Raw genomic sequence first — 112,476 nt, forward strand, 5'->3', positions numbered from 1 at the left:
GGGGAGCGGCGGCTACCCTGATCGCCTTTCTGCCTGAGCTGGGCAGGCTCAGCGGCAAGGAAATCGCCTCGCTCGTGGGCCTCGCGCCGTTCAACGTCGATAGCGGCAAACAGCAGGGACAGCGCCATATCAGAGGCGGGCGTCACATCGTGCGACGCGCCCTTTATATGGCCTGCGTCGCAGCCCAGAAGGCCAACCCCGACATCAAGGCGTTTTGTGACCGGCTGCGCAACAAAGGCAAAAAAACCAAGGTCGCCTTCGTCGCTGGCATGCGCAAGCTGCTCACCCGGCTCAACGCCATGATGCGCGACTCTACACCCTGGACTCCGCCGAAATCATGATCCACTGAGCCTCTGGCACTTGACCTTCAATACAGTTGCTTTCTTTGCGGCGGCAAAGAAAGTAGGTGCCGCCCCGCACAGGGGCGAACCTAATAGACCCAAAACAAAACAAGGAAAGGCCAACACCATAAGAAAACCACCAAAACCGCCGCAGGCAAAAACAGCCCAGCAACACTACAAGAAACCACAAAAAAACCCCAATAAATCAGACAAAACCAAGAACGAAAACCTAGGGTTCGCCCTTACTACATCCCCGGCTGCCGTAGCCGTTAAACAGCATAGGCAAACGTTGTCCAAGCCTGCCAGGCAAAAAAGCGAAAAGCAAAGACAGCAAGAAAAGCAAAACCTCGATCGACCCCAACCCCAACCGAGATGAAACCCGCGCAAATGCACACCATGACCTTGAACAGAAAACTCGGGTCGATGATCGTCGTGTTATGGATCGGTCTGATCCTGATCGGCGGCTTCGGCGCGTGGCAAAACCGCGCGTCCATGATCGCCGAGCGCCGCGATCAACTCACGGCCGTCGTCCAGGAAGCCGTCAGCATCATTAACCATTACTACACGCTTTCCCAGCAACATACCGTCAGCGAACCCGACGCCCAGAAACAGGCCCTCGCCGCACTCTCCGCCCTGCGCTACGGCAAAGACGGCTACGTCTCCGTGAACGACTCGCAGCCCGTCGTCCTGATGCACCCCATCAAGCCCGAACTCGACGGCAAGAACGTCGCGCAGTTCGCCGATCCGGCCGGCAATCATCTGTACGTCAACATCGTCAACGCCGGTAACCACGACGGCGGCGGCTTCGTCGAATATCTGTGGGCCAAACCGGGCCACGATCAGCCAGTCGCCAAAACCAGCTTCTCGCTGCGCTTCGCTCCGTGGGACTGGTACGTCGTCAGCGGCATGTACATGGACGACGTGCAGCAAGCGTTCTACTCCAATCTGCTGCTGTGGCTCGCCGGCACCGCCCTGCTCGGCGGCATCGCCACCGTCGTCATGATTTTCGTGTTGCGCAGCGTGCGCCGCAGCCTGGGCGGCGACCTCGAAGTGGCCGTCGTCGCCGCGCAACGCATGGCAAGCGGCAACCTCGCCGTCAGCGTGCCGGTCAACCAGCACGATACCGGCAGCCTGCTGCACGCCCTTCATACGATGCAGGCCGGCCTCGTCGATACCGTGTCGCGCGTGCGTAGCGGTACTGACAACATCAACGTGGGCGCGACCGAAATCGCCGCCGGCAACACCGATCTCTCGCAACGCACCGAACAACAGGCGGCCGCCCTCGTTCAGACCGCGTCGAGCATGGATCAGATGACCGTCAACGTAAAACAGAACGCCGACAGCGCCACCCAGGCCGCGCAACTCGCCGGCCAGGCCGCCGACGTCGCCACGCGCGGCAGCCGTGTGGTCGACGACGTGGTCCGCACCATGGGCGAAATCACCCAGAGCTCGCGCCAGATCGGCGACATCATCGGCGTGATCGACGGCATCGCCTTTCAGACCAACATCCTCGCGCTCAATGCAGCCGTCGAAGCCGCCCGCGCCGGCGAACAGGGCCGCGGCTTCGCTGTCGTCGCCGCGGAAGTGCGTAGCCTCGCGCAACGTTCGGCGACCGCCGCCAAGGAAATCAAGGCGCTGATCGAAACCTCGACGCATACCGTCGAAGCCGGTGCGTCGTTAGTGGCCAACGCCGGTTCGACCATGGGCGAGATCGTGCAGTCGGTGCGTCGTGTGAACGAGATTCTGGAAGAAATCAGCCACGCCTCGCGTGAACAGAGTGCCGGCATCGAACAGGTCAATCGTGCCGTCGGAGAGATGGATCAGGTCACGCAGCAGAATGCCGCGCTCGTCGAGCAGGCCGCCGCCGCCGCGCATTCGCTGAAGGATCAGGTCGGCGCGCTGCGCGAGGCCATTTCGAGTTTCGCGCTGCCGGCCTGAACGCCTCGTTTGAAGCCGCGACCTCCAAAAAGAAGGCGCCCGCGAGACGCTTCCTGGCGAAGCGATTCGTAGTCGGGCGCCCCTAAACACGCCGCGTCGGAGAAGACGCATTAATCGAACGAACCAGCCGCACAGATTTTCAATCCGTGCGGCTTTTTCTTTGCCCCGGCCTGCCGGATCGCTCTCCCGCCCTCCCTTGCAGGCACTCAGCGTTGACGAGGCGCGCAACCTCATCCCCGCGCACGATTTCCTTGCATGGATCTCGCATACAGATTACGTTCTCATTACAATCACGCCTTCGCGGTACATATGCTGATGCCGCTTTCCCGGCTCGGGTTCGCGTCCGCCGCCTCGCGTCCGTTGCCTGAATCCGACCGTACCCGACCGTATCCATGATCCAGAAGAAAAAATCGCAGCCGCATGAACCGTACGTACCGGTCGTCAAAAACGCGGTACTCGCGTCGCGGCTGCCCAAGTGGCGTTCGAAATTCGTGATCCTGCTGGTGTTCACGGCATTTGCCACGCTGTTGGCGCGCGCCTTCTGGGTGCAGGTGGTCAATCAGGATTTCTATGTCGTGCAGGGGCAAAAGCGCTATCAGCGCACTATCGAACTCGACGCCACGCGCGGCCGGATCGTCGACCGCAACGGGTCGATGCTCGCAGTCAGCCTCGCCACGTACGAAATCTGGGCCACGCCGAAGCTGCTCGATGCCGCCAGCGTCGGGCCGCTCGCCACGTTGCTCGAGGTGCCGCTCGTGGAGTTGCGCCGGCGTCTGGCCGGCAACAGGTCGTTCGTGCTGCTCAAGCGCCAGGTGGATGCGGACACCGCAAGCCGCGTCGACAAACTGGGGCTCGCGGGCATCACGCGGATCGGCGATTCGAAGCGTTTTTATCCGGAAGGCGAGTCGGCCGCGCACGTGGTGGGCTTTACGGATATCGAGGACCAGGGGCAGGAAGGCGTCGAACTCGCCGCCAATCCGCAGCTCATCGGCGAGGCCGGCCGGCGCGAAGTGATCCGCGACCGTTTGGGCCGCGCGGTGTCCGACACGCGCCCGCTCGTGCCGGCCCATAACGGCGCGACGATCCGCCTGACCATCGACCGTCGCATCCAGCAACTCGCCTATGCTCAATTGAAGGCCGCCATTGCGAAACATAGCGCGGAAGCCGGCAGCGTGGTGGTGCTGGATGCGCGCAACGGCGAGATTCTCGCGCTCGCCAACTACCCGAGCTTCGATCCGAACGACCGCACGCGCCTGAGCGGCGGGCAATTGCGTAACCGCGCCGTGGTCGATACGTTCGAGCCCGGCTCGACGATCAAGCCGCTGGTCGTCGCGTTGTCCATGGACCGCGGCCTGGTCGGCCCGCAAACGCGAGTCGACACCTCGCCGGGTTGGTACCGGATCGGACCGGCGGTGATTCACGACACCTCGAATCATGGCGTCATGACGGTTGCCGAAGCCGTCGAGAAGTCGAGCAATATCGCGCTCGCCAAACTCGCGCTGAACCTGCCCGCCGAGACGATCTGGAACAAGTATCAGGAATATGGACTCGGACGCCGACCGGAGCTGACCTTTCCGGGTGCGGCGGCGGGCAAGGTGCGGCCGTTCAAACGCTGGCGGCCGATCGAACAGGCCACGATGGCGTATGGCTATGGGCTTTCGGCGTCGCTACTGCAGCTCGCGCAGATGTACACGGCCTATGCCGGTGACGGAACCTTGCAGCCGGTGCGGCTGCTGGTGACCAGCGAGGCGGATCGTCAGGGTAATGTGCAAGCGTCCAGCGAAACCGATGCGCCGCTTGCCGCCGGCACGCAGCGCACAGTGACGACGCCGGCCACCGCACGCGCGCTACGCGCGATGCTGGAAATGGCCACGAGACCAGGCGGTACAGGACAGGCTGCGGCTATTGCAGGCTACCGCGTGGGCGGCAAGACCGGGACGGCGCGCAAACAGATCGGCACGTCCTATGCGAAGAACCGCTATCGCGCGTTGTTTGTCGGCATGGCGCCGATGAGCGATCCGCGCCTGATCGTCGCCGTCATGATCGACGACCCGAGTGGCCGGGCGTATTACGGCGGCACCGTAGCCGGGCCAGTATTCGGCGCGGTGACGGGCGGCGCATTGCAGTTGCTCGGCGTTCCGCCCGATGCGTGAGGCAGAGGTGCGCGGCGCGGCGCACCTCTGGAATCCACTTACTTGGTGACGACTTCCGTCAGCTCTCCCGTTCCGAGATTCAGAACGAAGCCGCGAATGACGATATCGGCCGGTACCCACGGATGAGAACGAAGCTTCATCATCTGCTTCCTCGTTGCCTCGTTGACATCCGTGTAGAAGTGGAACTTCGCGGGCGTCACTGCCAACACGCCCGTGCGTTCATGCAGATGCTTTTCGAAGCTCTCGTCGGTGAACATCTCCGATCCGCATCCCGTGTGGCCAACAATCATGACTTCCTTCACGCCCAGGACGTGAATCGAAAACATGAGCGACCGGACCACATCTTCGGTCACGACTGTTCCAACGTTCCGGATCAGGTCCGCGTCGGCGGGCTTGATATCGAAACGTTCCAGCAGCTGGTTCATACGCGGATCCATGCACGTGATGATTGCAACCTTCGGAGCGGGTTTGCCCGCTAGCGATGGATCGTGGTGCTTTGCGCTTGCTTGACTTGAAATGACTGCTTGATCGATCAGACTCATCTAGATTCTCCGTCGGTGCGCCACACGATCGATGCTTTCGATTACGTGAGAACGCGGTTTGTCGGCACCCGTTGAAAACTGGTCATGGAAGAACGCCGCGAGTCAGGCTCCCGGCTATTGATCACCGCGCTACCTGCACGGTCAAGACAGCTTTCTACTTTTATTAATTGGCATTCCTTTATAAAACATCTCAAGCTGTTCGAAGGATTAAAAACAGCTTCACGTAGCGCTTGCTGCGCGCCCCAGGCAGACAGTCGGTCGTGTGCGGGGATGGATTGGATTCTGGACGAGTTTCGATGCGAAAACATCCCGGCTCGGGGCAATTCAATTGTTCTTTTCACTCAACCAAGCGTCGACGCTGAGCCGATGCTTACAGGCTCCTCGCAGCTAGATCCACTTGTCGGCTATCCGACAGATTTCACGCGCCAGGCATTAACCGTCTGCAACGCGCCTCTACCGTTTCGGCGTTATTGATCCAACACCTTTCATTGGGCGCGTCTGCCAGAACAACACGACTTCGATCGCGACAAAAACTGCCGCCGGCACGATCGAGCCCACCGTCCCGGCGATCTCACGTCCAAAGCGGCCTGCCACATAGAGCAGCACGATCATGCTGAGCGCCATGCCTGGCGCGCCGAGTCCGCGCAGCGCCACGCTGCGGTGATAGCCGAGCCAGAATGCGACCCGTGCGACGATCCAGACTATCGTCGTGGCGACGACCGCGCGCATAGCAGAGCCGTCCGGCGAATAGGCGGCCAGGCCGAACAGCGATGCAGCAAACACGATGATCTGCTCGAGCGTGTTCTGCAGATACCTTTGATTGACGCGCAACCTGCGCGTCTCGAAGCCTGCCAGCGGATCGAACGCGGGCGAGGTGAGTCGCTCGTGCGCCACCGCTTCGATGCCTGTCACGAGGCAGAACAGCACGGCCATGCAGCAACATTTGAGCGTCAGCAGCATCCGTGCGCCGAGGCTCTCCATACCTGGCAGTGGCGACATCAGGGAATCAATGCCGAACCAGAGTACCGACGCAACAAGCGCGGCTGCTGCGATACCCGCAACGCCGACTGCACGCTGGCGCCGAAAATCGGATGATTGATGGATCGGGTCCGACATGGATTGATTCCTCCTGGCGTTTCGTACGATGCCCGGGACCGCGCCTCGCGCGTCTGCCCGATATAGAGCCGAGTATATTTGCGTCGCGCAAAGCAGAATACACTTGGCGACTTCAGGCAATGAATCCGCTCTTTATCATCGATACCAGCGGTTTAATTCAATTCATGTATATTCTTGGCTCGACAATTCGAACCAGCATAAGCCTCGGGGAAAGGACATAGGCGCCGGTAATCAGGCGCGTTCAGGCTAGCCACCGGCTTTCGCTCACGACCGTATGCCCGCTTTCGATCTACGCACCATGCTGTTGATGTCGTCAGTCATGCCTGGACTGACGGCGTTAGTCATGTTTTCGCTGGGACGGAGTTTTCCCACGAATATCCGTGGCGTGCGCAACTGGGCGAGCGGTGCGCTGATTATCTCCATGGCAGCAATCCTGCTCGCGCTGCGTGGCGGGATTCCCGACTGGCTTTCCATCATGGGCGGAAATTGCGGCCTGATTCTGAGCACCGGGCTTTGGCTGATCGGCAGTCAGCGCTTCTTCGGCCGGCCGCCTTCGGGACGATTCGTGATCCTCGTGCTCGTCATGGGTGCAATCGGCGAGAGCTGGATGACCTGGGCGCATCCGTCCGCCGGCGGCCGGTCGCTTTGGATCAACGCCATCCTCGCGCTGATGTACGGGCGTCAGGCCTTCGTCATGCTGCGCTACGGGCGGCATGACCCCAGCGCGGTATTCGTGGGCGCGATGTTTCTGATCCTCGCCATGGTGACCGTGGTCCGTGTGGTGACGTCGATCGACGCGGGATTCGCGGAGCGCGGAATCTTCGCTAGCGATTTCGTCCAGACCGTTTATCTGGCCACCGGCGCCCTCATGTCCCTGCTGACCACGGTCGGCTTCATGCTCGTCGCGATGAACCGGCTGCGCGTACAGCTCGAACAGCAATCCCTCGCCGATCCGCTGACCGGACTGCTGAATCGGCGCGCGTTTCTGAACGCGCACGGCCAGGAGCGGGACAAGATGATGCGCACGGGTGGACTGCTGTCGCTGCTGCTGATCGATCTCGACCACTTCAAGGCGATCAACGACACTTACGGCCACGTGAAAGGCGACGAGATCCTCATCGACTTTTCAATGCGCGCGGCCGGGATACTGACACGGCATCATCATTTTTCCCGCTGGGGCGGCGAAGAGTTCACCGCGCTCGTGATCGGCGCACGGCCCGAAGACGTATTCGAACTGGCAGACGCCTTGCGGTTGAAAATCGCCCGCAACGACAATCCCTCTTTGCCCGCTTACACCTGCAGTATTGGCATCGCCTGCTCGGTCAGCGGCGATGCGACCATCGAGCGCCTGCTAAAGGATGCGGATGAAGCGCTGTACCGTGCGAAACGCAGCGGCAGAAACTCCGTCGAGGTCAGCGATCACGCCGTCCTGGTGTAGCGGAGCGCCGCTGCGGCGACCCGCTGCGTCCCGCGCTCAATCGCTCATCACCTCGACCCGATTGCGCCCGTTGTGCTTCGCCTGATACATCGCGCGATCCGCGGCCTCGATCAGCGACTGCCCCAGCGCGGCCGCCTCTTTCGCACCGCCCACGATCGTGCGTGCCGCCACGCCAATCGACACCGTCAAGGCGATCCGCTCACCGTGGTCGTCCTGCAGATCCAGCCGTTCGACGGCATGCCGCACACGCTCGGCGGCAATGAGCGCGTCGGACCGGTCCCCCTGCAGCAGCGCGGCAAATTCTTCGCCGCCGTAGCGCGCGAGCGTGTCGCCGAGCCGCACCTGCTGCCGGACGCAACCGGCAACGGCCGCAAGCGCGCGGTCGCCGGTTAGGTGACCGTAGGTATCATTGATCCGCTTGAAGCAATCGACATCGATAAAAAGACACGCCACCGGCACCGAATAACGCGCGGCACGCTGGATCTCCTCGCGCAGCCGCTCATCGAAATAGCGGCGATTGGCGAGACCGGTGAGCGAGTCGGTCATGCCGACCTGCTTGAGACGCTCGCGGTGAGCGACGTTGTCGAGACTGGCCGTGACGATACTGGCAAAGCGTTCGAGAATATCGGTCGCCATGCCGATGGCGAAGCGCGCCGGATCCTGGCTACCCAGGTAGAGGTAGCCCGACACGTTGCCGCCCGCGGCCAGAGGTAACACGATCGCGCTGGCCGGCGCCGCGGTCTTGTCGAAGAAGGTCAGACGTGACACCTCGTCCATCTCGCCGACGCGGCCAAGCCAGGGCCGGCCGGTCTCGCATAGCCTCGATGCCGCCAGTCCGCCTTCGCGCCCGGTCTTCAGTTGACGCTGGTTGAGCGCGCGCAATGCGGCAGATTCGAGCAGATCGCGCAGCATGGGCGCGCGGTCGTCGAGCCACACGCTCACGCTCGCGAGCGCGAATTCCTGCGGCAAGTGGACAAACAGCGTGTCGAGAAACGAAGCAAGGTCCTGCGCGCCGATCAGACGCAACTCCACGTCCTGGAAGCGGCGCAGCGTGCGCTCGTTATGCTGCACCGTATCGACGAGCGCACGCAGGCGGTCGGAAAGAGGCGATTGGGCGAGATGGGTCACGTTATGGCGAGACAGCCCGAAGGCGAAGCGGGGTCGGCAGCCCCAACCGCTTTAATAACGGCTATTTTTACGCGGTCTTGAGGACGACACCGCGCTCGCGCGCCAAACCGCGCAAACAGCACGCAGGGCCACGCACAATCGTGTCTTTAACGGGCGGTCTTAAGGCTGGCTTAATTTTCCCCTGCAACTATGGCACTCAACATCCCCTGTTGAGCCGCCTGAGTACCGGCGGCGTTTTTTTATCCTGGGGGTGCTGCCGGCGCATCGCGAGATGCAGCGCATTCCTGCGAGGGAAATCACACATCATGGTTGAAGATACGGTATTCGAACATCTGCGGGCCATGCCTGGCCACGATTGGGTGCGCCAGATTCAATCCTGCACGGTCTCGGACCCCTTGCAGCCGCCATGGGGACGCTCCTACCGGCTGGTCGAATGGACCATGAAGCACACGCCCGATTCATGCCGCCGCGTGGTGCCCGCCGAGAGCACGCCGCTCGAGATCGCCCAGGCCGTGGTCTCGCATATTCCAGGCCGCCGCTTCTGCCAGCAAGGCGACAGTTGACGCTGGCCGGCTCGCCTTTCAGACACACCCCGCCGTTAGCGAGCCGCGCGACGTCCTGCTAATCGACACGTATTCCGTGCCCGTTGCATCCACGAAGCCGCGCCCGAAACTGGCGGCCCCGCAATTCCGGCAGAACAGCTGGTGCCCCTTGCCCACGCCGGCCTGATAGTCGCCCAGTTCCGCATCGCCTGCCAGCAAGCGAAAATCCTCCGGCTTGACCCAAGTCTTCCACGCGAGCTGCCTCGCGCAGATCCAGCAATTGCACGGACGACGACCGACATTCACATCGATGTCCGCCTCGAAACGCACTTTGCCGCAATGGCAACTGCCCTGATAAGTCTTCTTCATGGCTCAATCTCCGCAACCCCTTCAAGGGAAAGGCTCGAACGTGACGTTGAGGCTCATTCTAGGGAGGGGCTCCTGCCAACGTGCTGTCAGGAGGGATCGCCAGTGGGCGACGCCCGTCGCGGTGTGATCGAATCCAGGACGCAAGCCGCGAATGCGGAATAGCGCGCGGGGTACTCAGTTACCAGTAAGCGGCCGCCCTGCTGCGCACGCGAGCGCATCGTCCAGACGGTCATTGCCCCAGAACATCTCCGAGCCGACAAAAAACGTCGGCGCACCGAAAATGCCGTTCAACCGCGCCCGTTCGGTCTGATAGCGCAATTTCAGTTTGTTGTCGTCGGTCAGCGCGTCGGCGATGATCTTTTGCGCCGGCAAGCCCTGTTGCATGAGCACCTCACTGACCGTCTCGGGCGAATCGATCTCGCGGTCCTGGGCGAAGTTCAAGCGCATCACGTCGCGGCAAAACGCGCCGATCCACGGCTCATCCACCCCGAATATCGCCACCCGCAAAGGCAGCAACGCGCGCCGCGGAAACACCGCTGGCCTGCGCCACGGCAGCCCATATTTTCTGCACTGCCGCACCATGTCTTGCCACACGTATTCGCCCTTTTCCTTCTGCAACACGAATGGCGAAGTGTCGTAGCCCAATGCGTGAAACACCGGTCCGAGCAGAAACGGCTGCCAGCGCACCTGCACGTGATGCAGCGCGGCCTGCGCCTCGATGCGCATCACGCTCAGATAGCTATAGTTGCTGCCGAAGTCGAACCAGAAATCGATCACCGGCGAGCCTTGCTCAAACAGCACTGTGTTCATCGGACGGACTCCTTATTCATGCAGGACCAGACAGCGTAGTTCGATACGCTCCCGGCCGCCTTCATCCTTACGCCCCTACGCCTGAAAATGCCACACAATGCCTCGACTTTGCAATCGTTGACAAACGGCGCCGCTGCTTCGTTCTATCATCAAGTCCATCGATTCATCACGTCGAGGGTTATCCCAAATGACCTACCCGTATGACATTCTGACTGCTACGTGCCTCTTCATCATCGTCGTATCATCGTCGATCCTGCTGGCGCTCACCTGATTGCAGCTTCTGTCTGCCTGACGTTCTCTATCCTCGCCGCCATTCCCCGCGCGGCACCGCGTTCACGTGAAATTGTCAGATCAGCGACAATGATCTCGCTAACCTGTCCCCCGGCATTCGAACCGCGCAAGTTCCGTTCTTGCGCTTGCCGCCGTGCGGCGCGTCCACTTCCTGTGCTTTGCACAACGAACAGGAGTTTCCCAAATGATGAATCGAGACAACCCCGTCTGGCTGATCACGGGCTGTTCAACGGGCTTCGGCCGCGAACTGGCGAAACTGGTGCTGGCGCGTGGCTGGCGTGCGGTGGTCACGGCGCGGGATGCATCGAAAGTCGCGGACATCGCCGCAGGCCACGCCGAGCGGGCGCTCGTTTTGCCGCTCGATGTCACCCAACGCGCCCAGATCGACGCAGCCGTGGCCCAGGCCAAAGAACGTTTCGGACGCGTCGACGTACTGGTGAATAACGCCGGCTACGGCTATCTGGCGGCCATCGAGGAAGGTGAGGACGCGGCCGTGCGTGAGATGTTCGAGGCCAATGTGTTCGGCCTCGTCGACATGACCAAAGCCGTGCTGCCGTTGATGCGCGAGCAACGCAGCGGCCTGATCGTCAACGTGTCGTCGATTGGCGGACTGACCAGCTTTGCGGCCACCGGCTACTACCACGGCACCAAGTACGCGGTGGAAGGCATTTCGGAATCGCTGGCGGCGGAAGTGAAGCCGCTCGGTATCGACGTGCTGATCGTCGAACCGGGACCGTTCCGCACCAACTGGGCGGGGCCGTCGATCAAGGCGTCCGCCACGCAGATCGACGATTACGCAGCCACCGCCGGCGAACGCCGCAAGCAGACCGCGGAACGTAGCGGCAACCAGGCGGGCGATCCGGTGCGCGCCGCCCAGGCAATCATCGACGCCGCGCTCTCCGATACGCCGCCGCTGCGTCTGCTGCTCGGCAGGGCAGCGCTCGTGCTGGCCCGCAAGAAGCTCGATGCGCTACGCAAGGATTTCGACGCGTGGGAAGCGACGACGGTCGGCGCGGACTACCCCGAAGCGAAGAAGTAACGCCAGCCTGAACTCAGATCAACCCGAGCGTCGACGCTTTCAAGGTGGCGGCAGCCCGGGTCGAGCATTCGAGCTTGCGGAAGACGCTCTCCACGTGCGTACGTACCGTGCTGGGGCTCATCTGCAGGGCGCGCGCCACTTCCTTGTTGCTGGCGCCGAGGCTGATGTGCCGCAGCACTTCGGCTTCGCGCGGCGAGAGCAACGCGGCGCGGGCCGCGGGCCGGGCGCGATCGGCCGTGGATTCGAAACCGTCTTTCTCGAAGGACAGCAGCGCGTCCACTGAGTCGGCGTCGAAGCGTCCCGTCCTCACTTCGTCGCCGAGCACGGCGGCCGCCTCGTCAGCAGATAGCGCCGCGCGCCACGGACGCGCCGAGCGTAACGCCACCCAGCACGCCACCGCAGCCAGCACGCGGGCTTCCTGCCCGATAGCCGCGCCGGCTGCGCCGCGGAAATAACCCGAGCCGTCGAGCCGCTCGTAGGCCTGCGAGGCGATCTCGGTTTCCCGTGCGAGCGCCCCGATCTGCTTGCCGGCGCGCGCGGTCCAATACGGCACGAGCCGCACTTTTTCCCACGCGGCGGGCGACAGGCGCCCGGGTGTGTTCCAGATTGCGTTCGATACCGCCATGCGCCCCATGCCGTGGATCAAACCGGCCAGATAAGTGCGTTGTCGGACTTCTGCGTCGAACCCGAGGCGCGTGCCGCAGCCTGCCGCGACCTCGGCGACACGCCGCGAATAACCCGCCATCCATGGAAGCTTCAGATCGATCACATCGGCGACGATCTCGGGCGCCGTGGACTGCTGCATCGGCAACGCGTCCAGCGGCGCATCGCGGCCCGCCGCGGTTTGCTGGTCGAGTTCGACGAGCCACCCGCCGGCCTGCGCACAGGCAATGCGCGCGAGCGCGTCCGGGTATTGGCGTCCCGCCTTCTGAGCGATCAGCTTTTGTGCGCCGTCCACCCCGTAGACACGGCTGAGAATCTCCAAGTCGCTCGCGAGCGCGACCAGAAATACAGCTTGCGGCACCCGCGCGCCATCGAGCCGCTCCGGAAAGCCGCCGCCGTCCCACGCTTCGAAGATGTGCCGCAAGGCCATTTGCGTCATGTCTTCGAGCCCGAGCATACGGGCGATTTCCCCGGACACCTCGCAATGAATCTGTGCGAGCGGCTGGATGGCCGCTTCGACGCGTCCCTCGGCTGCGCCCTCGCCGCTCCAGCCTGGGCGCATGGCGAGCATCGCTTCGCGCGCGCCGACATCGTCCCCCAGCCACTCGGAAAAGCCTGCCGCATTCGCCGTGCAACCCGACCAGCGCAATAGCGACACTTCCTGCACGACGCAGCATTGCGCGTCGTCGTGACCGGCTTCGGCCGCCAGCCGCGCGGCGAGCCAGCTGGTGCGCAGCGAATGATCCGTGGGCTGGCCCATGCTGAGGTCGCCGATGAACGCCAGCGCCTTGACAGCGTCGAGCGCACGGAGGGTTGAAACGTCTGCCATAGATGTCGACCTGTTTGAGTTCTCTGCGAACGCAGCGTGATCCGGCCCTCGGTCATTTGACCGATACAGCGATCCGCCGGATCGGCGCATTCTTCACACCGCTCTGACCACTTCCCAACGAGGACCCATATTATGAACACCCTGCTCAAAAAGTGTCTGACCGCCGCAGTCATGTTCGGCAGCCTGCTCTCGATCAGCGCGCTGACGCCTGCCCGCGCCGCCGCTTCGTCCGATGACCTCAAAGGTAAGAATGTCGTATTGGTGCACGGCGCGTTCGCCGATGGCTCCAGCTGGAACAAGGTGATTCCGCTGCTGGAAGCGAAAGGCCTGCACGTCGTGGCGGTGCAAAATCCGCTCAATTCGCTGGATGGCGACGTCGCCGCCACGCGCCGCGTGATCGAGCAGCAGAACGGCCCCGTGATCCTGGTGGGCCATTCGTGGGCGGGCGCCGTCATCACGCAAGCCGGCAATGACGACAAGGTCAAGGCGCTCGTCTATGTCGCCGCCTTCGCGCCGCAAAAAGACCAGTCGATCAACGACATCCTGAAGGGCAAACCGGCGCCGGAATGGGCATCCTCGCTGCAAAAGGATTCCGCCGGCTACCTGACGCTCTCGACCGACGCCATCATCCACGACTTCGCACAGGACCTGCCGGTGGTGCAGGCGCGTCTGGTGGCTGCCACGCAAGGTCCGTGGTTCGCCGGTTGCACCGACGACAAGGTGACGCAAGCCGCGTGGCAAGCCAAACCGTCGTGGTTCGTGGTGACGCAGAAGGATCGCATGATCCCGCCGCAACTGCAGGAGGCGATGGCGCAGCAGATTGGCGCGACCGAGGTGAAGGTGGATGCGAGCCACGTGGCGATGCTGTCGAAGCCGACCGAAGTCGCAGCCGCCATCATCGACGCAGCGCGCGCGGCGAAGTAATCAACAGAGCTAAGCATGCAAAAGCGGCAAGACGGTCGGCTCTCCGACCGTCTTGCCGCTTCGTGCTGCTCTTGCTACTGGATGATTCTCGGCGTGAGGCTCAGATCATCAGGCGCGAAATTTTCGAGCCTTCCAGCGATACACCGGCCATCAACCCCTCGTTGGTCATCACGAACGCCTGCACGGGGCTCGTTGCGGTCGAAGTATCGAGGTTGCCGTTCGCACCCACCTTCAGCACGGCCACCGTCGCATCACCGCCCGCCGCCCAGCCTTGTCTCTGGCGGAATGTGTTGAGCGCGTCCTGCGTCATGAACAGGAACACGATAGCCTTGGACTGTGCACCAATCTGCAGACCGAACGATCCTGCAGCAATGCTGTAATAGCCCGAGGTCCGGCCTGCCTGACGCAGCGCGCCTTGCCCATACTGGCCGCCCACCCAGAAGCCGGCCGCGATCACCGAGGGGAACACCAGCACGCCCTGTGCTTTCCCTACGAGTTCGCGCGAGCCGTGCACGGTGTCATACAGGCGAGACAACGTCGAATCGACCCCGGCGTTGATAGTTTGACGCTTGCCCGCATCTTCAGATGCACCCGTGTCGGAAGAAGGCGGAGTCGTGGTGCAGCCCGCCAGCGCGAGACCACCAGCGGCAAATGCGGCACTGCTCGAAAGAATGAATTGTCGGCGACGCATGGTTGACTCCCTGTTATGTGTAGATGGAATAGTTGAAGCGAGTTAAAACGATCAGTCGATACAACGGTTGCCCGATCCGACGCCCGAGCCCCGGGCGTCGCATCAGCCGAGCGATTTCTTGATGCGCGCTTTCGCCTTGCCGAATGACTGACGAATTCCGCCTGCAGCCTGCTGCAAATCGCCTTTGAGTTCCTGCGATCTGTTGCCGGTTGCCTTGCCGACTGCTTCATTCAGCTTGCCTTTGGCCTTTAAGGCCACGCCCTTGAACTGATCCTGGTTCATGCGACCTCCTTGAATGACGCGCCAGCGTGTGGCGGATGCCCACTACCCCGCAAAATACGGGCCAGGTCGATGGATACAGAGATTGACCGGCGCGGCAACGCATTTGCCGCGCGGCGGCGCGTCCGAAGACGAGCCATTGAACAAGACGGGATGGCGCATGACGAAGCGCCGATCGATCACGCTACCGGGCAAAAACGACATCCACCCGGTACGTCTTACGTGTGCCTTTGCCAGGCAACGCTGAGGATGGCATGCAGGTGCCGCCCTTGGGGAGGCACATCATGCCTGTTTGAAATTGGCCCAGACGGACCGTAAGGTCACTGCGCTTCGCGCTAGCGCGGCGGGCGCGTGCCTGGTCGCCGGTGTTTCCAGCTTTGGATCAGCAGCGCCACCATGCCACCTAACGAAAGTGTCGCCACGTAGCCACCGGCACGCACGACGCTCTCGCTATAGGAGCCCGCAAACACCGTGACGAGAATCGCCACGACAAACAGTGCAAGCAATCCGAGCATCGGTTTCATATGGAGCACCTCCGCGGTTGGCTTCAGAACGAACCTTACATCTGAAATGAGAAGCTCGACGAAGAAAACACGCAAGTGCGGCAAACCCGACAATCCGCTCGACCTAGCTACCGAAGTACAACGAACAAAAGCTGATCGGACCCGTGCAGGCCGCGCTACGTGACGTGCCTTTGACCGAACCACGCGTGCCGCTCTCACTCGTGCCCGAAGGCTCCGCGCCTACATCGCTCGCATCGGCAGTTCCAGCCGCAGCATTGCCTGCGACGCGTTCACTATCCTGAGCGGCGACTTTTGCTTCGGCTGCCTGAATGTCGGCAGGATAGTTCGCATCGCCGGCGGCCGACGGGCTATAGCCGGCCTGTTCGAGGCGCGCGAGTTCCGCAGTTACCTGGGCACGCGTGATGGGCGCGCTGGTGGATTGGGCAAAGCTAAGTGCCGGGCTAGCGAGGGCACTGACCGCGAGGCTAAGACAGATGAGCGTTTTCATGAAATAAATCTCCTTGATTCTTCGAAACTAAAACCAGACCGTTGACGTATATCGGATAAGCAGCCGAACGCCTTAGCCGCCAAAGTACGCGGTGCAAAAGTCGACCGGTCCCACACAGGCCGAGCCGGAGGATTTGCGATTCATCGGGGCACGTTGGCCGCTTGCGCTGGAGCCAGACATCCCCGAGCCGACGCCGCTGGCGTTTTGCTGTTTGAGTTGGGCAACCTGATGGGCGAAGATCGGATTCACTTCGGGATACGACGTATCGGTCACGAAACTCGAACCGTTGTTCTCAGCCTGAATCAGTTCCTGCCGGACTTCGGCGCGGGTCGCTTGCTGGGCGAAAGCATTGGAAAAGACGCTCGTCGATGCGAGCATGGCAACCGACAGGGTGATAGTGGCAAGCTTGTTCATTTCCAGCTCCTGACTAATGGTGATTGGGTGACGCATTCATCAAGGCGAACAGCAAGACTTCGATGGTTATTCCAGCGCTCTACAAAACATTTTCAGGGAGTGTCAGGTGCCCCTGCCATTTAATTCGGATTACTATTTAACGCATCGCCGCCGACGATCTTGCTGGCATTTGCCGAGGAAGCCGCAGTCTGTTGTTGCAGACGAGCCGCCTGTTGCGCGTAGATGGAATTGACTGCCGGATACGAAGAGTCCGTCACGTACTCGAGACCGTTTTGCTGAGCCTCGATCAGTTCCTGATACACCTGCGCACGTGTCTTGCCTTCAGCAAAAGCGCTCGATGAGGCAAAGACAGCGACGGACACTACGGCGAATACGATCTTCTTCATGATGAACTCCTGTGAAATTGAGTCAGCCTACGTATGGGAGAACCCGAGATGCCCTGGTTTTATTCCCGGAGAATTGAAAATTCACGCGCGCACACGCTGAAATTCGGCTCAAGCGAAAAATCTCGAACCCCTTGGAATAAACGGAATGGCGCTCGTGTTCGCGCCTACGAACAGGGTGATCTCGGCCTGCTGTTTTCATACGAAGAATTGCTGCTGTCGGTCGAAGCGCCAATGCGTAAGCGATCAAGCCACTCGAAATGCCGCCCGGTGGCCTACCATTCTTCATTAGCGGTACATATGGCGCCCGCCTTCCGCTCGCGGCGCTCAACCGTTTATCGAGCTCTTTATGACACCGAGCACCGCTGCGCATGACCCCGGCCGGCAACTGCTGCCCTTTCGTGAATCGTTGCTGGCGATGGTGGGCGTCGCGTTCGTCGCCATGCTGGTCACGCTCGACCAGACCATCGTCGGCACGGCCTTGCCGCGGATCGTCGCGGAGCTCAAGGGCTTCGATCTGTACGCATGGGTCGCCACGTCGTACATGCTGGCCTCGGTTGTGACGATTCCCATTTTTGGGCGCTTAGGCGATCTGTTCGGCCGCAAGCCATTTCTGCTCGCCGCCATCATCGTTTTTACCGTAGCTTCCGTGTTGTGCGGCGTCGCCACCAACATGCTGTTCCTTGTTCTCGCACGCGGTCTGCAAGGGATCGGCGGCGGCATCCTGATCGGCACCATGTTCGCAACCGTCGCCGATCTGTTTCCCGATCCCAAACTCCGGCTGCGCTGGCTGGTATTCGTCACGTCGGCGTTCGGCTTTGCCAATATTGTCGGACCGACGCTCGGCGGCCTGCTGACCCAGTACGGCGACTGGCGCCTCGTGTTCTTCGTCAACGTGCCGGTCGGACTCGTGTCCCTGCTATTCGTCTACCGGTTCCTGCCGCATCTGCGGCGCACCAGATCGTCCATGCCGGTGCGCCTCGACTGGCTCGGTGCGGTGGTGCTCGCCGTGACTTTCGGGGCCCTGCAACTGCTGATCGAGTTGTTGCCGAGAGACGGCATCAGCACCGCGACCCTGGTGCTCGGCTCCATCACGGCAGCGTGTGCCTTGACGCTCTGGCTCTGGGAAAAGCGGATGACCTACCCCATCGTTCCGGTCGACATGCTGCTCGACCGCAAGCTCGCTGCGCTCTTTGCGATGTCGGTACTGGGCGGTTTTGCGCTGTTTTCGCTGGTGTTCTATGTACCGCTGCTGTTCCAGGGCGGATTCGCGATGTCGCCGCACGCTTCCGGCATGCTGATCACGCCGCTCCTGCTCGGCACGTCGCTCGGCAGTGTGCTGAACAACCGGATCGTCACGCGCGTTCGCCGTGCCAACGGCATCATGTACATCGGTTTCGCGCTGTCTGCGCTGGCGTCGCTGAGCGTGGTCGCGCTGAGAGGCAACGAACCGCATCTCGTCTGGATGTCATGCATGGGAATCAGCGGTCTCGGGCTCGGCCTGGTGGGAACCAGCCTCACGATCTGCTCGCAGCAGATTGTTTCGCGCGACCATATCGGCGCAGCCACGGCATTGCTGCAATCGCTTCGTACCTTCGGCGGCATGCTCGGCACGGTGATGACCGGCGCATTGTTAGGTCACCTGTACACAATGGGCGTACATCGATCACTGGACTCTTACCAGGCCACACAATGGTTCAAGTCGTTCGCGAGTCCGGAACTCCTGGTGGACCGTTCGGAACAGGCCGCGTTGATCAGTCGGCTCGTTACCGCAGGCCACGCGGGCGACGCGATGATGAATTCAGCGCGCGGTGCGCTGGTGGAATCCATTCACGTGGGTCTTACGGTGGCGGCCACGGCAGCCCTGATCGGGCTCGGACTCGCATGGTTCGTCCCGCCCGTGCGAGTAGGTTACGCGGACACCGATACGCTCAACACCTGATGTTGGACTGTCGGCGTAAAACGCCAGATGTGTTCGCGGCCCGCCCCGAGCTTGCGCAACCCGCTACCAGCCAAGTACCACCGGATGACTGACGCGGCTCGGCGCGCCCCCCGGCCCCGCCGGATCGGGATTGCCGAAACGCGGCAGAGCGCCGTCCGTGCGGGCGCGCTCGACTTCCATGCGCACCTCGTCGCGGGTTTTCGGCCCTTGATTAGGTGTGCTCGCCACCGGTGCCGGTGCCGGCGCTGGGTCCGTCTGCACACTCTGCACCGTTTGTGTGAGCGGCGGCGGTACACCCGTCGACTGCGAAGACGCAGCGGTGTCGGCCATAGATGGGGCCGCCCGTAGCGCGTCGGTGTCCTTCCCGGGGTCCACCAGGACTGGGCTCGGCGTCTCGCGCGTCGCGGGCGAATTCGCCACCGCTTCAGCCTGCCGCGTACGTCTGCTTTCCTCGTAGTAGGAGCGACTATTCGTGTGCTCGCGGTTCAGCGATGAGGCGCTGCGAGAATGCCCGGATCGCTCCGCAAAACGCGGTGCAGGCGGGCTCGAACGCGCCGGCGACGTCACGGCTGGTTCGGCAGCGTGAACCTTGGCAGCAAGTTCTTCCCGCGCCTCGAGTTCCGCCTCAAGTGCCATGATTCGCGGATCATTCTTGTAAAGCGCCTGTTCGGCACCTAGCAAGACTTTCGCGGAAGCAAGGTCGTTGCGTCGTAAACTTGCGTGAAATGCTTCGACAACCTGAGCAATATCCGGGTCCGTCTGATTCTGCGTGGCGACTTTCCCGGCCGCCAGTGCAGTTGGGCGCGGAGGTTCCGGCGCGTCGTCAGACACGGCATCGCGATGCCCGAAGCCGTTTTGCTCCGCCGCTTGCTGGCCCGTGTCCGGGCGTAGCGCGAACGCCGCTATCGCAAGCGCGCCGATCAGCAGGCTCGCCACAATCACAACCTTCGGTTGAATAATCGTGTTGGTAATCATGAGGTCTGTCCCATCATGCTGTATATAGCGTACGCGCATTGAACGCCGCTGCAAGCATCGCTTGAGGCGCTTCTAGGCGCTACTTCATTGTTTACGTGTTGCGGCAGCGACTGGATGCGCCAATTTTCAGCCTTTAATCGCCAGGAAGGCATTCGCGGAACGCGATGAACACCGTCATTTGTCACACCAATGAGCACAGTCAATTTGCTCATCGCATCGAACGACAACGCTTTCCATCTGCCGCTGGCAGAACTTGCGCTACGCAGGCATCGGGATTGCATGCGGTATCATGCCCAACGGCAGTGATGTCCGACGGGAGTGCTCTTATGCGCGATGCCCGGATTTTTGTTGCAGTGCTTCTTGCGACGTTGTGGGTACAGGTTTTACAGCCGGGCGTCGACATCCCCTACTGGTAAGACATTGCGTCAGCGGTCCCGGCCATCGTAGCCGTGGCTCGCCTTTACCGCGTCGGCGACGACAGCAGGCGGGAACAAAGAGAGAAATAGCGGCCATGAAACGTGCCCCATCCGATGCGACTCACTCATTCTGCACGCCAGCCTTGCCTGACGCCGGACGCGCATGAAACGGGGCTTCTACACGATCATCGCCGCGCAGTTCTTTTCTTCGCTTGCCGACAACGCACTGCTCATCGCAGCGATTGCCCTGCTCACCGAACAACATGCGCCACCCTGGATGACGCCGGTTCTCAAGCTGTTCTTCGTGCTGTCCTATGTGGCGTTAGCGGCTTTCGTGGGCGCCTTTGCCGATGCCTTCCCCAAGGGACGCGTCATGTTCGGCACCAACCTCGTCAAGGTGGTGGGTTGCATTGCCATGCTGGCGGGCGTTCCCCCGCTGGTTTCATACGGTATCGTCGGACTGGGTGCGGCTGCGTATTCCCCCGCGAAATACGGCATTCTCACCGAGCTATTGCCACCGGACCGACTGGTCGCCGCCAACGGCTGGATGGAAGGCACCACCGTGCTGTCGATCGTCCTCGGCACGGTATGCGGTGGCATTCTGATCAGTCCGCACCTCATGCAGCACATGGTGCAACATCCGATGCCGTTCACCGGCCATGCCCCGAGAGAGGCCATTCTGATCATTACCGCGATCTACGCGGTTGCCGCCGCCTTCAATCTGCGCATTCCCGATACGGGCGTTCGCTATCCTCCGCAGCAACACGGGCCCATTCGCCTCGTGCAGGATTTTTCTAACTGCTTCACGGTGTTGTGGACGGATCGCATTGGACAGATTTCTCTTGCCGTCACGACGCTTCTTTGGGGCGCAGCCCAGACGCTGCAATTCATCGTGCTGCAATGGGCGCAACATTCCCTCGGGTTGTCGCTGTCGCAAGCGTCGATCTTGCAGGCCTTCGTGGCCATCGGCGTGGCGGTTGGCGCAGTCGCCGCAGCCGCAAAAATCCCGCTTCGCAAGGCGTTGAATACGCTGCCTGTGGGTCTGGCCATTGGCGGGTCGATCCTGCTGATGGCGCTCTTCTCGCGCGATCTGGTTCCAGCCACGTGGGTCTTGCGCATAGGCGCTTACCATGTACCCGCCTACATTGCCATTGCATGCGTGTTTCTGGCTTTCATTGGCGGATTGTCCGGGTTCTTCGTAGTCCCGATGAATGCGGTGCTCCAGCACCGCGGGCATGTCCTGCTTTCCGCGGGTCACTCGATCGCCGTCCAGAATTTCAACGAGAACCTGTCCATCCTGGTGACGTTGTGTCTGTACACCGTATTGGTCTGGTTTCACGTATCCATCACGACGATCATTGTGATATTCAGCTCCTTTGTCATCTTCGTGATGCTGCTGATCATGCGGCAACATCGAGAAAACCGCCTTAGAGATGCGGCGCCGCATTGGTGACGTGAGGGCGTCCGGCTCAGTACCAGGGACGCGAAAACCCCTTAAACTGACAAGCATCTGGCAGCCGTAATGCTCAATATGTTCACGCATGGAGAACGCAATGGCGACCGAACTATGGAACGCAGTAGACGAATATTTTTCTCGCGCGCTCGTTAAACCCGACCCAGCCCTCGATGCCGCGCTTGAAGCCAGCGCGAAGGCCAGGTTGCGCGCTATCAACGTCGCGCCGAATCAGGGCAAGTTTCTCCACTTGCTGGCGAAGATAAACGGGGCGCGCAGGATTCTCGAGATCGGCACGCTCGGCGGATACAGTGCCATCTGGCTCGCGCGAGCGCTTCCCGAAGACGGTTCGCTGGTTTCACTGGAGGCCAATCCTGATTACGCCGATGTCGCAAGAGGCAATCTCGCGGCCGCGGGTCTCTCCGGCAAGGTCTCTGTGCTGACAGGACTGGCAGCCGAGAGTCTCGAAGAACTGATCCGCAGCGGGACGCCGCCGTTCGACTTCATCTTTATCGATGCGGACAAGAGCAGCTATCCCGACTACCTGCGCCTTACGTTGCAGTTGTCCCGGCCGGGCACCGTCATCGTGGCGGACAACGTGGTCCGCAGCGGCCGTCTCGGAGATCCGAACAATCGCGAGCCGGACATCATCGGCATCCGCTCGTTCTTCCAGATGCTCGCTACTACACCGGAGGCGGACAGCACCGCTATACAGACTGTTGGTGCGAAAGGCTGGGACGGTTTCTCCATTACGATCGTTTCTGCCTCGCAAACGGCAACGGGAAGCTAACGGTTGCTCAGCGTCATCACGTAGCGCCGCGAATTTTTCGGCGATGCGTCATCCGCACAATCGTTCAAGACGAGGCCCGCCAATCGAACCTACCATCCTGAGTGGTGCCATCAGTAATGCGATACACCGCGTACTGATGGCATGACATCGACCGCGCCGCCACACGCGGCCACAGCACGGAATGGAGGCATATATGGACATCGGCTTCATCGGCCTGGGCGTCATGGGACAGCCCATGGCGCTCAACCTGGCACGCGCAGGCACGCAACTCATCGTGTGGAACCGCTCCGGCGAACGATGCGAGCCTTTGCGCGCAGCCGGAGCCAGCGTCGCAGAGGATCCTGAGCATGTTTTCCGGCAAGCGCGCGTCGTCATCCTGATGCTGGCCGACGGCGCCGCCATCGACACCGTGCTGGGCCGCGGCACGCCGCAGTTTCACGCGAACGTCGTCCAGCACACGATCGTCCACATGGGGACGACCGCGCCCGAATACTCGCGAGGACTCGAAGCCGAGATTCGCGCCGCCGGCGGCAGCTACGTGGAGGCGCCCGTCTCCGGCTCGCGCAAACCTGCGGAGGCGGGGCAACTGGTCGCACTGCTCGCGGGTGAGAGCGCAGCGGTCGAAAGCGTGCGTCCGTTGCTGCAGCCCATGTGTCATCAAATCATGGTGTGCGGCCCGGTTCCAAACGGACTCCTGATGAAACTCGCGGTCAACGTGTTCCTGATAACCACGGTCACCGGTCTCGCGGAGGCGGCTCATTTTGCCGAGCGACATGGACTCGACATGCAGCAGTTCCGCGCTGTGGTGGATGCCGGTCAGATGGCAAGCGGCATCTCACGCGTCAAAATCCTCAAGCTCGTGACGCGCGACTTCGATGTCCAGGCCTCCATCGCAGACGTGCTAAAGAACAATCGACTGATTGCCGAAGCGGCTAGAGAAGCCAAAGTGGCATCGCCATTGCTCGACGTGTGCTATGCGCTGTTCGGCGAGACATTGGCGCTCGGGCACGGGCAGGCCGATATGGCAGCGGTGATCCATGCGTTCGAGGCACGAACCGAGTCCGGCTTGTGATGCGCGTCATCCAACACGCTATCCAAGAGCCGCAACCCATCTCGCGGGCGTCAGCCCATAGGCGCGCTTGAACTGACGCGACATATGGCTTTGATCGGAGAATCCCGCTTCGAACGCGGCGTCCGCGAGACTTGCACCGCTCTTCACTGAGCGGCGCAGCAGATCCAGCTGCCGATGCGTACGATAGCGACCTGGGCTGGTTCCAAAGGCCGCGCGAAACTGTCGGGCCAGAGCCCAGCGGTCGAGGCCGGCCAACCGCTCGAGTTCGCCCATCGTATGGCGGATGGCCGGCGCGCTCGTCAATTGGTCGCGTACTCGCACGAGACGGTCGCGCGCCAGCGGACCCGACATCTTCTGCAGGCTGCCCGACGCATTCACCAGCAGGTTGGCGATGGCAGCCACGAGGTCGACTCGCGCGAGTTCGTCGATATCCTCGTCGATGTCCCACACATCTGCCATGCCTAACGCGGCCAGACGATGCGCCTCCACCACCGGATTCGCAACGAACGGCAGCGGCTTGCCCCACAGCGCCTGCTGGACGAGTGCTGGATCGATATAAACCATCCGGTAGCTGAAACCCTCATCCGTGCCCGCACTGCCGTCATGCGTCTCGTCAGGATGGAGAATGTGACATTGTCCCGGCAAACAATGCCAGCGTTGCCCTCTGAAATTGAAGCTCTGAACGCCAGATTGCGTCACGCCGATTGCATACGTGTCGTGACGATGCGGCGCAAACGGCCGGCCATGAAAACTCGCCTCCATGCGCTCGATGCCCTCGGCGCCTGGACCATTCCTGATGCGATCGGCTGCGGCCATGTCGTCTCATCCTTTCATTGCAGATTGGCCGGATCGATCAGATGTATACGGTGCTGACTAGCGCCGTAACCTCTCAGGCGTTCCGGCATTTTTCCCGCACTTTTCCGCCAACGAACAGAATAACCGAGCATTGCATGACGCGCAGACCGCCCTATTTCACAACACCCCTGGCGTTCGGACGCAGTTCCTGGCAAGCTACGTCAATCGGCTGCTGATTTCAGGTTTTTCTCCTGGCGCGCCGTCAACGAAAGTGGTGTAATCGACATCATCGGAAAGTTGCCTGGGACTGCCATATATTGGCCGCCATGCGACACCCCTGCAATCAAGCATCTTTTGTGATTCAAAGAGCGGAGATTCACCATGTCGACCCATGCGCACTCACGTGAAGCAAGTGCTGCCGAACGGTTCGTTCGGGCTACCAGGCAAGTAGATATTGCGTTTCGTGTGGTCAGAGGTGAAGACGTGCCGCACAGCCGGCAAATCGAACATTCCCTCGCCCTTCGCGAGCTTGAACAGGCGTTGGACGAACTCGCCGAGGCTCAGGATTTCTTCGATTCGGCCGTGGGCAAGATCACGCCTAAGCCCAAGCGGACCAACTGATTGCGTCGTCCGCCTGATTTTGCTTTTCGGTTTACAGAAACATGTCTACGACGATTGAACAACTTGAGGGAGAAGCCCGCGAACGTCTGATCCGCTGGATTCGCCATCGCATGGACGAATTCGGCATCACGCTCGCGGCGCTCGGCCAGTCTCTCGACGCCGACCTCGAGAAGCAGCGGGCAGTCTCTTACCGGGATGCCTGGGGCAACACCTGGAACGGCAGCGGCAACCTGCCCGAATGGCTGCAGCGAGCCGTAGCGGCCGGACAAACCATCGAGCACTTCCGCCGCGCGGAAGGTGCCTAGACCTGGCGTCACCCTCCCCGCACTGCCCGCTTCCACGCGCACACAGCACGTTGGACCCACCCTGGGTCCACGCTCTCAGAGCGTTTGTTTGACCACCGCAGCCATCAAGCCCGGAAAGCGGGCGTCCAGTTCGGCACGCCGCAACATGTTCTGATGCACCGTGCCCTCGACGCGTGTCTGTACGAGGCCGGCCTCGCGCAAGATGCGGAAGTGGTGGGACACGCTTGATTTCGGCCGACCGCCGTCCAGCTCGCCGCAGGTCGCCTCCGTGACGCGCGCCAGATGGAGAACGATGCCGAGTCGCACCGGATCGCTCAATGCATGGAAGACCCGCTCGAGGGCGAAGTCCTCAGGGTCAGGGTGGTTATAGGTTCGCATACTGCAAATGATAACGGCTTCTGCGATACTTCATAGTTCGACGTTCATCGAACTACCGAACGAACGTGTTCATGGAGCCTTATAGATGTCCGCACTTTTTGAACCCTTCAAGCTGAAAGACGTAACGTTGCGCAACCGCATCGCGATTCCGCCGATGTGTCAGTACAACGCAGTCGACGGCGTAATCAACGACTGGCACCACGTGCATCTGGCCGGTCTCGCGCGCGGCGGCGCCGGGCTGGTCATCGTCGAAGCGACGGGCGTCTCGCCTGAAGGGCGCATCACCCCGGGCTGCACCGGTCTCTGGAACGACGAGCAGGCCGCGGCCTTCGTGCCGGTGGTCGCTTCGATCAAGGCTGCCGGCGCGGTGCCGGGCATCCAGATCGGCCACGCGGGCCGCAGAGCCAGCGCCAACCGGCCCTGGGAAGGTGACGACCATATCGCCGCGGGCGATCCGCGCGGCTGGGCGACCATTGCCCCTTCCGCCATCCCGTTCGGCGCGCATCTGCCGCAAGTTCCCAAGGCCATGACGCTGGACGATATCGAGCGGGTTCGCGAAGACTTCGTCGCCGCGGCCAAACGGGCACGCGAGGCCGGCTTCGAATGGCTGGAACTGCACTTCGCGCACGGTTATCTCGCTCAGAGCTTCTTCTCGACGCACTCCAATCAACGCGACGATGCATACGGCGGCAGCCTCGAGAATCGCAGCCGCTTCCTGCTGGAAACGCTGGCCGCGGTGCGCAAGGTGTGGCCGGAACATCTGCCGTTGACCGCGCGTTTCGGCGTGATCGAATACGACGGCCGCGATGAAGAAACGCTCGCGGAGTCGATCGAACTGGTGAAAAACCTCAAGCGCGAAGGGCTCGATATGCTGAGCGTCAGCGTCGGATTCTCGACGCCGACCGCGGATATCCCGTGGGCGCCGGCATTTCTCGCGCCGATCGCCGAGCGCGTCAGGAAGGAAGCCGGTCTGCCGGTGGCCTCCGCGTGGGGCATCGACACGCCGGAGCTGGCGGATCGCGCCATCAGCAACGGCCATCTCGATCTGGTGATGGTCGGCCGCGCACACCTCGCCGACCCGCACTGGCCGTACCACGCTGCGCGCAAGCTCGGTATCGAGCGGCCGTCGTGGACGCTGCCGGCGCCGTATGCGCACTGGCTCGAGCGTTACGCGGTAGCCTGAAGATGTTTGAATACGCCTGAAAACCGGGCGAGCGTTCAGTGGGCGAAGGCGTACTGAGCGTCAAACTGGTGAGCGGCCAGCGAATCTGCGCTGGCCGCCTCGCAAGCATTACTGCTTCGCCAACTCTGTATCAATTGCGTCGAGCAGACGCGGATCATCCGCTGTGACGTCCGGCGCAAAGCGCCCGACCACTTCGCCGTCGCGGCTGATCAAAAATTTTTCGAAATTCCACAGCACGTCGGCCTGATTCTCGGCATTCACGCCGTAGCCTTTCAGGCGCTCGCGGAACGGGCCTTCACCGGTCGCCACGGGCTGCTTTTCCGTCAGCAACGCGTACAGCGGATGCTTGTCTTCGCCGAGTACGGAAATCTTCGAGAACAGCGGAAACTGGACGTCATATTGCGTGGAGCAGAACGACGCAATCTCAGCGTCGCTACCCGGTTCCTGTCCTTTGAAGTTGTTAGCCGGAAAACCCAGCACTTCCAGGCCCTCGGCGCGCTTCGTTTCGTACAGGCTTTCCAGTCCGCTGTATTGGGGCGTGAGGCCGCATTTGGACGCCACGTTGACCACCAGCAGGACCTTGCCGCGATACTGCGCGAGGCTGCTGTTCTGACCGTCGATCGCTTTCAGGGGGATATCGTGTAACGCGCTTGCCATAAAGTCTCCTTCGCCGCGAGATGCGACAAATAGTGTGCGTGAACCAGAAGACTAACGGAGTTCCGCGTTTGCTGCCGGCCGTGCCGCAAACGCATGGCGGCTCACGCCCGGCGCACGAACCGCGCGGCACGCGCCCTTAGTCGGGCGTCTCCCATCCCAAGCCCAGACTCTTTTGCAGCGCCACGTAATCCTTGATTAACTGCGCGTCGCTCTGGATGCGGTTCTGCTCCGCTGAATAACGGGTACGTTCCGTGTCGAGCCAGTCGAGCGCGGTGGTCGTCCCTGCGCGATAACGCTGTTCCGTCAACACTGCAGCATGTGTGGCGGAATTCTCTACCTCGCGCAGACTCATGGCGTTGTCGCGCTCGTGTCCATAGCGTGACAGCGCCACGTCCGCGTCTTTCAGCGCGCCCAGCACGGTGCTTTCATACTTGGCTTCGGCCTCGTCGCGGCCGGCCTTTGCCTGGCCGACGCTCGCCCGGGTGCGGCCAAAATCGAGAATGTTCCATTGCAGATACGGCGCGCCGAGCCACGTGTAATTACTCTTGCGCAACAGATGGCCCGGATCTGACGCGCTAAAGCTCAGGTCGCCAAACAGAGTGACCTTCGGAAACCAGTCCGCCACATGTTCGCCGATCTGCGCATTCTGCGAGGCGAGCCGTCGCTCGGCTGCGCGGATATCAGGCCGCTGGCGCAGCAGACGCGCCGGGTCGCCCACCGCCACCGTCGCAGGCAACATGGGCAGCGCCTTGGGCGCGGCCAGTTCGCTATCCAGCGCGCCAGGCTCGCGGCCCGTCAGCACGGCGAGTTCGTCGAGCGACTCAGCCACCTGGGCGTCGAGCGGAATGATGCTTGCACGCGTGTTCTCGACCTGCGAGCGGATACGTTCGACGTCGAGATCGGAGGCGACCCCGCGTGACCGGCGCTGTTCGGTCAACGTGAGAATACGGGCTTCCAGATCCGCGGATTCGCGCCCAATGATCACGCGCTGCTGCTGGTCGCGCAAACTGACATACGCCTGGGCGATCTCGGCGGCGAGTTGCACGTGGGCATCGGCAAGATCGGCCTGAGAAGCATCCGCCTCCGCCGATGCCGCCTCGATCGCACGTCGAGTCCCGCCGAAGATATCGATTTCCCAGCTGGCATCGAAACCCGCGAGGTAAAAGCCAATCGGCGCACCCCCACTCGAGGACGAACCCGAGCCGCCTTCGAGCGCCCCCAGATCAGGCGAGCGCGTACGCAGATAGGCAACGTCGGCCGAACTCTTGGGCAGTTCGTTGCTCTGCTGCCCCGCGAGGCCGGCGCGTGCCTGCCGTACGCGTGCTTCGGCAGCGTGCAGGTCAGGGCTGTTCTTGAGCGCGCTGTCGATCAGCGCGTTGAGTTGCGGGTCGTTCAATGCCAGCCACCATGAGGCGGCCACTGGCGCCGTCGACACGGTGCCCTGCGGCGCCCGATTGAAGGCGCCGGCTTGCGCCGCTACAGGGGCAACTTGCGGTGCGCCGTGATAGTCGGGTCCCACCGTGCAACCGGCAAGCGCCAGCGCGGCGGCCACGGGAACCAGGCCAAGGCAACGAACAGTGTTGAGTGACTTCATGTGGTTTTCAATGTCCTGCCGACGGCGCGCCCGCAGCCGGTTTCTTCAGAAAGAACGCAAGCGGAATGCACAGCAGCAGCGCGATGCCAAGCACGTAGAATGTTTCGGAGTACGTCATGACCAGGGCTTGTAGCTGCATCGTTGCAGTAAGCTGGCCGATAGCCTGCAGCTTGGCGTAGGCCATGTCGCCGCCCTGGGCGAAGAAACTCACCGCGCTCGCGGTGAGGTGCTCCTGCCCGATCAGGGAATTGGCCGTCACGGACTCGCGGATCACGTCTTCGTGGAAGGTGTTACGACGGTCGATGAAGGTGCCCAGCAGCGCAAGTCCAACCGAGCCGCCCAGATTGCGCGCCATGTTGTACAGACCGGCGGCATCACCCGCTTCCTCGCGCGGCACGGCTGCCATCGACGCCTGATTGAGCGGCATCATCGCCAGCACCTGACCCACGCCGCGCAGCAGTTGCGACCACGTGAAGTCATGGCCGACGCTTTGCGCGGTGAGCGAGATGTCGAGCATGCAACTGGCAGCGAAGCAGCACAGGCCGCCAATCACCATCAGGCGGGCGTCCACGCGACCCATCAGGCGCGGCAGTACGGGCATCAACAGAAACGCGGGCACGCCGGACATCAGCATGACCGCGCCGGATTGCTCGGCGTTGTAGCCCGACACGCCGCTCAGGAATTGCGGCAGCAGGTACGAGACGCAATAGAGCCCCGCGCCCACCGTGAATACGATGAAGATGACGCTGGCATAGCGTGTATTCTTCAACAGCTTCAGGCGCACGATAGGCGCTTTCGATACGAACTGCGCGACCAGCAACAGCATGATGCCCGCCGCCGAAACAAGGCTCAGCCAGACGATCATCGACGATTCGAACCAGCGTTCGCGCTGGCCTTCCTCCAGCACGACGGTCAGCGAACTGAGCCCCGCGGCAAGTCCGACGATACCGAGCCAGTCGGCCTTGATGAACTGCGACCAGTCGATGCGTCCCTTGTTCAGCCCGGCAAACAGCAAGCTCACCAGTGCCACGCCCACCGGTATGTTGACGAAGAAGCACCAGCTCCAGTCGATATTTTCCGCGAGCCAGCCGCCCACTACCGGACCCAGCAGCGGCCCGAGCAGCACGATCAGGCCGAACATGGTCATGCCGATCGGCATCTGATGACGCGGCAGGCGCGTCGCCACGATGGTCTGCGCGGTTGGAATCATCGCGCCGCCTACGAAGCCCTGGCCGATCCGCCCCGCGATCATCTGCGGCAAGCTGTGCGAGACGCCGCACATGATGGAGAACAGCGTGAAGAGCGTGGCGTTGCCGAGCAGAAAGTTACGTAGTCCGAATACACGCGTAAGCCACGCGGCGAGCGGGATCATCACGATTTCGGACATCAGGTAGCCGGTTGAAATCCACGTGCCTTCCGTGCCGGTTGCGCCGATTTGCCCCTGGATCTGCGGCAGCGCGGAGTTCGTGATGGAGATGTCGAGTGTGGCCATCAGCGCGCCGAGTGCGCCCGCGGCCACCGCGATCCAGTCGGCGCCGCTCGCGTTGGGCGGATGCGCGGGCGGGGTTGGCTTCACCGCAGGCGGCTCGGCGGGCACCGCAGCGGATGAACGGGCCGCGTGGCTGGAATTAGTCACGTCCGTTGTCCCGTTCGATGCGCTGTGCCGTATCGCGCGCGCTGCGCGTGTCCACATCCACATTCACGGACAGCCCCGGCAGCAATACCTTGCGCGTTTCCGGACCGGCCGCGATATGAATCTTCACCGGCACGCGCTGCACGATCTTGGTGAAGTTGCCGGTCGCGTTCTGCGCGGGCAGCAACGCGAATTGCGAGCCGGTGCCGGGCGAGAAGCTGTCCACCGTGCCATGCAGATCGGCGCCGGGCAACGCGTCGATGCGGATGGTCGCCGGCTGGCCGACACGCATCAGGCCAATCTGCGTTTCCTTGAAATTTGCCGTGAGATACACGTCCTGCACCGGCACGATGGTCATCAGGCGGGTGCCGGGCTGCACGTACTGGCCGACGCGCACGGTGCGGTCGCCGACCCGTCCGGCGATCGTGCTGCGCACCAGCGTGTCTTCCGTGTCGAGCTTCGACTGGTCCGCAACGGCGCGCGCCGCATCGAGCTGCGCCTGGGCCTGCTGGATCTGCGCCTGCAGGTTGGCGACCTGCCGTTGCGCGACCTGCAGCGCTGCGGCGTCGGCCGCGCGCGTTGCGGTGGCCTGGCGCGCGCTATTGCGCAGATCGGCGACACGCTCGTCGGTCTCGGCGCCGGTGGCGGCGAGCGGCTCGTAGCGCTTGACCTGTGCGAGCGCATGCGCCTCGTTCGACACGGCGCCGTCGAGCTGCGCACGCGCCTCGCCGATACTCGCCTGCTGCTGCGCCAGTTCGGCCTCGCCACGTAGAATATCCGCGCGCCGCGCCGCCACCGTGGCGTTCGACTGCTCCAACGCAGCGGTGTATTGCCGGCTGTCGAGCCGCACGAGCGGTTGTCCGATCGCGACCGTCTGGTTGTCGCCGACCAGCACTTGCGCCACATAACCTGACACTTTTGGCGCAACAGTCATACTATCGGCTTGCAGATAGGCGTCGTCAGTGCCCTGTATGAAACGGCCCACCGTCCACCAACGCACAGCCCATGCGGCGGCGGCGAGCAGGACAAGCGCTCCGCCCGCCAGCAACAGTCGGCGAGCGGGAGAGCGGCGGGCGGGGGTGGCTGCCCCGGCTTCGTTGACGGGAAGGGTGGCCGACATGACGACTCCAAATGTGTTCCAATTGATATAATTATTCCAGTCGGAACATTTCTGTCAATTGATATATTTTTGGCAGTCTTACCAAAATCCAGAAGGATCGAACGGATGTCCCCCTCCCCGAGACATCGCCATGCCGTCGACGGCGGCTACCAGCGCGGCGAAGAAACGCGTGCGCGGATCGTCATGGCGGCGCTCGCCCTGTTCGGCGAACGCGGCTTCGACGGCGCCTCCACGCGCGACATCGCCGAGCGGGCGGGCGTCAATGCGCCGGCCATCGGCTATTACTTCGACAACAAGGAAGGGGTGTATCTCGCGTGCGTGGAGCACATCGTTTCGCGGGTCTGGGAACAACTCGCGGCGCCCGTCGAGGCAGCCGAGGCCGCGCTGGCGAGTCACGCGGACGATACCGCGCTGATCGCAGCCTTCTGCGCGATTCAGGCGCGCATTGCCGAATTCATGTTCATCTCCACCGAATCCAACAACTGGCGCCTGTTCATGGCACGTGAGCAGGCGGGGCTTGGGCCCTCATCGGGGTTCGAGATGATCGAGAACCGCATCAGTCGTCGCATGACCCATGTCAGCGCGGGGATCGTGGGGCGGCTGCTCGGACGTCCGGCGGACGACGAAGAGTGCCTGATTCGCACGTTGACGCTGAACGGTCCGCTGCTCGTGTTCCACACGCACGCCCGCAAGACGCTGGGCGTACTGGGATGGGACGCGATCGACGCCGAAAGGCTGGCGAAGCTCATGCGCATCGTGAAACAGCACACGGTCACATTACTTCAGAGCATGGTCGAGGTCAGAAGCGAGAATCTGTCGCGCGAGTCGAAAACCTGAGCGCTTGAGGCCGGGCACGTCGTAGGAGGGGGTGATTTCGCAGCGTGGCTTGACTGATGAAGCGCGCTGCTTCGCGATCGCAATGAACGCGTCCTGATACTGACGGAAAGAGGGAAGAGTGACGAACCACCAGATGAGGAGTCCGGCTTCGCCCCAGCCGGGAGCTAGATTCGCCACGTGAATCATTGTGCGCCGCGCGCCGCCCCCTGTCATCGCACCAGTCGGCAAAGGACCCTTGCCGATTACGCGACAATCCCCCTAGGATGCCTGCAAATCGCAACGCATCGCATTGACACGATCAGAACGCGTGATGGGGAAAAGCGCCCAGGCCGTGAACGCCTGAGTGAAACCGTCGGGAGCCCGACGGCTGAGGTATGCAAAATAAAGCTGGCCTGCTAGCGGTTCACCGCATTACGGATGGCTGTACATCGCGTTCCAGTCGGCCTTTGAAACGGCCGGGCGTCCGCCTTCCGACGAGCCGCCCGCGACGCCACCAACGCCTGTCGCGCCTGCAGCACGGTTTGCTGCGGCTACCTTGGCTTCAGCAGCCTGGATGTCAGACGGATACTGCGGATCGGCACCAGCAGCCGGACGCCAGCCGGTCTGCTCGAGTTGAACGAGCTCTGCACGCACTTGGGCATGGCTGACAGGTTGATTCGATTGAGCGAACACGGCGATCGGCGCGGTAAGCGCAGCGGCAACCACGACGGCTTGAATAAGGGACTTCATGATCGATAACCTCCAGACTTTGTTTGTCCTGCTACGAACAACCCTGTTCGCAACTCAGTGACGCTAGTCTAGTTAGGTAGACGCTTAAGATTAAGCCCGATCTGAGGAAGGCTTTGTTGTTGAATATGGGTTAACCCTATACCCCATGCCACGTGGTCTCGCCGGCGCTCGTGTACCGGCTCCCCGCCAACGGAACCGGCACTGACCGAACCTGTTCCGTCATCTCCGAGATGCAGCGGCCCAAGAGACCGTTCGCGTACAATGCGCCAGGCTCGAATTCCTGACCCACCTTCACCAAAACCCAAAATGAATGACCTGAGATTTCAATCTCGGATCGCAGAGGCATTGTCCATTGGTTGCGCCATACTGATTTTCGTGGCGATGTTCGACCACGTGATGGCAATCAAGTATGTCGACCTCGGAATGCTCGCGGTACTGGCGTCATGGTGTCTCGTCAGAACGCTGCTCAAGAGTCCGCTCGAACCCCGCCCTCTTCTCATCCCATTCGGCCTATGGGCGCTATGGACCCTGATCTCGGCGAACTGGTCCGCCGATCGAGCCATTAGCGGTCATGCATGGCTCGACGAAGTCGTCTACCCGCTCACAGGATTCTACGTATTCTGGCTCACAGGCCAGCACCCGCAAAGGGTGAGGCGCTTACAGACAGCACTGTGGGCCGCGTGCCTGATCCTTGCCGGCATCAGCCTCGTTTACTTTCATCTGCTAGATCCCGCACTGCCCAAACCTGGACTCCTGCATTTCTATCCTCGCGTCGGACACGTCAGCACGCTTGCGCTGATGGCAATCCCCCTGTTCGCGATCATGGCTGCAAATGGCGACACGCGGATTCGCGGGCTAACCGGAATAGGCTTTTGCCTCATCATTGGCGGCGCCACCCTGAACCGCTTCTTCTGGGCCGCACTTGCCGTCGTCGCAGTCACGCTCTTATGGCCACGCACGCGAGCCGATCTCAAGCGCGCGGCGCTCACCTTCTGCGTTCTTTTCGTGTTTATCGGCGTGGCCGTTGGCTTCAGTAACAAGCTGCGTCTTGCTGCAATTGCGAGCCCGTCCTCTGGACCGGAAGCCATGGCCAATGTCAGCGCCAAGCCTGATTCAGCCGCGAAAGTTTCGCTGCTTTCCCTTCATGCTGCGACGCCCAACGCGCATCAGACCAATCCCGCGCCCATGTTCTCGCTCGACGGACTCGCAGCCAAAATTGGCGCGCTGCGCGCGGCGAAACTCGCGCTGAGTGGCGACACGCGCCCGCAGATCTGGGGCTTTTACGGCAGTCAGGTGCAGAAGCATCCGTGGTTCGGCATCGGCTTTGGCAAGCCGCTTCCATCAATTGCATACGGCAGCCTGATCCCCGGCAACCTCGTCGCGCTGGACCAGAACGTAGAGGCGCACGCGCATAATCTGTTTCTGAATACCCTGCTACAGGTCGGGATTGTCGGGCTTGCGCTGCAGATCATCGTTTTCGCATCACTGGCTTACCGCTTTTACCTCGCGCGGGAGACTCATCCATTCATCTGTCGCGCTGGGATTGCGCTTGTCGTCGGGATGATCACGAAAAATCTCACGGACGATTTCATGTGGGAGTCGACCATGTTGATGTTCTGGTGTACATGCGGGCTCCTCATGGGAATGATTTCGCCGCAAGCCCAAACGTGACTTACACCCTTTCAACAGCGGTTTCTTCAGAACTCGAAATCCGCAAGAGCCGCTTCATTGCCCACGCCATTCCGGTCGCGGACCGCGATGCGGCGATGGCCGAACTACGCCGTCTGCGGGCAGAGAATCCGACCGCCACGCATGTGTGCTGGGCTCTGCTGGCGGGCGGCCAGTCCGGCATGTCGGATGATGGCGAACCGTCGGGCACCGCTGGCAGGCCGATTCTCGAAGTGTTGCGGCATCACGATCTGGACGGCGTGCTGGCCGCCGTGGTTCGCTACTACGGCGGCGTGAAACTCGGCGCGGGTGGTCTCGTGCGTGCCTACACCGATGCGATCGCGCGCGTGCTGCAGGACGCACCGCGTGTCGAACGGATTGCCCAGACCTTGCTCACGGTGGAAATCAGTTATCCGGACGAAGCGCGCGTGCGCCGCTGGATCGAACAGGAGGCCTACACACTTGCCGACAGTGCCTATGAAATGGAGGTGCGCCTGACGGTCAGCCTGCCCGTGACGGCCGTGGAAAAAGCACGCGACGCGCTGCGGGACATGACGCAAGGACGTGCGGTGTTTCCTGAGCAGGATTGAAGGGCCCGGTCATCGCGCGATGCCAGACCGCCAAAGAAAAAGGCCGCCCGACACGACATCGGAACGGCCCTTCAGCCTTCAACGACTACCAGACAATCAATGCGTTGCCGCCAAATCCGCCTTGGTGCGCTTGCGCGCTGCATCCGGCAGCGCGTCCTCGAGAATCATGTCGGCGCCCTTCTCTGCGACCATCATCGTCGGCGCATTGATATTGCCGGATGTGATATTCGGGAAGATTGAAGCGTCGACGACTCGCAAACCCTTCAGGCCATGCACGCGCAAACGCTCGTCGACCACCGAGGTCTGCACATCCGAACCCATCGCGCACGATCCACACAGGTGGTAAATCGAGCCCGACTGCTCGCGGAAATACTGCAGGAATCCTTCGCGAGTGTTGACCTGCGGTCCCGGTGAAATCTCTTCAACCGTGATGCCCCGTAGCGCGGGCGCAGCCATGACCTTGCGCACCAGTTCGCAACCCTGAATGACCTCGTCGATATCCTTCTCCGTGGTCAACGCGTTGATGCGAATCTTCGCGGCATCCTCGACCCGGTTCGAAGCAATCTCGATTGAGCCGCGGCTCGTCGGCCGGCACGGATTGAACGCCAGCAGGAAACCCGAATACGGTTCCGGTTCGAGGTTCGCCTTGTTGCTCTTCGGAATCCGGTACGACAGCGGATTGAAATAAAGCTGCAGGTTAGGCTGCGTCTGCTGATCGTTACCCTTGAAGAACCCGCCCGACTGGTTCACGCTCATCGCCAGCGGTCCCTTGCGCGTCAGCAGGTACTGCAAGCCCAGCTTGAGCTTGCCGAGCAACGGCCGCATTTCATCATTCAACGTCTTCACGTTGGAGCGATAGTAGAAACTCACGCACAAGTGGTCCTGCAGGTTTTGCCCGACGGCCGGCAACTCGTGCACGAGCGGAATGCGATGTTCTGCCAGCAGCGCCTTGTCGCCCACACCCGACAGTTGCAGGAGCTTCGGCGTATCCACTGCGCCCGCCGAGAGGATCACCTCACGGTTCGCGGTGAATGTGCGCGTGCTGCCATTCTGCTTGATCGTGACACCCGTTGCGCGCTTGTTGCCGTCGATCAGCACCTTGCTCACCAGCACTTCGCGTTCGACGGTCAGATTCTTGCGGTTCAGTACCGGGTGCAGATATTCGAAGCTGCTCGACGAACGCTGCCCGTTGCGCGTGGTGACATCGTAGATGCCTGCGCCTTCGAACTGCGCGCCGTTGAAGTCTTCGGTACGCTTGTAACCTGCCTGCTCGCAACCCTTGAGGAACACGTGGCAAATCGGGTGCACCGCACCCTTCATCGGGGAAATGCCAATCGGGCCATCGCCGCCGTGATACTCAGTATTGCCAAGCGGATGGGTCTCGAACTTGCGGAAATACGGCAGTACGTCCCTGAACGACCAGCCCTTGTTACCGGCTGCTTCCCAATCGTCGAAATCGTGCGGCTGACCGCGCACGAAGATCATCGCGTTGATCGAGCCCGAGCCGCCCTGCACCTTGCCGCGCGGGCAATAGATCGGCCGGTTGTCGAGTTCCTTTTCAGGTTCGCTGTAGTACATCCAGTTATAGGTTTCGTTGTAGTACATCTTGGTGAAACCAACTGGGATCTTGAACCAGAACGAGCTGTCCTTGCCGCCCGCTTCGAGCAGCAGCACAGAATGCTGCCCCGATGCCGTCAGGCGATTGGCGAGGATGCAGCCCGCAGAGCCCGCGCCAACAATAATGTAGTCGTAATTCATGGTGTATTTCGCCCGACGGCGTCCGCCTCAGTGAATGCGAAAGTGTTTCTCAAGCTCAACCCTTGGCCGGCGCGAGATCCTTGACGTCCGCGGGCTTCGCGGCCATCTGCAGATGCAGGCGCTCGCCCTTGTACGGCGAATGCTGCCGCACGACGTCCATGTTCAACTCGACGCCAAGCCCCGGTTCCTGCGAAGGAATGATGTAGCCGTCTTCCCAGCGGATAGGTGTCTTCAGCACTTCTGAGTGGAAACCGCCCCACGTACCGATGCTTTCCTGAATCAGGAAGTTCGGCGTGCAGGCGGCCAGCTGAATGCTGGCCGCGGCGCCCACCGGACCGTTGTAGAGGTGCGGCGCGATCTGCGCGTAGTACACCTCGGCGATACTCGCCACCTTTTTCGCTTCGAGAAGACCGCCGACGCGCGCCACGTTCAGTTGCAGGATCGACGCGGCGCCCGCTTCGAGCAGCTTGAAGAATTCGTACTTGGTGGTCAGGCGCTCGCCTGCCGCAATCGGAATGCTGGTGTGCTTCGCGACCTGAGCCATCGCGCCTTCCTGCCCCGGCGGGACCGGCTCTTCGAACCACAACGGATCGTATTTTTCGAGGCGTTTGGCAAGCCGGATGGCGGACGACGGCACCATTTGCCCGTGCGTGCCAAACAGCAGGTCAGCCTTGCTCCCCACCGCTTCACGCACCCGGCGGCAGAACAGTTCGCAACGGTCCAGCACTTCCATGGACAGCTGATGACCCGAATACGCGGTGTACGGGCCGGCCGGGTCGAACTTGACTGCCGTGAAACCCAGCTTCACGTTCTCGATTGCACATTCGGCTGCCAGATCGGGATCGTCGTAATCGTATTCACCGCGGCTATTCTTCGGGTACAGGTAGGTGTACGAACGAAGCCGCTCGTTGACCATACCGCCCAGCAATTCATACACGGGCTTGCCCGCAGCCTTGCCGATGATGTCCCAGCACGCCATTTCCAGGCCGCTAACGACGCCCATCATGGTCAGGTCGGGGCGTTGCGTGAAGCCGCTCGAATAGGCCTCGCGCCACAGCCGCTCGACGTGATGCGGATCCTTGTCCTGCAGATAGCGTCCGAACACGTCGTCGATGATGTGGGTCATCGCATCCGGATGGAAGGTGGCCGAATAGATTTCGCCCACACCTTCAATACCGCAAGCCGTTTTAAGCTTGACGAAAATCCAGTACATGCCACCGACGTGCGGCGGCGGTACAGCAACAATATGCGTTTCGAGCGAAACAACTTTCATTTACGCACCTTCTTTTCTGTTAAGCATGTTTCTCAGCGCAAGTGCAGCAAAACCACCCACCGCTGCCACTGCGGCCACATAGCCGAAATAGAGTTGATAGCCGAAGACACCCGGATACGTCTGTGTCAGATAGCCGTTGATGAGCGGCAGGAACACGTCCGGCGAATAGCCCAGTACCGAGATCAAACCAATCGCGAGACCCACCGTTTCGACCGGCACATTGCAGCGATCGAGCAACGACCAGTAGAGGCCGCGGATTGCGTAGGTCAGAATCCCGATGAACAACACCAGGAACACCAGCGCCACGTGGCTACCGATGCCAGGCGCGGCGACCAGTCCGAGCAGCGAGAGTGCCGCGAGGAACAACGCGATCACCAGCACTGAAATCTTGGAGAAACGGTCACCCAGGAAGCCGCCACCGATGCCGCCGATGGGCCGCATCCACAGCTTGAGCGTCGTGATCGTGCCGGCCATCACCACCGACAGACCAATCGCGCCTTCGTGCAGGTACGCGGAGAAGCTGTAAGTGGCCCAGAAGACCTGGTAGCCGCAGAACACGATCGCCGCGACAAGCCACAGCTCCGGAATCGACGCGAGCGTCTTCAGGTCGATCAGCACGTTGCTGCGGCGGCGCTTGGCTGCCTGGTCCGCGGCGGTCTTGCTGCCCTGCGGATCCTTCACGAGACCCAGCACCACACCCAGCGCGATACACAGGAATGCGTACATGTAGACCACCAGCTTGAAACCGGCCGCCACTGTTTCGCCGCGCGTCTGCGTGGCCCACGCGAACAGCGAGATCGCGACGGTTGCCAACAGCGCTTCAACCAGACCGCGACCACCGTCGAGAAAGCCGAAAAAGCGACCCTGCTCATCCGCACCGGCAATCATCGTCACGCGCTTGATGACAGCAGCCCAGAACGTGAGCCCGGTCGACAGGCCCCAGCCGCCGAAGATCACCATCAGCAGATGGAACGACGGCGCGGTCGAATACCACAGACCAAGCGCGCCGGTTGCGATCAGCGAGAAGCAGATCAGCATGCGCGGCGCGATACGATCGGCGAGCCAGCCGCTGGGCAAATAGCTCAGCAGAAAAATCGTGCCGAGCGAGGAATAGAGGTAGCCAAGCTGACTGTCGGTGATATGAAACACCTCCAGCATGGTCGGCTGGTACACCTGGCGCAGATAGAGAATCGGATAGATCGCGCCGGCGGCGATCACCAGCAGCAGCAATTGCACATAGCGCTGCGTTTTGGTTTCGCGCAAGGCGGCGGCGTGCTTGGATGCGGCCAGCGAGGCGGCGGATTGGACAGGCTGAGATGACACGGAGGTGCTCCTGGGAGACACGCAAGGCACGCGGTGCACGGCTGCACCGGCTTTGTCGGGTCTCCGAATGCTTTGTTATCGTTGCAGCATGCTTACGCGAATCTGCAGGTTGAGGAATGGCGCGCCGCACGAGGCGACGCACCGGATCTGACTAGAGGTTGCTTTAGTACTTCATGACCACGAGGCGGGTCTGCGTAAATTCGAGCATGCCGTGCTTGCCGTCGTCACCGCCGAGACCCGAGCGCTTCCAGCCAGCGTGGAAACCTTGATACGGATCGGCCGGCGTGCGGTTCACATACAGCTCACCGGATTCGATGCCGTTGGCAACCTTCATGGTAGTGCGATAGTTCTCGGTATACAGAACCGAAGACAGACCGAACTGATGATCGTTAGCCATGCCAAGCGCTTCGTCGAGCGTGCTGTATTTGACGACCGGCATGATCGGACCGAAGGTCTCTTCCTGAATGATCTCCATGTCCTGGCGGCAGTTCGACAACAGCGTCGCCGGGTAGAAGAAGCCCTTACCTTCCGGCAGCTCACCACCTGTCTCGACCTTGGCGCCCGCCGCTACCGCGCGGTCAACCATGGCGTGAATCGACCGGCGCGATGCGTCGTTGACGAGCGGCCCCATCAAGGCAGGATTTTCTGCGCGATCGCCGGACTTCGCTGCGCTCATATGCTGCTTGAGCAGCGCGACGAAACGGTCATGCACGCTTTCGTGCACATAGACGCGTTCGATTGCCGTGCACAACTGGCCGCAGTGCGTGGTCTTCGAAGCCACCAGTTCGCGCGCAGCCTTCTCCAGATCCGCGTCCGGCTCGATGATTGCCGGAGTCTTGCCGCCCAGTTCGAGCGACGGCTTCGCGATGTTCGCCTTGCAGTATTCGAGGACCTTGCGGCCTGCGCCCACGCTACCGGTCAGCGTGATCATGCCGACCGCCGGATGCGTGCAGACCGTTTCCGCCACTTCGTGGCTCATGGCCAGAATATTGACGACGCCTGCCGGCAAACCGGCACGTTCAACGGCCTTGGCAATTTCAAACGCGGAAGTCGGCGTGTTGTTGCTCGGCCGCACGACCACTGTATTGCCGGAAATCAGCGCAGGCGCGACCTTGCGCATGAACGTGTAGACCGGATAGTTGAACGGAATCAGGCAAGCCACGACGCCGATCGGCTCGCGATGCAGAACCAGGTTCTCGTCGGGGGTGTCGCTCGGAATGACTTCGCCTTCGATACGGCGCGCCCACTCAGCGTGATAGTGAGTGATCTGGCCCGCGTAAATGGCTTCGTTGGTTGCGTCGGCAACGCTCTTGCCCGACTCCAGCGCGAGCGCCGCGCCAATTGCAGGGGCGCATTCGGTCAAGGCGTCGGCAAGCTTGTGCAAATAGACTGCACGTTCCGCGGCCGGCAGCTTGCGCCAGCCCTTCTGCGCGGCAGCGGCGGCGTTGACCGCGGCCATCGCTTCGTCCTTCGAAGTACCCGCAACACGGGCGATCAAGGCCTCGGTGGCGGGGTTGTAGACTGAAATGAGTTCGTCGGTTGCGGGTTCGATGAACTGGCCGTTAACAAAATTCCGATCGAGTCGCATAGTCGTTACCAGGTGGCGTAGTGCGAAAAACGCATGGCCGACGGCTATGGATTCCATGCCGCCGGTGCATGGGCAGAATTCTTCTCCGCACAGCGAGGGGCGACAAGCGACTATTTTGGGAGCCAAACATTCGAAAAACTCATATTTGGCGGACAAGCAATGGGATCAACCGATGCGCAGCAACGACACCTGGCTTTCCAGCAAAGCCTGCAGTTCGCCGGAATCCGGCTGGGTTCCCCAGTTTCGGGCTCCGGCCACTGACGCGATGGCGATCCATGAATTGGGCGGGAACCATTCCCGTACGACGGCTTTCCCCTGCAGAATCCGCAGACGGCCGGTTTGCCCGCAATAGTCGGCACAGAGTTCTGTGCCATCCAGTTGGGCGGTCACGAGAGGGTCACGCGTTCGCTGCATTAATGTCTCCCGCAAGAAAAAAAAGCATGGCGTGATGCCCGGCGGATTGGTGTGAAAGCCGACGGTGACGGGAGTCTATGGACGGTTCTCATTTACAGGTGAAACGCGTATGCGAGATTGGTAACGCGAGGTTACGTTGCCTCGCAGCGAGGACAGCAAACCGCTCGCGCATCGGCATCGCTGCTGACGGTATGCATCCAGTGCGGGAATAAGCCCGTATATGAGGTGACGCGACGCAATCTTGCATCGCTTACCGGGAGAATCGAAATGAACAAGGCAATTCTGACCGTTGTCATGACGGGCGTGGCTGCAGTGTCGTTGAGCGTATCGGGTGCAGCGTTTGCGGGGAACAATGGCGGCGCCGGGAATTCTCATGGCGCCGCTACCGCCGGAATGACCTATCTCGGCGATCCGGTCGAAAGCCCATGGACGACCAAACCCGCTGGCATGAAGATGGATCAAGGCACCACGAATATGTCGTCGTCCAGCGACACCTCGAATGACCAGACGACGCAAGCCAAGACGGATCCGCAATAACGTGCAGCGCTGTCTTTCAGTACTACCAGGAGTACGAACGCGCCTCATCGCCAACTCAGCCCGCGTCGCTGTCCTTGCAGATCCGTCCTGCAAGCGGCGGTCTGCGGGATCTGCATAAGCCGGATTAGCTGCCGATCGCATGCCCGTAATCCTCGACGTTCAACGCTCGTTCGAGTTCATCCGGCGGCTGAGGGCGGCACAGGAAGAAGCCTTGCACGAAGTCGCATTGCACGCCGCGCAGAATATCCAGTTGCTGTTGCTCCTCGACGCCTTCCGCAACAACCTTGATGCCCAGCTTGCGCGACAGACCAATGATGCCTTCCACGATGGTCTGGGTTGTCGGATCGCTAACGAGCTTCGACGTAAACGTCCGGTCGATCTTGAGCGTGTCGGGCGCGAAGTCCGCCAGATACTTGAGCGTCGAATAGCCCGTGCCGAAATCGTCGATGGCGATTCTCACACCCAGCGATTTGAGCGCCGCAATGATCTTTTGCGCGTGGTACGGATTCTCCATCAAGGCCGTTTCGGTCAACTCGATTTCGAGCTGGGCCGCCGGAACGCCGAACTTTTTCAGCGCGCGCTCGACTTTCCACGCGATGCCGTCGCCACGAAGCTGACGCGCCGACACGTTCACCGACATGCCAAGGTTGCCCGCGCCATGCCGCCGCCACTGAGCGAGTTGACGAAGCGCATTGTTCAGCACCCATGCGCCGACATCCGCAATGAAGCCCGTTTCCTCCAGAATCGGCACGAACATGCCGGGCGCAATCAAACCGCGCCGCGGGTGTTTCCACCTGATCAATGCTTCAGTGCTGTGGACCGTCAGCGTACGCGGCTCGTGAATGGTCTGGTAGTGCAGCAGGAACTGATCCGATGCCAAGGCCTCGGGGACATCCCGCTCCAGTTCGAAATCGCCGATGGGTTCCGCCGCTTCCTTGCCCGCGAACACGAAGCAATTGCGCCCGGCTTTTTCGCGGCATACATGGCGACGTCCGCGCCCGTCAGCAGCGCCTCGTGGTTCGCACCATGTTCCGGATAAAGCGATATTCAGCCCGGCCCTCGACGCCGTCGTTCACGATGCGGTCCATCTCACCGCGGAGTACTTCGAGGTCCTCGGCAAGCACCCGTTCCATCCGGGCGGACGCGTTACGCTGCAACTGGGCGGGTTCGAGCCCGAACACCGCCGAACAGCCCGCGCTGATGTAGTGGAAGACCTGGAAGTCGGCGCTGTAGGAGTAAAGCACGAGCGGCATGTGTGCTTCCATTTCCGACATGAGCTCGTTCTTGGCCTGCAGTTGCGCCAGCAGATTGGATCGGCTCGTCACGTCGAGCGAAGCGCCCAGTACCGCGACGACCCGGCCGGTATCGTCCTTGACGGACGTCAGCCGGGTATCCCACCACTTCGGCCGGCCGGTGGTCGTATGGGCGAGCCCGCTAAACGACGTGCGCTGGCCGGCCAACACACCGGCAAAAGCCGTCGAGGCCGCCACGCTGTCCGCTCCGGTCCAGAACGACAGCCACTGGGCGCCTGCTAGTTGCGCGGGGGATTCGGCATCCATCAGGCCCGCGCCATATTCCGATATGCGTAACATGCGGCCATCGGGTCCGATCAGCTTCATGCATTCGCGATTGGCATCCAGCAATGCACCGGCCAATGCCGTTGCCGCGGCCTGTTCCGCCCGATCAGCGGCCAGCGCGCGATAGATCCACGCGGCAAGAACGGCCCCCGCCGCGAATCCCGCGGCCATGACCCCAGCTTGCGGCAGACGAGTCATGAGGCCCAGCCATTGCAGTAGGACCAGGCACCACGCGACCGCCCCAAATCCAGCAGCAATCGCCGTGCAGGCGCAACGGACGTCGACGCTCCGATGACGCCGCTACCACGCGAAGAAATACGATAGGAACAGTTGATTCTGCGGCGCCGACCCGTCGCCATTCGAGGCGCGCTCGTCCATCCCGGGCTTGCTGGTCAAAATTTGCGCGCACGACGATTTCAATTTGATGCCTGATAGGTGACGACTTGCCATGTGTCGTGAAAAAAGCGTGCTGAATCGCACTATGTCAGCAAGTTAACGGCAAGGAGGTAGGGAAATTGAGGCTCGGGCACGTGGTGGCTGAACGACCCGTAAGAGCAGACGAGGACGAGCGCCGCGTTTGTTCAGCAGGGCTACTGATATCGTCAGAAGATTAAGCGTTCAATTACGTCTCCATTCGTTCCTGGAGCCGGCTGCGCTCACTTACTCAGGAAACCGAAATTTCAACGCTATAGCAGCGACCGTCCCGCCGAATGGAGACCCGATCGACCCTATCGTAAACACCAGGAGGAGAAGCGTTACCGCAATGGGGGCAACGAACCGAACCGATCAGCAAGCCCCGTCATCCGGGTTGCATACTGCGCAGCAACCGCTATGCATGACGCAAAACGCGGGTTACGCCTACGTTGCTAGAGCTCCGGATTAGCCAGGTCAGCGGCAACGATATGCTCGCCAAACACCTGCGCGGCCGCCAGTGCCTCGACTTTCGTTGGGAACGGTCCCAGTTCGGGCGCGCCGTCGAACGGAAACAACACTTTGCCGTCAGTCTTGCGGACCACGTTCAGCACGCCGAAAAAACGCCGGTAGCCGGCCAGACGGGAAGATGCCGAGACTTCGAAATCGCTTTCGGACTTTGCCGGAACGCTGGGGATGAATGCGGACTTGCTCATACGCGGAACAGAAAAATAACGGAGCGCCAGACTTCGCCGGGCGCGACACGATGATGCAATTCGGATTGGCGGAGCCTGACGGGCACCACACCCGTCCAGCCCCGTAAGCGGCGTTGGCCGCTGTGATCAATACGCTTCCCTCTGCCAGGGGCCCCAAGTGGCACCGTCGGCCTTCAGGCGAGTATAGGTGGCGCTTTGCCCGGTGGGAACCTCGGAAGTATCGCCTTGCGGCTTCACATCGGTGGTATGCAGCGCAAATGCCTGGCGTTCTTCCGTGTCCACGGTGACGCGCCCGATAGGCTCCAGAGCCTCGCTGTGCGCGGACTCCAATAGCGCGAGATAAGGGGTCAAACGGCCCCAGAACGACGTCAACTCTTCCTGCAAGTAATGTTTCATGTATTTCCTGGGAGAGTGTGAGACGCAGTTTACCCCACCTTAACATTACATTTACCCAACACGGATTAGAGGGATTTTGTCGTTTAGTGCACACCTTAGAAACAATGATGATTGGCAGGTTTGATATCAGCGTGGTACAAAGTCATTCTTCGCGTTCGGTCGCGGGGCGAAGACGCGGCAAACGCGAACGCGACATTTAAATTGAATGGATTAAAAAATGGCAACCGGTATTGTGAAGTGGTTCAATGATGCAAAGGGTTTTGGTTTCATTACGCCTGACGGCGGCGGCGAAGATCTGTTCGCACATTTCTCGGAAGTCCAGGGAAGCGGCTTCAAATCGCTGCAAGAAAACCAGAAGGTCAGCTTCGAAGTGAAGCAGGGCCCGAAGGGTAAGCAAGCGGCAAACATCACGCCGCTGTAACAGGCCGGAACACCCGTTCCCCCTGCTGCACATGGCCCGCCTCGGCGGGCCATGTGCTTTTGTGGCACCGCTTTCGCGGCAATGTTCCCGCGGCCCCAGGCTGCCAAAACAGCCTTGCGACCCCGCCTCAAAGCTCCAGCAAGGCTGTTTTCATCCAGTCGTGGACAGCGCGGCTCAAGTCCTGCTGGGACGTCTCCCGGGACGAAAACTCCGGGCCGACGACGACCCGGATATGCCCCTTCCTCACCGGCCACCCCTTCGCCGGCCACACTTTTCCCGCGTTGTGCACCACCGGAACCACCGGCGCGCCGGTTGCGCAGGCAAGACGAATTCCGCCTGAGGTCAGCCGCGGCGGCGCATCGTGCGGCACGCGCGTGCCCTCGGGAAATATCACCACCACGTCACCCTTGGCGAGCCGCTCGGCGCACTCCTGCGTCACTGCCTGATGCGCCTGGCGCGGCGAGCCGCGGTTCAGGCTGACCATGTCGAGGCCGCGCAAGACCCAACCAAAGAACGGAATACGCAGCAGGTCTTCCTTGAACACGAAGCTGATGCGGCGCGGAAATAGCGCCAGAAAGGCCAGCGTTTCCCATGTGGATTCATGACGGCACAGGAGGATAGACGGCCCGGCCGGAAGATGTTCGAGCCCTTCCACCGAGCAGGTAACGCCCGGCAACCAGCGCATCCATGCAACCATTGCACGACACCATTGCGCCGCCAGCCAGTATCGTCCCGATCTTCCGACAAAAGGAAACAGCAGCAGGATCAAGGCCGAGTAAAGCGTGCCGCTGCCGAGCAGGCAGACGATGAAAAACCATTTGATGAACTGGGTGCGCATGAAAAACCGAGTGAATAGGAATGGGGCCGGAAGGTTTCGAGTCGCCACCCACCGAAGCAGTGCGCGGGACGAGACGTTCGAGTCTGACACAAATAGCTCGCCACCTTTGCATCACTCGCCATCAAATCCGCTCGGCCACGCCCGGCAGCCGGTTAAAAATCTCTTCACTTTCATGCTCGCGGTTCGATAGGCCCACCTCTCTATTCTGCTTCCTACCGAGACGGACATCGCGATACGCGGTACGGCCCGGCCTTCACCCACCTCTTCCGCATGAAGGAACAGTCATGAAAGCGCTGAAGATCGCAGTCCTGCTGAGTATTCTCGCAACCGGCACGGCGTTCGCTCAAACGAACCCTGCCACGGCCGCGACACCGGTCAATTCCACGACCACCCTGGCGATGTCGAACGCCACGCCGCAAGTCGGCACATGGGTTCCGCCGAACGGCCAGGCCGTCGCGCCGAAAACCCGCGCTGAGGTCTATGGCGAACTCGTCCATGCAGAAAAGGATGGGCAACTCGCCTATCTCAACAGCACCGTGTACGCACATCCGTGAGTGCCAGGCAAGCCAGCTTCCATTCCATCTGACATCGAGGAATACACCATGAAAATCGTCCTGTTCGCAGCACTGATCGGCCTCGCGGCGAGTGGTTCCGCCTTCGCACAGACCGCTACCCGTTCGAACGATCCGCATCCGGCGACAACCGGTTCAAGCTTTACCACCGCCTCCACGACCGATCAGGCGGGACAGTGGGTTGCGCCCTATGGTCAGCCGGTGGCGGGCAGAACGCGTGCGCAGGTGTACCAGCGGCTCGTCCAGGCAGAAAATGACGGGCAACTTTCCCGACTGGACAGCACGGTGTATGCGCATCACTGAGCAAGGCAAGCCGGATGACCTGCCCGCTTCTGTGGTTCGCGCCACGTAACGCGCCCAGGTCAATCCAGCACTTCGAACGCTTAAACCGCTTCGCGTGCCCCCTCTTTTGACCAGCCTTCCGTTTCGACTCGCAACGCGCAGCCTTTCACGCGTTAGCCGATAGAGCTCGCCTCTCGCTCCAAACCCATTCCGTTCAAGCTTTCGCCGCAGGCTTGACACCAAGAGGTTGACACTTCGTCCTGCGAAACGAAACCACCAGCAAGCTTATCTGACGTCGGGACCTACTGCAGGTCGTGCGACCAGCAATCGATGCAGATCGTCGTTCCACTATCTTCGCCACCAATCCGGAGTTCGAAATCATGTAACCGAATGATGGCGGAGACAATGCCGAGCCCAAGCCCCGTGCCAGGCAGGTGACGCGTTTGCTCGACACGATAGAAGCGGTTAAGCACCGCGTTGCGCTCGCTTACCGGTATGCCGGGGCCATCGTCGGTAATCACGAGTTGCGGACCTGTGCGGCATGACGACAACTCGACGCTCACATTACCGCCCTCCGGCGCAAACTTGATCGCATTGTCGAGCAGGTTGCTGAAAGCCTCGAACAGCAACTCGCGATCGGCGTGCACCAGCTCGACCGGTTCGATGCGTGTTCTCAGCTTGATCGACTTTTCTTCTGCAAGAGGCTCATACAGGTCACACAGTTCGTCTATGAGCGTCTGCAACGACACCGCAGCAAATCCGCTGCGCCGCTGCAGCGCATCGATCTCCGATATGCGCAGCATCGCGCCAAAGCGGCCAAGAATGGAATCGGCCTCCGCGCGAGCATGCGCCACCAGCGTGTTAGCCGCCTCGTCGCCGCTATCGCGCACCCGCTCCGCGAGGTTTGCCAACTGCAGCCGCAGATGCACGAGCGGCGTGCGCAGATCGTGCGCAATGCCATCGCATGCGCCCTTGACCTCGTTCATCAACCGCTCGACTTCGGCAAGCATGTGATTGACGAGATGGCAGAGCATGTCCAGTTCGTCGCGGCCGCCAACGGCGAGACGTTGCCCCAGATCGCCATTGGCGATGCGCGTCGTGACACGCCGCATCTCCACCACCCGTCGCATCTGACGAAGACTCAGCAAGAGTCCGGTCGCAAGGCTGATGGCCAGACACAGCACGCCGCCGCCAATCAGCGCCTTAGTCAGTTCTTCGCGCACATGCTGGACATCGGCGAGGCTGCGTCCGATGACCAGTTGATCGCCATTGCCGCGGATCTCTCCCATGACTCGCACGGTGGACATCGAAGCATTCTCTGCGAGTGTCAGCGTGCGGCCCGTGCTCGTACTGTGCGATTTGCCCGGCTGATCGAGATTCAAGTCGCGCGGCAGTGCCATGATGTCGCCGGCGAGCCGATGGCCATCCGGTGCAAACAGGCCGTAGTAATTCGTGTGGCGATTCTCGCGCTCGAGCCGTTGGTCGATAGCGGATCCTAGCTGATCGTCGTCCCTGGCGTCGAAGTAACGCATTTGCCAGCGAATCCCGCTGTCCGCTTCGCGCTCCATCGCTGCGCCCACGGAGTATTCGAGGAAGCCGAGCAGCGCCACGAAGCAAAGCGTGAAGATCGCCGCGTAAGCAGATAACCATCTAAACGTCGTGGTGTGCCAGCGCTGACCCGAGCGGGTCGCCGGAGCTGACTGCTGTGTCTCGGTGGAAATCGCTGTTCCCCGTACTTTGCCAAATTCCAGAGCGGACACAGTCACCGGCTCCTCGCTTGTTGATTCGTTGAGAACGTGCACCCAATCGACACCCCTGTATCGAGGGCTGTCATGGATAGAATGGGACGAGCGTCACACCCCCTATTGAACGACCGGGCGTCGCGCGTAAAACGAGTGAGCAGCGTTAGACCGGGACGACAGCACCTTGCGTGTTGCGTCCCGTCACGGTGTGATCAGCATCGTTACAGTCCCGGCATCATAGCGCTGCGCGAATAAATACCAGGCTGCACAAAGATGAAAAACCTATTACTTTGCGCGCCTCGCGTGCACCTTGCGTGCAAGCTCACAACCGGTTCTTTACATTGACCCGACTATTAGCTGCCGTAAGTCTTAAGGCCGATGACGCAAAGCAGATATTCACGCTGATTTCAAAGGTGTCGAACCGCTGCGACTCCGAAGCGCAGACTCTTTAGCGCCAACAGGCCAAGTCATCTAATGTGCCATCTAAAGCGGCCCTCTAAGGCGTTGCCGAATATTGCGCGTGAGGCGCGCCCGCGCAGTCCTGTCGATATTCCGCACGCAGTTTCTTTTCGGCCCTGACGATATTGGCCGGGTAATCGACGTTGTCAGTATTCGGTTGATAGCCGACCGCTTCCAGTTCCGCAAGCTCCGTCTGCAACTGTTGATGTGTGATTTCCGTTTTGATCCGTTTGAATGGATAGTCGTTACATTGCTGCGGCGTGAGTCCAGGTGCTGCCCATCCGGCGGCACTAACGGTGAGCAGAACTACGGTTGCCAGAGACTTCGCGAACCTATTCATCATCTCTCTCCAAGGTTATACCCATCGAGCAGGCTTAACGCGAGAAGAACGTCATGAGTGTCGACGTGCCAAACGCGCACCTGCCACTCAACGTTATGCTGTTCGGTCCATCAACACCGTGTCGTGAAAATGAAGATTGATTTATGCGCCGCTATGCGCGTCATATTTAGCTGCAGTTCTTAAGGTGGACTAAGCAGCGTGTTACGGTGCAATGCCTCGTCTGGCATTGCACCGCCTTTCTTTTCTTTGAGCGCAGCGTGTGCGCACATCTGAACGATCGCATTGATGGAATACGGCGTGCCCCTTCTTCATCGGCCGCGGAAAATGTTGCAATGCGGACCGGTTGTGCACCGAGGCCCGCCCGAATCCTCCTCGGAGTCGGCCTCGCCACCGTAAGATGCATTGGTGATGGAACGCGCAGTCAGCTTGCCGGGCTGCCCGGGTTCGCTGTAGGACATGTCCGTTGCGTCTTGCGCGGACTGGTTCGCGTTCTCCAGCATGGTGCGGCCGCGTAGTTGCGCGTCCGTCCCCATGTTCTGCCCGTTCGCCATGCCAGCCGCCAGGAGCAGGCTCGCGCTGGCTAACGACAATACGAAAAGTGACTTCATCTCGACCCTCCTTGCATCGGGTACCCATTACCTGAGTCCGTTGCGCGGCAGTCCGCCAATCTGAATGCAGGCTCCTACCTGCTTTGCCAATCAACTGAACCGTGCCGCGCAGGAGCGGGGCGGACCGGGATGGTCCGCCCCGGAAGCTGCCGCCGCGCTGTCTGTGTAACGGCTCCAATCGCCCAGCCTGACTGCCGGACGGGACTGTGCGGTGCAGCAAATGGCGGTCGGGTCCGGCGGCGACCGGTCGAAGTGCAAAGAACGACCGCGCCGCAACTTCGTTATAGGTCAAGTTCGCAGCACGTCAACGCACCGTCGCAAATGGGCGCGCCTCATGGAACAGCGTTGGCCGGCCGGGGCCTCCGGTACTGGCGCGTATCGCACGGCACGGGTCCTGCTGAGGTTATATTTCGACATGGCGCGTTTCCCGATCGCGTTCGTTCGCTCATCGCGCTGGACTGCCGGAGAGGTAGATGGAGCACGCGTATGTTCAACTGTTGCATCTGCTCGGCGGCCACGCAGGATGGACGCTGGCGGTCGTTTTCCTTGCCGCCTTCCTGGAGGCGGTGGCCGTCATCGGCACCTTCATACCAGGCAGCACGGCGATGTTTCTGGCCGGTGCCTTGGCAGGAACGGGCGCGCTGAACCTCGGCTGGCTGTTTGTCTGCGCGTTGATTGGCGCCGTTGGCGGCGACGGCCTCAGCTACTGGCTGGGTCGCCGCTACCGCAACAAGATCGTGCAACTTTGGCCTTTCAGCACGCATCCGCAGATCTTGCAGACCGGGCAGCAGTATTTCGCCGCGCGCGGCGCACGCAGCGTGATATTTGCCCGCTTCATCGCGCCGATCCGCGCCATCGTGCCGGTCGTGGCGGGCATGCTGGGCATGACGCCAGTGCGCTTCTACGCGATGAACGTGCTGTCGGCGCTATTGTGGGCCCCGGCGCATATCCTGCCAGGCGTGGTATTCGGCGCCTCACTGCAACTCGCGGGCGCCGTTTCATTTCGTCTGGTCGCGGTCATCGCCATTCTCGCGGCCATCGGCTGGCTCAGCTACCGGTTGATGCACATGATCCTGTCGCGCGCCCGCGCATGGACCATGGAGTCGCGCCGCAGGCTCGTCTCCTGGGCACAGCTTCACGACGGACGCAGCGCCAACCTCCTTCGTCAGGCGTTGAACCCCGAGCGACCCGCCATGGGCGTCGTCGCCATCATTTCCGTGCTGGTGCTGCTGTTTGCGGGCATTTTCTTCAGCGTATTGACGGGCGTTGCCAATGGCGATCCGCTGGTTCAGGTCGATTTGTCCGTGTATCGATTCCTGCAATCCATCCATTCCACCTGGGCCGACAGTGTGATTTCGAGCCTTGCCACCTTAGGCAGTGTGCCCACGCTTGCGGCCGTCGTCGTGACCGTCATCGTATGGATGACGTATGAACGGCGCTGGCTCTCAGTGGCTTACTGGCTGGCCGCCGTCGCCTTCTCCCAGTTGCTGATCTTTGCCATCCAGCTGGCCGTGCGGCGAGCGCCGCCGGGTTCAGCGGGCCTCGACGTGTACGCATTTCCCAGCAACCACGTGGCAGCAAGCGCGATTGTGTACGGCTTTCTGGCGTTTCTGCTGGCGCGCCGCGTCGGCAAATTCCAACGCATTCTCACGACGACGGTCAGCACCGCGATTGTCATCGCCGTCGCTTTCGCAGGCCTCTATCTCGGGCGCTATTCGTTCTCCGATGCAGTTGGCGGGGCGGCATTCGCGGCGATCTGGGTCGCCGTCGTCGCACTCACTGCCGTCTGGCGCAACCCAATGGTGCCCGCTTCGCGCGGGTTCATGCCCGCCGTGATCCTGCTCGTGATCTGCGCAAGCGCAGCCCCGCAGATCGTGCTCAGCCGCCCGACCAGCGAGCCGGCCGGCCCGCTCAGCCGTCCCTTGACCGTGGTCAGCGAAACGCAATGGACCGATACCCTCTGGAAGACCTTCGCGTGCTACCGGTCCGATATGTCAGGAGAGCGGCGCGAGCCGATCACGGTGCAATGGGCGGCCAATCGCGCGCAGATCGAAGCCCAGTTGAGCCAACGAGGCTGGATCGAAGGCACGCAATTTTCAGCAAAATCGCTCCTCTCGCTGGTGGCGCCCGATCCTGAGGCCACCGCGTTGCCGGTTCTACCGAAACTCAACAACGGCGAACCCTCCACACTGGTCTTTACCCGAAGCCGCGGGGCGCGCGACGAACGTGACGTCCTGCGCTTCTGGCCCACCGGTTACGGTGTGCAACGCAAAAACAGCGCGCCCGCGGCACCGATCTGGCTCGGCACGCTAGTACACGAGCGGCTGCGGCGCCCTTCGTGGCCATTCAATGTGCTGCGTCCAGACCGGCAAATCGATCCGCTCATTTCTGTGCGGGGCGAAGCGAGCGGCTGGCGCGAACTCGAGGTCAGCAGCAGCACTGGATGTGAAGGCGTGCGCGTTACGCTTATCGATTCGGACGCAAGTTAACCCCGTGCCGACGTCTGCCCAGATCCCCTGATCCCAGACGCAGGACGCCACGAAAGCAGGTTCAGCAGACGCGCCGCTGCGCCTCGATTCGTGACCTCAGGAGTACTGCAATTGATAGAGTTTCCGCAATCGGAAATTTCGACCTGGGGTGGCGGGGTCGTCTTTCTCAACGTGCTCCTGACCCGCCTCGGCGTGCCCCTGCCGGCGGTGCCGGTTCTGCTCTTTGCCGGTTCCGCCATTGCCAATGGAACCCTCTCGTTCTGGTACGTATTGCCGGCCGCGGTGCTGGGCGCGTTGATCGGCGACGGCATCTGGTTCACGGCGGGACGCCGGTACGGCCAGCGGCTCATCAACGCGCTTTCGCGACTGTCGATGTCGGCCGGCGCCCACGTGCGGACCGCCCGTTCGATGTTCGAGCGGTTCGGGGCGCCGATCGTATCGGTGTCCAAATTCATCCCCGGACTCGGTATTGCGACCCCGCCGCTGATGGGCACGACTCGGGTCGATCCGAGAATTTTCCTCGCCTGGGATTTGCTGGGGGCGTCGGTGTGGGCGGCCTTCTGGCTGCTCGGCGGCGCCGTTTTCGAAAGGCAGTTGCGCCTCTTCGTCGTGGCAGTCAGGGCCCATGGCGCCACGGTGATCGACCTGGTGCTGGCCGCGTCGCTGCTGTATTTCGTGTACCGCTGTATCCAGCGTTGGCGCTTCAGACGTTGGCTCAAGCAGGTTCGGATCACCCAGGAACAGCTCGAAGCGACCCTGCGCACGGAGTCTCCACCCATCGTTCTGGATGCGCGGCCCGAATCGGCGCTAGTGGACGATACCCATCGGATCCCCGGCGCGCGCCGCCTCGACCCCGCCTCGCAGGCGGACATCGACGAGGCTTTACCGGAAAACCGGCGCGTGGTGTATTGCGTCTGTCACGACGAGGCGACAGCCATGCGTATCAGGCAGCAGATGCGCCGCAAAGGGTTTACGCGTATTCGCGCCCTGAAAGGCGGACTGGATGCCTGGGCGCGCCGTGGCTATGCCTTCGACCCGTTTCCGTCCCAGGCCAGCGCGGCCGCGCTGGCCGCCCGCGTAAAGAGCCTGCGCGCCGAGACCGAAGCCGTTACGCTGCGCGGCGTGGCGCCAAAGCGGAAGGCGTTTTCCGACAGCCGGTAACGACCCTGGTTGTGGATTGTCATTTTCCTGTGGTAAAAAGAAGCGTCGCGTCTTGCTGAGATAAGCAAACCGGCACCAACACAACGTCTTTTTTGGAAAAATCAGGAAAATGGCAACAGGTACAGTGAAGTGGTTTAACGATGCAAAGGGCTTTGGTTTCATTACGCCGGACGGCGGCGGTGAAGACCTGTTCGCGCATTTTTCTGAAGTCCAGGGAAGTGGCTTCAAATCACTGCAAGAAAACCAGAAGGTCAGCTTCGAAGTGAAGCAGGGCCCGAAGGGTAAGCAAGCGGCCAACATCACGCCGCTGTAATAGCGCCGGAACTCAGGTTCCCGCCCATACATTGGCCCGCCTTGGCGGGCCAATGTCATTTCTGGCCGCGACTGGCAGAAGCCTTTACGCCGCAGCGTCCGGTGCCGCCTGTTCGGCGACCACTTTTCGCACATAGGCGCGCTTCGCCGTGGGAGCCTTCTTCGCGATCGTCTTCTTTGCCGCGACTTTCTTTGTTGCGACTTTCTTCGCAGCAACCTTCTTCGTTGCTACTTTCTTTGTTGCTACTTTCTTAGCACCGGCCTTTTTCGCCGCCGCTTTCTTCGCGGGCGATTTCTTAGCCGCCGCTTTCTTTGCCGATACTTTCTTAGCCGCTGTCGTCGCTTTGCTAGCGCCGCTGCCGTTTAGCGCAATCGCGCCAGCCGCATCGATCAGGAAACGCGTGCGGTCTTTTACGTCTTTGATCCATGCAGGAGGCCGGGCGTGACCACTCCACGTTGCGCCTGTTTTAGGATCCCTGTACTTCGGCGGCATCTTGCCTTTGGCACTGGCGGCCTTGGCGGTTCCGTTTGAAAGCGCCTTCCCTGAGAACCTGGCCTGACGCCGCGCCTTGGCGCGCGCTTCGATATCGGTGGTGGTCAGTCCGTGTTTTAGCATCAGTTCACGAATCTGATCGACCGCCGATTGCGCCCGCTTGGCAAGCAACACTTCCGCTTGCGCCTGAAGTTTCTTCATACGTGCCTGAATTTGCTCGAGTGTGGCCATTACCGCCTCCTTACGTGTGGGCAATGGTCGCACTATGCCATGAGCACATGGCAAAGCGCTATGGTTTCGCGCGCAACGAGCTAAGGCATCGACTCCTTTAATGCGCTTAAGCCGCAAATGCCGGATCGATAATGCATCGACGATGTGCTTGCATTGCTTCTACAAAGCCTGGCTTGCGATGCTCGTCTTCGCTTCATCAATACAACTGAGTATGCTTTGACTTCAGTCAGTAAAGCCGACGAATGCCAATACCCGGTTCAAGGCGCATGAATGTTAAACCCGCATCCCCGTCCTGCTCTTTACTTGCCATCTCCCCACAAAACCGGCGTCAAGGGGGCGCGCAATTTTCCTTGTGGCATGAATTGTGCTGACTTTCGAGCGTTATTCGCGCGACAAGCGCGACCCGACACTTTCCGTGGCGTTCGTTATACGCCCAAGCCAAAGGGGCAACTGTGCCAACCGAACCGTTCGAGCCTGAACTCGTAGTCGAAGACGAGGCGGAGCGCTCGTGGGCGAGGCGTCTCGGTCCCGGCCTCGTAAAGGGTGCAGCCGACGACGACCCAAGCGGTATCGCCACCTACTCGCAAGCCGGTGCGCAATTTGGCTTCGGACTGCTATGGACGGTCCTGCTCACTTACCCGTTGATGGTAGCGATCCAGTCGATTAGCGCGCGCATGGGGCGCGTGACCGGCAGCGGACTCACGACCAACCTGCGGCGCCACTATCCGGCACAGATCCTGTACGCCGCCGTCATGGTGCTGCTGATTGCCAACACCATCAACATTGCCGCGGATCTGGCTGCAATGGGCGCCGCGGTCGCGCTCGTACTGGGTGGCCCCGTGCAGATTTATATTGTGTTGTTGGGTACCGTTTCCCTTTTTCTGCAGGTCTTCGTCCCATATGAGCGCTACGCGCGATACGTCAAGTGGCTGCCGCTGGCGTTGCTCGCTTACGTGGCCGTTCCGTTTGTCATGCCGTTCCATTGGAAAGCCGTAGGCCTCGCGCTCGTTAAACCACCTGTCCCGTTCTCCGGTCACTTCCTGATCACCGTGGTCGCCGTGCTCGGCACCACCATCAGCCCGTACCTGTTTTTCTGGCATGCATCGCAGGAAGTCGAAGAGATTCGCTCGGAACCGGTACAGGAAGCCCTGCTGGATGCACCGAAACAGGCCGGCGCACAGCTGCGCCGAATCAATGTCGAATCATGGGTCAGCATGGCGATGTCGAACGGCGTGGCGTTCTTTATCATCCTCTCGACTGCCGCAACCTTGCACGTGCATCGCACGGGTCTCGCCACCTTTGCCGACGCCGCGAGCGCACTCAAACCCATCGCCGGTCCGTTCGCATTCCTGCTCTTCAGTCTCGCGATCATCGGCACCGGCCTGCTTGCCGTACCCCTCCTCGCCGGATCCGCCGCTTACGCGGCGGCTGGTGCGATGAGCTGGCGCAACAGCGTTGCGCTGCAGGTGAACCTCGCTAAACAGTTTTACGGGGTGATGGCCGTTGCAATCTTTGGCGGCATCGCACTCACGCTCGCCCATTTCGATCCCATCGACGCGCTGTACTGGGCCGCCGTCGTGAACGGTGTCGCGGCCGTGCCGATCATGGTGCTGGTGATGCTCATGTCGGCGCGCCGGCAGATCATGGGCGACTTTGTCGTGACCGGCGTATTGCGCTGGGTCGGATGGATTGCGACGGCGGTCATGGCGTGCGCGGCCGTGGGGATGTTCTGGCCGGCATGACATCAGGTGTGCCGGGGACGTCAGACTGTCGAACCGGCGTGCGTACCGCCTTCCTCGGCCGCGAAGGTCTGATTGCGGCCGCGCCTTTTGGCCTCGTAGAGCGCCCGGTCTGCTGCCGCGACGAGACTGGCCGCGTCACCGCCCTCGCGCGGCTGCAGTGCCGCGACGCCAAGGCTGATGGTGACCATTCCGACCGGGCTCGCGAGGTGCGGCACCTGCAAGCCTTCAACCGCCCGGCGAATGCGCTCCGCCACCACGCGCCCGCCATGCAGGTCGGTTTCCCTAAGGATCAACGCGAACTCCTCGCCACCGTAGCGAGCCACGATATCCGTCGGGCGCCTTGCCGACATCGCAATGGTCTGCGCAATCGTGCGCAGACACTCGTCGCCTCGTTGATGACCATAGTGATCGTTATAGCTCTTGTACGCATCGATATCGATCATCACGACTGCCGTAAATCCGGAATCCTCGACCGCCGCGAGTTGACGCCACTGACTGGCCAGTTCGAGGTCGAAATGTCGCCGGTTGAAGAGCCCCGTCAGTCCGTCGCGATACGCCAGCCCCTGCAGTTCGAGCCGTTCGTCGGCAAGACGCTGCTCGGCCGCCTTGCGTGCGGTGATATCGCGCGTGGTTGCAGTGAGCGATTCAGGCTGTCCAGAGAACGGATCGATCACCGGACGAAGATACGTTTCCAGCCAGAGGATCTGGCCATCGGGTCGCCGGAAGCGGCTGACCTGTGAGATTTCGCTCGCGCCGAGCGCCAGGTTTTCGATTGCCGTGGCGAGCGCAGCGCGGTCGTCAGCAATGACGAGATCAGGGAAGTAGGCACCGATCAGTTCATCAGCGTTGCGCTGCATGACTGTTTGAGCCCGCGGCGATACATAGGTTAGCCGGCCGTCGAGCGTCACGCTCATGACGATGTCGGTCGCGTTCTCCGCGAGTATCCGATAGCGCCGTTCGCCCTCGCGCAGGAGTGCGACAAGACGGTCGCGCGACACCAGGGTTGCGCTAATCGGCAACGCAATGCCTAACGCCGCAAGCATGAATAGTTGCAGCGAAAAGATGCGGGCTTCCATGTTCGGATACGGAAATATCCATAGCGGTCCAATGCCGTGCATGGTGAACAACACCGTAATGGCAAGACACAGCAGCAACCCAACCATGACGCCTGCGACGTCCGTTTGAAACGCCAGCAGCACGATGGGCAGCAATGCCCAGTAGAGCAACGGCATGCGGCTTTGCGCAACCACCCCGATTGTGACAACGCACACGAGCAGCAGAAGACCAACGGTTTTCACGCGCCGGTCCGCGCGCAGGAGATCGGCGGCTTCGCCGTTCCAGAACACCACAGCCGTAGGCGTAAACAGCACCAGACTCAGCGCGTGCGTGACCAGCCAGTTGGCGAGATTCGGTAGCAGTTGCCCGCTCAATTGGCTGCGCAACAGCGCGGTAGCAAGCAGTCCGGATAAAAGCGGCGCGAGGATCACACCGCCGGCGAGAAATCTTAGCAACGCCTTGGGACGCAGCAATTCAGCGACAACGCCAATACGTGGTGCAAAGCTGAACGCAATCAGCACTTCGAGCGTATCGGCCAACGTATAGGACAATGCGACCCCGAGTCGCTCACCCAGCAGATTGGCCACCATGTTGCCGGCAATGCCGCCCGCCAGCACCCAATAGCGCTCCCTGGGCGCGACCAGCATCATCTGGCCCAGCAAGATGGCATTCGTCAGCCAGATAGCCGTGACGTGATCCGACATGCTTTTGAGCACGCTGCTCATCATGCAAGTGAGCATCGTCACTGCGAATGCCAGCAGTACGCTCCGATGTATCGACGTCACCCGCTGCGGACGAACTGCTTCCGGAAATGCCTGCGATTCTTCATTTGGTCTTACGCCCCGCTTCCCCATACGCTGCTCTCGGCTTTTATTTTTTTGGCGTCGGCTAGCGCGGCACGATAAAACCATTCCCCATTACGCGGCCCACACCTTGTTCTTAGAGACGACCTTTAGGCGTCGTCTTCGTGGGCTCAGTCTAGCGATGTTCAGACCAATCTGTTAAGCGGAGCTATTTGCAAAACGTGCACAACACCGCATAAAACGCGGGTTTCGGGCGTGACCTTTCAACTTCCCGCGTTCCAGGCTTCCATTTGCGTTGTGTAAGCTGCTCACCGTCCGCTCATCAATCGTACCGGTGACGACACCGACGGCTCGGCATTGCGTTCCGTCGACCACACTTCATGCTGGAGCCAGTCGCGAAACAAGGCGAGTTGCGGCAGATCGCCCTGCTCCGGGCGCGTCACCAGCCAGTAAGACTGGTGGCCGTCGACATGCACGTTCAGCACTTGAACGAGTTCGCCGGTCGCCAGTTCGTGGGCGATCATATGACGATCGGCAATCGTGATGCCGAGACCGTCGACGGCCGCGCGAATCGCCAGATCGAGCAGATCGAATTCGTAGCCGCCGCTAGTATCGACACCCACGATTCCCGCCGCCTTCAGCCAGTGTTGCCATGTCAGATACCGCTGCTCGTCGCTTGCCAGTACGTGCAGCAACGTGAACTGGTTCAGGTCGATGGCTTGCTGGCCCGAGTGCCGTGCGAGCAGCGCCGGCGAGCAGACCGCCACGTGCCGTTCGCTCATCAGCAGCCGGTTGTCGAAGCCTTCCCATTCACCGTCGCCAAAGCGGATCGCGCAATCGAGAACGCCTGATTCGGCGAGCTTGTCTTCGACGCGCGTGGACAGACTCAGCTCGAGTTCCGGATGCTCGTCGCGCAGGCGCGCAAGACGCGGCATCAACCAGCGGCTGGTAAACGTGGGCGGCGCATTGATGCGCAGCCGGTTCAGATGGGTCTTTTCCTGAATGCTGCGCACGGTCAGTTCGATCTTGTCGAACGACTGCTGTAGCGCCTGCAGCAGCAAACGGCCGGCCGCCGACAGCTCAAGGTGATGGTGACGGCGTTGCAGCAAGGCCTCGCCGAGTTGCTCTTCCAACTGGCGCACTTGCCGGCTGACCGCACTCTGGGTGACGTTGAGCAGCTCGGCGGCACGCGTGAAGCTGCCGGTACGGCCAGCCACTTCAAAGGCTTTGAGCGCGTTGAGCGCGGGCATTTTTCGTTTCAAGGGCGTCTCTGATCGGATGCGGCAAACCGGAGGGTCATTTTACGCGCTCGCCGTCGCGGACCTGACGGACGACATCCGGCGTTAGCGAGGTGTATGAAATCGAAATAGTAGTCGTAAGCCGTATGCGCTCCTGAGATGCCACAGCCCCGCCAGTCAAGGCGCCAGCCTATAGTGCACCTACAAAGGGCCGGAAGGACACATATGCGTCACGAATTCGACACATTAATGAACCAGCATGAAAAGTTGACGCGACTACTTTGGGGCTCACGCCATGCCGGAACTTTCGTACCCGCAGACGACTTCCACCAACGCTCGCAGCCGCAGCATCGGTCTGATTATTTTCCTGGCCGTGATTGCGATAGGTGCGGTGTACTGCGCCATGCATCTGGTCAGCGATCTGGAGTCCGTACAATCTCTCAGCTTTTTGCCTTACCTGTTGCTCGGTGTGGCGTTGCTGATCGCACTCGGCTTTGAATTCGTCAACGGCTTTCACGACACCGCGAACGCAGTCGCAACGGTGATCTACACGCATTCGCTCACGCCGAATTTCGCGGTCATGTGGTCCGGCACCTGGAACTTCCTGGGTGTGCTGACCTCGAGCGGTGCGGTCGCGTTCGGCGTGCTGCAGCTTCTGCCGGTCGAACTGATCCTGCAGGTCGGTAGCAGCGCGGGCTTTGCGATGGTGTTTGCCCTGCTCATCGCCGCCATCATCTGGAACCTCGGCACGTGGTACTTCGGTTTGCCGTCGTCGAGTTCGCATACGCTGGTCGGCTCCATCATCGGCGTGGGCCTGATGAATCAGCTGATGCACGGTGCCAACGGCACCAGTGGCGTGGACTGGAATCAGGCGCTGGGCGTCGGCAAATCGCTCGTGTTTTCGCCGATCGCCGGCTTCCTGCTGTCAGGACTGCTGCTCCTCGTTCTAAAAGCCGTCGTGCGCGTGCCGGCGCTGTATGCAGAGCCGAAGGGCAACGAGCCGCCGCCGTTCTGGATCCGCGGTTTGCTGATTCTGACCTGCACGGGCGTTTCGTTCGCGCACGGTTCGAATGACGGCCAGAAGGGCATGGGTCTCATCATGCTGATCCTGATCGGCACGGTGCCCACCGCATACGCCTTGAACAAGGCCGTCACGCCGGCGCAAACGCAGACGTTCGTCGCGGTGTCGCAACAGGCAGCCACGACGATCGCTAAATACACGAATGGCGTTGCGCCCTCCGCCCATCCGCGCACCGATGTCGAGGCCTACGTCCGCACGCGTCAATTGACGCCTGAAACCGTCCCGGCGCTGCAGCAACTCACGGTGCAGATCGGCCAGCAGGTTGGCGCGTCGGGTTCGATGGCAGGCGTGCCGCAGGATATCGTCGACAACGTGCGGAACAACATGTACGTCGCCTCGGAAGCGATTCGCCTCATGGAGAAGGTCAAACAGCCCGCCTTCACGCCGGAGGACAGCAAGGTGATCGACAACTTCAAGGCCCAGATCGATCACGCGACGAAATTCATCCCGACATGGGTCAAGGTCGCTGTAGCCATCGCTCTGGGGCTGGGGACGATGGTGGGCTGGAAGCGCATTGTCGTGACGGTCGGCGAGAAGATCGGCAAACAGCATCTGACCTACGGGCAGGGCGCTTCCGCGGAACTGGTCGCCATGCTGACGATCGGCGCCGCCGACGTCTATGGTCTGCCGGTCTCGACGACGCACGTGTTGTCGTCAGGGGTAGCCGGCACGATGGCGGCTAACGGCTCGGGCCTGCAATGGAGCACCGTACGCAGTCTGCTGATGGCGTGGGTGCTGACGCTGCCCGTTTCGATTGCGCTGGCGGCGGGCTTGTACTACGTATTCCTGCACGTGTTTTAAGAGCGGCGGAGGCTGCGCTCTTCGTACACGAGCCAGCCTTCCCCGCAACACCCATGAAAAAGCGCGGCCGGGGCCGCGCTTTTTCATTCCGTCAATCCGCTCAAAAAACGTCCGGCACGATCATATTGGCGGGCACCGGCTGGCGGATGTACTCGTTGTTGTACACGCGTTCGGGTAGCGTGATCACCGGATGCTCGATCTCGTGATACGGCACCTGGCTCAACAGATGGTGAATGCAGTTCAGACGCGCACGCTTCTTGTCGACCGCCTGAACCACCCACCACGGCGCCTCCGGAATGTGCGAACGCTGCAGCATCACTTCCTTTGCATGCGTGTAGGCCTCCCAGCGACGGCGGCTCTCCAGGTCCATCGGGCTCAGCTTCCATTGCTTCAGCGGATCGTGGATGCGGGTCTGAAAGCGGATTTCCTGCTCTTCGTCGGTAATCGAAAACCAGTACTTGAGAATCTGCACGCCGCTGCGCACGAGCATCTTCTCGAACTCCGGCACCGAGCGGAAAAACTCCTCGTACTCTTCGTCCGTGCAGAAGTTCATCACGCGCTCGACGCCGGCGCGGTTGTACCAGCTGCGGTCGAATAGCACCATCTCGCCACCCGCCGGCAAATGCGACGCATAGCGCTGGAAGTACCATTGCGTGCGTTCGCGGTTGTTCGGCGCCGGCAGTGCCGCGACCCGGCACACACGCGGATTGAGACGCTGCGTGATGCGCTTGATCGCCCCGCCCTTGCCAGCCGCGTCGCGCCCTTCGAAGATCACCACGAGCCGGTGTCCGGTGGCGACGATCCAGTCCTGCAGCTTGACCAGTTCACCCTGCAGCCGGAACAGCTCGCGGAAGTAGCGCTTGCGCGCCTCGCGATGCTCGGCAGAGAAGCCTGCCTCACCGTCGCTGATGCGGTCGTCGACTTCCATTTCGAGTTCTTCGTCGTACGCGTCGATGAGATCTTCCTCGAAACGACGCTGCCGCTCAGCCATGGATGCCATATCGGCCCTGGGATCCTGCTCTTTCATCGCGACTCTCCTCGAAACGGAAATAGGTAGGCACACTGCGCCGGGCGCAGCGGCGACCGCCCGATTATCGACGGTCGAAGTGTCACTGTTGTTACTGGGGCGGCACGGCTCGCGCCTGTGTCAACGAACCATCATAGCGAGTTTTCAGCGCCATCAGATTGCCTGCCGCAGCGGCTTCGCGAAGCTCAATTCGTGGCCGTCCGGGTCGGTAATGTGGAAATAGCGCTCGCCCCACGGCGCATCAGCGGGTGCAAATTCGGGCTGCAGCCCGGCCGCCCGCGCTTTCTGATAAATGCCGTCCACGTCCGAGACGTAAAAGATCACCCGCCCCCACCAATGGATCGCACCGCGGCTGTCCGCGATCAGGTTCAGGAACGACGTGCCGAACGCGAACGATGTAAACGTTTCCTGCGCGCCGCCGAACTTCAGGGGAAAGCCCAACGCTTCATAAAACGGCACGGCCCGCGCCATGTCATGCGTTGCCAGCGTAATCGCGCTCAGCGATTCGATGCGCGGTGGCTCGGGGTGGGCAGTCTGATTCGTCATCATCTCTCCTCTTGCGGCTGGCGCAATGGGGCCTTGGCACGGCCAGTTTCTCACACCCCTCACCGCACCTTGAAAACGGATCGAGCGCCCCGCAGTTAGGCTCCCGCGTTATCCGGAGCTTCGCCATGGGAAGCCGTCCCCGTTTTATTGATGATCTGTCGCGCGCCCCGTCGGAGCCTGACACGCACGCTGGCGCCACTACGGCCTCCAGCTCGTTCGCGTTGAACGACGACGCCCTGCTCGACGCCTACTCGCGTACCGTGATCGGCGCGCTGGAGCGGGTCCAGCAGGCGGTCGTGTTCATTTCGGTCGAGCATCGCACGGCCGCCAACCCCGCCGGACGCGGCACGCGCGGCGGCACCGGTTCGGGCTTCCTCTTCACCCCGGACGGCTATCTGCTGACCAATAGCCACGTCGTGCACGGTGCCACGCACATCCGTGTGACGCTCGCCGACGGCGCCACATTCGACGCCGATCTGGTCGGCGACGACCCCGGCAGCGACCTCGCGGTGCTGCGGATCGGCTCGACCGAGCCGTTGCCGCATGTCGAACTCGGCGAATCGGGGCGCCTGCGGGTCGGTCAGATTGCGATTGCGGTCGGCAATCCGCTCGGCCTGCAGCAAACCGTGACCACCGGCGTGGTCTCCGCGCTCGGCCGCTCGCTGCGCTCGAATTCGGGGCGCATGATTTACGACGTGATCCAGACCGACGCGGCCTTGAATCCCGGCAACTCGGGCGGCCCGCTGATCAATTCCGCGGGCCAGGTGATCGGCGTGAACACGGCCATCATTCCCGGCGCCCAGGCCATCTGCTTTGCCACCGCCATCGACACCGCGAAGTGGGTCATCATGCAGATCTTTGCGCATGGCCGCGTGCGGCGCGCGTATATTGGCGTCGCGGGCACCACCACGCCGCTGTCACGGCGCGTCCAGCGTTACTTTGGACTCCACTCGGAAACCGCTGTACGCGTGATGGAAATCGTCAAGGGCAGCCCGGCGGCGCTCGGCGGATTGCGCACGGACGACACGATCGTCGCGATCGATGCACTGCCCGTCGATGGCGTCGACGGCCTGCAACGCGTGCTCGACGTATCGCGGATTGACCGACCGGTCAACGTGACCGTGCTGCGCGGCGCGCAACGGCTCGAATTGACGCTGACGCCGGTCGAACAGGTCAGTTGAGGCCACATTGCGGAGAACCGCGAAGAAAAGGCACAGAAACCCGGCAGTGTCACGGCGATTTTCTATACTGAGGGAACCGACCCTCGGACCGCAATCTTGCATGGGAGATCGATGTGACAGGCAACTATCAGGTGCGAGTCACGCGGGATACCGCCGACTTCGATGATGCAGGCGTCCCGCGCGTGACCAGAACGCCCGCGCGTGTGGAAGTTGCCGCAGCGCAACGCAAGCTGGTGTTTGCCGATCGCGACACCCTGCAGCAGTTTATCGATGCCTGCATCACCGCTCGTGAAGAGGCCTTCGGCCTCACGTCGAACCCAGGCCTCTGCGAAGCGGACAAAGAGGCATGGGTGCGCTTTTTCGGCCGGTTTACGGGGCTGTAAAGACCGCCCCGCCCCTCACTGAATCACCCGGGTCACACCGCGGCCGCGCGGATCGGCGGCCGGCTCCGGCGTATCGCCGTTGACCTTGATGACCTGAATATCGCCGCTGAAGTCCTGCCCTTGCAGCTTGTAGCCCTTCGCTTCGATCTGCTCCGCGAGTTCGCCGGTAATGGGCTTGTACGGCTCCCAGAAGATCGTGTTCGGCGGCAGCAACTGGTGGTGGAAGCGCATTGCCGCCACCGCGTCCTGCAGCGGCATATCGAAGTCGTAGACGTTGTTGATCACCTGGAAGATCGACGTGAAGATGCGCGAGCCACCCGGTGTGCCGATCACCAGCGCCACCTTGCCATCCCTGGTCAGGATGGTCGGCGTCATTGACGACAACGGACGCTTCTTCGGTTCGATCGCATTCGCGTCGCTGCCCACCACGCCGAACTGATTCGCGACGCCCGGCTTGGTCGAGAAGTCATCCATTTCGTCGTTGAGCACGATGCCCGTGCCGTCCACCAAGACGCCCGATCCAAAGTAACCGTTGATCGTGTATGTGTTCGAAACCGCGTTACCCCACTTGTCGATCACCGAGAAATGCGTGGTTTCCGCTTTCTCCGGCATCGAAGTACCGAGTCCCGGCTGCACACTCTGCGTATCCGACGGCGTGGTCGGATTGACCTCCGCAGCACGCTTGGCGAGATACGAATCGTCGATCAGCTGCGCGACCGGTACCTTGTAGAAGTCCGGATCGCCGAGGTATTGCGCGCGATCGGCGAATACACGCTTTTCGATTTCCGCGATCAGATGCACGTATTGCGCCGAATTGAGCGGCACGTCCTTGAAGTCGGTCGCGACGTCCTCTTTCATCTTCAGCAACTGCACGAGGCCGATCCCGCCCGAACTCGGCGGCGGTGCGGTGATCACGTGGAAGCCGTTCCAGTTGGCCTCGACCGGCTGACGCCATACGGCCTTGTAGTCGTGCAGGTCTTGCTTCGTGATCAGACCGTGGCCGCGCATCGACGCGGCGATCAGATCGGCCGTTTTGCCGTCGTAGAAGTCCTTGGGGCCCTGACTGGCAATGCGCGTCAGGACAGCAGCGAGATCCGGCTGCTTGAAATTGACGCCCTGTTTCAGGTTGCCGAAGTAAGTATCGAAGTTGGTCTTGCCCGCGAAATCCTTGGCCGAGTCGTCATGGCGCTGCTGCAGTTGCTCGCTCACTTCGAAACCGTCGGTCGCGTACTTGATGGCCGGCGCCAGCACCTGCTTCCACTTCAGCTTGCCGAAACGGTGCTGCGCTTCCCACATGCCTTCGACCGTGCCGGGCACACCCACCGCGCGATAGCCGAACAGGCTCATGCCCTTGATGACGTTGCCCTTGTCGTCGAGATACATGTTCTTGGTGGCAGCGAGCGGCGCCTTCTCACGATAGTCGAGAAAATAAGGCTTGCCGTTCACGTACAGCGTCATGAAGCCGCCACCGCCAATATTGCCGGCTTCCGGATAGGTCACGGCAAGCGTGAAGGCAATGGCCACGGCAGCGTCAACAGCGTTGCCGCCTTCTTTGAAGATCTGCTCTGCAGCGTCCGCGCTGAACTTGTCCGCAACCGCAATTGCCGAGGCGTTGAGAACGGCCGCCTGCGGCTCCGGCGTTTTCGCGTAGACCGGCGCTATTTCGAGGAAGCCGCTCGATACGGTAACAAGTGCGGCGACGGCCAAGGCGCTCGCGGAAAACTTTACTTTGCCCACTGACATCGACTCTCCTCCATGACTATTTTTTAGCTGTGAAGATAACCACTGCCTTAGGCTTATAGCACGCAAAACGGGGGTTTGCGAAGCCACAGACGGTAGTCCTAAGTTCCAGTGCTGAAGTGATTTCTTGCGACTTCTTGCGACTTCAACCCTGTCGATTTCTTAAGCCAGGTTCTGCTCATGCGCGTCCTCTGCCGCCCGAGGCAATTTCATCGCCGCTGCCTGGCGGCAAGCGTGCGGTCACCGGAATGGAGCATAACGAAAACAGCCCGACCACCAGAAACGCGGGCCAGAAATCGGACCACACAATGGCGGGATGTCCCTGCAAATGATGCGAGATCTGCAGGACGAGGCCGCCTATGGTGACGCCGAGCCCCAGCGAAATCTGCTGGATCACGCTCGCCACGCTAGTGGCGCGGCCGATGTCGCGCATGGGAATATCCGCATAGGCGAGCGTATTCAGCGAAGTGAACTGTAGCGACGGAAAGAAACCGCCGAACAACACGACGCACCAGATTGCCCAATGCGGCATGCCCGGGTAAAACAATCCGTAGACGGCGATCGCCACTCCGGCGAAGCACGCATTGACCATCAACACCTTGCGGAACCCAAAGCGCCCCAGCACCCGCGAGGCAACCGTCTTCATGAACATCGAGCCGAAGGCCGACGCGCAGGTAATCGAGCCTGAGATGAAGGCCGTCATGCCGAGGCCTTCCTGCAATGCCAACGGCAACAAAAAAGGCACCGCGCCAAGGCCGATTCGAAACAGCGAGCCGCCCAGCACGCTCGCGTGAAAACTCGGAATGCGCAGCAGGCGCAGGTCGAGCACTGGCAATTCGACCCGGCTTGCGTACAGCCAATAGACGAGCAGCAGCGCAGCGCCCAACACCGTCATACCAAGTGACAGCGTATTCGACACCAACTCTCCGCCGATCAGCGAAACGCCCAGCATAAACAGTGAAGCGCCACTCGCCGACAACACGAAACCGGTCCAGTCGAGACGTCCCGGATGCTCCTCGTGCATGTTGGCGATGTGCCTGTTTGCGAGCCAGATGCCGAGCAAGCCAATCGGGATGTTGATGAAGAAAATCAGCCGCCAATGCAGATATGTAGTGATGAATCCACCGAGCGGCGGTCCGACCACCGGTCCGAGCAACGCAGGTATCGTGAGGTAATTGACGGCACGAATGAATTGCGACTTCGGCAGCGAGCGGAAAATGATGATGCGCCCGACCGGCACCATCAGCGCGCCGCCGAGACCTTGCACGAAACGTGCAAACACAAACGTGCCGAGCGACGTGGAGGCCGCGCACATCAGCGAGCCGGCCATGAAGATACCAATGGCCGTGCGAAACACCGTGCGTGAACCGAAGCGGTCGGCGACCCAGCCGCAGATGGGAATGAACACGCCGAGGCCGATCACATAACTCGTGATGGCAAGCTTGAGGGTGATGGGACTGTGGCCGAGGTCGCGCGCCAGAACGGGGAGCGAGGTCACGATGACCGTACCGTCCACGTTTTCCATGAACATCGCACACGCGACGATCAGCGGAACGATGAATGCACCCAGGGCAAGAGGCATTGGCAGGACGACGGGTGGCGAAGCCGTCGGCATAAAGCCTCGATTATGGCATCGACCCGGCAACAGATGTTGTCAGATTCGCTTACGACGGCAGCATAAAATACGGCCTGTCAGTAGACAGGCCGTGTGGGGTTCATGCCCTGGGCAACCCGCAATGTGTAATGCATAAGGACAGCACGCGTTAGCGAGGTGTCCGCATTACCGCATTCAGGCAGCGAGGTCCGGCGGCAGCTTTCCGCCATTCGCAGCCAGCGCGGCCATGACCTGCTTGTGCAACCAGACGTTCATGCTGGCGGAGTCGTTGGTATCGCCGCTGTACTTGAGTTCCGCGGCGAGTTGCTTGCGATGGTCGAGACTGCTGTCGACGCCAAGCGCCTTCATCGTGTCGACAATCGATACCCGCCAGTTCAGCGTCTGCCCGCTCTCGCTCACGAACTGGTCCATCACGGCGGCGACGTCGATGTCCGTCAGCGGCGCGGGGGCCGGCGCTGCGTCCGGTGCGGCGGCCTGCGCCGCAGCCTGCGCGACGGCAGGATCCGGCGTGGGCTCGACAGCGGGCGCCGGTTGATCGGGCTTCGCCTTGCCGAATAGCTTGTTCACGATCGTGCCGAAAATGCTCATGTTGAATACTCCAATGGGATGGATGGCAAGCGGCAACACCGCACCGCTCCAGAACGCATGCTCTCGGTATGCTAGGAGAAATTTACCCGGGCTACGCTGCCGAATAGTCAAGAATGGTCAAGGCGTCGACGAATGTCCGACGAGGACAGGGGATGGCGGTTAAAGCTGGGCGTTATACGTTTCACGTATCTGTGTTGCCGTTGCGCGAGGCGTTGTCATACATGCGCCGAAACATAACCGGGTTCTATCGCCTTATTCACTTAGTTTTGCGAATCAATTTCTCGAACAGCGTCTTTTTCTTTGCTTCGACGGAGTCACCGCGTGAGGCGAAGCAGGACCGCAAGCTTTGGCGCCTGCAGTGAGCGAAACAACGGGGATCGATCTGGAATGAGGACGCTGCGGCGCGAGTGCGGCCGCCCGCAGGTATCGACTGCATGTGCCGTCACCAAACGGCACATGCGCGTCACAGCAGAAGCGACGGTCAGCGCGGCGCAGTCACCAGCGGCTGCAATTGCGGCAGGATTTCGGCGCGGGCGCGCACGACATCGTTCGGGAAGTCGATTTCGATCCACGGCGAGCCGGTCACGTCGGCGGTATCGAATACCTGGCTGCGCTCGAGCAGCAGATCGCGCACCGCTTCTTCGTGCGGCAAATTCGAGCGGCCGCTTTCGATGTAACCCGCCACGATCTGCGCAAAGCGTTGTGCGGTTTCCTCGCGGAAGCGGAAGAACCCGACTGATTCGCCAATCGTGTCGTATTCGAGATTCACGGCGAGCTGCTTGCGCAGTTCCACCGGCACGCCGTCTTTCAGGCACAGCTTAACGGGCTCGTCGCCCGCTTCGAAATCGCGGTCGATCAGGAGCCGGTTGACGGTTTCGCCCGCCACCAGCGCGCTCAGGATACGTTCGTCATACAGCACGTCGGCGTCCATCAGCAGGACATCGCCGCCACGTTTGAGCGGTTCGGCCACGGTGTGCACCGTCAGCACGCTGCCGAGGTCGAAACGCGGATTGATCACGATCTCGACCGGGTGCGGCCAATTGATGCGCTTCAGCTCAGCCTCGACCAGTCCCGGCTGGAAACCGAGCGCGAGCACGACATCCGTGACGCCAGCGGTTTCGAGCATCTGCAGGTGCCGTTCGAGCAGGCTGACGCCGTCGAACTGCAGCAGGCATTTCGGGAACTGTTCCCCCGGCGGGAGCTGGAGACGCAGGCCAAGGCCCGCAGCGAGAATAATGGCACGCATGCGCGGTCCCTTTTTATTAAAAGTACGGTTTGTCGACAGCCGGCACATGCGTCGTGCGCCGACGCTGCCAGTTTCTTTCACTGAAATGCAGATACAACAGGCCAGGCAAACCCAGCAGCAGCTCGCGAGCGCGCTTGGCCAGCGACAACGCGAGCGCCGCATCAGGCGGCAAGCCGACGAGCGGTGCGAGCAGCAGATAGCCGCCCTCCTGCACGCCGAGGGAGCCGGGAATCGCGAACGCTGCGCCGCGAATCGCCTGACCCAGGCTTTCGAGCAGCAGCGCGTCCACCCAGCTCACCGGATGGCCGAGGAAGCGTAGCGCGAGCCACACTTCCACCGTGCCCACGATCCAGCCAACCAGACTCAGCGCAAAGCTCGCCAGCACGCGGCCACGTTCCCGATAGAGGGCCTGCACGGCGCCATCGACGGCATCGGCGCGCATCGTCAACACTGACCAGTCGCGCTTGCCGAATACCTTCGAGACGACTCGCAAAAGCCGCCCGAACAGGCCGCGCCGTTGCGCGAAGAAGAACAGCGCAATCAGCCCGGCGAGTATAGCGGTGGCAATAAACGTTGCGGTGCGCAAGTCATGCAGCGCGCCTTGCGCCGCGTAAGCGCCGAATAGCAGCAGGCCGAGCACGGCGAACACGATTTGCGCGAGCGCCTGCAGCGTGGTGCTGACGGTGATCGCCGCCGCCGCGTCGCGCATGCGCATGCCGTGCTGCGTGAGTTGCCGCACGATCACCACCGGACCGCCGATCTGACCGGCCGGCAGCAGGCTGTTGACCGACTCGCCGGTCCAGCGCGCGAGCACGGTATGACGCGCGGCCACGCCGTCGCGCTGACGGTCGATCAGCACGGCGATCGCCGCCGAATCCAGCACCAGCGGCACCAGATGGAACGCGGCCACCAGCGCGAGCCCCCAGCCCGCGGCCAGCAGCGTCGAGGTGACCGAACCCAGACCCTGCCAGGCGAGCAGCGCGACGAACAGCGCGACGCCGATCGACAGCAGAATGACAGCCGCGCGAGTCATTGCGCCGCCCCTTTGCCCCGGGTCATCTGACGAAAAACCTGGCGAAAGCCGAAATACGCGATCGCGTCTTTCAGGTTCGAGATGAGACGCCGCCACGGACGCATGTTCGGGTCCGTGACGTATTCGAATGTCAGCGAGACGCGGAACTCATTGGCGCCCGCCGGCGTGATGCGATGGCGCAACTTGTCGCCGTCGAAAAACACCAGCCCGCCGGGCGGGATCTGCACCGAGCCGGGCTCGTCGGGGACGTCCGGGTTACGGGTGTGCAACTCGTAGTCGAGACGGCACGACGATTCGTCGATCACACCGAGCAGCAGCGTATAGCGGCGGCCGTCGTAGTACGACGTGTCGTAATGCCAGCCGATGTGGTCGCCCGGCCGCGTGTAGTAATAGAGCGCGTAGGCGTGCGGGTCGTCAGGGGGCGACACCATCAGCTTGTCGCCGCTCAGCCGCTCCAGCCAGCCAATCAGCTCTTTCGAGCGATACAGCTCGGCAATGAACGGCGCGAGCCGGTCGATCGTGTGACGACTGACGCTGCCGCCCTGCTTGTGACCAGGCAGGTAGTTACGATTCACCTCGTCGAGCAGCGCGCGGGCGCTATGCACGAGCTGCGCGGTCACCTCGGGCGCGAGGAAATCTTCCATGTAGAGGAAGGCGCCCTGATCGGCGAAATCTCTGGAGAGCTGCGCGGTGTCGAACTGGCGCGTGCGGCCGGCAACCGCACCGTCCGCCTCGGGGATGATCGGGTGGGCCTCTACAGACGCTGACGTGGCGATGACGCGATCGGAAGAGGCTGACGCGAACACATCGTCTTCGGCCTGCGTACTCATGGACTAACCTGCATTGAACTGGGTTCGGCGGCGGGGACCACCATACGGCGCAGCGCGCGGCGGAAGTCCACGATCACCCAGAGGGCAAAAAGCGGCGCGCCGATCGAGGCGGCCACGACAAACGGCGTAACGATTCCGAAGAGCGTGACGAGCGGCAGCAGATACAGCACGTCTTCGGTCTCGAAGCCGGCCAGCGAGGCCTGTTTGGTGCCCGCCTTGCCTTCCATGTCCTCGATCCGCATGCGCAGAAAGAAAATCGCCGCGACCGCCACACCGGCAAGGCCGCCGAGCACTACGCCCGGCACAGCGCGCTCGCCGCCATGAACGACGCCCATGCCCAGCCCCATACCGACAAACAGCAGAACAGTCACCAGCGCATCGCATGCGAGATCGTAAAAATGACCGATACGACTCGACTTGCCGCTGATGCGCGCAAGTTCACCGTCCGTGTGATCGACGAAGTTGGACAAAACGATGAGCAGCGCGCCCGCGTTGGTCCACGCAAATCCCCCGCGCGCGAGGCACAGCGCGCCCGCGAGGCCGATCAGCAGACGCAGCGTGGTGAGGTGATTGGGCGTGACAAACGTATCCACGAGCGGCGTCACGAGCCGGCGAGCGAGCTTCGCGTCCCACGTTTTCGGGACAGGAACGTTTTCTACGGATGATGGTCGAGAATTCATAACCCGGAAATATATACGGTTACGGGAAACCTTGCTGTTTTCCGAGACAATTTCCCCGGCCACCCTTGACAGAACGGGCCTGCAGCAAAAATACGCGAACGTTGGTAAAGTGCGAGTCCAATTACGCCTGTAACGCGATGTAATCCAACTTGCAGCCCGATATGGCAGCGACTTTACCCTCTGGCCCCTTGCCTGCCCCGTTGCGAACTTGCCACTGTGCACGCGTAACCCGAAGTTTATGAAACACGTTTTTTGTTCCATTCTCCTCGCCCTGTCTGCAGCGGCATTGCCGCTCGCGTGCCATGCGAGCGAGCTCGACGCGCCGCTCGCGTGTAACGAGTCCGGCCATCAGTTCATTGCGGATCTTGCCCAGCAGCAATTGATCGAGACCACGCCAATGCGTGTCGAGAAAAATTCGATCAATGCCTTCCGGCCCGTCAAAGGGGCAGAACTGCGCGCCTTTGGCTTTCACGTGTTCGCGGTGGTTGGATTCGAGAAAGACGATCCGATGTTCCGCAACGGCGACGGCGAACCGCTAGCCAGTTCGGCCTACGGCGTCGTGGTATTCGGCGGCGACGCGAGCGTGCAGGACGCCGTCACCCAGGCCGGCAGCAACGCGATCGTGCATCACGTCGGGCCGCATATCACCGCGATTTTCTGCAAGATTCGTTGAAGTGGAAAACGCGGCGCACGGCCGGCTCCGGCACGCCGCACTTATTTCACTGTGCCCTTAGCCCGGCCGACGAAAGCCGTTTTCGACCCAAGCCGCGGCGTTCGCCTTGCCTAGCTTGAAGTTGGGCGCCACTTTCACTTGCGCGAGCTGCTCGCCGAAGGCGTCGAACGCAGTCAGCAGCGCGTAGGGATCGTCCTCGCTCGGCACGATGTCGAGCGTGATCTCCAGCTCACCGTCGCCAGACGCCGATTCCACCGTCACGCGCTTATGCAGCATGGCGTGCAATTGCTGCTCGTGCCGACGCAGCACCTCCGACGCTGTCTTCACTAATGTATTGAAAGCACCCGTGTCGAGCGGCTTCGGATTCTTCTTGTCGCGCCCCATGGTCCACGGCCCCACCAGAGCGGGTTCCGGCTCGCCGTCCTTGATCATCTCCACTGCCCAGCCGTCGTCGTCCTCGTTCTTGATGACGCGCGCCGTCCAGCCGTCGTCACGCCACAAGCGCGCATCGTGCTGGGTCTCGGGCAGTTCGGGAAGTTCTTCCGTCGCGGGATCGGCAGCGGTGGCGGGCGATGGAAGCGGGGTATCGGTCATTGCAGGGTCACTCAGGTTCGGAACAGATGGGCCAAGACAAGCACCGGATTCTACCCGCCCCCGCTGCCGCGAGGGACGCCCTACCCCAAACGGCCAGCACCGCCGATTATTGCGGTTTTCAAAAAAAACTATTTCTCGATTAGAGGGAACTTATAATCGAATTTAATACAGAATAAAAAAACGCGGCCCGAAGGCCGCGTATAAACAGATGAAAAAAAGACGCCCTGGTCAAGGGGCAGACGGATTGTAAAGCCAGTGGCTGGAAGTAATCACCGCATCGTCCGGAATAGTCTCTTTCGTAAAATTGAAAGATATAAATTTAGTGTTACATTTGTAATTGATAAATCGCTCAGCGGCCACGGGCGGGCGTCGCGCGAGTGCAACAAAAAAAACATTGACAGACTCCTCGCGAATTTCCACGAGACGCAAAATCGCTTTATTTACACGCACTTAGGGAAATAAAATCCAGCATTCCCGATTCAGGAAAGTATTGTTGCGTGAGATAGGGTTAATCAATTCATCAGGGGGAATACACTTCGCTCCGAATCCTCAGGCGGCCAGTGGTATCGGCGCTAAGCCCTGTCAGGCGATTCTCTACGGACTGTCTCGGAGTTTATAAAGCATGAAAAAAACCCTCATCATCGCGGGCATCATGGGCGCGTTCGCCATCAACGCTCACGCACAAAGCAGCGTCACGTTGTACGGCACACTGGACGCGGGTCTCGTGTACTCGAACAACCAGGGTGGCCACAACAACTGGCAACAAGGTAGTGGCTCGGTTTCGGACACGTACTTCGGCCTGCGCGGCAGCGAAGACCTCGGCGGTGGCCTGCATGCCATCTTCACGTTGGAGAGCGGCTTCAACATCAACAGCGGCAAGTTCAGCGAAAGCAACACGCTGTTCAACCGTCAAGCTTTCGTCGGTCTGCAAAGCGACCAGTACGGTACGCTGACGCTCGGCCGTCAATATGACTCCGTGGTCGACTATCTCGGCCCGCTGTCGCAAGCAGGTTCGGGCTACGGCAACAACCTCGCCGCCCACCCGTTTGACAACGACAACCTGGACAACTCGTTCTCGATCAAGAACGCGGTCAAGTACCAGAGCGCGAACTACTCCGGTTTCCGCTTTGGCGGCTTGTACGGTTTCAGCAACGACGCTGGCCAGTTCGCGAACAACCGTGCATATAGCGCAGGCGCTTCGTACACCAACGGTGGCTTGAACGTCGCTGCGGCTTACCTGCAACTGAACAACTCGCTGGGCGGCACGAACCTGAGCGGCGGCGCAGTGTCGTCGGGCGACGGCAACAACGCCAACCTGACGGCTGCCCAACAACGCACGTACGGCGTGGGCGCGAACTACGCGTTCGGCCCGGCGACGGTTGGCCTGCTGTACACCCACACGCAAGACGACAACCTGATTGCTGGCAATCAGGGCGGCGTGGGCTTCACGGTTCCGACGGGCACGAATCTGCACCTCGACAACTATGAAATCAACGGTAAGTACGCTCTGACGCCGGCTCTGAGCCTGAACGGCGCGTACACGTTCACGGACGGCAAGGCGACGGGCGGCACGACTTCGGGCGATCCGAAGTGGCACACCGTTTCGCTGCAAGCTGACTACTCGCTCAGCAAGCGCACCGACGTTTACGTGGAAGGTGTGTACCAGCACGCTTCGGGTCAACTCGGCGATGGTAGCGCGAACGTCGCTATGATCAACACGCTGTCGCCGTCGTCGTCCGGCAACCAGGTGGCAGCGACCGTGGGTCTGCGTCACCGCTTCTAATGAAGCTGCGGGCCGGACCAACCAGTCCGGTCTGTTGAAAAACGCGCGCGTGACACAATCACGCGCGCGTTTTTTTATGCTCAAAACGTCTTCGCATTGTTCGAACGGCCGCATGCACGCGGCTATACTGGGATCACACGCATTCCGCGCCGTTCAGTCGCTATGTGTCCATCGCGACTGAACGGCAGCTTCGTCGCGGAGCACCTGTTCCGCCCGTGCCCCTGTTCCCATAGTCAGTCGGGAACACTGACGATCCGATCATGAAAAAACTTCTTTTACTCGCTCCCGCCGCTCTCGTACTTGCCGCCTGTGGATCGTCTGGTCCCGCGCGAGATGCTTCGCAGCCGCTGGTCTTCGTGACATCGCAGCGCACGCCGTCTTACATCACCGAATGCCTCGAAGGCCGTCTGTCGCGCGTGCGGGCCTCGTCGGTGGGCGGGGCGACCGAACTCGCCGTTGGGTCCAGCTCGGATACGGCTTACTTCGTCACATTGACACCGGTCAGTGCCGGTTCCGTAATCAAGGTGATGCGACCTGCCAATGCGCCGGACGATCCGCCGGAACCTGAGATGCGCTTTGATATCGCGCGCTGCGCGACGTAAGAGGCAAGCGGCTTGCCTCGGGCTTGTCGCTCGTCCTTCGTCCCTTGTTCTGCAGCGGTCTTCGTCCACGATGAACCAATGAGTACCAAGCGTTAAGTCATTGGCGCCGCGCCTGCATAGCACGCGCGGCGCTGTCTTTTTGCGCGGGCATCTGCGAACATAGCCGCCCCTTGTATTCAGACAGCGCGCGCGTGGCGTGGCGCAACTTCAATGGCATCAAACAAAGCACATCACGCGACCGGCTTCGCGGCCGGCGTCATCGCCGCCGCGATCATTGCGCACAGCAGCGCGAACGGCCCCTTCCACTTGTGCGTGTTGTTGAGCTTCATGGCGGCGGTGGCGGGCGGCACGGCGCCGGACTGGATGGAAGTGGCGTGGTGGTCGCGCAAGCGGCGCCTATGGATCACGCATCGCACTGTCACGCATTGGGGTATTGGCTGGATCGCGCTGCTGGTGTTTTCTTATCACGAACTCGCGCATCATCAGGCGCTCGCTGCGCTCGCCTTCGGCTTCGCTTGCGGTGGTTTGATGCATTTACTCGCGGACTGGCCGAATCCGCTCGGCGTGCCGTGGATCGCCGGACGTCACTCGCTCAACTGGTGGAATAGCGGGCACTGCGATCTGCTGGTCGTGGGCGCTTCGTGGGTGGCTGCGGGGTTTATCGCCGACCATGTCTGGCTGCATGGTCTACATGGTTTTGCGCTGTTGCAGCACCTGCGTGTTGGGTAAGCGGTTATCAACATAAATTGTTCGCAAGCCTGTGGATATCCTGCGGACTCGTCACTCAAGTGGTTGATCGCATAGGGATTGTTGATGCTGCTTCAGAAGCGCTTATCCTGACTTTCAGTGCCGCCTCGCGCAACGGACCCGATCTTATCAACAGATAACGTTCATAAGCCTGTGGATATCCTGCGCACTCATCACCCAAGTGTTTGAACGTATTGAAATTCGCAGTACTGCTCGCACTGCAACACCTCACGCTGCGCCAAAAATCTCAAGCGCCCGCTTCAGCCGCAGCACACCTTCTTCGATGTCGCTCACACCCGGCGCCGCGAACGACAAACGCAGCGACGCAAGATCCACGTTGTCCTTATAGAAAGCCACGCCCGGCACGAACATGACGTTCTGCTCGATAGACGCCTTCAGATAAGCCGACGCGTCACCGTCATTGGCAAGCCGGCCCCACACGAACATCCCACCGGCCGGACGATGAAATGCAATCTTGCCCTTCATTTCCGTTTCCAGCGCATCACACAGCGTCGAACACTTCAGCGCGTACGCCGCGATGGTGTTCGGCAGATGCGCTTCGAGCGCACCGCTTGCGAGGTATTGCGCCGCGATCGCCTGAGTCCATGGCGAGCTGCAAAGATCCACGGTCTGTTTCGCAACGACACAACGTCTGAGAATCTCCGCATGCGCAACGGTCCAGCCCACCCGCAAACCAGGCGCTACGATCTTCGACAGACTCGAGAAATGCACGACCCAGTCGCGCGAGCCGGGCACCTCGGCGCTCAAAGCAAGCAGTGAGGGCAAAGCCTCGCCCGCAAAGCGCAGATCGCCATACGGATCGTCCTCGACTACCAGAAAGCGATAGCGCGCTGCCAGCTTCAGCAACGCAACGCGCCGCTCGTATGAGAGCGTCGCGCCCGTGGGATTGGCGAAAGTCGGCACCGTGTACAACAGCTTCGGCGAACGCTTAAGCGTGCCCGCTTCGAGCAGCGCAGCAAGCGCGGCTACGTCGAGGCCGTCCTGATCGACCGGCAGCGTCACCACCTCGGCCTGCTGCAACTTCAGCGCCTGCAGCGTGGCCGGATAAGCAGGCTGCTCGACCAGCACCACGTCCCCAGCACCCACCAGCACCCGCAGCAGCAAATCGAAGCCCTGCTGCGACCCGGTCGTCACCAGCAGTTCCTGCGGGGTACAGGGCGTGCCGCGACGCGTCATCAATTGGGCAAGTTCCTCTTTCAGAACCGGCAAGCCGTCAGTCGGACCGTATTGCAAACAGAGCGTCGTTTGCTGCGAAGCGCGCGAAGAAGCCGCATCGAGGCCCGCGCGATCGAACAGATCGCTGGCTGGATAACCACCCGCGAACGAAATCATGCCTGGCTGACCCAGGTACTTGAACAGCTCACGAATCGGCGAACCTGTCGGTGCTTCGAACGGAGGGGTGAACGTGAACATGGTGTCGTGGCGGTTGGATTGGTTTATCCGGCGTAGCCTGAGCGGCGCGTGCTGGTTCGTGGCCGCGAGCCGGAACTGACCTCGATTGTGGTCAGCAACCGCACATGCAGCAACCGATATCTAATCACTACCTGTTGAGTTTTCGGAATCATCGGGCTGTGCGATGCGACGGGTCGCAAACTCACGTGTGCGGATATTGCGGGCCTGCGGCTACGCATGGCGCATGGCGCATGGCGCATGGCGCGCACGAGAATACGCAGGAATCCAGCGCGTAAAAGCAAAAAAGCCCGGCAAGGGACCGGGCAACCTACTGCATCCACCTAAGGGGACTTAGCGGATCTGGCGCAATGCAGGCGCGATCAGGGTGCCTAAACCACATTCTTTTCGACGATCGGCCGGTTCTCGAGCACCCGCTCGAAACTCAGCGACGCCAGGTCCAGCGTCGTATAGCGTCCATGCAGGATCAATTCGCTTACGCCACGACCGGTTGCCGGCCCCTGCTGCAGACCATGGCCGCTAAAGCCATTGGCGAAGATGCAGTTGTCGACATCCGGATGGTGGCCGATGATCGCGTTCTGGTCCAACACGTTGTATTCGTAGTAGCCCGACCAGCAACTCTGCACGCGCAACGCTTCGAATTGCGGTACACGATGCGCGAGCGTCGGCCAGATCACCTCGTCGAAGAGCGCGTGATCCACTTCGTCGAGCGGCAAATCGTCCGGGTCGTTGTCGGCGCCCGGCGAGGTGCCGCAAATGAACGATTGGCCTTCCGGACGGAAATAGACCCCGGTTGGATCGATCAGCAGCGGGCAACGTTCGAGGTGTGCCGGCGAGCTAACGTTGAAGATACTGCGGCGGCGCGCGAACACCGGAATGTCGATCCCTACCATCGCCGCCAGCTTGCGCGACCACGCTCCGGCCGCGTTCACCAGCACATCGCAGGCATACGACTCGCCGCTGGCCGTGGTCACTTGCGTGACGCGCTTGCCGTTACGCTGCGCGGCCACGACGTCGTCGGCCACATAGTGTGCGCCGAGTGCCTGCGCTTTCTTGCGCAAGGCCTGCACGAGTCCGTAACCGTCGAACCAGCCTTCGCCGCTCTCGCCAAAGGCGCCGGCAACCAGGTCCTCGGTATTGAGCCAGGGGAAACGTGCCTGCAGCGCGGTTTTGTCGAGCAGACTGATGTCGGCGCCGAGACTCTTTTGCAACGCGTGATTCTCGCGCAGGGTCGATTCACCGACCGGGGTGGCGAGGAACAGATAGCCGCCTTCGTGCAGATCGATGGACGGCTTCGTACCATCGATCTCCAGCCGCTCGCCAATCGAACGCAAAAACTCGATGCCGAACAGCGACATCTGGATCGACAGCGGTGTCGAAAATTGCTGGCGGATCGACGCGGCGGACAACGCCGACGACGAGCGCGCATAGGTTGGATCGCGCTCGATCACCGTGACGCTGACCGTCGGGTCCGACGCACGCAAAAAATACGCAATCGAGCTGCCGATCACGCCACCACCGACGATTACGACTTTCGAGGTCACGGCTTTTCCACCTTAGGCAGGCGCCGGCCACGTGAGCACGCGGCCGGTCGAACACGGGTTTAGAGGGACTACCGGCTTGGTCAACGCGGCGCACGCCCAACTCAGGCTTATCCGCTGAGCGCACGCCATCCCGCTGTCAGGCGATATTGAAGTCGATGCCCTGCGCCAGCGGCAATGCCGACGAATAGTTGACCGTGTTGGTCGCGCGGCGCATATAAGCCTTCCACGCATCCGAGCCCGACTCGCGGCCGCCGCCCGTCTCTTTCTCGCCGCCGAACGCGCCGCCGATTTCCGCACCGCTCGGTCCGATGTTCACGTTGGCAATGCCGCAGTCGCTGCCGGCCGCCGACAGGAAACGCTCCGCTTCACGCAGATCGTTGGTGAACACGCAGGACGACAGGCCGTGCACCGCCGCGTTGTTCGCTTCGACCGCATCCGCGAAATCCGTATAGCGCAGCACGTAGAGAATCGGCGCGAAGGTTTCCTTCAGCACCACGGCCGTTTGCGACGGCATTTCAACCAGCGCCGGACGCACGTAGTGACCGCCTTCGTAACCCTTCACATCGACACGCTCGCCGCCGAACACCTTGCCGCCTTCCGCGACAGCCTGCTGCAATGCTTCCTGCATGCGGGCGAACGATTGCTTGTCGATCAGCGGGCCCATTAGCGTGCCCTTTTCGAGCGGGTTGCCGATCGGCACCTTGTTGTAGAGCTGCTTGAGGCGTTCGACGGTCTGGTCATACACGCTGTCGTGTACGAACAGGCGGCGCAACGACGTGCAGCGCTGGCCGGCGGTACCCACGGCCGAGAACAGAATGCCGCGCAAGCTGAGTTCCGGATCGGCGCTCTGCGCGACGATGCCGGCATTGTTGCCACCCAGTTCGAGCAGCGAGCGGCCGAAACGCTTCGCCACTTCCACGCCGACCGTACGGCCCATTTCCGTGCTGCCGGTTGCGCTGACGATCGACGCACGCGGATCGGCGACGAGCTTCGCGCCCACGTCGCGGCCACCGGTGATCAACGCCGTCAGCCCTTGCGGCGCGTCGCCGAATTCCTTCAGCGCGTCGCTCAGGATCTGATTGACGGCAAGCGCGGTGAGCGGCGTCTTTTCGGACGGCTTCCAGATCACCGCGTTGCCGCACACCAGCGCCAGCGCCGCGTTCCACGACCACACGGCAGCCGGGAAATTGAATGCGGAAATCACGACGCAGGTGCCCATGGGATGCCACGATTCCGCCATGCGATGGCCGGGACGCTCAGAGGCAATGGTCAGACCGTACAACTGGCGCGACAGGCCGACCGCGAAGTCGCAAATGTCGATCATTTCTTGCACTTCGCCCAACCCTTCCTGCAGGATCTTGCCGGTTTCGAGCGTGATGATGCTGCCAAGCGCCTGCTTTTTCTCGCGCAGACGGTTGCCGAGCAAACGCACCAGCTCGCCGCGGCGCGGTGCCGGGACGTTGCGCCATGCATTGAATGCCTGTTTCGCATTGGCGAGCGCCATGTCGACGTCCGCTACGGTATTGCCGGCCACACGGCCGATGAGCTCGCCGGTGATCGGCGAATGAACCGCGATGTCGCCGGCTTGCGCCGCTTGGGCGATGCCGAGATCGGCGAGGATGGTCGAAGCGTTCATAAGAAGAATCCCTTATATTTCCAATGCGAAACAAGAGTAAGTTCGGAAACTATACACGCGGGGTTTTGTGGCGGCAAGCGCAATCGCGGCGGCCCACGCGGGCATATCGGCTGTTTATCTATTACGCCGGGCTCTTTGGGGCTCGAATCGTATGACAGGTAAGCCTTTACGCCAGCGTGGTCCGCAGCGGGCGGCGGGTCGGGCAGGCCCCATCTTGTTTCTTATTGGAAAATGGATGCTCACGCGAACGCCAGCAACTTGCCAGCCAACGCCTCCGGCGCGCTAATCATCGCATCGTGCCCAGTTGCGATTTCATCCCAGGCCCAGTCCGTTTGCGTCCTGACGAAATCGCGGCTGCTTTGCAGCGCTTCGTACACGGGATCGACGCACTGGATATACACCTTCGGCAGCGAGCCGCCAGGCGGCCCCTTGAGGACTATGGGATCGTCGAAGGTCTTTAATGGATGCGGCGTGCAATAGCGCTCGAGCAATGCCACCTGGTTTGCTTCAAACACGCCGAACGCGCTCGCGGGCGGCACGGGGATGGTGAGCCCGTTGCTGGTGTCCATCGCGGCCTTCGTGCGCGCGGCTACGATCTCCGGCGGCAACCGCGAGAAGGCGCTCTCCCCGGCGGATAGCACGACCGCATCGAGAAACACCAGTTGACGAATTCGCTGCGGTATACGCTCGGCAGCGCCCACCAGCGTCACGCCGCCAAAACTGTGCCCCACGAGAATCACGTCGGACAGATCGTGACTCTCGAATATATCGACGACGTCCTGAATGAACACCTGCAGATCGATGTCCGGTGAAACCAGATGCGCCCGGTCACCGAGCCCACTCAGCGTTGGCGTCAATACCCGATGCCCGTGCGAGCGCAATATCGCCGCGACCTCGTCCCAGCACCAGCCGCCATGCCAGGCGCCATGAATGAGCACATACGTGCTGGATCTTGCGGCGCCCTTCACGCCGGTTACGGCGTCAGTGCTTGCCGCGCCTGCTTTCTCGGACATAGCCCGTTTCCCCTCGCTCGCGACACGACATGTGTGTCCGGAACCCCAAGCTTATCTCTGCCGCACCGCGCTGGAAAGTCGGCCGAACGGCCTATCGCGCTTACCTCGCGCCAGACGCTACACTGCACCACGCATTCGGAATGTGCGAACAGGAGCAGCGCGACATCAGGTGGCGCGATCGAAGCAATCCGCGCGCAGAACGGCAGTCCGACGCTCCAGCACTTTCGCATTCAGTTCACGCCAGTGCGGCGGTTGCACGCATCGTCAAATGCCCCTCGTGGTCTTTGGCCCATAGTTCGACGGTCTTGCCATCGTCCGACGGTTTGCCGCACACCGTGAACGGCCGGTTGGCGAAGGTGGGCCGCAGCGCCTTGAAGGCGAAGCTTTGCAGCGTGGCGTCGGGCAGTTCGCGGCGCACGAGGTCGACCAGCAACGTGGCGATCAGCGGACCATGCACAAGCAGATCCGGATAGCCCTCGATCTGCGTGACGTAGGGATAGTCGTAATGGATTCGATGGGCGTTGAAGGTCAGCGCCGAATAGCGGAACAGCAACACGGGGTCGGGCAGGATGGTCCGCCGCCACGTTTCCCCGTCCGGCGCCGGCGCCGCTTTTGGCGGAACCGCATCGGGATGCGGTGCATCGCGATAGACGACGTCATGCTCTTCCTCGATCTTCAGTTCATCGGCGACTTCAATGGTGTGCTGCACGGTCACGAATACGAGGCGTCCCGAGCGCCCGGTTTTGTCCTCGATATTCGCAATCGTCGAAGTGCGGATGGCACGCTCACCCACCTTCAGCGGCGCATGAAACGTGACGCGTCCACCGGCCCACATGCGGCGTGGCAGCGGCACCGGAGGCAGGAACTCGCCGCGCTTCGGATGCCCGTCCGGACCCGCCTCCCCGAGGGGCGAAATGGGCAGGAAATACAGCCAGTGCCATAGCGGCGGTACGATGTCGTCCGGCTGGGTTTGATCCAGCGTCGCTGCCAGCGCTCTCAGCGGAAAGGCCGTGATGGGGTCTTTCGCGACCTCCTGTTTTTCGAGCCAACTGTCGAGATTCTCGGCTGAAGCAGACATGTGCGGCACTCCCGAAGGCTTGATAGGGACCTGCTATGAACCTCGCCGCACATGCCGCGAAGTTCGCACTTCTAAAGTAGCGCTTTGGTTTTGCTTGAGACAGCGCCGGATTCCGTCGAATTTTCGTCGAATTGGAGAGCAAGACCCGGAGTGTCTGACATTGCGCGCATTCGTACACTCAGCCTATTGAAACAGATTTCGGAACTGGCCATGAATACCGTATTGAAGCCCCTTGCCGACAGCCTGCACCTCAAGTGTGAGACTGCCGTGCCAAACGAAGCCTCGATCCCGGAGATGGCCCAGCGCATCGATGCGGTGGACTGGCACGACGTCGAAATGGACCTGAACCAGCATGGCAGCGCCATGTTGCGCGGCCTCCTGTCAGCGCAGGAATGCGACGCGCTCGTCGCGCTCTATGCGCGTGACGAACTGTATCGCAGCCGTGTCGTGATGGAGCGCCACGGTTTTGGACGCGGCGAATACAAGTACTTCGACTATCCGCTGCCGGATCTGGTCGGCGCACTACGGACCTGCGCGTATCCGCGTCTCGCGCCAGTGGCGAACCGCTGGAATCAGAGCATGCACATCGACGTGCGATATCCCGCCCTGCACGCCGATTTCATCCAGCGCTGTCACGACGCCGGTCAACTGAGGCCAACGCCGCTCATCCTGCAGTACGGCAAGGACGACTACAACTGCCTGCATCAGGATCTGTACGGCGAGCACGTGTTTCCGCTGCAGCTTGCCGTTCTGCTATCGGAACCGGATGAGGACTTCACGGGCGGTGAGTTTGTGATGACCGAACAGCGGCCACGCATGCAATCTCGCGTGGAGGTCGTGCCATTGCGCAAAGGCGATGCCGTGGTGTTCGCGGTGCATCACCGGCCCGTCCAGGGCACGCGGGGGAGTTATCGCGTCAATCTGCGGCACGGCGTTAGCCGCCTGCTTTCCGGGCATCGGCATACGCTTGGCGTGATCTTCCACGACGCGTTGTGAATGGGTGCGCGGCGGACAGGTTGCTGCGCAAAAAAAAGCTCATCGGGTATCTCGCGATACCGGATGAGCCGACTAAAGACATCACGTCACACGCGTCGCGTTACGTAATGTCGCGTGGAGCAAAAAATTTAGAACTGGTGACGCAGGGCAACGCGGACCACGGTCTGGTTCGAGGTCGACGACGGTGCGTCGGTACCGAGCACGAAACCATTGTCCAGAACCGAGTTGGTACGGTCGCCGGAGACATCCTGGTACACGCCCTGGATGTAGACGTCGGTCCGCTTCGACAGGTTGTAGTCAGCCATCAGGCCGACCGTTTGAATCTTCGGCTTCAGGTTGCCCGTCGACGATTCGAAGTTCTCGATCGTGTAGACGTATTCCGCGCCCACATAGAACGACGGCGTGATCTGATACTTGCCGTTCACTTCGATGTTCTGGAACTTCAGCGCGTTGAGCGTCGAACCCGTCACGAGAGGAGCGGTCGTGCTGATGTAGCCGTTCGCTGTCGGGTTCTTGTAGTTCGAGTTGCTGTACGCAACGCCCACCGTGGCCGGCCCGAACGTGTAGTTGACGCCGGCGCCCCATACGCGCATGCGCTGAGCGATGAAGCTCGCGTCATTGGTCGTGATTGCGCCGCCGGTGGTTTCGCCCGGGTTGTCCGCCTGCATGTATGCAGCAGCGACCAGCAGGCCGCCATTGGCGTATTGGCCGCCAAAGCTGTAGGCACGGTCGTTGGCAAAATTCGTGTCGTTGCTGAACGCATACGCGCCGCCGAACTGGAAGCCGCCGATATTCGGGCTGGCGTACTTGACGGCATTGTCCAGACGGAACGAGTTGTCGGTGTTGTCGTTATCGTACGGGTGGGCAAACAGGTAGCCGGCCCAGTTGCCGTTAGCCGTGGTTTGCGCGAAGTAGTCGACCACCGAGTCGTACTGGCGGCCGAGCGTGACCGTACCGTACGTGTTGTCTGCCAGACCGACGTAAGCCTGACGACCGAACAGGCGGCCGCCTTCGGCCAGCGCGCCGTTGCTTGCGTTGAAGCCGTTTTCCAACTGGAAGATGGCCTTCATGCCGCCGCCCAGATCTTCCGAACCCTTGAGGCCCCAACGGCTGCCCTGTGCATAGCCGCTCGCCATTTCGAACGCATGGCTCCCGCCGACGTTGCTCGTGTAGTTGATACCTTGGTCGAGCACGCCATACAAGGTGACGCTGCTTTGAGCGAATACGGGGGCGACAAATGCTGCGGATACAGCCAATGCGATGACCTGCTTTTTCATTACGATCTCCGGGCTTGGAATAATCAAACGACGCGCTTTTTTGAACTGTTATTGCGAGTTCAACAACAAACTTCGTCGGCAGTTTCGGGTTCAAAAACACACAACGGACGGGATGCTTGCATGCCGTGTGCGGGGCGTCTATTGGGAGTAGACGCGAAGTTGAAAAAGCGTTGCGAAATGCCAACCTGGAGCGATCCAATACTCAGGATTGACGTTGCGGAAAGGCCTTAAATGCAGTCATTTCCACGGTTTGCCACCCTTTTTGAAAGCCCAGTGTTTTGTACGACAGCTGCGTAGATTGTCGGCTGGCGCAGCGCCCAAGATAGAGGAAAACAAAGACACTGTCGATGTGAAATTTCGCCTGATATTTGATTAGGAAACCGTATTAATTCGATAAGCAAAACTGCGAGTCTTCACCTTTCCGATTGACGTTCGCGAATGCGACGAATCATGTCCAAACGCAAATCGCGTGGACACCGCCTTCGCTTCTCATTCCATCGCCCTGAATCACGCGCAGCATTTCATTTGGGTTTGCTATTTCTTTCAATATTCATACAGGCCATGCAGCCCATTGGACCGCTTTTCCGAACACAACGAATTTTGACCAGATATGATTCGGGAAAACCCGAACACGCCGCCGCTTTGCGGAAGCGTTGCGCCGCAGTCGATGCGGCCATGTACGGGTGATGTCATGCGTCGTCGAACGGGCTTTTGGCCGGTGATCCTGGCTGAAGGCCCGTTTCGACGATCTGAAGCAGGCGGGTGACCTACCCGCCCAGTCGCAGTCGGCCACAAGCCGGTCTCGATTGATTAGCCTGGATATCATCGATCATGATTGCTGTCGCGTTTTCGCGCGTCGCCGGCCGCCTGTTGGTTGCGGACCCGGGACTTGTACGCCTCCACACCGCCTTGCGCGTCACCCTTGCCTGCCTGTTGAGCGCTGTCGCCTGCGTCTCATGGACTGCCGGTCATCGCGAGCCGATCACCGTTGCCGCCCTCGGCGTCCTTTTCAGCATGATCGCGCCACTTTTCGTGCGCGACGCACGCCGCAGCGCGTGGTTCGTCACCCTGTTCTATCTCTATCTCTCTGGCTGCATGAACTTCGCCGTAGCTGCCGCGTTGAGTCACTATCCGCTGGCGGGCGACGCCGCTTTTCTGCTCGTCATGTTCACCGGCATGCTGTGCCAGGCCTGCGGACCACGCGCGCTCGGCTGCGCCATGCTCGGCGTCGTCACTTTTTATCTCGGGCTCTATCTGCACCCGACCGTCGTCGAAGCGACGCAATCCGTTGCGTTGTCAGTGACGGGGCCCGTGATGGTGGCGCTGGTCGGCCGCCTGATCGTTCCTATGCGGGCGGCGCGGACGTTGCGACTCGCGGTCCACACCGTCACGCTGCGCGCCCAGCGTGTGCTGGCCGCGACGCGCGCCGGGCAGGCGCCGAGCGTGGCGACTGCCACTCGCGTCTCCGAACTGAACGAGGCCGCGCTCGCGCTCGAAGAGCAACTTGCGCTGTTGAACCCGACAGACGCCGCCACGCTCCGCGAACGGCTCGTCGAACTGGAAGTGGCCGCCGGCCATACGACCTTCGGCGCGGCCCCGGTAGCAGCGACGATGGATCCGCTACGCCGCGCTATCGAACGGCTCAAACGAGCGGCCAAACTGCAGCGCGTCTCGCACACGCGCTGCGCGGCACGCAGCAAGCAGAACGCCGCCGAATGGCTTGCCGACATCCGCGCCAGGCTTGCCTGGCTGCCCGCGGCACGCGCCACCACGGCGGCATTGCTCGCCATGGTGATCGGCCACTCGCTCTCGCCGGAGCGCTGGTTCTGGGCGGTCATCACGACCTTCGTCGTGTTTCTCGGCACCCGCTCACGCGCCGATACCGTCTACCGCGGCGCGCAACGGCTTGCCGGCACACTCGCAGGCGCGCTTGCCAGCATGCTGTTGGCGAGCGCGCTGCACGATGCCCCGCTACTGATGATCGCGGCAATGGCGGTGTGCGTGTTCGGCTGGGCGTACTACATCCTGAGCGCGTATGCGCCGGGGGTGTTCTTTATCACGGTGCTGGTCGGTCTCGTCTACGGACAACTGGGCTTTGCGATGGGACCGCTTATCCAGTTGCGCATCGAAGAGGTGATGGTGGGCTGCAGCGTGTCGTTTGCCGTGGCGATCCTGATGATGCCGCTGGCGGCCACGCACCATGTCGAAGCGCGGATCACCGCCGTGCTCGCGGCGCTCAGGCAAGTGGTGAGGCTTGCCACGCAACCAGGGACATCACCGCGCGATCCTGCCGCGGCCAGTGCGGCGATGCGCGTGCTGGATCGAAGCTGGCATGACCTGCGCATCGCGTTGCGGCCTTTGCAGACGCAACGGGTGTTCGTGTGGAATCCGGCGGTCGAACTTGCGACCGGATCATTGCTGAGTTGTCTGCACTGGGCTCGCGTGTTGTGCCGCCAAAACGCTCTCGATGCTACGCAAGGCCTTGCGAATAACGACGCCGCCTCGCACGATGCCGGTGCCGGTGCCGGTGCCGCACATGCCGCGTCGATTCTTGCGCGACTCGATGCCATGATTGCCCGCTATAACGGAGACGCTGCATCGGTTCTCGCCGACGAGCACTTCGCGAGCGCACACAGTGCGGCTCGCGTGATGGCTTATCCCGGTGATGCCCAAACCTTGGCGCAACTGGAAGGCGCCGTGGCGCAACTCGCCGACCGCCTCGCTCAGCCCGACGCCAGCATGCAGAAACGCTTGAACTGGGCGTTAAGAACCCGGAGCACGTAGGACCGTCAGTCGAATTTTGCGCACAGGGGTCCGTCTCGCTTGCGATCGAGCGAGACCCTCACCGCACATCGCTCAACGCGAACCCCGAACCCTGTCCGCAAGCGGCTGCCTCCACCGAGGACCCGACCGGTCCGCGCCCCTGAACCTGTCACGCATTAAATCCCGCTCCCTGCTACCCTTGGCGTTCTCAGACGCCTCGGGTGAGCTATCCTGTTGCCGAGCGCGATCTTTGCCACTTCTCCTTGACCTGCCCGCCCAGAAAGGCCGAAGCGATGTCCGATACTCCGATCCCTGCTGCCGTCACCCACGAACCGCAAGCCGTGTCCGTACAGGTAACGCCCAGTGCAATCTTCATTGTTGCGACCGTCAACCCGGACCCTGCCAGTCGTGAAACCGTGCGCGCGTGGTGCGGCGATATTGCCGCACTGGTGCGCGCGGTCGGCAAACGGGTGCCGGCGGGGGGCCTGTCCTGCGTTTGCGGGTTTGGCTCAGAGGCATGGGATGCGCTGTTCGGCGCGCCACGCCCGGCCGGTCTGCATCCGTTCCGCGAATTCGGCTCAGGCGAACGGCTGGCGGTGGCCACACCGGGCGATCTCCTGCTGCACATCCGCGCCAATCAGATGGACCTATGCTTTGAGCTGGCCGCTCAATTGATGGGCCGGCTTCGCACCGCCGTGACCACCGTCGATGAAATCCAGGGCTTCCGGAATTTCGATCAGCGCGCCATGATCGGGTTCGTGGACGGCACCGAGAATCCGACCGGCGACGAGGCGGTCGTGTTCACCGTGATCGGCGAGGAAGACCCCGAGTTTGCCGGCGGCAGCTATGTGCTCACGCAGAAGTATCTGCACGACATGACGGGCTGGAATGCGCTCTCGGTAGAGACGCAGGAGCGCATTATCGGCCGCACCAAACTCGCCGATATCGAACTGGACGCGGCCGTGAAACCCACTTCGTCGCACAGCTCGCTGACCACGCTCGACGAGAACGGCGAGGAGGTCAAGATTCTGCGCGACAACATGCCGTTCGGCCGGCCGGGCTTCGGCGAGTTCGGCACGTACTTTATCGGCTATGCGCGCTCGCCTGCGCCGATCGAGCAGATGCTGGAGAACATGTTTGTCGGGCGCCCGCCGGGCAACTACGACCGGCTGCTCGATTACAGCCGCGCGGTCACCGGTGGTCTGTTTTTTGTGCCTTCGGCGCCGCTGCTCGAAGCGCTGGCGGATCGCGCGCCCTCCGCCGTGACACACGAAGTCGCCGCCCCCGAATCCCCGCCGTCTGCCGAACCCGTCAGCGATGGTTCGCTGAACATCGGCTCTCTCAAAGGAGCACCTCAATATGAATAACCTGCATCGCGAACTCGCCCCCATATCCGCGGCCGCCTGGGCGCAGATCGAGGAAGAAGTCGCGCGGACCTTCAAGCGTTCTGTGGCGGGCCGTCGCGTGGTGGATGTCGAGGGGCCGGGCGGCGCGAGTCTCGCCGCCGTCGGCACGGGTCATCAAACGACCATCGCCGCGCCGCAGGCAGGCGTCACTGCACGGCAGCGCGAGGTAAAAGCGCTGGTGGAACTGCGCGTGCCATTCGAATTGACCCGTGAGGCGATCGACGACGTGGAACGCGGCGCGGAAGACTCTGACTGGCAACCGGCGAAAGACGCCGCCCAGCAACTGGCCTATGCCGAGGATCGAGCGATTTTCGATGGCTACAAGGCAGCGAATATCGTTGGTATTCGAGAAGGCTCGTCGAATCCCACGCTTAACCTTCCAGCGGACCTAAGCGACTATCCGGCGGTGATTGCCAAGGCACTGGAGCAACTGCGCCTTGCCGGGGTGGACGGTCCGTATTCGGTTCTGTTGGGCGCGGATGCTTATACCGCCGTCAGCGAGGCGAGCGATCAGGGTTATCCGGTGCTGGAGCATATCAAGCGGCTGGTGAATGGCGAGATCATCTGGGCGCCGGCAATTGACGGCGGTAGCGTGCTGTCCACGCGTGGCGGGGACTTTGATCTGCATATCGGGCAAGATTTATCCATCGGCTATCTGAGCCATACCGATCAGGTGGTGCGGCTGTATTTGCAGGAGTCGCTGACTTTCCTGATGCAGACGAGTGAGGCGTCGGTGGCGGTGTTGCCGGAGTAGGCGACGCGCTGGCAGGAGACAAAAAAGGCGCCGCGGCGCCTTTTTTTGTAGGGCGAAATCTTATTCCTGGTAAAACGAGTCGAAACTCTTTGCTGCAACCTTCATATCTGCTCGATTCACCGCGTTCGCTCAGAGAACGGGAAGCCGGTTAATCTCCGATCACAAACCCTGGATTTTTTTCGAAGACCGCAAACGGGTAGTGCTTCCGCGTGAACTCGATGACATCACTAGGCCCAGCCATTGCGGCTAGCTCCTGTTTTCGGTCCGCGTAAATCACCCATTTGCCACTGAGAGGAAAGACGACATACTGCTCCGAGTTTGCGTCGAACGCATCCGCCAAGCTGCCCCCTGGATCTGAGTTGAGTGATTCAACAAAATCCTGATCCGAATGCTCAGGCAAAAAAATGAATGCGAGATATTTCGCGAAATGGCGATAAAAGTATGTTTCAGGCGCGGGCCGCAAAATAAGTGCCGCAAACTCGATTTCTTGTCTCTTCGAACGCCGTTGGCCGGACTCGCGTTTTCGTTGAACTTGAAGAGATCGATTCGTCCGCGCCGGTCGTAGCGCAAGGAGAAATCGCCGGTCGGGTTATAGCCCTGCAGCGCGCGATGGGCGGCGTCCCGCGTGATCATTTCCGTAGCGTCTGGAATCGCTTCCACCGTGGCGATCGCAAAGGCATTACCCATTGCGTCGCGGACCACTTTCCACTGTCCGGTGACCTTCCCGTCCGCCATCTGTTGAACGAACGCAAGCCGGTTCGTTGCGTCGTACGTCATTCCATATGCGACGGTCACACCGTCTGACTCCCTTGCGTCGAAGGCAGTGGCGCCAGTTGGATCGGTGGTCGGTGTTTCGCTAACACCGGTCGTGTTACCGTTCGCGTCATATACGAACGACTGCATCATCTTCGGCGAAGCAATCATCGACGGACGCAACGTCGTCCCGTCGGCATAACGGATCGTGGTTATCGACGTGCCGCTCGCGCTTTTTACGGTGGCGCGAACCGGCCGTCCGGTATCGTCGTAGATGTATTCCGACGTGCCGCCGCTTGCGTCAGCGTCCTTCAGCAGATTGCCCGACGCGTCCCACGTGGAGCTGCTATTGCCTGCGGCAGACGTCGTTCCCGTAGGCCGAAGCACGCCGCCAATCGACGACATGTTCAGCGTAGTGCTACCTTTGCGACCGGTAATGACGGTCGAGCCGGTGTGATAGCCAAATTGCACGTCTTGCGCGCCATTGGGATGACTGACGCCCACCGCACGGCCCTGAGCATCGTAGCTCCACGTCGCAACGCGGTTGCCTGCCTCGTCAATCTCGCCCGTCAGTCCATTCTTGAAGCGTCCGTCGTCGTAGACATAACGGCGTACATAGCCATCGGGCCACGTAACAGAAACGAGATTGCCGTTCACGTCATACCCGTACTGCGTCATGCGGCTCAGCGGGTCGTTCAGACGCGACAGACGGTTCTTGTCGTCATAGTCGAGACGAAGCGTGATGTCCTTGTTCGCGTCCGTGCCAGCCGCATGCTGCGTGATCGCGCTCACGCGTCGATCAGGGACCACGTGTTGATGCATGCGTAGTTGGCCAGGCTGCCGGGTACGCGGCCATAGACATCCCATCGACAGGTGGGCGAACCCGGTGTTGCACCGGTAGCCGCATAAAGCGCGTTGCAGTCAGCCGCATTGGCGCCAAACGTAGCCAGAAGCAGCAGGAATACGGTAAGCAGACGTGCTGCCATGCCTCCTGGACTCTTATCAAATCTGTTGTTTTTCATAGTCGTCCTTGTAGGAATAGCGACCAGCGATGTCAGACGTTTAGTCACGACGGTGACGAAAACCAGGCATCAGATGCAAACCTACTTCAACAGCTGGACGAAGCAGAAAGTCAAAAAATCGCCCCAAAGTTCTCCACAGAAATCTTTCATAAGCCTGTGGATAACCCGAGGGCAAGAGCGCCAAGGCATTGATAAAACGACGTTCTCGCGCACTGCTCTTGCGTGTCACATATCCGAGCGTCGGCACCGTGTAGTTATATCGCGGTGATCTCATCACCGAACGTTCACTTCCCCGACACCATCAGCCTGAGCTTGTTCGAGCCCGCTGTCGTGGCCGTGATTTGCGTCCGCCGATCACGCTCGCCGAGATAGAAATGCTGACGTGCGGGCGTGTTCATGTCGTGGGTCGCCGCCGGCAGGCAAGAGGCGATATCCGCGGCAACGGATTGCAACGCGTCCGCACTCGACCCCGCGTCATGATGCGGCGTCCACAGGCACTGATAGCTGTCGTGGCTTGCATTGCATTGCGCATCGTCGCCATACGGCTGGGCGACGCCGTTCACATCCGCCGGACTCAGACCGGTAAAACCATCCGGCGCCGCAGCGACGATCCGTTTCAAGGCCGCGCACGGGGACGGCGCGTCATCTGCGTTGGCGACGACGGGCGCGAGCGATGTCGCCGCCGCGATGGCCATTGCAATGCGCAAAACGGTGTATGTCGAGTGTTTCATGAGTTCGACTCCTGATGGCAGATCGGGTGGCGGGGCGCACTTCCGGGCCGCCGTACTTTCCGTCATCAAGCAGCACAATTCGTGCCCCTCGGCTCAAGCTTCGTCCAGGCGCCCCCGCGAAAGCTCGATCCACAGCCGCACGCTTGCAATATTAATTCGCCATCCGAAGTTATTTGACGAACCTTCAGCGAATTGATTACATGTTCAACCCTAACGTTAGGAGGATGTCACTAAAAATTAATGTTGCGACGCAGCATTTATGCGCCTATGCTAACTTCAGCGGAGCCTGGGGCCTTGTTGCCCATCAGGCCCCTAACTGCGGAGGCATACATGACACATCCGCACTCGCCTGCTTTAACGCTTCACGTGTTCGAACAGGATGGTGGCTGGCATTGGGCTCTCACGACCGAACGACAGCACGGTACGGGCAAAAAGGTAGTGGCGTATAGCGAGGACCTATTTGACTCGCAGGCATCGGCGCGCGCGGCAGGAGAACGTGCTGCAACAGACTGGCCGCATGACGCGGGACTCCGCCGGTCGGAATTTGCATAGACGCGGACCGATTTAGGCGAGGCGCTGGCTGTTAGACCATCGAACCCATCGCTCGCAATATGTCGTGCGCGTGGTGCATGTGATGTGCCGTCGCGCGTTGCAGATAGGCAATCGCGTGCTTCACCTGCTTCGCCTCGCCCAACTGGAATGCATATTCTCGAAGCAATGCTTCGCTCGTCACCAGGTCATTCAATGTACCTAGTTCGTCTTGCACCACCGTCAGTCGTTCAATGACAGCCTGGTGCCCGCCATCCAGAACCGGCGAAAAAAACTGCAGCAGATATCGCAGGTTTTTCCCCGCGATACGGACATCGTGAAGGGCCGCATAATCTGAGTCGTGCGTTGGCGCTGCTTTCCTGACGCGCTTTTTCAAAACCCTTTCGGCCGCCTGTACCCGCTCTTCGGCAAAACTTGCAATAGAACGGTCGTCACGGTGCAAATCGAGTTGTCGACGCGCGTTCACCAAAGCCTGCTCGAGTATCCGCTCCACACCCGGATTGCCAATCGCCTTCCGGCTGAACGATAACGCTTCGGCCCGATGTTCCGCGATCACATCGATCAGCACACTCAACGCGTGTTTGTCCCACAGGTCGGATGCCACAATCAGTTCGTGTAAGACATCCCAGTCTCGTGTCCGGCCAGCGGCATCGGCGAGCGACTTGAACTCACGGCGTTGCAGTTTCGCGTCTTTCTTGTCGAGTAGAGGCTCATAGGCCCACCACAACGTGCGCAACCGGCGCATTGCCACACGAAGCTTGTGCAGATCCTCAGGGGCGGCGCTGGCGTTTAGCTTACGAACCCGATCCGCAGCTTCGCCGGAAATCGACGTGGCGAGCAACACGAACGCCTCGACAACCGTCATCGAAGGGACAATCAGTCCTTCCCGTGCATGGGTTTCAATTGGGGACGGTGCAGACGTGTCTGAGATTTCAACGACAACAGGACGGAAACTCATCGTGGGAGGCGCCTTTTGTATCCGGTCGAACATTCGAGTGAGGCGGTAGGGATACTGTCACGATCCTCAGCTAAAGTCCAAACCATCGAAGGCACTGTCCTTTCCGCATTTCGCAATCCTGCATGCTGCCCCGCTTTACCCGCAATTGACGCCTCCCATGACAAACCTTCTCAGTCATCACGAGATAGCTACCCTGTTCGTGCTGTATCGCTCGCCGGAGCGCAGCGTGCGGGCCGATCTCGACGTATTGCCCCTTCAACATGCACATCTGGTTGAAGTCGTAGCCGCGGAATCCGGCCAAAAATTTTACCGCGTGACATCAAAGGGTCATGAACTCGTGCGGCGCTTTGGCCTTGCAAGCCCTGACGAATGTTGGGTCGAACCCGTCGCAACTGCCAAGGTCGAAGCCTCGGGACGCATGCACGCCTAGCGCGATGTCGTACCGTGCCTGAGCCTGCGTTCCCTGCAACGCGCGCCGCGCCATGCAGTCCGTCCGCCGCAACGAGATCGACGAGGGAGAATTCATGGCTAACCAGCTTGCCGCGATTGAGCATGTAGTGGTCCTGATGCTGGAGAACCGATCGTTCGATCACATGCTCGGTTTCCTCTACGCGGATCAGCAGAATCAATCGCCTTCAGGCCAGAGTTTCGACGGACTAACCGGCACTGAATCCAACCCCGCCGCGAATGGCGAAGCCGTGAAGGTCTACGCGATTCAGGCGAGCGACAGCAACGCGTATTTTCAGCCCGGCGCCGATCCCGGCGAAGGCTATAGCGCAACGAATTCGCAGTTGTTCGGCACCATCAATGCGCCCTCGCCGCCTGTTGCCACCAACCAGGGTTTCGTCACCGACTACGTCTACACGCTCGGCTGGGAATCGAAAGAACCCAGTTGGTCAGTGCTGCCAGGTACCGTGGCCTCGAACATCATGGGCATGTACACGCCGGCGATGTTACCGGTGCTCTCAGGACTGGCGCGTGGCTACGCGGTGTGCGACCAGTGGTTCAGTTCAGTGCCTACCGAGACGCTGCCGAATCGCGCTTTTGTCTGCGCGGCAACGAGCCAGGGGCACATGGACGACAAGACCCGAACCTATACCTCACCGAGTATTTTCGGCTTGCTGTCGCAGCACGATCAGAGCTGGATCATCTACGGATACGACCAGCCCCCGCTCACGCGGCTGAACTTCCCGGATACGACGAACGCGTCGGACGACCACTTTGGTCTCTTCACCGACTTCCAGAGCGCGGCACAAAACGGCACGCTGCCGGCCTACACGTTTCTCGAACCGAGTTGGGAGTCCACCGGCAACAGCCAGCACCCCAACTACGATGTCGCCTTGGGCGAACAGTTGATCCACGACGTGTACTACGCCTTACGCAGCAACGAGGCGCAGTGGAACAAGACGCTGTTGATCATCACGTACGACGAGCATGGCGGCTGCTACGACCATGTCGCCCCGCCTCTCGGTGCCGTGCCGCCGGATCATTCGGCGGGCGAGTTCGGGTTCGACTTCAAGCGTTTCGGGCTGCGCGTACCTACCGTGCTGGTTTCGCCATTGATCGCACCGGGCACGGTGTTCCGCGTTCCGGAAGGCACCATGCCGCTCGATCACACCTCGATCCTGAAGACGGTCGAGACGCGCTGGAACCTGCCCGCTCTCACGGCTCGCGACGCAGCCGCGCCTGACGTGGGCGAGGTGCTGACGCTCACGACGCCGCGTAGCGACGATCCGCTCGCTTCGGTGAGCGTGCCGCAATCGGGCGGCATCCACGCCGCGACGGCGGAACTGCCGTCGCATCTGCAACAGGTCCACGCGGATCTGGTATCGCGCCTGCCCGTGCCCGACACGAACGGCGGCACGTTTCATCAGATGCCGGTCTTGAAGACCCGCGCCGAGTACGCGGATTACATTGCCTCGCGCACCCAGGCATGGCTTGCGAGTCGTAAGACGGCGGCCTAACGACCTGCATCATCCTGCGTCATCACCAGCGCGAGCGATGACGCGAGAATCGATTTAGCGAGCGCGTCGTCATCTACCGCGCGCGCGAGCGTGATGGCGCCAACAATCGTCGCGACGATACCCAGTGCCGCCTTCTCGTCGCCGCTCGACGTGGCCTCAGCAACACGCGCCGTGAGGTCATGCAGATACCGCGTCAACAGCGCCCGCACATCGGCGCTCGCATGCCGCGCCTCGCCGGCTAATGCGCACAGCGCACACCCCTCGCCTGGATTCTCCATGTGGCGCTCGTTCAGGAACATCTCCGCGATGAACCGCAGCGGTGTCCCGCCAGGCTCCCCGTTATCGGCCTCGTGCGCCACGATGCGCTCGCGGCTTCGCTTCAGCGCATATTCGAGCGCCTCTACGATCAACGCATCGCGCGATGCGAAGTGCCCATAGAACGCCCCATGCGTGAGCCCCGCGCTGCGCATGCAGTCGGCCACACCGAGCGCCTCGATGCCGTGCTCGCGAATCTGCCGCGACGCATTTTCCAGAACTCGCTGCCGGCTCTCAGCCTTTTGTGCCTGCGAATAGCCCATTTTTTTCTCCGTGACGCTTGACAATCTGCATGACGAGCATAATACTGAAAATGTGCATGACGATCAACATACAGATTGACCGGATGTTGGCAGTGCTCGTGATGGTTCGGATGCGGCTGCGCTTCAGCGCCGCGTAACAGGTCTCACAAAGCGAGGAGCCGCGGCTCTAAACGCGCTCTCGCGGCGTACTACACAGGAGAAGGACGATGCGTTTTACTGAAAAAACGGCGCTTGTAACGGGCGGCAACAGCGGTATTGGCTTCGCGGCGGCACAACTTTTGATCGCGGAAGGTGCGCGAGTCGTGGTTACGGGGCGCGATCGCGCGAAGCTGGACAGCGCAGTGGCTGAACTGGGTGAAAAGGCTCTTGGCATCGCGGTGGATCTCGACGATCCGCTCGCCATCGATTCGATGTTCAAGCAGATTCAGGAGGCCTACGGCTCGCTCGACGTAGTCTTCGCCAACGCGGGCATTTCCGGTCCCACGCCGCTCGGCGGCACGACCGCCGCCGCGTTCGAGGCGATTCTGCGCACCAACCTCACCGCGGTTTTTCTCACTGTTCAAGGCGCGCTGCCGCTGATGAGCGCCGGTGGTTCGATCGTCCTGAACGGCTCGGTCATGCGTGAACTCGGTTCTCCGGGCTCAGCCGCGTATTCCGCCACCAAGGCCGGCGTAACCGGCATGGCGAAGGTGTTTGCATCCGAACTCGTCACGCGCGGTATTCGTGTAAACACGGTGATCCCGGGTGGCACACGCACGCCGATCTGGACACGGGGCGCACGCGTCGGCGCAACCCTCGATGCCACCGAAGAAGCGCTTGGGGCGGCGATCCCGCTCGCGCGTTTCGCCACGCCTGAAGAAGTGGCCAAAGCCTTCTTGTTCCTCGCCTCAGATGACGCGTCGGGAACCACCGCGGCGGAAATCGTGGTCGACGGCGGCACGACGGGCGCACCGTGGGGCGCACCGCTGTTCCGCAAGGGCTAAAGATAGCGCGCGAGAAATTCGCGCGTAGGGTTGACGGGCTGGCCGCAAGCGATCGATCGCTTGCGGCCAGGCTTGCTTAGAACGTGTAGGAAATCTTACCGAATGCCGTCCGTCCCAACGAGTTGTACCCGTATGCCGTCACGTATTGCCGGTTGAACAGATTCGACAGGTTTGCAGATAGCGTGAGATGTGAATTGATCTTGTACGCCGCACGCAGCCCGACCGTTGTGTACGACGGCAGGTAGATGGAGTTCGCCTGGTCGTCGAACGTCGAGCCGCCATAGAGCAACGACACCCCCGTGCTAAGCGCGTGCAAATGGAACTCGTCCCACACGTGGTCGACGCTCAGGCTGACCGTTTGACGCGGGCGGCGATTCAGCCACGTCTGGTCCGTGACGTCCTGCGGATTCAGAATGCCGACCGCGAGACTGACGGGCGTCGAGTTGCCGAGCGTGCCCTTGTACGAGAGGTCGATGCCCTGAATGTGCGCCCGGCCTACGTTCACTGGTAGAAATGTCACCGAGTCGTACGTGATGAGATCGTGGACACGCGTGTCATAGATAGCGGCCGTGAAGGTACCGAACGACGTGGTGGCGTCCAGTGCTGCCTCGACCGTATCGCTGCGCTCGGGCAGCAGGTTCGGATTCGCGTAGCCCGGATAGTACAGATCGTCGAAAGTCGGCAGACGGAATGCGTTGCCGTACGAGAGCCGCGCCGTATAAATCGGCGTGATTGCACAAGCTACCGCGACATTGCCCGTATTGACCGACTGCCCCTCGACAATCTCGTGACGCCCCGCGAGGAACACGGTCAAATCACCTAACGTCGCCGATTGATGCAGTGAAACGGCGGAATCGTTGCGGGTCGGAACGCCTGTGGGAATGTCGACGGGCAGGAAGGCTTGTTCGCGTGAGAAGTCGTACGCGAGCTTCGTTTCGCCGGACAGCGGCAGGTTGAAAAGACTCAAACCGTGCTCCTGATGGGTCAGCGAAGTCGACGTGCTCAAACGCGTCGAATCGATTTCGTCGGTCGGGATGCCCGGAGTGTTCGTATACAGGAACTGACGATCGTTCGCGTAGCCGACTGACTGGTCGAACTGGGTGAACGGCGTGATGTCCAGGTGGAATGCCACGCCCGTCGTCAGCTGATGATCGAGTTGCCGGTCGTCGCCGCCCGCATCGTCATACGAGAGATCAGACTTGTGGTACAGCGCAAACGTGGAGATCGACCAGTTATCGTGTGCATAGCCGAGGCGTGCGTCCACGTTCTGCGCGTGGTACGGATTACGGCCATCCTCGTGGCCATAGGCCCATGGCGCGGTCGCGTCGATGCCCGCGGTGTTGTAGTCGTGCAGGCCCAGCGAGTACGTCAGACCGGACAATGCCGCGAGCGGACCGGTGGACGGGATCGCGCCCGACGTGCGCACCTGCGTGTCGAAGGTCTTGTTCGAGCCGCCGCCAGCGGAAATCGTGGTCTGGTTCGGCTGATTCGACGCGTGGTTCGTGAACAGTTGCACCACGCCGCCCATGGCGTCGGCACCGAATGACGCGGCCGCAGGGCCCGAAATGACTTCGACACGATCGAACGCGGAGGTCGGCAGATCCGCCCACTCGACCTGGCCGGTGGTCGCGGAACCGACGCGGATACCATCGATGAACACCGCGACCTGATTCGCCGATGAACCTCGGATACTGACGCCGGCCAACGAACCCGGCCCGCCGTTTTGCGTAATCGTGACGCCCGGCAGCGTGGCGAGGGCCTGCGTGATACTGGGGTCGATGGGAGACAGCCGGGCCAGATCCGCACGCGTGAGAACCTGCGTCGAGGCGTAGCGCTGATCGAACGATTGCGGCAGGTGCTGGGTGTCGCCGGTGACGAGAATATTCGGCAGCGTGGTGGCTGCCGCAGCCTGTTGATCCGGCTGCGGTAACGACACGTCGTCCGCGGCATGCGCAAGCTGGCACGCCGAAACGGTCAGAGCCGAAGTGATGATCAAACGACGGAACTTCATAAGGGACAACCTGATTATTAGAAGAATGGATGACATGCTGCGCACGCGAACGCAATGGTTCGAAGTCCGATGCATGTCATTACAAAATGCTTTCTTTTGCGAAACCGGGGCAGCGCTAACCGCAGCGGAGTGTGGGCGGCACCATCATCTCGCGGGCCGCCTGATTAGCGCACCTTAGCGACCTGCGTGCTCGCGCGCCGATGCAAGCGCCAATAGAAACGCGCAACGCAGACTCGCAACGGGACACGAAGCGGAGCCATCGGCGGAATAGGGGTCTAGCTGGAAGTCCGGCTCACAGACAAGGTCGGTCATGCAGATATCTCCAGGGGATTACGCGCCCCAAAGTCGGAAGAGGGATACGACGCCGAGGTCTGACTTCCGGTTCAGGCTGCAACCGGTCACAGTGGCGCGACCGCGCTGGATTTTCACCAGCTTCCACGAGTCGTACGGGCGGTATTTTACGGGTGATCCGATGCCGGTTGAATTTTTTCTGGCCTGGCGTGGGAGGGATTAGACACGGCAGAACGCCCATGCAGCGCGATCAGCACGTCTTCACCGTCGAAGGAATGTAAACTTGTCAGTCTGAGAAAACGGATGAACCATGCTTAGATTCGACAACCTGTGCAAACGCTACGGCGAACGCACTGTCTTTTACGGATTGCATTACAGCGCCAGCACGGGCTGCGTTGCGCTGAACGACGAAAGCGGTAGCGGCAAGTCCACCTTGCTCGCCGTTCTCGCCGGAGAGATCGAACCAGACGCGGGCGAGGTCTGGATTGGCGGCCATTCGCTGCGTACCATTCCGCACGCGGCGAAATCCGCCCTCACCTACATACCCGAAGACTGCCTGACGTTTCCGCTCGAAACCGGGCGTGAGTTTCTCGAACGCGTGGCTGCGCAAAGAAATGCGACGCTCGAGCCATACACGCTCGAACTGGCAAAGCGCTTTGGCCTGACGTCGCATCTTGAGAAACGCTTCGAGCAGATGTCGTTCGGCACGCGCAAGAAAATGTTCCTCACGGCGACTTCGGTTGGCGCGCCCACTGTCGTCATTGCCGATGAACCTGCCGGCGGGCTCGATGCCGCCGCGCGCGCAGTGCTGGTCGATCTGTTTAAAGAGTTGGGCAAGCAGCGGGTGGTTTTCTTTACGAGCTACGATGCCGCATTCACGCAGGCGTGCGAAGCAAAATCGATCAGTTTTGCAGATCTTGCTACCGCGAGCCCATGAGGCTCTTGTGAGGCTGATGTCGCGGCTTGCACGTACGAGCCAGCGTCATCTTCCCCGTTCAGATCGAGCCCAATGCCGGACGCCTAGCGGCTCGGCCAGCGCTCCTGAACGTAGCGCGCCCAGCGCCGCCACGGTGGATCTGCGAACAGGATCAGTGCCACCAGCGCGAGACAGCCGCAAAACAGGAAGGTGCCCCGATAGCCGACACCCGCGACCAGCAACCCCGATAGCACGCCCGACAGAATCGAGCCGACCCGCGACGAGTTGAAGAACAATGCCGTGGCCGCCCCGGGCGTGCGCGGCATCAGATCCTGCACGTAAGTCATGCCAAGACACGACGTCACCGCCACCACGAAGGCGTTGAGCGCCTGCATCGGAATCAGCAACGACACGGAACCCACCGCGGCCACGCAGATGAAATACAGCATATGCACGCCGGCGCACGCTGCAAGCCAGCGCAGTTTGTTGAGCGTCGCACCGCGGGCGCCGAGCGCCAGCATCATCGGAATTTCGAGGAAGGCGCCCAATCCGAGCATGATGGATACGTCGATGCTCGAGCCGTGCAGACCGCGCACGACATAGAGCGGCAACACGATCATGGTCGCGTTGGCGGCGAGGCCGATCAGCGTCAACGCCAGCACCGAGCGCCAGATCACGCGCGACGACGCGACCGGGTGAACGAAATCCGGCTTGACCGGCGTCTCGGGTTCGACCGTGGTGACTTCCAGCGATGATGCCGGATCACCGGGCACGTGGTCCGGCACCTCGGGCAAGTCCTCGACCGGCGCCTCGTGCATGCGCCAGATGATGACGCCCGATGCGACGAAGCACGCCGCCGCGAACAGAAACAGCCCATAGAAGCCGATCCCGGCCAGCACCAGCGCACCCACGGAGGGCCCGAATACCCACGCCACCGACAGCACCGTGCGCAGCGTTGCGGTGGCAAAGGTCCGTTCGGACTCGCTCGTCACGGGCAACGCCGCGCGGCCGAACGAAAACACCAGCGACAGGGCCGAACCGCCCGCGCCGAGAAACGCGATCCCAATGATGAGAAGCGCGCGGTAATCGCGCACGAAACACAGCAACAGAAATCCGAGCGCCGCTGCGCCCAGCGCCGCCAGCAGCAGCGTACGGTGATGACCGTGGCGATCGGACCATTTGCCGGCCCAGCCGCTCGCCGCCACCCCACTCGCCGCAATCAGCGTCATGAACAGCCCGAGCTTGAGCGGTGTCATGCCGGCTCGCTCCACACCGAACAGCGACAGGTACGGCGCGGTGAACGACATGGCGACCCCGAGCATCAGCGTCGCGCCCGCCAGCGACATGAAGGACGGGATGCGCGTGAGACTGACGAGCCGGGAGTAGTTCATCGATGAGGTCATGCTGACTGCATACACTCGGACGGGGAATCCGCTCAGTGGATGTAGCTAGCTGTCGGCAATGGCACGCGTGCCGACCTCCCCGGAAGGTGGCCGGCACGACGCACGGGTGAACCGGCAGTATGCCAAAGCTTGCTGGATCGCGTTAGCGCGCCCGCTGCCGGCGTCAGCGCATTTCGATCCACGCAGCGATGTCGCAGGGTCCGACTTCGGCGCCCCCCAGCACAAAATGCGCCCCTACCGGCGCCTGCACACGCCACGTCGTCTCGCCATAGTTGAAGGCGAAGCGCACCTTGCCGCGGCGGCGCAAACGGGCGCCCTCCGGCAGCGTCAGCACTTCAACTCCGGCATCGCGCACGCAGCGTTCCAGCACCGCACGCTGCAACGCCGGGTCGAAACACGAGGTCGTCATGCGCACGCGTCCGGCTTGCACGACGGCCGGCACACCATCGTCGAACGCCGCCATGACTTCGACACCGCGCCCCGCTTCGATATGATCGCGCCAGCTTCGACCGTGTCCGCTCACCCCGTCGAACGACACCGCCGGGCGTAGCGACGGGCGCAACGATTCGCTTTGCGACACCCGCACGTCCAGAACGGCCTGCAGCGGGCCAGGCGGCAGCGTGGCGGGGATCGTGAAGTCCGCGGTCTTCGAACCCGTCCTCGGCCCGAATAGCCAGTGGGCGTGACCGGCCTGGATCTGTGCGACCAGCGTGTCCGGCACGACCGGCAACGACGGTGCGACCACCAGCCGGTAGCCGCTCAGATCGGCAGTCGCCGGCAACATGTCCACATCCACGCCCATTTCGCGCAGGCACGAGTACCACTCGAACACGAGACGCTGATAATCGAAATCGGCGCCATGGCGCTGGATCTGCACGATCCAGTCTGCCGGATAGTCGAACAGCAGCGCCACTGGCGCGCGCGACCTAGCCTTCGCCGCCGCATCCTGGTCGAAGTTCTCCAGCTCACCCGCCACCCGCGCGATCTCGTAGCCGCCGGCGGTCAGCTTGTCATCCGGCGCGTTGATGCCCGAATGCATCTGCTCCTGCGCGAACGGCGCCTGACGCCAGCGGAAATACGACACCAGCTCGGCGCCGTGCGCAAACGCTTCCCACGTCCAGAGACGCGCCATGCCTGCCTTCGGCACCGGGTTGTAAGGCGCCCAGTTGACCGGCCCCACCTGCTGCTCCATCACCCACATGCGTCCCTTGCCGACACCCCGGTACAGATCGTGGTTGAAGGCCGGAATGTCCGGATGTCCGGTGCGTGCCCAACGGTGCTTGTCCGCGTCGTCGAACCACAGGACTTCCGTGCGCGGCAGCGGATAGCTGTCCCAGGCGGCCACGTCCAGTCCGCTTTCGGCGAATTCGTAGTGATCGAAGCTCGTGAAAAAGCCCATGAAGTTATGCAACAGGTCGCGCCCCGGTGCATGCTCGCGAATCAGTTCGCCCTGCAAACCATGGAAGCTCGCCACTTCGCTCGACGTGAAACGCCGGAAGTCGAGCCAGTGGCTCGGATTCGCATCGGTGGGCGTGCGGTTCGGCAACCCGATTTCCTCGAAGCTGCGGTACTCCATGCTCCAGAACACATTGCCCCAGGCCGTGTTCAGCCGCTCCACTTCGCCGTAGCGTGCTGCCAGCCATGAGCCGAAACGCTTGCGCGCCGCCTCCGTGAAGCTTGGCGACGTGTCGTGGCAACCCAGTTCGTTGTCGGTCTGCCAGGCAATCACCGCGGGATGCGTGCCATAGCGTTGCACCATCTGCGTCACGATCCGCGCGCAATGCTCGCGATAGATCTCGCTCGAAATGTCGTAGTGACGTCGCGAGCCGAGATTGAACGTGAGGCCGTCCTTGTCGACCGGCAGGATCTCGGGATGCTGGTTGACCAGCCACGTGGGCGGTGTCGCAGTCGGCGTACCGAGGATAACCTTCAGACCGTGTCTGGCCAGCACGTCGATAGCGTGATCGAGCCACGCCCATTCGTAGCGTCCCGGTTCGGGCTCCATTCTGCTCCACGCAAATTCGCCGATACGCACGCGGCTGATGCCCAGTTCCGCCATCCGGCGCGCATCGCTTTCCCACTGATGCTGCGGCCATTGTTCGGGGTAGTAACAAACTCCAAGATGCATGGTGCTCCCGCTAGACGTTGTGATCGTAGTGACCGCTGCGGTCGCAGCGGTCGCGGCCCGCGCCGCTATCCCTTGGTGGCGCCGAACGTGAGTCCGGTCACAAAGTGCTTCTGCATGGCAAAGAACATGACGACTGAGGGCAGCGCAGCCAGCACCGAGCCCGCGGAAACCAGATTCCACGAGGTCGTCCATTGCCCCTTGAGCGCCGCGACGCCCACGGTAATCGGCGCCGCGTCATCGCCTTGGGTCAGACAGAGCGCCCAGAAATAGTCGTTCCACACAAAGGTGAAGACGAGAATGCCGAGTGCCGCGAGCGCAGGCCGCACTAGCGGCAGCACGATGCGCGAATAGATCGCCCACTCGCTCGCGCCCTCCACGCGCGCCGCCTCGATCAGTTCGTACGGCAAGGCGCGGATGAAGTTGCGCAGGAATAGCGTGCAAAAACCGGTCTGGAAAGCGGTGTGAAACAGCACCAGTCCTAACACCGTGTTGTACAGGCCGAGCGCCAACGTGAGTTGCCGAACCGGAATCATCAGAATCTGAACCGGCACGAAGTTGCCCGCTACGAAGATCGCCAGCAGCAGCAGGTTGCCGCGAAAGCGGTAGTTCGCCAGCGCGTGACCTGCCATCGAGGCGAGAAAGATCGACACCGCCACCGACGGCACCGTGATCAGGATGCTGTTCCAGAAGTAATGCAGCATCGGCGTTTGCGTCAGTGCCGTGCCGTAGTTTTCGATCAAGGCGAAGTGCTCGGGCCAGCCCCAGTAATTCCCTGCCGAGAGTTCGTCGCTGGAACGAATCGACGTCACGAGTACCGCAAGCAGCGGTAACAGCCACAGCAGCAACGCAAACGGCAGCGAGAGTTTGTAAAGCAGGCGGCTACCAGGTCGCCAGCGGGCGACGGGCATCGGATACATGTCGGCTCCTCAGGATTCGCTGCGCACGAGGCGCCGCAATTGCCACACGATGAAGATCAGCATGATCGCGAACAGCACGACCGCAATCGCGGCGGAATAGCCTTCGCGGTAGTACTTGATCGCCTGGTCATACATGAAATAGGCCAGCACCGTGGAACTGTCGAATGGGCCGCCGCCGCTCATCACCGAAATCAGGTCGAAGCTGCGCAGCGCGCCGATCACCGTGAGCACGACGGCCATAAACGTGGCCGGTCGCAGCTGCGGCAGAATCACATGCCATAGCAGCTTGAAACCTTGCGCGCCTTCCATGCGGGCCGCTTCGATCACCTCGCTGTTGATGCCGGTGAGTCCAGTCAGGTAGAGAATCATGCAGAACGGAATCTGCGGCCACAGCGCGGCAAATATGATGCCGTAGGTCACATAACGCGGATCGCCCAGTACCGGCACACCGTGTCCGACGATCAGCTTCAGCAGGCCGAAGGTCGGATCGTAGAACCATCCGAACACCAGCCCCACGACGACGCCCGGCAGCACGAATGGCGCAAAGAACAACGACTTCACTAGGCGGATGCCGCGCACGCTCTGGTTCAGATACAACGCGAGCGCCAGACCGCAGGGCGGCGCAAGCAGGAACAGCACGAGCCAGATCACGTTGTTCTTCAGCGCGGTGTAAAACGTGTCGGAGTGCAGCAGTTCGCGGTAGTTGTCGAGTCCCGCGAAAACGCGCGGCGTCATGCCGTCCCAGTTATAGAAACTCAGGGCGATGCTGCTGATGACCGGGTAGATCACATAGATCGCAAACACCAGGCCGCCCGGCAACAGGAACAGCAAGGCCGTGCGATTGCGGCGCCGGCTCAGCGGCGCGGGCGCCCTGCGGCGGACGCGGCTGACGGGCGCGGCTTTGTCGGAGATGGTGGTGGACATGTTCAGGTTCCTCGTCCAGATGCAGAGTGCCGGGTTGCGGCGCTACCGCGTGGCGCGGTACGCCCCAACCCGGGTATGCCTTGAGCTACTTCTTGTAGATCCGCTGACGGAACTGTTCGAGGTGGTTCAGGATGGCGTCGATCTGGTTAGGATCGCTATAGAACTGCTGCATGCCCTTCATGCCTTCGTCGGCCATTTCCTTGGTCATGTCGCGGTCGTAGAACTGCGCGACACCACCCGGCGTGCTCGAGAGGATCTGGAAGCCGATCTTCGAGATCGGGTCCTGCGGCTCCGGCGCCTGATTGTTCGACGGCAGTTGGCCCCAGCCCTTCGCCAGTTCGCCGTTGATCTGCGGTTGCGCCATGAAAGCGAGCAGACGGTGCGCGTCCTTCTTGTTGCTAGCCTTGGCGGGAATCATCAGGATGTTGACCGGACCGTCTTCGGCCATCGGCACCGCTGAATCGATCACCGGGAAGCGGAAATAGCCCATCTTGTCGCGCGTCGCGGCCGGCAAACCCGCCGAGAAGAACGTGCCCATCAACATCATGGAAGCCTGACCGTTGACGAGCAGTGGACTCACCGAGTCGACGTCATATGAAAGCGCGTTGTCGACGAAATACTTGTCGTCGATCAGCGTCTTCCACGTGGCGTAGACCTTGCGCACGCGTGCGTCGGTATAGGGGATTTCGCCCGCCATCAATTGCTCGTGAAACGCGTAGCCGTTGATGCGCAGGTCGAGATAGTCGAACCACGCTGCCAGTGTCCATGAGTCCTTGGCCGGCACGGCGATCGGTGCAATGCCCGCTTCCTTCAGCTTCTTGCAGTCAGCGAGGAACTCGTCCCATGTTTTCGGTTCGCCCGAAATGCCCGCCTTTTCGAACAGGTCCTTGCGATAGAAGAAACCGTACGAGTCATAGCCGAGCGGCGCCGCGTACTGCTTGCCTGCGTACGTCGAAGGCGGTTTCACCGCGGCGTAGGTCTGATTCCAGCCGTCCTTCTGCCAGTCGCTGCTCAGGTCGTCCAGCAAGCCGCGTTTGGCGAAATACGCCATACGCTCACCGTTGTGCCAGCTCAGCACGTCAGGCGGATCGGTCGCGAGCCAGCCGGACATCTGCACCTTGTAGGCCTCCTCTCCCACATAGGTCACTTTCAGATCGACGTCGGGATTGGCCTTTTCGAACTGATCGAACGCGTCTTGCCACACCGCGCGCTGACTGCCCCGCGCGGATACGGTGACCCGCAACGTCGCGGCGTCCGCGAAGGTGGTGGCCGTCATCGCGATACACGCGATGCCCGCCAACAACAATTTCCCAGCTTTGAACTTCATGGTCGTCTCCGATATTCAATTTTATGGGTGGCAATTTTCGGGCTGCTGGCCGAAAAATTTAAGCGCTTAAATTTTTCGGTGAAAATCTCTTCGCTTGAATTAACATGTGTTCCTCTCGTGCCTGAACGTGAAATTAGCCGAGCTGTCCGGGACACGCAACCCTTACAACGACGTCTCAATATATGGGCGAAACACTATCCAGGCGGCCGTGTACGGCAGTCGACCGCTCGTTAACCCTCGCTGTGGTGCGCCATTCATGGTGACGCTTGCTGAAGTCGCCAAACGTGCGCACGTCACGGCCGCCACCGTATCCAACGTGTTACGCAATCCCCAGAAGGTGAAGCCGACCACCGTGGAGCGCGTCATGGCGGCCGTGCGCGAACTCGGTTATCGCCCTAACCTCACGGCGCGCGCACTGGCCGAGGGACGCACGTCCACGCTTGCGTTGATGCTGTCCAATATCTCGAACCCGTTTTATCCGGAGTTCGTGCTGGAAGCGGAAACCGCGGCGCGGCAGCGTGGCTATTTTCTGCTGGTCTGCAACACGGACGACGACCCCGCCATCGCGCGCGCCTACCTCGACAAGATCGCGGGCACGCTCGCCGCCGGGGTGATCGTGATGAACACCGATGTCAGCGCCGCGGAACTCGCCGATATTGCACAGCGCGGCTCGGCGCTCGTGCTGTGTATGTGGGAGAGCGCTCAGGCGACGCGCGCGCTGCCCTGCGTCACGGTCGATTACACGCATGCGGGCGAGCTCGCCGCTGCGCATCTGTACGAACTCGGGCATCGACGGATCGGCGCGCTGCTGGGGGAAGGGTCAGGTGGCCCGCAATCCACGCGCCTGCGTGGCTTCGTCGAGGCATTGGCTGCCCGAGGTATGGCCGCGGACGCCGTGAAGGTCCACGCGTGCCGCGATTCGATCGAAGCGGGCTATGAAGCCGCCCGCGCGCTGCTCGACGAGCAGCCCAGACTGACGGCGCTGTTCGCGACCAACGACCTGATGGCAATCGGGGCGATCCAGGCGGCGACGGATCTCGGCAAACGCGTGCCGCAGGATCTTTCGGTGATCGGACTGACCAACATCCATCTGGCGCATCAGTTCCGCCCTGCGCTCACCACCGTCGGCTTTCCGACCGCCGCGATCGCGTCCATTGCGGTCGCGTTAACGATCGACCGTATTGAAGGCGTCAAGCCAAGGCGCGACGCGTACAAGGTGCCGCTGTCGGAACTGGTGATTCGCGATACGACCGCGCCGGCTCCGAAACTCACACGCAAAAAGTAACTCAAGGTGTAGAACGCAAAACGGCCCCTCGCTGAGGGGCCGTTTTGCATCCATCTGAAGCCAGTGTTGCCTAGCGCGACATCATGTTCATGCTGACGTTATGCATGATCCACAACGAGCCGACAATCAGGATCACAGCGGTCAGCACGGTGAAGCCGAACGCCATGACGTTCCAGCGTTGTGCCGACGAGGTGTTCATATGCAGGAAGAACACCAGGTGCACGATGATCTGCACGAACGCCAGTCCGGCGACTGCCAGCACCGCGTTGTGACCGGTCAACGAGCCGGTCATGATGATGCCGAATGCCGCAGCAGTCAGCAGGACGGACAGGATGAAGCCAGCCGTGTAGCTGCCGAAGCTACCGTGGCTTTCACCCGAGTGAGCGGTATGGCCGTGGTCCATTTAAATCACACTCGTAAGATAGACAAAGGTAAAGACACCGATCCAGACGATGTCCAGAAAGTGCCAGAAGAGGCTCAGGCACGTCAGGCGCGTCAGGTCACGCTCGGTCAGCTTGGGACTGCGGATCACCTGCACGCTCAGCACGATCATCCACAGCAGGCCGAACGTCACGTGCAAACCGTGCGTGCCGACCAGCGTGAAGAACGACGACCAGAACGCGCTGCGGTCCGGACCCGCGCCCTCCGCGATCAGGTGTGCGAATTCGCGCAGTTCGAGCACGAGGAACGACACGCCGAGCAGGAACGTGACCAGCAGCCAGCCGAGCAACATGCCCTTCTTGCCCTTGTGCGCGCCGATCATGGCGAAGCCGTACGTGATCGAGCTCAACAGCAGCGCGGCCGTTTCCAGCGCCACGCCTGGAATCTCGAACATATCCTTGGCAGTCGGGCCACCGGCGAACTGGTGGCTCATCACTGCAAAAACCGCGAACAGCGAAGCAAAGATAATGCAATCGGTCATCAGGTACAGCCAGAAACCGAACACCGATTGCGACGGCACGTGGTCCGCGTCGTGGACGTCGTGCCCGTGGCCGTGCCCTAAAGTAGTCGTCTGTGACATTAATCCACCTCTGCCAATTCAAGCGCCTTACCTGCGCTGCGTGCTTCTTCGATCTTTCGAACCGTCTCGGCCGGAATGTAGTAGCCGTGGTCGTCGCTAAAGCTGTGGACGATCACCGTACCGATTGCCCCGACGATGCCGACGATCGCCAGCCACCAGATGTGCCAGATTGCCGCGAAGCCGAGCACCAGGCTGAACATCGCGATGACGAGGCCCGCGCTCGTGTTCGACGGCATGTGAATGTCGCGATACACCGGCTTGCTCGTGTTGGCCTTGGCGTGCTTCTTCATGTCGGTGAACGTATCCAGTTCACGCACGGTCGGCACGATTGCGAAGTTGTAGACCGGCGGCGGGGAAGTCGTCGACCATTCCAGCGTACGGCCATCCCACGGATCGCCCGAAAAGTCGCGGTTTTCCGGCAGATTGCGGTCGCGAATGCTGACGTACAGTTGCAGCAGCTGGCAGCCGATACCGATCGCAACCAGGATCGCGCCCACTTCAGCCATCAGCAGCCACGGATACCATTGCGGGTTGTCGTAATGGTTCAGACGACGCGTCATGCCCATGAAGCCCAGCACGTAAAGCGGCGTGAACGCGACCCAGAAACCGACCTGCCAGAACCAGAATGCCGCCTTGCCGAGCTTTTCGTGCAGCTTGAAGCCGAAGGCCTTCGGGAACCAGTAGTTGAAACCAGCCAGATAACCGAACAGCACGCCACCGATAATCACGTTGTGGAAGTGCGCAATCAGGAACAGGCTGTTGTGCAGCACGAAGTCCGCGCCCGGAATCGCCATCATCACGCCGGTCATACCGCCGATCGTGAAGGTGACCATGAAGCCGAGCGTCCACAGCACCGGCGTCGAGAACTCGAGGCGGCCCTTGTAGATCGTGAACAGCCAGTTGAAGACCTTCACGCCGGTCGGAATTGCAATGATCATGGTCGCGATGCCGAAGAAGGCATTCACGTCCGCGCCCGAACCCATCGTAAAGAAGTGGTGCAGCCACACGAGGAACGACAGCACCATGATGGCGCACGTCGCGTACACCATGGTCTTGTAGCCGAACAACGGCTTCTTCGCATACGTCGCGATGACTTCCGAGAAGATACCGAACGCCGGCAGGATCAGGATGTACACCTCCGGATGGCCCCACGCCCAGATCAGGTTCAGATACAGCATGGCGTTGCCGCCACCGTCATTCGTGAAGAAGTGCATGCCGAGGTAACGGT

Annotated in this window: 109 protein-coding genes and 1 riboswitch (1 of these 110 only partly in view); of the genes, 43 read left to right on the forward strand and 66 right to left on the reverse strand. The window is 61.3% G+C overall.

From position 1 onward, the window contains the following. From P3T43_RS28830 to P3T43_RS28845, 4 genes are all read left to right on the forward strand, one after another. The coding region (locus P3T43_RS28830; RefSeq protein ID WP_429284405.1) for a transposase at positions 1-341 on the forward strand (341 nt) is incomplete at its 5' end. A 19-nt stretch (positions 342-360) separates the two neighbouring features. After that, a complete protein-coding gene (locus tag P3T43_RS28835) occupies positions 361-717 on the forward strand; it encodes a hypothetical protein (RefSeq protein WP_429284406.1) in 357 nt (118 codons plus the stop codon). Positions 718-737: 20 nt separating this feature from the next. Next, the gene (locus P3T43_RS28840; RefSeq protein ID WP_429284407.1) at positions 738-2,279 is read left to right on the forward strand and encodes a methyl-accepting chemotaxis protein; all 1,542 of its coding nucleotides are present in this window, start codon (positions 738-740) and stop codon (positions 2,277-2,279) included. A gap of 392 nt (positions 2,280-2,671) precedes the next feature. After that, positions 2,672-4,432 carry a peptidoglycan D,D-transpeptidase FtsI family protein gene (locus tag P3T43_RS28845; protein WP_429284408.1) on the forward strand — a complete coding sequence of 587 codons (1,761 nt, stop codon included), beginning with the start codon at positions 2,672-2,674 and terminating at the stop codon, positions 4,430-4,432. Positions 4,433-4,470: 38 nt separating this feature from the next. Here the strand turns inward: P3T43_RS28845 and P3T43_RS28850 are convergent, their stop codons facing one another. Further along, a complete protein-coding gene (locus tag P3T43_RS28850) occupies positions 4,471-4,974 on the reverse strand; it encodes a beta-class carbonic anhydrase (protein ID WP_429284409.1) in 504 nt (167 codons plus the stop codon). A gap of 453 nt (positions 4,975-5,427) precedes the next feature. Continuing rightward, positions 5,428-6,090, reverse strand: a complete 663-nt coding sequence (locus tag P3T43_RS28855) for an MAPEG family protein (protein ID WP_429284410.1) — start codon at positions 6,088-6,090, stop codon at positions 5,428-5,430. Between the two features lie 274 nt (positions 6,091-6,364). Here P3T43_RS28855 and P3T43_RS28860 point away from each other — a divergent pair, with 274 nt between their 5' ends. Then, entirely contained in the window at positions 6,365-7,528 is a 1,164-nt protein-coding gene (locus P3T43_RS28860; RefSeq protein ID WP_429284411.1) for a GGDEF domain-containing protein, read from the forward strand. A 36-nt stretch (positions 7,529-7,564) separates the two neighbouring features. Here the strand turns inward: P3T43_RS28860 and P3T43_RS28865 are convergent, their stop codons facing one another. Continuing rightward, positions 7,565-8,656: a diguanylate cyclase gene (locus P3T43_RS28865; RefSeq protein WP_429284412.1), complete on the reverse strand. Its 1,092-nt coding sequence runs from the start codon at positions 8,654-8,656 to the stop codon at positions 7,565-7,567. A 305-nt stretch (positions 8,657-8,961) separates the two neighbouring features. Between P3T43_RS28865 and P3T43_RS28870 the strand changes: the two genes are divergently transcribed. After that, positions 8,962-9,219 carry a DUF2866 domain-containing protein gene (locus P3T43_RS28870; RefSeq protein WP_429284413.1) on the forward strand — a complete coding sequence of 86 codons (258 nt, stop codon included), beginning with the start codon at positions 8,962-8,964 and terminating at the stop codon, positions 9,217-9,219. 18 nt (positions 9,220-9,237) lie between these two features. On the opposite strand, the gene P3T43_RS28875 is transcribed toward P3T43_RS28870, so the two are convergent. Both P3T43_RS28875 and P3T43_RS28880 read right to left on the reverse strand, forming a co-directional pair. Beyond that, positions 9,238-9,567 (reverse strand): GFA family protein, encoded by a 330-nt coding sequence (locus P3T43_RS28875; protein ID WP_429284414.1) that lies wholly within the window; start codon positions 9,565-9,567, stop codon positions 9,238-9,240. Between the two features lie 174 nt (positions 9,568-9,741). Continuing rightward, the gene (locus P3T43_RS28880) at positions 9,742-10,377 is read right to left on the reverse strand and encodes a 2-hydroxychromene-2-carboxylate isomerase (RefSeq protein ID WP_429284415.1); all 636 of its coding nucleotides are present in this window, start codon (positions 10,375-10,377) and stop codon (positions 9,742-9,744) included. Positions 10,378-10,852: 475 nt separating this feature from the next. Here P3T43_RS28880 and P3T43_RS28885 point away from each other — a divergent pair, with 475 nt between their 5' ends. Then, a complete protein-coding gene (locus P3T43_RS28885; RefSeq protein WP_429284416.1) occupies positions 10,853-11,707 on the forward strand; it encodes an oxidoreductase in 855 nt (284 codons plus the stop codon). A 13-nt stretch (positions 11,708-11,720) separates the two neighbouring features. Here the strand turns inward: P3T43_RS28885 and P3T43_RS28890 are convergent, their stop codons facing one another. Next, entirely contained in the window at positions 11,721-13,199 is a 1,479-nt protein-coding gene (locus P3T43_RS28890; RefSeq protein ID WP_429284417.1) for an HD domain-containing phosphohydrolase, read from the reverse strand. A gap of 132 nt (positions 13,200-13,331) precedes the next feature. Between P3T43_RS28890 and P3T43_RS28895 the strand changes: the two genes are divergently transcribed. Continuing rightward, positions 13,332-14,123 carry an alpha/beta fold hydrolase gene (locus P3T43_RS28895; protein ID WP_429284418.1) on the forward strand — a complete coding sequence of 264 codons (792 nt, stop codon included), beginning with the start codon at positions 13,332-13,334 and terminating at the stop codon, positions 14,121-14,123. A gap of 100 nt (positions 14,124-14,223) precedes the next feature. On the opposite strand, the gene P3T43_RS28900 is transcribed toward P3T43_RS28895, so the two are convergent. From P3T43_RS28900 to P3T43_RS28925, 6 genes are all read right to left on the reverse strand, one after another. Continuing rightward, complete coding sequence (locus P3T43_RS28900; protein WP_429284419.1) at positions 14,224-14,814, reverse strand: BPSL1445 family SYLF domain-containing lipoprotein; 591 nt, start codon at positions 14,812-14,814, stop codon at positions 14,224-14,226. 102 nt (positions 14,815-14,916) lie between these two features. Further along, positions 14,917-15,096: a CsbD family protein gene (locus tag P3T43_RS28905; RefSeq protein WP_429284420.1), complete on the reverse strand. Its 180-nt coding sequence runs from the start codon at positions 15,094-15,096 to the stop codon at positions 14,917-14,919. A gap of 332 nt (positions 15,097-15,428) precedes the next feature. Next, complete coding sequence (locus P3T43_RS28910; protein ID WP_429284421.1) at positions 15,429-15,617, reverse strand: hypothetical protein; 189 nt, start codon at positions 15,615-15,617, stop codon at positions 15,429-15,431. Between the two features lie 103 nt (positions 15,618-15,720). Next, positions 15,721-16,104, reverse strand: coding sequence for a DUF4148 domain-containing protein (locus tag P3T43_RS28915; RefSeq protein WP_429284422.1), 384 nt, complete (start codon positions 16,102-16,104; stop codon positions 15,721-15,723). Positions 16,105-16,176: 72 nt separating this feature from the next. Continuing rightward, positions 16,177-16,518, reverse strand: coding sequence for a DUF4148 domain-containing protein (locus P3T43_RS28920; protein ID WP_429284423.1), 342 nt, complete (start codon positions 16,516-16,518; stop codon positions 16,177-16,179). A gap of 119 nt (positions 16,519-16,637) precedes the next feature. Then, positions 16,638-16,904: a DUF4148 domain-containing protein gene (locus P3T43_RS28925; RefSeq protein ID WP_429284424.1), complete on the reverse strand. Its 267-nt coding sequence runs from the start codon at positions 16,902-16,904 to the stop codon at positions 16,638-16,640. A 33-nt stretch (positions 16,905-16,937) separates the two neighbouring features. Here P3T43_RS28925 and P3T43_RS28930 point away from each other — a divergent pair, with 33 nt between their 5' ends. Both P3T43_RS28930 and P3T43_RS28935 read left to right on the forward strand, forming a co-directional pair. Further along, positions 16,938-17,276 (forward strand): hypothetical protein, encoded by a 339-nt coding sequence (locus P3T43_RS28930; RefSeq protein ID WP_429284425.1) that lies wholly within the window; start codon positions 16,938-16,940, stop codon positions 17,274-17,276. Further along, positions 17,251-18,843 carry an MFS transporter gene (locus tag P3T43_RS28935; RefSeq protein ID WP_429284426.1) on the forward strand — a complete coding sequence of 531 codons (1,593 nt, stop codon included), beginning with the start codon at positions 17,251-17,253 and terminating at the stop codon, positions 18,841-18,843. The genes P3T43_RS28930 and P3T43_RS28935 overlap by 26 nt, the downstream gene beginning before the upstream one ends. A 63-nt stretch (positions 18,844-18,906) precedes the next feature. Here P3T43_RS28935 and P3T43_RS28940 read toward each other — a convergent pair whose 3' ends face one another. After that, positions 18,907-19,818, reverse strand: a complete 912-nt coding sequence (locus P3T43_RS28940) for a hypothetical protein (protein ID WP_429284427.1) — start codon at positions 19,816-19,818, stop codon at positions 18,907-18,909. Positions 19,819-20,397: 579 nt separating this feature from the next. Here P3T43_RS28940 and lplT point away from each other — a divergent pair. The 3 genes from lplT (at position 20,398) to P3T43_RS28955 (ending at position 23,549) form a co-directional block, all read left to right on the forward strand. Further along, positions 20,398-21,687: a lysophospholipid transporter LplT gene (gene lplT / locus P3T43_RS28945; protein WP_429284428.1), complete on the forward strand. Its 1,290-nt coding sequence runs from the start codon at positions 20,398-20,400 to the stop codon at positions 21,685-21,687. Positions 21,688-21,787: 100 nt separating this feature from the next. Continuing rightward, complete coding sequence (locus P3T43_RS28950) at positions 21,788-22,477, forward strand: O-methyltransferase (protein WP_429284429.1); 690 nt, start codon at positions 21,788-21,790, stop codon at positions 22,475-22,477. A 181-nt stretch (positions 22,478-22,658) separates the two neighbouring features. Continuing rightward, entirely contained in the window at positions 22,659-23,549 is an 891-nt protein-coding gene (locus tag P3T43_RS28955; protein WP_429284430.1) for an NAD(P)-dependent oxidoreductase, read from the forward strand. 18 nt (positions 23,550-23,567) lie between these two features. On the opposite strand, the gene P3T43_RS28960 is transcribed toward P3T43_RS28955, so the two are convergent. Continuing rightward, positions 23,568-24,365, reverse strand: a complete 798-nt coding sequence (locus P3T43_RS28960; RefSeq protein ID WP_429284431.1) for an AraC family transcriptional regulator — start codon at positions 24,363-24,365, stop codon at positions 23,568-23,570. Positions 24,366-24,725: 360 nt separating this feature from the next. Between P3T43_RS28960 and P3T43_RS28965 the strand changes: the two genes are divergently transcribed. Together P3T43_RS28965 and P3T43_RS28970 are read left to right on the forward strand one after the other, a co-directional pair. Beyond that, on the forward strand, positions 24,726-24,965 hold the full coding sequence (locus P3T43_RS28965) for a hypothetical protein (RefSeq protein WP_429284432.1): 240 nt from the start codon (positions 24,726-24,728) through the stop codon (positions 24,963-24,965). A gap of 41 nt (positions 24,966-25,006) precedes the next feature. Next, on the forward strand, positions 25,007-25,270 hold the full coding sequence (locus P3T43_RS28970; protein ID WP_429284433.1) for an H-NS family nucleoid-associated regulatory protein: 264 nt from the start codon (positions 25,007-25,009) through the stop codon (positions 25,268-25,270). Positions 25,271-25,345: 75 nt separating this feature from the next. Here P3T43_RS28970 and P3T43_RS28975 read toward each other — a convergent pair whose 3' ends face one another. Next, positions 25,346-25,648, reverse strand: coding sequence for an ArsR/SmtB family transcription factor (locus P3T43_RS28975; RefSeq protein WP_429284434.1), 303 nt, complete (start codon positions 25,646-25,648; stop codon positions 25,346-25,348). Between the two features lie 85 nt (positions 25,649-25,733). Here P3T43_RS28975 and P3T43_RS28980 point away from each other — a divergent pair, with 85 nt between their 5' ends. Continuing rightward, positions 25,734-26,831, forward strand: coding sequence for an NADH:flavin oxidoreductase/NADH oxidase (locus P3T43_RS28980; RefSeq protein ID WP_429284435.1), 1,098 nt, complete (start codon positions 25,734-25,736; stop codon positions 26,829-26,831). Positions 26,832-26,939: 108 nt separating this feature from the next. On the opposite strand, the gene P3T43_RS28985 is transcribed toward P3T43_RS28980, so the two are convergent. The 4 genes from P3T43_RS28985 to P3T43_RS29000 all read right to left on the reverse strand — a co-directional run bounded on the left by P3T43_RS28985 (position 26,940) and on the right by P3T43_RS29000 (position 31,835). Beyond that, entirely contained in the window at positions 26,940-27,488 is a 549-nt protein-coding gene (locus P3T43_RS28985; RefSeq protein WP_429284436.1) for a glutathione peroxidase, read from the reverse strand. A gap of 136 nt (positions 27,489-27,624) precedes the next feature. Further along, the gene (locus tag P3T43_RS28990) at positions 27,625-29,082 is read right to left on the reverse strand and encodes an efflux transporter outer membrane subunit (protein ID WP_429284437.1); all 1,458 of its coding nucleotides are present in this window, start codon (positions 29,080-29,082) and stop codon (positions 27,625-27,627) included. Positions 29,083-29,089: 7 nt separating this feature from the next. Further along, positions 29,090-30,679 carry an MDR family MFS transporter gene (locus P3T43_RS28995; RefSeq protein WP_429284510.1) on the reverse strand — a complete coding sequence of 530 codons (1,590 nt, stop codon included), beginning with the start codon at positions 30,677-30,679 and terminating at the stop codon, positions 29,090-29,092. 31 nt (positions 30,680-30,710) lie between these two features. Further along, a complete protein-coding gene (locus tag P3T43_RS29000) occupies positions 30,711-31,835 on the reverse strand; it encodes an HlyD family secretion protein (RefSeq protein WP_429284438.1) in 1,125 nt (374 codons plus the stop codon). Between the two features lie 105 nt (positions 31,836-31,940). On the opposite strand from P3T43_RS29000, the gene P3T43_RS29005 reads away from it, so the two are divergent. Beyond that, positions 31,941-32,672, forward strand: coding sequence for a CerR family C-terminal domain-containing protein (locus tag P3T43_RS29005; protein ID WP_429284439.1), 732 nt, complete (start codon positions 31,941-31,943; stop codon positions 32,670-32,672). 411 nt (positions 32,673-33,083) lie between these two features. Here the strand turns inward: P3T43_RS29005 and P3T43_RS29010 are convergent, their stop codons facing one another. Next, positions 33,084-33,401, reverse strand: coding sequence for a DUF4148 domain-containing protein (locus tag P3T43_RS29010; RefSeq protein WP_429284440.1), 318 nt, complete (start codon positions 33,399-33,401; stop codon positions 33,084-33,086). 345 nt (positions 33,402-33,746) lie between these two features. On the opposite strand from P3T43_RS29010, the gene P3T43_RS29015 reads away from it, so the two are divergent. Further along, positions 33,747-35,072, forward strand: coding sequence for an O-antigen ligase family protein (locus P3T43_RS29015; RefSeq protein WP_429284441.1), 1,326 nt, complete (start codon positions 33,747-33,749; stop codon positions 35,070-35,072). Further along, positions 35,027-35,659 carry an IMPACT family protein gene (locus P3T43_RS29020; protein WP_429284442.1) on the forward strand — a complete coding sequence of 211 codons (633 nt, stop codon included), beginning with the start codon at positions 35,027-35,029 and terminating at the stop codon, positions 35,657-35,659. Before P3T43_RS29015 ends, P3T43_RS29020 begins: the two co-directional genes overlap by 46 nt. A gap of 96 nt (positions 35,660-35,755) precedes the next feature. Here P3T43_RS29020 and P3T43_RS29025 read toward each other — a convergent pair whose 3' ends face one another. The 5 genes from P3T43_RS29025 to P3T43_RS29045 all read right to left on the reverse strand — a co-directional run bounded on the left by P3T43_RS29025 (position 35,756) and on the right by P3T43_RS29045 (position 42,015). After that, positions 35,756-37,417: a GMC family oxidoreductase gene (locus P3T43_RS29025; protein ID WP_429284443.1), complete on the reverse strand. Its 1,662-nt coding sequence runs from the start codon at positions 37,415-37,417 to the stop codon at positions 35,756-35,758. A 55-nt stretch (positions 37,418-37,472) separates the two neighbouring features. Beyond that, on the reverse strand, positions 37,473-38,690 hold the full coding sequence (locus P3T43_RS29030) for a mandelate racemase/muconate lactonizing enzyme family protein (protein ID WP_429284444.1): 1,218 nt from the start codon (positions 38,688-38,690) through the stop codon (positions 37,473-37,475). Continuing rightward, entirely contained in the window at positions 38,691-40,013 is a 1,323-nt protein-coding gene (locus P3T43_RS29035; protein WP_429284445.1) for an MFS transporter, read from the reverse strand. A 163-nt stretch (positions 40,014-40,176) separates the two neighbouring features. Further along, positions 40,177-41,601: an aldehyde dehydrogenase gene (aldA, locus tag P3T43_RS29040; RefSeq protein ID WP_429284511.1), complete on the reverse strand. Its 1,425-nt coding sequence runs from the start codon at positions 41,599-41,601 to the stop codon at positions 40,177-40,179. Between the two features lie 165 nt (positions 41,602-41,766). Further along, the gene (locus P3T43_RS29045) at positions 41,767-42,015 is read right to left on the reverse strand and encodes a hypothetical protein (protein WP_429284446.1); all 249 of its coding nucleotides are present in this window, start codon (positions 42,013-42,015) and stop codon (positions 41,767-41,769) included. Between the two features lie 267 nt (positions 42,016-42,282). Here P3T43_RS29045 and P3T43_RS29050 point away from each other — a divergent pair, with 267 nt between their 5' ends. Then, the gene (locus tag P3T43_RS29050) at positions 42,283-42,552 is read left to right on the forward strand and encodes a hypothetical protein (protein ID WP_429284447.1); all 270 of its coding nucleotides are present in this window, start codon (positions 42,283-42,285) and stop codon (positions 42,550-42,552) included. A 124-nt stretch (positions 42,553-42,676) separates the two neighbouring features. Here P3T43_RS29050 and P3T43_RS29055 read toward each other — a convergent pair whose 3' ends face one another. From P3T43_RS29055 to P3T43_RS29070, 4 genes are all read right to left on the reverse strand, one after another. Continuing rightward, on the reverse strand, positions 42,677-43,501 hold the full coding sequence (locus P3T43_RS29055; protein ID WP_429284448.1) for a putative bifunctional diguanylate cyclase/phosphodiesterase: 825 nt from the start codon (positions 43,499-43,501) through the stop codon (positions 42,677-42,679). Positions 43,502-43,553: 52 nt separating this feature from the next. After that, positions 43,554-44,327 (reverse strand): PAS domain-containing protein, encoded by a 774-nt coding sequence (locus P3T43_RS29060; RefSeq protein ID WP_429284449.1) that lies wholly within the window; start codon positions 44,325-44,327, stop codon positions 43,554-43,556. A gap of 668 nt (positions 44,328-44,995) precedes the next feature. After that, positions 44,996-45,256 carry a DUF6723 family protein gene (locus tag P3T43_RS29065; protein WP_429284450.1) on the reverse strand — a complete coding sequence of 87 codons (261 nt, stop codon included), beginning with the start codon at positions 45,254-45,256 and terminating at the stop codon, positions 44,996-44,998. A 126-nt stretch (positions 45,257-45,382) separates the two neighbouring features. After that, positions 45,383-45,652 carry a hypothetical protein gene (locus P3T43_RS29070; protein WP_429284451.1) on the reverse strand — a complete coding sequence of 90 codons (270 nt, stop codon included), beginning with the start codon at positions 45,650-45,652 and terminating at the stop codon, positions 45,383-45,385. 217 nt (positions 45,653-45,869) lie between these two features. Between P3T43_RS29070 and P3T43_RS29075 the strand changes: the two genes are divergently transcribed. Further along, a complete protein-coding gene (locus P3T43_RS29075) occupies positions 45,870-46,073 on the forward strand; it encodes a cold-shock protein (RefSeq protein ID WP_074266313.1) in 204 nt (67 codons plus the stop codon). A gap of 127 nt (positions 46,074-46,200) precedes the next feature. On the opposite strand, the gene P3T43_RS29080 is transcribed toward P3T43_RS29075, so the two are convergent. After that, positions 46,201-46,911, reverse strand: coding sequence for a lysophospholipid acyltransferase family protein (locus tag P3T43_RS29080; RefSeq protein WP_429284452.1), 711 nt, complete (start codon positions 46,909-46,911; stop codon positions 46,201-46,203). Positions 46,912-47,195: 284 nt separating this feature from the next. On the opposite strand from P3T43_RS29080, the gene P3T43_RS29085 reads away from it, so the two are divergent. Together P3T43_RS29085 and P3T43_RS29090 are read left to right on the forward strand one after the other, a co-directional pair. Beyond that, positions 47,196-47,465, forward strand: a complete 270-nt coding sequence (locus tag P3T43_RS29085; protein WP_429284453.1) for a DUF4148 domain-containing protein — start codon at positions 47,196-47,198, stop codon at positions 47,463-47,465. Between the two features lie 48 nt (positions 47,466-47,513). Then, positions 47,514-47,786, forward strand: coding sequence for a DUF4148 domain-containing protein (locus tag P3T43_RS29090; protein WP_429284454.1), 273 nt, complete (start codon positions 47,514-47,516; stop codon positions 47,784-47,786). 281 nt (positions 47,787-48,067) lie between these two features. Here P3T43_RS29090 and P3T43_RS29095 read toward each other — a convergent pair whose 3' ends face one another. From P3T43_RS29095 to P3T43_RS29105, 3 genes are all read right to left on the reverse strand, one after another. After that, positions 48,068-49,525 (reverse strand): sensor histidine kinase, encoded by a 1,458-nt coding sequence (locus tag P3T43_RS29095; protein ID WP_429284455.1) that lies wholly within the window; start codon positions 49,523-49,525, stop codon positions 48,068-48,070. A gap of 478 nt (positions 49,526-50,003) precedes the next feature. After that, positions 50,004-50,306, reverse strand: a complete 303-nt coding sequence (locus P3T43_RS29100) for a DUF4148 domain-containing protein (RefSeq protein WP_429284456.1) — start codon at positions 50,304-50,306, stop codon at positions 50,004-50,006. A gap of 308 nt (positions 50,307-50,614) precedes the next feature. Further along, a complete protein-coding gene (locus P3T43_RS29105; RefSeq protein WP_429284457.1) occupies positions 50,615-50,914 on the reverse strand; it encodes a hypothetical protein in 300 nt (99 codons plus the stop codon). Between the two features lie 473 nt (positions 50,915-51,387). Between P3T43_RS29105 and P3T43_RS29110 the strand changes: the two genes are divergently transcribed. From P3T43_RS29110 to P3T43_RS29120, 3 genes are all read left to right on the forward strand, one after another. Beyond that, positions 51,388-53,403: a VTT domain-containing protein gene (locus P3T43_RS29110; protein ID WP_429284458.1), complete on the forward strand. Its 2,016-nt coding sequence runs from the start codon at positions 51,388-51,390 to the stop codon at positions 53,401-53,403. A 111-nt stretch (positions 53,404-53,514) separates the two neighbouring features. Further along, the gene (locus tag P3T43_RS29115; RefSeq protein ID WP_429284459.1) at positions 53,515-54,564 is read left to right on the forward strand and encodes a VTT domain-containing protein; all 1,050 of its coding nucleotides are present in this window, start codon (positions 53,515-53,517) and stop codon (positions 54,562-54,564) included. Between the two features lie 109 nt (positions 54,565-54,673). Then, on the forward strand, positions 54,674-54,877 hold the full coding sequence (locus P3T43_RS29120) for a cold-shock protein (RefSeq protein WP_074266324.1): 204 nt from the start codon (positions 54,674-54,676) through the stop codon (positions 54,875-54,877). 84 nt (positions 54,878-54,961) lie between these two features. Here the strand turns inward: P3T43_RS29120 and P3T43_RS29125 are convergent, their stop codons facing one another. Next, entirely contained in the window at positions 54,962-55,600 is a 639-nt protein-coding gene (locus P3T43_RS29125) for an H-NS histone family protein (RefSeq protein ID WP_429284460.1), read from the reverse strand. 452 nt (positions 55,601-56,052) lie between these two features. On the opposite strand from P3T43_RS29125, the gene P3T43_RS29130 reads away from it, so the two are divergent. Next, complete coding sequence (locus P3T43_RS29130; protein WP_429284461.1) at positions 56,053-57,342, forward strand: NRAMP family divalent metal transporter; 1,290 nt, start codon at positions 56,053-56,055, stop codon at positions 57,340-57,342. Positions 57,343-57,362: 20 nt separating this feature from the next. Here P3T43_RS29130 and P3T43_RS29135 read toward each other — a convergent pair whose 3' ends face one another. Then, positions 57,363-59,309: a diguanylate cyclase domain-containing protein gene (locus P3T43_RS29135; RefSeq protein WP_429284462.1), complete on the reverse strand. Its 1,947-nt coding sequence runs from the start codon at positions 59,307-59,309 to the stop codon at positions 57,363-57,365. Between the two features lie 200 nt (positions 59,310-59,509). Further along, a complete protein-coding gene (locus tag P3T43_RS29140; RefSeq protein WP_429284512.1) occupies positions 59,510-60,451 on the reverse strand; it encodes a LysR substrate-binding domain-containing protein in 942 nt (313 codons plus the stop codon). Positions 60,452-60,734: 283 nt separating this feature from the next. Here P3T43_RS29140 and P3T43_RS29145 point away from each other — a divergent pair, with 283 nt between their 5' ends. Beyond that, positions 60,735-62,321, forward strand: a complete 1,587-nt coding sequence (locus P3T43_RS29145; protein WP_429284463.1) for an inorganic phosphate transporter — start codon at positions 60,735-60,737, stop codon at positions 62,319-62,321. Positions 62,322-62,421: 100 nt separating this feature from the next. Here the strand turns inward: P3T43_RS29145 and ppk2 are convergent, their stop codons facing one another. Beyond that, the gene (gene ppk2 / locus P3T43_RS29150; protein ID WP_429284464.1) at positions 62,422-63,348 is read right to left on the reverse strand and encodes a polyphosphate kinase 2; all 927 of its coding nucleotides are present in this window, start codon (positions 63,346-63,348) and stop codon (positions 62,422-62,424) included. A 153-nt stretch (positions 63,349-63,501) separates the two neighbouring features. Next, a complete protein-coding gene (locus P3T43_RS29155; RefSeq protein ID WP_429284465.1) occupies positions 63,502-63,894 on the reverse strand; it encodes a VOC family protein in 393 nt (130 codons plus the stop codon). Positions 63,895-64,019: 125 nt separating this feature from the next. Here P3T43_RS29155 and P3T43_RS29160 point away from each other — a divergent pair, with 125 nt between their 5' ends. Beyond that, positions 64,020-65,075, forward strand: a complete 1,056-nt coding sequence (locus P3T43_RS29160) for a S1C family serine protease (RefSeq protein WP_429284466.1) — start codon at positions 64,020-64,022, stop codon at positions 65,073-65,075. 182 nt (positions 65,076-65,257) lie between these two features. Beyond that, positions 65,258-65,458: a hypothetical protein gene (locus tag P3T43_RS29165; RefSeq protein ID WP_429284467.1), complete on the forward strand. Its 201-nt coding sequence runs from the start codon at positions 65,258-65,260 to the stop codon at positions 65,456-65,458. 15 nt (positions 65,459-65,473) lie between these two features. On the opposite strand, the gene ggt is transcribed toward P3T43_RS29165, so the two are convergent. The 7 genes from ggt to P3T43_RS29200 form a co-directional block, all read right to left on the reverse strand. Further along, entirely contained in the window at positions 65,474-67,201 is a 1,728-nt protein-coding gene (gene ggt, locus P3T43_RS29170) for a gamma-glutamyltransferase (RefSeq protein WP_429284468.1), read from the reverse strand. A gap of 175 nt (positions 67,202-67,376) precedes the next feature. Then, on the reverse strand, positions 67,377-68,780 hold the full coding sequence (locus P3T43_RS29175) for an MFS transporter (RefSeq protein WP_429284513.1): 1,404 nt from the start codon (positions 68,778-68,780) through the stop codon (positions 67,377-67,379). A 207-nt stretch (positions 68,781-68,987) separates the two neighbouring features. After that, positions 68,988-69,401 carry a DUF3597 domain-containing protein gene (locus P3T43_RS29180; RefSeq protein ID WP_429284469.1) on the reverse strand — a complete coding sequence of 138 codons (414 nt, stop codon included), beginning with the start codon at positions 69,399-69,401 and terminating at the stop codon, positions 68,988-68,990. Between the two features lie 481 nt (positions 69,402-69,882). Beyond that, positions 69,883-70,647 carry an NTP transferase domain-containing protein gene (locus P3T43_RS29185; protein ID WP_429284470.1) on the reverse strand — a complete coding sequence of 255 codons (765 nt, stop codon included), beginning with the start codon at positions 70,645-70,647 and terminating at the stop codon, positions 69,883-69,885. A gap of 16 nt (positions 70,648-70,663) precedes the next feature. Further along, the gene (locus P3T43_RS29190) at positions 70,664-71,680 is read right to left on the reverse strand and encodes a flippase-like domain-containing protein (RefSeq protein WP_429284471.1); all 1,017 of its coding nucleotides are present in this window, start codon (positions 71,678-71,680) and stop codon (positions 70,664-70,666) included. Next, positions 71,677-72,510 (reverse strand): HalD/BesD family halogenase, encoded by an 834-nt coding sequence (locus P3T43_RS29195; protein WP_429284472.1) that lies wholly within the window; start codon positions 72,508-72,510, stop codon positions 71,677-71,679. The genes P3T43_RS29190 and P3T43_RS29195 overlap by 4 nt, the downstream gene beginning before the upstream one ends. After that, positions 72,507-73,190, reverse strand: a complete 684-nt coding sequence (locus P3T43_RS29200; protein ID WP_429284473.1) for a CDP-alcohol phosphatidyltransferase family protein — start codon at positions 73,188-73,190, stop codon at positions 72,507-72,509. The genes P3T43_RS29195 and P3T43_RS29200 overlap by 4 nt, the downstream gene beginning before the upstream one ends. Positions 73,191-73,428: 238 nt before the next feature. Between P3T43_RS29200 and P3T43_RS29205 the strand changes: the two genes are divergently transcribed. Continuing rightward, a complete protein-coding gene (locus P3T43_RS29205; protein WP_429284474.1) occupies positions 73,429-73,863 on the forward strand; it encodes a hypothetical protein in 435 nt (144 codons plus the stop codon). A 57-nt stretch (positions 73,864-73,920) separates the two neighbouring features. On the opposite strand, the gene P3T43_RS29210 is transcribed toward P3T43_RS29205, so the two are convergent. Further along, the gene (locus P3T43_RS29210) at positions 73,921-74,457 is read right to left on the reverse strand and encodes a hypothetical protein (RefSeq protein WP_429284475.1); all 537 of its coding nucleotides are present in this window, start codon (positions 74,455-74,457) and stop codon (positions 73,921-73,923) included. A gap of 622 nt (positions 74,458-75,079) precedes the next feature. On the opposite strand from P3T43_RS29210, the gene P3T43_RS29215 reads away from it, so the two are divergent. The 3 genes from P3T43_RS29215 (at position 75,080) to P3T43_RS29225 (ending at position 77,571) form a co-directional block, all read left to right on the forward strand. Further along, on the forward strand, positions 75,080-76,240 hold the full coding sequence (locus tag P3T43_RS29215) for a porin (RefSeq protein WP_429284476.1): 1,161 nt from the start codon (positions 75,080-75,082) through the stop codon (positions 76,238-76,240). Positions 76,241-76,500: 260 nt separating this feature from the next. After that, positions 76,501-76,842: a sugar ABC transporter ATPase gene (locus P3T43_RS29220; RefSeq protein ID WP_429284477.1), complete on the forward strand. Its 342-nt coding sequence runs from the start codon at positions 76,501-76,503 to the stop codon at positions 76,840-76,842. A gap of 210 nt (positions 76,843-77,052) precedes the next feature. Continuing rightward, entirely contained in the window at positions 77,053-77,571 is a 519-nt protein-coding gene (locus P3T43_RS29225; RefSeq protein WP_429284478.1) for a metal-dependent hydrolase, read from the forward strand. 246 nt (positions 77,572-77,817) lie between these two features. On the opposite strand, the gene P3T43_RS29230 is transcribed toward P3T43_RS29225, so the two are convergent. From P3T43_RS29230 to P3T43_RS29250, 5 genes are all read right to left on the reverse strand, one after another. After that, complete coding sequence (locus P3T43_RS29230; protein ID WP_429284479.1) at positions 77,818-79,023, reverse strand: PLP-dependent aminotransferase family protein; 1,206 nt, start codon at positions 79,021-79,023, stop codon at positions 77,818-77,820. Positions 79,024-79,391: 368 nt separating this feature from the next. After that, complete coding sequence (locus P3T43_RS29235) at positions 79,392-80,564, reverse strand: NAD(P)/FAD-dependent oxidoreductase (RefSeq protein ID WP_429284480.1); 1,173 nt, start codon at positions 80,562-80,564, stop codon at positions 79,392-79,394. A 136-nt stretch (positions 80,565-80,700) separates the two neighbouring features. Beyond that, the gene (gene amaB / locus P3T43_RS29240; RefSeq protein WP_429284481.1) at positions 80,701-82,200 is read right to left on the reverse strand and encodes an L-piperidine-6-carboxylate dehydrogenase; all 1,500 of its coding nucleotides are present in this window, start codon (positions 82,198-82,200) and stop codon (positions 80,701-80,703) included. A 239-nt stretch (positions 82,201-82,439) separates the two neighbouring features. After that, positions 82,440-83,213, reverse strand: coding sequence for an alpha/beta fold hydrolase (locus P3T43_RS29245; protein ID WP_429284482.1), 774 nt, complete (start codon positions 83,211-83,213; stop codon positions 82,440-82,442). A 235-nt stretch (positions 83,214-83,448) separates the two neighbouring features. Continuing rightward, complete coding sequence (locus P3T43_RS29250) at positions 83,449-84,291, reverse strand: FAS1-like dehydratase domain-containing protein (protein ID WP_429284483.1); 843 nt, start codon at positions 84,289-84,291, stop codon at positions 83,449-83,451. 210 nt (positions 84,292-84,501) lie between these two features. Here P3T43_RS29250 and P3T43_RS29255 point away from each other — a divergent pair, with 210 nt between their 5' ends. After that, complete coding sequence (locus P3T43_RS29255; protein WP_429284484.1) at positions 84,502-85,287, forward strand: 2OG-Fe(II) oxygenase; 786 nt, start codon at positions 84,502-84,504, stop codon at positions 85,285-85,287. A 128-nt stretch (positions 85,288-85,415) separates the two neighbouring features. Here the strand turns inward: P3T43_RS29255 and P3T43_RS29260 are convergent, their stop codons facing one another. Continuing rightward, complete coding sequence (locus P3T43_RS29260; RefSeq protein WP_429284485.1) at positions 85,416-86,564, reverse strand: porin; 1,149 nt, start codon at positions 86,562-86,564, stop codon at positions 85,416-85,418. An 831-nt stretch (positions 86,565-87,395) separates the two neighbouring features. Here P3T43_RS29260 and P3T43_RS29265 point away from each other — a divergent pair. From P3T43_RS29265 to P3T43_RS29275, 3 genes are all read left to right on the forward strand, one after another. Then, positions 87,396-89,348: an FUSC family protein gene (locus P3T43_RS29265; RefSeq protein WP_429284486.1), complete on the forward strand. Its 1,953-nt coding sequence runs from the start codon at positions 87,396-87,398 to the stop codon at positions 89,346-89,348. Positions 89,349-89,620: 272 nt separating this feature from the next. After that, the gene (locus P3T43_RS29270; protein ID WP_429284487.1) at positions 89,621-90,694 is read left to right on the forward strand and encodes a Dyp-type peroxidase; all 1,074 of its coding nucleotides are present in this window, start codon (positions 89,621-89,623) and stop codon (positions 90,692-90,694) included. Further along, on the forward strand, positions 90,687-91,487 hold the full coding sequence (locus P3T43_RS29275; RefSeq protein ID WP_429284488.1) for a family 1 encapsulin nanocompartment shell protein: 801 nt from the start codon (positions 90,687-90,689) through the stop codon (positions 91,485-91,487). The genes P3T43_RS29270 and P3T43_RS29275 overlap by 8 nt, the downstream gene beginning before the upstream one ends. Before the next feature lie 273 nt (positions 91,488-91,760). On the opposite strand, the gene P3T43_RS29280 is transcribed toward P3T43_RS29275, so the two are convergent. The 4 genes from P3T43_RS29280 to P3T43_RS29295 all read right to left on the reverse strand — a co-directional run bounded on the left by P3T43_RS29280 (position 91,761) and on the right by P3T43_RS29295 (position 95,500). Beyond that, the gene (locus tag P3T43_RS29280) at positions 91,761-93,032 is read right to left on the reverse strand and encodes a hypothetical protein (protein ID WP_429284489.1); all 1,272 of its coding nucleotides are present in this window, start codon (positions 93,030-93,032) and stop codon (positions 91,761-91,763) included. Continuing rightward, entirely contained in the window at positions 93,029-93,226 is a 198-nt protein-coding gene (locus P3T43_RS29285) for a hypothetical protein (RefSeq protein ID WP_429284490.1), read from the reverse strand. Before P3T43_RS29285 ends, P3T43_RS29280 begins: the two co-directional genes overlap by 4 nt. Before the next feature lie 320 nt (positions 93,227-93,546). Beyond that, a complete protein-coding gene (locus P3T43_RS29290) occupies positions 93,547-93,993 on the reverse strand; it encodes a hypothetical protein (protein ID WP_429284491.1) in 447 nt (148 codons plus the stop codon). Positions 93,994-94,576: 583 nt separating this feature from the next. Beyond that, positions 94,577-95,500: a CHAD domain-containing protein gene (locus P3T43_RS29295; protein ID WP_429284492.1), complete on the reverse strand. Its 924-nt coding sequence runs from the start codon at positions 95,498-95,500 to the stop codon at positions 94,577-94,579. A gap of 157 nt (positions 95,501-95,657) precedes the next feature. Between P3T43_RS29295 and P3T43_RS29300 the strand changes: the two genes are divergently transcribed. Beyond that, complete coding sequence (locus P3T43_RS29300; protein ID WP_429284493.1) at positions 95,658-95,930, forward strand: hypothetical protein; 273 nt, start codon at positions 95,658-95,660, stop codon at positions 95,928-95,930. 52 nt (positions 95,931-95,982) lie between these two features. Continuing rightward, positions 95,983-97,464: an alkaline phosphatase family protein gene (locus P3T43_RS29305; protein ID WP_429284494.1), complete on the forward strand. Its 1,482-nt coding sequence runs from the start codon at positions 95,983-95,985 to the stop codon at positions 97,462-97,464. Here the strand turns inward: P3T43_RS29305 and P3T43_RS29310 are convergent. Continuing rightward, positions 97,461-98,042, reverse strand: a complete 582-nt coding sequence (locus tag P3T43_RS29310; protein WP_429284495.1) for a TetR/AcrR family transcriptional regulator — start codon at positions 98,040-98,042, stop codon at positions 97,461-97,463. The two genes, P3T43_RS29305 and P3T43_RS29310, sit on opposite strands and share 4 nt — an antisense overlap. A 206-nt stretch (positions 98,043-98,248) precedes the next feature. Here P3T43_RS29310 and P3T43_RS29315 point away from each other — a divergent pair, with 206 nt between their 5' ends. Beyond that, positions 98,249-99,025: an SDR family NAD(P)-dependent oxidoreductase gene (locus P3T43_RS29315; RefSeq protein WP_429284496.1), complete on the forward strand. Its 777-nt coding sequence runs from the start codon at positions 98,249-98,251 to the stop codon at positions 99,023-99,025. A 76-nt stretch (positions 99,026-99,101) separates the two neighbouring features. Here P3T43_RS29315 and P3T43_RS29320 read toward each other — a convergent pair whose 3' ends face one another. Then, positions 99,102-101,036 carry a TonB-dependent receptor domain-containing protein gene (locus P3T43_RS29320; protein WP_429284497.1) on the reverse strand — a complete coding sequence of 645 codons (1,935 nt, stop codon included), beginning with the start codon at positions 101,034-101,036 and terminating at the stop codon, positions 99,102-99,104. Between the two features lie 357 nt (positions 101,037-101,393). Then, positions 101,394-101,483, reverse strand: a riboswitch (adenosylcobalamin (AdoCbl) riboswitch). 154 nt (positions 101,484-101,637) lie between these two features. Here P3T43_RS29320 and P3T43_RS29325 point away from each other — a divergent pair. After that, complete coding sequence (locus tag P3T43_RS29325) at positions 101,638-102,264, forward strand: ABC transporter ATP-binding protein (RefSeq protein WP_429284498.1); 627 nt, start codon at positions 101,638-101,640, stop codon at positions 102,262-102,264. A gap of 83 nt (positions 102,265-102,347) precedes the next feature. On the opposite strand, the gene P3T43_RS29330 is transcribed toward P3T43_RS29325, so the two are convergent. The 5 genes from P3T43_RS29330 to P3T43_RS29350 form a co-directional block, all read right to left on the reverse strand. Continuing rightward, entirely contained in the window at positions 102,348-103,634 is a 1,287-nt protein-coding gene (locus P3T43_RS29330) for a sugar efflux transporter (RefSeq protein ID WP_429284499.1), read from the reverse strand. A gap of 175 nt (positions 103,635-103,809) precedes the next feature. Next, complete coding sequence (locus P3T43_RS29335; protein ID WP_429284500.1) at positions 103,810-105,774, reverse strand: beta-galactosidase; 1,965 nt, start codon at positions 105,772-105,774, stop codon at positions 103,810-103,812. Positions 105,775-105,839: 65 nt separating this feature from the next. Further along, complete coding sequence (locus P3T43_RS29340) at positions 105,840-106,691, reverse strand: carbohydrate ABC transporter permease (RefSeq protein WP_429284501.1); 852 nt, start codon at positions 106,689-106,691, stop codon at positions 105,840-105,842. 9 nt (positions 106,692-106,700) lie between these two features. Then, positions 106,701-107,615, reverse strand: a complete 915-nt coding sequence (locus P3T43_RS29345; RefSeq protein WP_429284502.1) for a carbohydrate ABC transporter permease — start codon at positions 107,613-107,615, stop codon at positions 106,701-106,703. Between the two features lie 85 nt (positions 107,616-107,700). Further along, positions 107,701-108,942, reverse strand: coding sequence for an ABC transporter substrate-binding protein (locus tag P3T43_RS29350; protein ID WP_429284503.1), 1,242 nt, complete (start codon positions 108,940-108,942; stop codon positions 107,701-107,703). Between the two features lie 256 nt (positions 108,943-109,198). On the opposite strand from P3T43_RS29350, the gene P3T43_RS29355 reads away from it, so the two are divergent. Continuing rightward, complete coding sequence (locus tag P3T43_RS29355) at positions 109,199-110,227, forward strand: LacI family DNA-binding transcriptional regulator (protein WP_429284504.1); 1,029 nt, start codon at positions 109,199-109,201, stop codon at positions 110,225-110,227. Between the two features lie 70 nt (positions 110,228-110,297). Here the strand turns inward: P3T43_RS29355 and cyoD are convergent, their stop codons facing one another. The 3 genes in view from cyoD to cyoB are tightly spaced (each overlapping or abutting the next) and all read right to left on the reverse strand, a layout consistent with a single transcriptional unit that may run on beyond the window. Further along, positions 110,298-110,630, reverse strand: a complete 333-nt coding sequence (gene cyoD / locus P3T43_RS29360; protein WP_429284505.1) for a cytochrome o ubiquinol oxidase subunit IV — start codon at positions 110,628-110,630, stop codon at positions 110,298-110,300. Then, positions 110,631-111,248 (reverse strand): cytochrome o ubiquinol oxidase subunit III, encoded by a 618-nt coding sequence (gene cyoC, locus P3T43_RS29365; RefSeq protein WP_429284506.1) that lies wholly within the window; start codon positions 111,246-111,248, stop codon positions 110,631-110,633. After that, positions 111,248-112,476 carry the 3' portion of a cytochrome o ubiquinol oxidase subunit I gene (gene cyoB, locus P3T43_RS29370; protein WP_429284507.1) on the reverse strand. The gene runs 763 nt beyond the window's last position, so 1,229 of the gene's 1,992 nt are visible here — the last part of the coding sequence; the start codon falls outside the window, past its right edge — the gene reads right to left on this strand; its stop codon occupies positions 111,248-111,250. The genes cyoC and cyoB overlap by 1 nt, the downstream gene beginning before the upstream one ends.

The organism is Paraburkholderia sp. GAS41 (genome assembly GCF_050436545.1).
GTDB lineage: Bacteria > Pseudomonadota > Gammaproteobacteria > Burkholderiales > Burkholderiaceae > Paraburkholderia.

Excerpts from the sequence above, each read along its gene's own strand:
- P3T43_RS28840 (WP_429284407.1), top strand. The coding sequence starts at position 738 with ATGACCTTGAACAGAAAACTCGGGTCGATGATCGTCGTGTTATGGATC.
- P3T43_RS28845 (WP_429284408.1), top strand. The coding sequence starts at position 2,672 with ATGATCCAGAAGAAAAAATCGCAGCCGCATGAACCGTACGTACCGGTC.
- P3T43_RS28850 (WP_429284409.1), bottom strand. The coding sequence starts at position 4,974 with ATGAGTCTGATCGATCAAGCAGTCATTTCAAGTCAAGCAAGCGCAAAG.
- P3T43_RS28855 (WP_429284410.1), bottom strand. The coding sequence starts at position 6,090 with ATGTCGGACCCGATCCATCAATCATCCGATTTTCGGCGCCAGCGTGCA.
- P3T43_RS28860 (WP_429284411.1), top strand. The coding sequence starts at position 6,365 with ATGCCCGCTTTCGATCTACGCACCATGCTGTTGATGTCGTCAGTCATG.
- P3T43_RS28870 (WP_429284413.1), top strand. The coding sequence starts at position 8,962 with ATGGTTGAAGATACGGTATTCGAACATCTGCGGGCCATGCCTGGCCAC.
- P3T43_RS28875 (WP_429284414.1), bottom strand. The coding sequence starts at position 9,567 with ATGAAGAAGACTTATCAGGGCAGTTGCCATTGCGGCAAAGTGCGTTTC.
- P3T43_RS28880 (WP_429284415.1), bottom strand. The coding sequence starts at position 10,377 with ATGAACACAGTGCTGTTTGAGCAAGGCTCGCCGGTGATCGATTTCTGG.
- P3T43_RS28885 (WP_429284416.1), top strand. The coding sequence starts at position 10,853 with ATGATGAATCGAGACAACCCCGTCTGGCTGATCACGGGCTGTTCAACG.
- P3T43_RS28890 (WP_429284417.1), bottom strand. The coding sequence starts at position 13,199 with ATGGCAGACGTTTCAACCCTCCGTGCGCTCGACGCTGTCAAGGCGCTG.
- P3T43_RS28895 (WP_429284418.1), top strand. The coding sequence starts at position 13,332 with ATGAACACCCTGCTCAAAAAGTGTCTGACCGCCGCAGTCATGTTCGGC.
- P3T43_RS28900 (WP_429284419.1), bottom strand. The coding sequence starts at position 14,814 with ATGCGTCGCCGACAATTCATTCTTTCGAGCAGTGCCGCATTTGCCGCT.
- P3T43_RS28905 (WP_429284420.1), bottom strand. The coding sequence starts at position 15,096 with ATGAACCAGGATCAGTTCAAGGGCGTGGCCTTAAAGGCCAAAGGCAAG.
- P3T43_RS28910 (WP_429284421.1), bottom strand. The coding sequence starts at position 15,617 with ATGAAACCGATGCTCGGATTGCTTGCACTGTTTGTCGTGGCGATTCTC.
- P3T43_RS28915 (WP_429284422.1), bottom strand. The coding sequence starts at position 16,104 with ATGAAAACGCTCATCTGTCTTAGCCTCGCGGTCAGTGCCCTCGCTAGC.
- P3T43_RS28920 (WP_429284423.1), bottom strand. The coding sequence starts at position 16,518 with ATGAACAAGCTTGCCACTATCACCCTGTCGGTTGCCATGCTCGCATCG.
- P3T43_RS28925 (WP_429284424.1), bottom strand. The coding sequence starts at position 16,904 with ATGAAGAAGATCGTATTCGCCGTAGTGTCCGTCGCTGTCTTTGCCTCA.
- P3T43_RS28930 (WP_429284425.1), top strand. The coding sequence starts at position 16,938 with ATGGGAGAACCCGAGATGCCCTGGTTTTATTCCCGGAGAATTGAAAAT.
- P3T43_RS28935 (WP_429284426.1), top strand. The coding sequence starts at position 17,251 with ATGACACCGAGCACCGCTGCGCATGACCCCGGCCGGCAACTGCTGCCC.
- P3T43_RS28940 (WP_429284427.1), bottom strand. The coding sequence starts at position 19,818 with ATGATTACCAACACGATTATTCAACCGAAGGTTGTGATTGTGGCGAGC.
- lplT (WP_429284428.1), top strand. The coding sequence starts at position 20,398 with ATGAAACGGGGCTTCTACACGATCATCGCCGCGCAGTTCTTTTCTTCG.
- P3T43_RS28950 (WP_429284429.1), top strand. The coding sequence starts at position 21,788 with ATGGCGACCGAACTATGGAACGCAGTAGACGAATATTTTTCTCGCGCG.
- P3T43_RS28955 (WP_429284430.1), top strand. The coding sequence starts at position 22,659 with ATGGAGGCATATATGGACATCGGCTTCATCGGCCTGGGCGTCATGGGA.
- P3T43_RS28960 (WP_429284431.1), bottom strand. The coding sequence starts at position 24,365 with ATGGCCGCAGCCGATCGCATCAGGAATGGTCCAGGCGCCGAGGGCATC.
- P3T43_RS28965 (WP_429284432.1), top strand. The coding sequence starts at position 24,726 with ATGTCGACCCATGCGCACTCACGTGAAGCAAGTGCTGCCGAACGGTTC.
- P3T43_RS28970 (WP_429284433.1), top strand. The coding sequence starts at position 25,007 with ATGTCTACGACGATTGAACAACTTGAGGGAGAAGCCCGCGAACGTCTG.
- P3T43_RS28975 (WP_429284434.1), bottom strand. The coding sequence starts at position 25,648 with ATGCGAACCTATAACCACCCTGACCCTGAGGACTTCGCCCTCGAGCGG.
- P3T43_RS28980 (WP_429284435.1), top strand. The coding sequence starts at position 25,734 with ATGTCCGCACTTTTTGAACCCTTCAAGCTGAAAGACGTAACGTTGCGC.
- P3T43_RS28985 (WP_429284436.1), bottom strand. The coding sequence starts at position 27,488 with ATGGCAAGCGCGTTACACGATATCCCCCTGAAAGCGATCGACGGTCAG.
- P3T43_RS28990 (WP_429284437.1), bottom strand. The coding sequence starts at position 29,082 with ATGAAGTCACTCAACACTGTTCGTTGCCTTGGCCTGGTTCCCGTGGCC.
- P3T43_RS29000 (WP_429284438.1), bottom strand. The coding sequence starts at position 31,835 with ATGTCGGCCACCCTTCCCGTCAACGAAGCCGGGGCAGCCACCCCCGCC.
- P3T43_RS29005 (WP_429284439.1), top strand. The coding sequence starts at position 31,941 with ATGTCCCCCTCCCCGAGACATCGCCATGCCGTCGACGGCGGCTACCAG.
- P3T43_RS29010 (WP_429284440.1), bottom strand. The coding sequence starts at position 33,401 with ATGAAGTCCCTTATTCAAGCCGTCGTGGTTGCCGCTGCGCTTACCGCG.
- P3T43_RS29020 (WP_429284442.1), top strand. The coding sequence starts at position 35,027 with ATGCGGGCTCCTCATGGGAATGATTTCGCCGCAAGCCCAAACGTGACT.
- P3T43_RS29025 (WP_429284443.1), bottom strand. The coding sequence starts at position 37,417 with ATGAATTACGACTACATTATTGTTGGCGCGGGCTCTGCGGGCTGCATC.
- P3T43_RS29030 (WP_429284444.1), bottom strand. The coding sequence starts at position 38,690 with ATGAAAGTTGTTTCGCTCGAAACGCATATTGTTGCTGTACCGCCGCCG.
- aldA (WP_429284511.1), bottom strand. The coding sequence starts at position 41,601 with ATGCGACTCGATCGGAATTTTGTTAACGGCCAGTTCATCGAACCCGCA.
- P3T43_RS29045 (WP_429284446.1), bottom strand. The coding sequence starts at position 42,015 with ATGCAGCGAACGCGTGACCCTCTCGTGACCGCCCAACTGGATGGCACA.
- P3T43_RS29050 (WP_429284447.1), top strand. The coding sequence starts at position 42,283 with ATGAACAAGGCAATTCTGACCGTTGTCATGACGGGCGTGGCTGCAGTG.
- P3T43_RS29060 (WP_429284449.1), bottom strand. The coding sequence starts at position 44,327 with ATGACTCGTCTGCCGCAAGCTGGGGTCATGGCCGCGGGATTCGCGGCG.
- P3T43_RS29065 (WP_429284450.1), bottom strand. The coding sequence starts at position 45,256 with ATGAGCAAGTCCGCATTCATCCCCAGCGTTCCGGCAAAGTCCGAAAGC.
- P3T43_RS29070 (WP_429284451.1), bottom strand. The coding sequence starts at position 45,652 with ATGAAACATTACTTGCAGGAAGAGTTGACGTCGTTCTGGGGCCGTTTG.
- P3T43_RS29075 (WP_074266313.1), top strand. The coding sequence starts at position 45,870 with ATGGCAACCGGTATTGTGAAGTGGTTCAATGATGCAAAGGGTTTTGGT.
- P3T43_RS29080 (WP_429284452.1), bottom strand. The coding sequence starts at position 46,911 with ATGCGCACCCAGTTCATCAAATGGTTTTTCATCGTCTGCCTGCTCGGC.
- P3T43_RS29085 (WP_429284453.1), top strand. The coding sequence starts at position 47,196 with ATGAAAGCGCTGAAGATCGCAGTCCTGCTGAGTATTCTCGCAACCGGC.
- P3T43_RS29090 (WP_429284454.1), top strand. The coding sequence starts at position 47,514 with ATGAAAATCGTCCTGTTCGCAGCACTGATCGGCCTCGCGGCGAGTGGT.
- P3T43_RS29100 (WP_429284456.1), bottom strand. The coding sequence starts at position 50,306 with ATGAATAGGTTCGCGAAGTCTCTGGCAACCGTAGTTCTGCTCACCGTT.
- P3T43_RS29105 (WP_429284457.1), bottom strand. The coding sequence starts at position 50,914 with ATGAAGTCACTTTTCGTATTGTCGTTAGCCAGCGCGAGCCTGCTCCTG.
- P3T43_RS29110 (WP_429284458.1), top strand. The coding sequence starts at position 51,388 with ATGGAGCACGCGTATGTTCAACTGTTGCATCTGCTCGGCGGCCACGCA.
- P3T43_RS29120 (WP_074266324.1), top strand. The coding sequence starts at position 54,674 with ATGGCAACAGGTACAGTGAAGTGGTTTAACGATGCAAAGGGCTTTGGT.
- P3T43_RS29125 (WP_429284460.1), bottom strand. The coding sequence starts at position 55,600 with ATGGCCACACTCGAGCAAATTCAGGCACGTATGAAGAAACTTCAGGCG.
- P3T43_RS29135 (WP_429284462.1), bottom strand. The coding sequence starts at position 59,309 with ATGGTTTTATCGTGCCGCGCTAGCCGACGCCAAAAAAATAAAAGCCGA.
- P3T43_RS29140 (WP_429284512.1), bottom strand. The coding sequence starts at position 60,451 with ATGCCCGCGCTCAACGCGCTCAAAGCCTTTGAAGTGGCTGGCCGTACC.
- P3T43_RS29145 (WP_429284463.1), top strand. The coding sequence starts at position 60,735 with ATGCCGGAACTTTCGTACCCGCAGACGACTTCCACCAACGCTCGCAGC.
- ppk2 (WP_429284464.1), bottom strand. The coding sequence starts at position 63,348 with ATGAAAGAGCAGGATCCCAGGGCCGATATGGCATCCATGGCTGAGCGG.
- P3T43_RS29155 (WP_429284465.1), bottom strand. The coding sequence starts at position 63,894 with ATGACGAATCAGACTGCCCACCCCGAGCCACCGCGCATCGAATCGCTG.
- P3T43_RS29160 (WP_429284466.1), top strand. The coding sequence starts at position 64,020 with ATGGGAAGCCGTCCCCGTTTTATTGATGATCTGTCGCGCGCCCCGTCG.
- ggt (WP_429284468.1), bottom strand. The coding sequence starts at position 67,201 with ATGTCAGTGGGCAAAGTAAAGTTTTCCGCGAGCGCCTTGGCCGTCGCC.
- P3T43_RS29175 (WP_429284513.1), bottom strand. The coding sequence starts at position 68,780 with ATGCCTCTTGCCCTGGGTGCATTCATCGTTCCGCTGATCGTCGCGTGT.
- P3T43_RS29180 (WP_429284469.1), bottom strand. The coding sequence starts at position 69,401 with ATGAGCATTTTCGGCACGATCGTGAACAAGCTATTCGGCAAGGCGAAG.
- P3T43_RS29185 (WP_429284470.1), bottom strand. The coding sequence starts at position 70,647 with ATGCGTGCCATTATTCTCGCTGCGGGCCTTGGCCTGCGTCTCCAGCTC.
- P3T43_RS29190 (WP_429284471.1), bottom strand. The coding sequence starts at position 71,680 with ATGACTCGCGCGGCTGTCATTCTGCTGTCGATCGGCGTCGCGCTGTTC.
- P3T43_RS29195 (WP_429284472.1), bottom strand. The coding sequence starts at position 72,510 with ATGAGTACGCAGGCCGAAGACGATGTGTTCGCGTCAGCCTCTTCCGAT.
- P3T43_RS29200 (WP_429284473.1), bottom strand. The coding sequence starts at position 73,190 with ATGAATTCTCGACCATCATCCGTAGAAAACGTTCCTGTCCCGAAAACG.
- P3T43_RS29205 (WP_429284474.1), top strand. The coding sequence starts at position 73,429 with ATGAAACACGTTTTTTGTTCCATTCTCCTCGCCCTGTCTGCAGCGGCA.
- P3T43_RS29210 (WP_429284475.1), bottom strand. The coding sequence starts at position 74,457 with ATGACCGATACCCCGCTTCCATCGCCCGCCACCGCTGCCGATCCCGCG.
- P3T43_RS29215 (WP_429284476.1), top strand. The coding sequence starts at position 75,080 with ATGAAAAAAACCCTCATCATCGCGGGCATCATGGGCGCGTTCGCCATC.
- P3T43_RS29220 (WP_429284477.1), top strand. The coding sequence starts at position 76,501 with ATGAAAAAACTTCTTTTACTCGCTCCCGCCGCTCTCGTACTTGCCGCC.
- P3T43_RS29225 (WP_429284478.1), top strand. The coding sequence starts at position 77,053 with ATGGCATCAAACAAAGCACATCACGCGACCGGCTTCGCGGCCGGCGTC.
- P3T43_RS29230 (WP_429284479.1), bottom strand. The coding sequence starts at position 79,023 with ATGTTCACGTTCACCCCTCCGTTCGAAGCACCGACAGGTTCGCCGATT.
- amaB (WP_429284481.1), bottom strand. The coding sequence starts at position 82,200 with ATGAACGCTTCGACCATCCTCGCCGATCTCGGCATCGCCCAAGCGGCG.
- P3T43_RS29245 (WP_429284482.1), bottom strand. The coding sequence starts at position 83,213 with ATGTCCGAGAAAGCAGGCGCGGCAAGCACTGACGCCGTAACCGGCGTG.
- P3T43_RS29250 (WP_429284483.1), bottom strand. The coding sequence starts at position 84,291 with ATGTCTGCTTCAGCCGAGAATCTCGACAGTTGGCTCGAAAAACAGGAG.
- P3T43_RS29255 (WP_429284484.1), top strand. The coding sequence starts at position 84,502 with ATGAATACCGTATTGAAGCCCCTTGCCGACAGCCTGCACCTCAAGTGT.
- P3T43_RS29260 (WP_429284485.1), bottom strand. The coding sequence starts at position 86,564 with ATGAAAAAGCAGGTCATCGCATTGGCTGTATCCGCAGCATTTGTCGCC.
- P3T43_RS29265 (WP_429284486.1), top strand. The coding sequence starts at position 87,396 with ATGATTGCTGTCGCGTTTTCGCGCGTCGCCGGCCGCCTGTTGGTTGCG.
- P3T43_RS29270 (WP_429284487.1), top strand. The coding sequence starts at position 89,621 with ATGTCCGATACTCCGATCCCTGCTGCCGTCACCCACGAACCGCAAGCC.
- P3T43_RS29275 (WP_429284488.1), top strand. The coding sequence starts at position 90,687 with ATGAATAACCTGCATCGCGAACTCGCCCCCATATCCGCGGCCGCCTGG.
- P3T43_RS29285 (WP_429284490.1), bottom strand. The coding sequence starts at position 93,226 with ATGGCAGCACGTCTGCTTACCGTATTCCTGCTGCTTCTGGCTACGTTT.
- P3T43_RS29290 (WP_429284491.1), bottom strand. The coding sequence starts at position 93,993 with ATGAAACACTCGACATACACCGTTTTGCGCATTGCAATGGCCATCGCG.
- P3T43_RS29295 (WP_429284492.1), bottom strand. The coding sequence starts at position 95,500 with ATGAGTTTCCGTCCTGTTGTCGTTGAAATCTCAGACACGTCTGCACCG.
- P3T43_RS29300 (WP_429284493.1), top strand. The coding sequence starts at position 95,658 with ATGACAAACCTTCTCAGTCATCACGAGATAGCTACCCTGTTCGTGCTG.
- P3T43_RS29305 (WP_429284494.1), top strand. The coding sequence starts at position 95,983 with ATGCAGTCCGTCCGCCGCAACGAGATCGACGAGGGAGAATTCATGGCT.
- P3T43_RS29310 (WP_429284495.1), bottom strand. The coding sequence starts at position 98,042 with ATGGGCTATTCGCAGGCACAAAAGGCTGAGAGCCGGCAGCGAGTTCTG.
- P3T43_RS29315 (WP_429284496.1), top strand. The coding sequence starts at position 98,249 with ATGCGTTTTACTGAAAAAACGGCGCTTGTAACGGGCGGCAACAGCGGT.
- P3T43_RS29320 (WP_429284497.1), bottom strand. The coding sequence starts at position 101,036 with ATGAAGTTCCGTCGTTTGATCATCACTTCGGCTCTGACCGTTTCGGCG.
- P3T43_RS29325 (WP_429284498.1), top strand. The coding sequence starts at position 101,638 with ATGCTTAGATTCGACAACCTGTGCAAACGCTACGGCGAACGCACTGTC.
- P3T43_RS29330 (WP_429284499.1), bottom strand. The coding sequence starts at position 103,634 with ATGAACTACTCCCGGCTCGTCAGTCTCACGCGCATCCCGTCCTTCATG.
- P3T43_RS29335 (WP_429284500.1), bottom strand. The coding sequence starts at position 105,774 with ATGCATCTTGGAGTTTGTTACTACCCCGAACAATGGCCGCAGCATCAG.
- P3T43_RS29340 (WP_429284501.1), bottom strand. The coding sequence starts at position 106,691 with ATGTATCCGATGCCCGTCGCCCGCTGGCGACCTGGTAGCCGCCTGCTT.
- P3T43_RS29345 (WP_429284502.1), bottom strand. The coding sequence starts at position 107,615 with ATGTCCACCACCATCTCCGACAAAGCCGCGCCCGTCAGCCGCGTCCGC.
- P3T43_RS29350 (WP_429284503.1), bottom strand. The coding sequence starts at position 108,942 with ATGAAGTTCAAAGCTGGGAAATTGTTGTTGGCGGGCATCGCGTGTATC.
- P3T43_RS29355 (WP_429284504.1), top strand. The coding sequence starts at position 109,199 with ATGGTGACGCTTGCTGAAGTCGCCAAACGTGCGCACGTCACGGCCGCC.
- cyoD (WP_429284505.1), bottom strand. The coding sequence starts at position 110,630 with ATGGACCACGGCCATACCGCTCACTCGGGTGAAAGCCACGGTAGCTTC.
- cyoC (WP_429284506.1), bottom strand. The coding sequence starts at position 111,248 with ATGTCACAGACGACTACTTTAGGGCACGGCCACGGGCACGACGTCCAC.